Origin of the sequence: Bradyrhizobium sp. CCGUVB23 (genome assembly GCF_024199885.1) — a bacterium.
Lineage (GTDB): Bacteria > Pseudomonadota > Alphaproteobacteria > Rhizobiales > Xanthobacteraceae > Bradyrhizobium.
Genome location: NZ_JANADQ010000001.1, coordinates 6,755,863 through 6,869,005 on the forward strand (window position 1 = coordinate 6,755,863; position 113,143 = coordinate 6,869,005).

Annotated in this window: 104 protein-coding genes and 5 pseudogenes (2 of these 109 running past the window's edge); 46 read left to right on the forward strand and 63 right to left on the reverse strand. The window is 61.9% G+C overall.

Translation table 11 applies throughout. From position 1 onward, the window contains the following. Together NLN62_RS31275 and NLN62_RS31280 are read left to right on the forward strand one after the other, a co-directional pair. Window positions 1-222, forward strand: partial view of a GNAT family N-acetyltransferase gene (locus tag NLN62_RS31275; RefSeq protein WP_198031920.1) — the 3' portion only. The gene continues 192 nt to the left of window position 1, outside the view; the window shows 222 of its 414 coding nt (coding positions 193-414); its start codon lies off the left edge, out of view; it ends in the stop codon at window positions 220-222. Between the two features lie 7 nt (window positions 223-229). Beyond that, window positions 230-795: pseudogene (locus tag NLN62_RS31280) on the forward strand (transposase); the annotation flags it as partial. A 274-nt stretch (window positions 796-1,069) separates the two neighbouring features. Here the strand turns inward: NLN62_RS31280 and NLN62_RS31285 are convergent. The 3 genes and pseudogenes from NLN62_RS31285 to NLN62_RS31295 all read right to left on the reverse strand — a co-directional run. After that, window positions 1,070-1,297, reverse strand: a complete 228-nt coding sequence (locus tag NLN62_RS31285; protein ID WP_084801795.1) for a hypothetical protein — start codon at window positions 1,295-1,297, stop codon at window positions 1,070-1,072. Window positions 1,298-1,576: 279 nt separating this feature from the next. Continuing rightward, entirely contained in the window at window positions 1,577-3,310 is a 1,734-nt protein-coding gene (locus NLN62_RS31290; RefSeq protein ID WP_254111371.1) for an MASE1 domain-containing protein, read from the reverse strand. Between the two features lie 1,393 nt (window positions 3,311-4,703). Further along, window positions 4,704-4,871, reverse strand: a pseudogene (locus tag NLN62_RS31295) (recombinase family protein); the annotation flags it as partial. Window positions 4,872-5,038: 167 nt separating this feature from the next. Between NLN62_RS31295 and NLN62_RS31300 the strand changes: the two are divergent. After that, entirely contained in the window at window positions 5,039-5,731 is a 693-nt protein-coding gene (locus NLN62_RS31300) for a nucleoside deaminase (protein WP_198031921.1), read from the forward strand. Between the two features lie 156 nt (window positions 5,732-5,887). On the opposite strand, the gene NLN62_RS31305 is transcribed toward NLN62_RS31300, so the two are convergent. The 7 genes from NLN62_RS31305 to NLN62_RS31335 all read right to left on the reverse strand — a co-directional run bounded on the left by NLN62_RS31305 (window position 5,888) and on the right by NLN62_RS31335 (window position 13,106). After that, complete coding sequence (locus NLN62_RS31305) at window positions 5,888-6,640, reverse strand: hypothetical protein (RefSeq protein ID WP_051390157.1); 753 nt, start codon at window positions 6,638-6,640, stop codon at window positions 5,888-5,890. 86 nt (window positions 6,641-6,726) lie between these two features. Continuing rightward, the gene (locus NLN62_RS31310; protein WP_254113765.1) at window positions 6,727-7,365 is read right to left on the reverse strand and encodes a transposase; all 639 of its coding nucleotides are present in this window, start codon (window positions 7,363-7,365) and stop codon (window positions 6,727-6,729) included. 596 nt (window positions 7,366-7,961) lie between these two features. Beyond that, window positions 7,962-9,044: an ABC transporter ATP-binding protein gene (locus tag NLN62_RS31315; protein WP_051390158.1), complete on the reverse strand. Its 1,083-nt coding sequence runs from the start codon at window positions 9,042-9,044 to the stop codon at window positions 7,962-7,964. Between the two features lie 4 nt (window positions 9,045-9,048). After that, a complete protein-coding gene (locus tag NLN62_RS31320; protein ID WP_245288251.1) occupies window positions 9,049-10,143 on the reverse strand; it encodes a carbohydrate ABC transporter permease in 1,095 nt (364 codons plus the stop codon). A gap of 83 nt (window positions 10,144-10,226) precedes the next feature. Further along, entirely contained in the window at window positions 10,227-11,384 is a 1,158-nt protein-coding gene (locus tag NLN62_RS31325; RefSeq protein WP_254111372.1) for a carbohydrate ABC transporter permease, read from the reverse strand. Between the two features lie 9 nt (window positions 11,385-11,393). Then, the gene (locus NLN62_RS31330; protein WP_027527343.1) at window positions 11,394-12,869 is read right to left on the reverse strand and encodes an ABC transporter substrate-binding protein; all 1,476 of its coding nucleotides are present in this window, start codon (window positions 12,867-12,869) and stop codon (window positions 11,394-11,396) included. A gap of 96 nt (window positions 12,870-12,965) precedes the next feature. Further along, a complete protein-coding gene (locus NLN62_RS31335) occupies window positions 12,966-13,106 on the reverse strand; it encodes a hypothetical protein (protein WP_254113887.1) in 141 nt (46 codons plus the stop codon). Window positions 13,107-13,138: 32 nt separating this feature from the next. Here NLN62_RS31335 and NLN62_RS31340 point away from each other — a divergent pair, with 32 nt between their 5' ends. Beyond that, the gene (locus tag NLN62_RS31340; protein ID WP_371260562.1) at window positions 13,139-13,303 is read left to right on the forward strand and encodes an Lrp/AsnC ligand binding domain-containing protein; all 165 of its coding nucleotides are present in this window, start codon (window positions 13,139-13,141) and stop codon (window positions 13,301-13,303) included. Here NLN62_RS31340 and NLN62_RS31345 read toward each other — a convergent pair. Then, window positions 13,290-14,459 carry a trans-acting enoyl reductase family protein gene (locus NLN62_RS31345; RefSeq protein WP_254111373.1) on the reverse strand — a complete coding sequence of 390 codons (1,170 nt, stop codon included), beginning with the start codon at window positions 14,457-14,459 and terminating at the stop codon, window positions 13,290-13,292. The genes NLN62_RS31340 and NLN62_RS31345 overlap by 14 nt on opposite strands. Before the next feature lie 497 nt (window positions 14,460-14,956). Here NLN62_RS31345 and groES point away from each other — a divergent pair, with 497 nt between their 5' ends. The 4 genes and pseudogenes from groES (at window position 14,957) to NLN62_RS31365 (ending at window position 18,438) form a co-directional block, all read left to right on the forward strand. Next, complete coding sequence (gene groES, locus NLN62_RS31350; RefSeq protein ID WP_027527345.1) at window positions 14,957-15,271, forward strand: co-chaperone GroES; 315 nt, start codon at window positions 14,957-14,959, stop codon at window positions 15,269-15,271. 90 nt (window positions 15,272-15,361) lie between these two features. Continuing rightward, complete coding sequence (groL, locus tag NLN62_RS31355; RefSeq protein WP_254111364.1) at window positions 15,362-17,002, forward strand: chaperonin GroEL; 1,641 nt, start codon at window positions 15,362-15,364, stop codon at window positions 17,000-17,002. Between the two features lie 81 nt (window positions 17,003-17,083). Further along, a pseudogene (locus NLN62_RS31360) lies at window positions 17,084-17,377 on the forward strand (hypothetical protein); the annotation flags it as partial. A gap of 329 nt (window positions 17,378-17,706) precedes the next feature. Continuing rightward, window positions 17,707-18,438, forward strand: a complete 732-nt coding sequence (locus NLN62_RS31365; RefSeq protein ID WP_254111375.1) for a protein-L-isoaspartate(D-aspartate) O-methyltransferase — start codon at window positions 17,707-17,709, stop codon at window positions 18,436-18,438. Between the two features lie 261 nt (window positions 18,439-18,699). Here the strand turns inward: NLN62_RS31365 and NLN62_RS31370 are convergent, their stop codons facing one another. The 4 genes from NLN62_RS31370 to NLN62_RS31385 form a co-directional block, all read right to left on the reverse strand. Beyond that, window positions 18,700-18,909, reverse strand: a complete 210-nt coding sequence (locus tag NLN62_RS31370; RefSeq protein WP_254111376.1) for a hypothetical protein — start codon at window positions 18,907-18,909, stop codon at window positions 18,700-18,702. After that, a complete protein-coding gene (locus tag NLN62_RS31375; RefSeq protein ID WP_084801830.1) occupies window positions 18,906-19,097 on the reverse strand; it encodes a hypothetical protein in 192 nt (63 codons plus the stop codon). The genes NLN62_RS31370 and NLN62_RS31375 overlap by 4 nt, the downstream gene beginning before the upstream one ends. Window positions 19,098-19,576: 479 nt before the next feature. Next, entirely contained in the window at window positions 19,577-20,008 is a 432-nt protein-coding gene (locus NLN62_RS31380; protein WP_254113767.1) for a globin domain-containing protein, read from the reverse strand. A gap of 200 nt (window positions 20,009-20,208) precedes the next feature. Next, entirely contained in the window at window positions 20,209-20,829 is a 621-nt protein-coding gene (locus tag NLN62_RS31385) for an OsmC family protein (RefSeq protein WP_254111377.1), read from the reverse strand. Window positions 20,830-20,939: 110 nt separating this feature from the next. Here NLN62_RS31385 and NLN62_RS31390 point away from each other — a divergent pair, with 110 nt between their 5' ends. Then, window positions 20,940-22,040, forward strand: coding sequence for an AraC family transcriptional regulator (locus tag NLN62_RS31390; RefSeq protein ID WP_254111378.1), 1,101 nt, complete (start codon window positions 20,940-20,942; stop codon window positions 22,038-22,040). 222 nt (window positions 22,041-22,262) lie between these two features. Here the strand turns inward: NLN62_RS31390 and NLN62_RS53655 are convergent, their stop codons facing one another. The 6 genes from NLN62_RS53655 to NLN62_RS31420 form a co-directional block, all read right to left on the reverse strand. After that, window positions 22,263-23,135 carry a DMT family transporter gene (locus NLN62_RS53655; RefSeq protein ID WP_371933047.1) on the reverse strand — a complete coding sequence of 291 codons (873 nt, stop codon included), beginning with the start codon at window positions 23,133-23,135 and terminating at the stop codon, window positions 22,263-22,265. 84 nt (window positions 23,136-23,219) lie between these two features. Beyond that, window positions 23,220-23,699, reverse strand: a complete 480-nt coding sequence (locus tag NLN62_RS31400; RefSeq protein WP_254111380.1) for a MaoC family dehydratase — start codon at window positions 23,697-23,699, stop codon at window positions 23,220-23,222. A gap of 11 nt (window positions 23,700-23,710) precedes the next feature. Then, on the reverse strand, window positions 23,711-24,880 hold the full coding sequence (locus NLN62_RS31405) for an NAD(P)/FAD-dependent oxidoreductase (RefSeq protein WP_254111381.1): 1,170 nt from the start codon (window positions 24,878-24,880) through the stop codon (window positions 23,711-23,713). 11 nt (window positions 24,881-24,891) lie between these two features. Then, window positions 24,892-26,136 carry an NAD(P)/FAD-dependent oxidoreductase gene (locus NLN62_RS31410; protein ID WP_256575986.1) on the reverse strand — a complete coding sequence of 415 codons (1,245 nt, stop codon included), beginning with the start codon at window positions 26,134-26,136 and terminating at the stop codon, window positions 24,892-24,894. Between the two features lie 32 nt (window positions 26,137-26,168). Further along, a complete protein-coding gene (locus NLN62_RS31415) occupies window positions 26,169-26,735 on the reverse strand; it encodes an OsmC family protein (protein WP_254111383.1) in 567 nt (188 codons plus the stop codon). 381 nt (window positions 26,736-27,116) lie between these two features. Beyond that, a complete protein-coding gene (locus NLN62_RS31420) occupies window positions 27,117-28,766 on the reverse strand; it encodes a winged helix-turn-helix domain-containing tetratricopeptide repeat protein (protein ID WP_254111384.1) in 1,650 nt (549 codons plus the stop codon). Window positions 28,767-29,706: 940 nt separating this feature from the next. On the opposite strand from NLN62_RS31420, the gene NLN62_RS53160 reads away from it, so the two are divergent. Next, on the forward strand, window positions 29,707-31,569 hold the full coding sequence (locus tag NLN62_RS53160) for a patatin-like phospholipase family protein (RefSeq protein WP_305881681.1): 1,863 nt from the start codon (window positions 29,707-29,709) through the stop codon (window positions 31,567-31,569). 488 nt (window positions 31,570-32,057) lie between these two features. Here NLN62_RS53160 and NLN62_RS31435 read toward each other — a convergent pair whose 3' ends face one another. Continuing rightward, a complete protein-coding gene (locus NLN62_RS31435) occupies window positions 32,058-32,525 on the reverse strand; it encodes an SgcJ/EcaC family oxidoreductase (protein ID WP_084801834.1) in 468 nt (155 codons plus the stop codon). A 739-nt stretch (window positions 32,526-33,264) separates the two neighbouring features. Further along, entirely contained in the window at window positions 33,265-33,492 is a 228-nt protein-coding gene (locus NLN62_RS53660) for a hypothetical protein (RefSeq protein WP_371933048.1), read from the reverse strand. A gap of 41 nt (window positions 33,493-33,533) precedes the next feature. Here NLN62_RS53660 and NLN62_RS53665 point away from each other — a divergent pair, with 41 nt between their 5' ends. Then, window positions 33,534-33,722, forward strand: a complete 189-nt coding sequence (locus tag NLN62_RS53665) for a hypothetical protein (protein WP_371933049.1) — start codon at window positions 33,534-33,536, stop codon at window positions 33,720-33,722. Window positions 33,723-34,051: 329 nt separating this feature from the next. Next, window positions 34,052-34,339: a hypothetical protein gene (locus NLN62_RS31445; RefSeq protein WP_254111385.1), complete on the forward strand. Its 288-nt coding sequence runs from the start codon at window positions 34,052-34,054 to the stop codon at window positions 34,337-34,339. A gap of 371 nt (window positions 34,340-34,710) precedes the next feature. Here the strand turns inward: NLN62_RS31445 and NLN62_RS31450 are convergent, their stop codons facing one another. From NLN62_RS31450 to NLN62_RS31470, 5 genes are all read right to left on the reverse strand, one after another. Further along, a complete protein-coding gene (locus NLN62_RS31450; RefSeq protein ID WP_156944809.1) occupies window positions 34,711-34,911 on the reverse strand; it encodes a hypothetical protein in 201 nt (66 codons plus the stop codon). A gap of 152 nt (window positions 34,912-35,063) precedes the next feature. After that, on the reverse strand, window positions 35,064-35,936 hold the full coding sequence (locus tag NLN62_RS31455) for a hypothetical protein (protein ID WP_254111386.1): 873 nt from the start codon (window positions 35,934-35,936) through the stop codon (window positions 35,064-35,066). A 334-nt stretch (window positions 35,937-36,270) separates the two neighbouring features. Then, window positions 36,271-36,492, reverse strand: a complete 222-nt coding sequence (locus NLN62_RS31460; RefSeq protein WP_027527465.1) for a hypothetical protein — start codon at window positions 36,490-36,492, stop codon at window positions 36,271-36,273. Window positions 36,493-38,335: 1,843 nt separating this feature from the next. Further along, window positions 38,336-39,649: a caspase family protein gene (locus tag NLN62_RS53165; protein WP_051390173.1), complete on the reverse strand. Its 1,314-nt coding sequence runs from the start codon at window positions 39,647-39,649 to the stop codon at window positions 38,336-38,338. A gap of 7 nt (window positions 39,650-39,656) precedes the next feature. Continuing rightward, complete coding sequence (locus NLN62_RS31470) at window positions 39,657-40,565, reverse strand: DUF4399 domain-containing protein (protein ID WP_027527466.1); 909 nt, start codon at window positions 40,563-40,565, stop codon at window positions 39,657-39,659. Between the two features lie 382 nt (window positions 40,566-40,947). Here NLN62_RS31470 and NLN62_RS31475 point away from each other — a divergent pair, with 382 nt between their 5' ends. Then, on the forward strand, window positions 40,948-41,694 hold the full coding sequence (locus NLN62_RS31475) for a formylglycine-generating enzyme family protein (protein WP_371933050.1): 747 nt from the start codon (window positions 40,948-40,950) through the stop codon (window positions 41,692-41,694). Between the two features lie 2 nt (window positions 41,695-41,696). After that, window positions 41,697-42,128 carry a hypothetical protein gene (locus tag NLN62_RS31480; protein ID WP_027527468.1) on the forward strand — a complete coding sequence of 144 codons (432 nt, stop codon included), beginning with the start codon at window positions 41,697-41,699 and terminating at the stop codon, window positions 42,126-42,128. Between the two features lie 358 nt (window positions 42,129-42,486). On the opposite strand, the gene NLN62_RS31485 is transcribed toward NLN62_RS31480, so the two are convergent. Further along, window positions 42,487-42,720, reverse strand: coding sequence for a hypothetical protein (locus NLN62_RS31485; RefSeq protein ID WP_027527469.1), 234 nt, complete (start codon window positions 42,718-42,720; stop codon window positions 42,487-42,489). 880 nt (window positions 42,721-43,600) lie between these two features. Further along, entirely contained in the window at window positions 43,601-43,735 is a 135-nt protein-coding gene (locus NLN62_RS53045) for a hypothetical protein (protein WP_256575990.1), read from the reverse strand. Between the two features lie 71 nt (window positions 43,736-43,806). Between NLN62_RS53045 and NLN62_RS31490 the strand changes: the two genes are divergently transcribed. From NLN62_RS31490 to NLN62_RS31510, 5 genes and pseudogenes are all read left to right on the forward strand, one after another. After that, on the forward strand, window positions 43,807-44,034 hold the full coding sequence (locus tag NLN62_RS31490) for a hypothetical protein (RefSeq protein ID WP_254111388.1): 228 nt from the start codon (window positions 43,807-43,809) through the stop codon (window positions 44,032-44,034). A 205-nt stretch (window positions 44,035-44,239) separates the two neighbouring features. Further along, a pseudogene (locus NLN62_RS53670) lies at window positions 44,240-44,811 on the forward strand (IS5 family transposase); the annotation flags it as partial. A gap of 274 nt (window positions 44,812-45,085) precedes the next feature. Then, entirely contained in the window at window positions 45,086-45,289 is a 204-nt protein-coding gene (locus NLN62_RS31500) for a hypothetical protein (protein ID WP_254107409.1), read from the forward strand. A 72-nt stretch (window positions 45,290-45,361) separates the two neighbouring features. Then, complete coding sequence (locus NLN62_RS31505; RefSeq protein ID WP_254111389.1) at window positions 45,362-45,550, forward strand: hypothetical protein; 189 nt, start codon at window positions 45,362-45,364, stop codon at window positions 45,548-45,550. 360 nt (window positions 45,551-45,910) lie between these two features. Then, the gene (locus NLN62_RS31510; protein ID WP_254111390.1) at window positions 45,911-46,114 is read left to right on the forward strand and encodes a hypothetical protein; all 204 of its coding nucleotides are present in this window, start codon (window positions 45,911-45,913) and stop codon (window positions 46,112-46,114) included. A 294-nt stretch (window positions 46,115-46,408) separates the two neighbouring features. On the opposite strand, the gene NLN62_RS31515 is transcribed toward NLN62_RS31510, so the two are convergent. From NLN62_RS31515 to NLN62_RS31525, 3 genes are read right to left on the reverse strand one after another with little or no spacing between them, the layout of a single operon-like run. Further along, window positions 46,409-49,312, reverse strand: coding sequence for an NHLP bacteriocin export ABC transporter permease/ATPase subunit (locus NLN62_RS31515; RefSeq protein WP_035663769.1), 2,904 nt, complete (start codon window positions 49,310-49,312; stop codon window positions 46,409-46,411). After that, window positions 49,309-51,531: an NHLP family bacteriocin export ABC transporter peptidase/permease/ATPase subunit gene (locus tag NLN62_RS31520; protein ID WP_371933051.1), complete on the reverse strand. Its 2,223-nt coding sequence runs from the start codon at window positions 51,529-51,531 to the stop codon at window positions 49,309-49,311. Before NLN62_RS31520 ends, NLN62_RS31515 begins: the two co-directional genes overlap by 4 nt. Then, on the reverse strand, window positions 51,524-52,792 hold the full coding sequence (locus tag NLN62_RS31525; protein WP_027525801.1) for an NHLP bacteriocin system secretion protein: 1,269 nt from the start codon (window positions 52,790-52,792) through the stop codon (window positions 51,524-51,526). Before NLN62_RS31525 ends, NLN62_RS31520 begins: the two co-directional genes overlap by 8 nt. A gap of 142 nt (window positions 52,793-52,934) precedes the next feature. On the opposite strand from NLN62_RS31525, the gene NLN62_RS31530 reads away from it, so the two are divergent. Then, on the forward strand, window positions 52,935-53,462 hold the full coding sequence (locus tag NLN62_RS31530; RefSeq protein WP_027525800.1) for a hypothetical protein: 528 nt from the start codon (window positions 52,935-52,937) through the stop codon (window positions 53,460-53,462). Between the two features lie 122 nt (window positions 53,463-53,584). Here the strand turns inward: NLN62_RS31530 and NLN62_RS31535 are convergent. Next, window positions 53,585-53,726: pseudogene (locus NLN62_RS31535) on the reverse strand (IS21 family transposase); the annotation flags it as partial. Window positions 53,727-53,999: 273 nt separating this feature from the next. Between NLN62_RS31535 and NLN62_RS31540 the strand changes: the two are divergent. Next, complete coding sequence (locus NLN62_RS31540) at window positions 54,000-54,479, forward strand: Crp/Fnr family transcriptional regulator (RefSeq protein ID WP_027525799.1); 480 nt, start codon at window positions 54,000-54,002, stop codon at window positions 54,477-54,479. 11 nt (window positions 54,480-54,490) lie between these two features. Here NLN62_RS31540 and NLN62_RS31545 read toward each other — a convergent pair whose 3' ends face one another. Further along, complete coding sequence (locus NLN62_RS31545; RefSeq protein WP_254111392.1) at window positions 54,491-54,715, reverse strand: class I SAM-dependent methyltransferase; 225 nt, start codon at window positions 54,713-54,715, stop codon at window positions 54,491-54,493. A 334-nt stretch (window positions 54,716-55,049) separates the two neighbouring features. Here NLN62_RS31545 and NLN62_RS31550 point away from each other — a divergent pair, with 334 nt between their 5' ends. Then, window positions 55,050-57,380 (forward strand): bifunctional salicylyl-CoA 5-hydroxylase/oxidoreductase, encoded by a 2,331-nt coding sequence (locus NLN62_RS31550; RefSeq protein WP_254111393.1) that lies wholly within the window; start codon window positions 55,050-55,052, stop codon window positions 57,378-57,380. Continuing rightward, window positions 57,377-58,555: an acyl-CoA dehydrogenase family protein gene (locus NLN62_RS31555; protein WP_254111394.1), complete on the forward strand. Its 1,179-nt coding sequence runs from the start codon at window positions 57,377-57,379 to the stop codon at window positions 58,553-58,555. Before NLN62_RS31550 ends, NLN62_RS31555 begins: the two co-directional genes overlap by 4 nt. 19 nt (window positions 58,556-58,574) lie before the next feature. Here the strand turns inward: NLN62_RS31555 and NLN62_RS31560 are convergent, their stop codons facing one another. Together NLN62_RS31560 and NLN62_RS31565 are read right to left on the reverse strand one after the other, a co-directional pair. Next, window positions 58,575-60,584 (reverse strand): bifunctional diguanylate cyclase/phosphodiesterase, encoded by a 2,010-nt coding sequence (locus NLN62_RS31560; protein ID WP_254111395.1) that lies wholly within the window; start codon window positions 60,582-60,584, stop codon window positions 58,575-58,577. Window positions 60,585-60,887: 303 nt separating this feature from the next. Continuing rightward, on the reverse strand, window positions 60,888-62,039 hold the full coding sequence (locus tag NLN62_RS31565; RefSeq protein ID WP_254111396.1) for a caspase family protein: 1,152 nt from the start codon (window positions 62,037-62,039) through the stop codon (window positions 60,888-60,890). Window positions 62,040-62,283: 244 nt separating this feature from the next. Between NLN62_RS31565 and NLN62_RS31570 the strand changes: the two genes are divergently transcribed. Beyond that, window positions 62,284-62,517: a hypothetical protein gene (locus NLN62_RS31570; RefSeq protein ID WP_035663766.1), complete on the forward strand. Its 234-nt coding sequence runs from the start codon at window positions 62,284-62,286 to the stop codon at window positions 62,515-62,517. Between the two features lie 267 nt (window positions 62,518-62,784). Here the strand turns inward: NLN62_RS31570 and NLN62_RS31575 are convergent, their stop codons facing one another. Then, the gene (locus tag NLN62_RS31575; RefSeq protein WP_254111397.1) at window positions 62,785-63,882 is read right to left on the reverse strand and encodes a cyclase family protein; all 1,098 of its coding nucleotides are present in this window, start codon (window positions 63,880-63,882) and stop codon (window positions 62,785-62,787) included. Window positions 63,883-64,002: 120 nt separating this feature from the next. On the opposite strand from NLN62_RS31575, the gene NLN62_RS31580 reads away from it, so the two are divergent. Then, window positions 64,003-65,067 carry a GTP-binding protein gene (locus tag NLN62_RS31580; RefSeq protein WP_051389963.1) on the forward strand — a complete coding sequence of 355 codons (1,065 nt, stop codon included), beginning with the start codon at window positions 64,003-64,005 and terminating at the stop codon, window positions 65,065-65,067. Window positions 65,068-65,089: 22 nt separating this feature from the next. Here the strand turns inward: NLN62_RS31580 and hisC are convergent, their stop codons facing one another. Then, entirely contained in the window at window positions 65,090-66,142 is a 1,053-nt protein-coding gene (gene hisC, locus NLN62_RS31585) for a histidinol-phosphate transaminase (protein WP_254111398.1), read from the reverse strand. 220 nt (window positions 66,143-66,362) lie between these two features. Between hisC and NLN62_RS31590 the strand changes: the two genes are divergently transcribed. The 4 genes from NLN62_RS31590 to NLN62_RS31605 all read left to right on the forward strand — a co-directional run bounded on the left by NLN62_RS31590 (window position 66,363) and on the right by NLN62_RS31605 (window position 72,237). Beyond that, complete coding sequence (locus tag NLN62_RS31590) at window positions 66,363-67,838, forward strand: FAD-binding oxidoreductase (protein ID WP_027525791.1); 1,476 nt, start codon at window positions 66,363-66,365, stop codon at window positions 67,836-67,838. Between the two features lie 135 nt (window positions 67,839-67,973). Continuing rightward, window positions 67,974-68,636: a TetR/AcrR family transcriptional regulator gene (locus NLN62_RS31595; protein ID WP_027525790.1), complete on the forward strand. Its 663-nt coding sequence runs from the start codon at window positions 67,974-67,976 to the stop codon at window positions 68,634-68,636. Beyond that, window positions 68,633-71,314, forward strand: coding sequence for a molybdopterin-dependent oxidoreductase (locus tag NLN62_RS31600; protein WP_254111399.1), 2,682 nt, complete (start codon window positions 68,633-68,635; stop codon window positions 71,312-71,314). Before NLN62_RS31595 ends, NLN62_RS31600 begins: the two co-directional genes overlap by 4 nt. Next, window positions 71,311-72,237, forward strand: a complete 927-nt coding sequence (locus tag NLN62_RS31605) for a xanthine dehydrogenase family protein subunit M (protein ID WP_254111400.1) — start codon at window positions 71,311-71,313, stop codon at window positions 72,235-72,237. Before NLN62_RS31600 ends, NLN62_RS31605 begins: the two co-directional genes overlap by 4 nt. A gap of 20 nt (window positions 72,238-72,257) precedes the next feature. On the opposite strand, the gene NLN62_RS31610 is transcribed toward NLN62_RS31605, so the two are convergent. Further along, on the reverse strand, window positions 72,258-73,040 hold the full coding sequence (locus tag NLN62_RS31610) for an IclR family transcriptional regulator (RefSeq protein ID WP_254111401.1): 783 nt from the start codon (window positions 73,038-73,040) through the stop codon (window positions 72,258-72,260). A gap of 181 nt (window positions 73,041-73,221) precedes the next feature. Here NLN62_RS31610 and NLN62_RS31615 point away from each other — a divergent pair, with 181 nt between their 5' ends. The 5 genes from NLN62_RS31615 to NLN62_RS31635 are packed head-to-tail and all read left to right on the forward strand — an operon-like array spanning window position 73,222 to window position 77,654. Continuing rightward, on the forward strand, window positions 73,222-74,382 hold the full coding sequence (locus tag NLN62_RS31615; RefSeq protein ID WP_027525786.1) for an aminotransferase class V-fold PLP-dependent enzyme: 1,161 nt from the start codon (window positions 73,222-73,224) through the stop codon (window positions 74,380-74,382). A 41-nt stretch (window positions 74,383-74,423) separates the two neighbouring features. After that, entirely contained in the window at window positions 74,424-75,326 is a 903-nt protein-coding gene (locus NLN62_RS31620) for an amino acid ABC transporter substrate-binding protein (protein WP_254111402.1), read from the forward strand. Window positions 75,327-75,362: 36 nt separating this feature from the next. After that, window positions 75,363-76,157 carry an amino acid ABC transporter permease gene (locus tag NLN62_RS31625; RefSeq protein WP_027525784.1) on the forward strand — a complete coding sequence of 265 codons (795 nt, stop codon included), beginning with the start codon at window positions 75,363-75,365 and terminating at the stop codon, window positions 76,155-76,157. Beyond that, complete coding sequence (locus tag NLN62_RS31630) at window positions 76,154-76,849, forward strand: amino acid ABC transporter permease (protein WP_027525783.1); 696 nt, start codon at window positions 76,154-76,156, stop codon at window positions 76,847-76,849. The genes NLN62_RS31625 and NLN62_RS31630 overlap by 4 nt, the downstream gene beginning before the upstream one ends. Window positions 76,850-76,883: 34 nt before the next feature. After that, a complete protein-coding gene (locus NLN62_RS31635) occupies window positions 76,884-77,654 on the forward strand; it encodes an amino acid ABC transporter ATP-binding protein (protein ID WP_305881682.1) in 771 nt (256 codons plus the stop codon). Window positions 77,655-77,696: 42 nt separating this feature from the next. Here the strand turns inward: NLN62_RS31635 and NLN62_RS31640 are convergent, their stop codons facing one another. Genes NLN62_RS31640 through NLN62_RS31650 form a run of 3 tightly spaced genes read right to left on the reverse strand, consistent with a single transcriptional unit; the run spans window position 77,697 to window position 80,069 of the window. Next, on the reverse strand, window positions 77,697-78,503 hold the full coding sequence (locus tag NLN62_RS31640; protein ID WP_027525781.1) for a type VI secretion system-associated protein TagO: 807 nt from the start codon (window positions 78,501-78,503) through the stop codon (window positions 77,697-77,699). Then, entirely contained in the window at window positions 78,500-79,558 is a 1,059-nt protein-coding gene (locus tag NLN62_RS31645) for a TAXI family TRAP transporter solute-binding subunit (protein WP_027525780.1), read from the reverse strand. The genes NLN62_RS31640 and NLN62_RS31645 overlap by 4 nt, the downstream gene beginning before the upstream one ends. Window positions 79,559-79,583: 25 nt before the next feature. After that, window positions 79,584-80,069 carry a DsrE family protein gene (locus NLN62_RS31650; RefSeq protein ID WP_035663760.1) on the reverse strand — a complete coding sequence of 162 codons (486 nt, stop codon included), beginning with the start codon at window positions 80,067-80,069 and terminating at the stop codon, window positions 79,584-79,586. A 455-nt stretch (window positions 80,070-80,524) separates the two neighbouring features. Between NLN62_RS31650 and NLN62_RS31655 the strand changes: the two genes are divergently transcribed. The 5 genes from NLN62_RS31655 to NLN62_RS31675 all read left to right on the forward strand — a co-directional run bounded on the left by NLN62_RS31655 (window position 80,525) and on the right by NLN62_RS31675 (window position 86,299). Then, complete coding sequence (locus NLN62_RS31655; protein ID WP_027525778.1) at window positions 80,525-81,376, forward strand: 3-hydroxybutyryl-CoA dehydrogenase; 852 nt, start codon at window positions 80,525-80,527, stop codon at window positions 81,374-81,376. Between the two features lie 189 nt (window positions 81,377-81,565). Beyond that, entirely contained in the window at window positions 81,566-83,020 is a 1,455-nt protein-coding gene (gene ccoG / locus NLN62_RS31660; RefSeq protein ID WP_371933052.1) for a cytochrome c oxidase accessory protein CcoG, read from the forward strand. Window positions 83,021-83,141: 121 nt separating this feature from the next. Further along, complete coding sequence (locus tag NLN62_RS31665) at window positions 83,142-83,537, forward strand: group III truncated hemoglobin (RefSeq protein WP_371260517.1); 396 nt, start codon at window positions 83,142-83,144, stop codon at window positions 83,535-83,537. A gap of 266 nt (window positions 83,538-83,803) precedes the next feature. After that, window positions 83,804-84,457 carry a ubiquinol-cytochrome c reductase iron-sulfur subunit gene (locus tag NLN62_RS31670; RefSeq protein ID WP_254111404.1) on the forward strand — a complete coding sequence of 218 codons (654 nt, stop codon included), beginning with the start codon at window positions 83,804-83,806 and terminating at the stop codon, window positions 84,455-84,457. A gap of 114 nt (window positions 84,458-84,571) precedes the next feature. Then, window positions 84,572-86,299 (forward strand): methanol/ethanol family PQQ-dependent dehydrogenase, encoded by a 1,728-nt coding sequence (locus NLN62_RS31675; RefSeq protein ID WP_254111406.1) that lies wholly within the window; start codon window positions 84,572-84,574, stop codon window positions 86,297-86,299. A gap of 101 nt (window positions 86,300-86,400) precedes the next feature. Here the strand turns inward: NLN62_RS31675 and NLN62_RS31680 are convergent, their stop codons facing one another. The 6 genes from NLN62_RS31680 to xoxF5 form a co-directional block, all read right to left on the reverse strand. Then, window positions 86,401-88,716, reverse strand: a complete 2,316-nt coding sequence (locus NLN62_RS31680) for a molybdopterin cofactor-binding domain-containing protein (RefSeq protein WP_254111408.1) — start codon at window positions 88,714-88,716, stop codon at window positions 86,401-86,403. 2 nt (window positions 88,717-88,718) lie between these two features. Further along, on the reverse strand, window positions 88,719-89,171 hold the full coding sequence (locus tag NLN62_RS31685) for a (2Fe-2S)-binding protein (RefSeq protein ID WP_027525772.1): 453 nt from the start codon (window positions 89,169-89,171) through the stop codon (window positions 88,719-88,721). 656 nt (window positions 89,172-89,827) lie between these two features. Then, on the reverse strand, window positions 89,828-90,391 hold the full coding sequence (gfa, locus tag NLN62_RS31690; protein WP_027525771.1) for an S-(hydroxymethyl)glutathione synthase: 564 nt from the start codon (window positions 90,389-90,391) through the stop codon (window positions 89,828-89,830). A gap of 33 nt (window positions 90,392-90,424) precedes the next feature. After that, entirely contained in the window at window positions 90,425-91,534 is a 1,110-nt protein-coding gene (locus NLN62_RS31695) for an S-(hydroxymethyl)glutathione dehydrogenase/class III alcohol dehydrogenase (protein ID WP_027525770.1), read from the reverse strand. 64 nt (window positions 91,535-91,598) lie between these two features. Then, window positions 91,599-92,087, reverse strand: a complete 489-nt coding sequence (locus tag NLN62_RS31700; RefSeq protein WP_027525769.1) for a c-type cytochrome, methanol metabolism-related — start codon at window positions 92,085-92,087, stop codon at window positions 91,599-91,601. Window positions 92,088-92,200: 113 nt separating this feature from the next. Then, window positions 92,201-94,003 (reverse strand): lanthanide-dependent methanol dehydrogenase XoxF5, encoded by a 1,803-nt coding sequence (gene xoxF5 / locus NLN62_RS31705; RefSeq protein WP_027525768.1) that lies wholly within the window; start codon window positions 94,001-94,003, stop codon window positions 92,201-92,203. 500 nt (window positions 94,004-94,503) lie between these two features. Between xoxF5 and NLN62_RS31710 the strand changes: the two genes are divergently transcribed. Continuing rightward, window positions 94,504-95,472 carry a helix-turn-helix domain-containing protein gene (locus tag NLN62_RS31710; protein WP_254111410.1) on the forward strand — a complete coding sequence of 323 codons (969 nt, stop codon included), beginning with the start codon at window positions 94,504-94,506 and terminating at the stop codon, window positions 95,470-95,472. Window positions 95,473-95,480: 8 nt separating this feature from the next. Here NLN62_RS31710 and NLN62_RS31715 read toward each other — a convergent pair whose 3' ends face one another. From NLN62_RS31715 to NLN62_RS31730, 4 genes are all read right to left on the reverse strand, one after another. After that, window positions 95,481-96,518, reverse strand: a complete 1,038-nt coding sequence (locus NLN62_RS31715) for an FUSC family protein (protein ID WP_254111411.1) — start codon at window positions 96,516-96,518, stop codon at window positions 95,481-95,483. 247 nt (window positions 96,519-96,765) lie between these two features. Then, a complete protein-coding gene (locus NLN62_RS31720) occupies window positions 96,766-97,692 on the reverse strand; it encodes an ABC transporter substrate-binding protein (RefSeq protein WP_254111412.1) in 927 nt (308 codons plus the stop codon). Then, entirely contained in the window at window positions 97,689-98,045 is a 357-nt protein-coding gene (locus tag NLN62_RS31725; RefSeq protein ID WP_254111413.1) for a cytochrome c, read from the reverse strand. The genes NLN62_RS31720 and NLN62_RS31725 overlap by 4 nt, the downstream gene beginning before the upstream one ends. A 13-nt stretch (window positions 98,046-98,058) precedes the next feature. Further along, entirely contained in the window at window positions 98,059-99,723 is a 1,665-nt protein-coding gene (locus NLN62_RS31730) for a methanol/ethanol family PQQ-dependent dehydrogenase (protein WP_254111415.1), read from the reverse strand. 319 nt (window positions 99,724-100,042) lie between these two features. On the opposite strand from NLN62_RS31730, the gene NLN62_RS31735 reads away from it, so the two are divergent. Next, a complete protein-coding gene (locus NLN62_RS31735; protein WP_254111417.1) occupies window positions 100,043-100,435 on the forward strand; it encodes an EF-hand domain-containing protein in 393 nt (130 codons plus the stop codon). 28 nt (window positions 100,436-100,463) lie between these two features. Here NLN62_RS31735 and NLN62_RS31740 read toward each other — a convergent pair whose 3' ends face one another. Beyond that, a complete protein-coding gene (locus NLN62_RS31740) occupies window positions 100,464-100,748 on the reverse strand; it encodes a hypothetical protein (protein WP_254111419.1) in 285 nt (94 codons plus the stop codon). A 146-nt stretch (window positions 100,749-100,894) separates the two neighbouring features. Between NLN62_RS31740 and NLN62_RS31745 the strand changes: the two genes are divergently transcribed. Together NLN62_RS31745 and pqqA are read left to right on the forward strand one after the other, a co-directional pair. After that, on the forward strand, window positions 100,895-101,218 hold the full coding sequence (locus NLN62_RS31745) for a hypothetical protein (protein ID WP_254111420.1): 324 nt from the start codon (window positions 100,895-100,897) through the stop codon (window positions 101,216-101,218). A gap of 258 nt (window positions 101,219-101,476) precedes the next feature. Further along, window positions 101,477-101,557: a pyrroloquinoline quinone precursor peptide PqqA gene (gene pqqA / locus NLN62_RS31750; protein ID WP_035663753.1), complete on the forward strand. Its 81-nt coding sequence runs from the start codon at window positions 101,477-101,479 to the stop codon at window positions 101,555-101,557. 138 nt (window positions 101,558-101,695) lie between these two features. On the opposite strand, the gene NLN62_RS31755 is transcribed toward pqqA, so the two are convergent. Together NLN62_RS31755 and NLN62_RS31760 are read right to left on the reverse strand one after the other, a co-directional pair. Beyond that, window positions 101,696-104,851 (reverse strand): efflux RND transporter permease subunit, encoded by a 3,156-nt coding sequence (locus tag NLN62_RS31755; protein WP_254111421.1) that lies wholly within the window; start codon window positions 104,849-104,851, stop codon window positions 101,696-101,698. Beyond that, window positions 104,844-105,866, reverse strand: a complete 1,023-nt coding sequence (locus NLN62_RS31760) for an efflux RND transporter periplasmic adaptor subunit (RefSeq protein ID WP_245288140.1) — start codon at window positions 105,864-105,866, stop codon at window positions 104,844-104,846. Before NLN62_RS31760 ends, NLN62_RS31755 begins: the two co-directional genes overlap by 8 nt. A 266-nt stretch (window positions 105,867-106,132) precedes the next feature. Here NLN62_RS31760 and NLN62_RS31765 point away from each other — a divergent pair, with 266 nt between their 5' ends. Then, complete coding sequence (locus tag NLN62_RS31765) at window positions 106,133-106,369, forward strand: hypothetical protein (protein WP_027525759.1); 237 nt, start codon at window positions 106,133-106,135, stop codon at window positions 106,367-106,369. A 9-nt stretch (window positions 106,370-106,378) separates the two neighbouring features. Here the strand turns inward: NLN62_RS31765 and NLN62_RS31770 are convergent, their stop codons facing one another. The 5 genes from NLN62_RS31770 to NLN62_RS31790 all read right to left on the reverse strand — a co-directional run bounded on the left by NLN62_RS31770 (window position 106,379) and on the right by NLN62_RS31790 (window position 110,117). Continuing rightward, window positions 106,379-106,726: a hypothetical protein gene (locus tag NLN62_RS31770; protein WP_156944590.1), complete on the reverse strand. Its 348-nt coding sequence runs from the start codon at window positions 106,724-106,726 to the stop codon at window positions 106,379-106,381. Between the two features lie 24 nt (window positions 106,727-106,750). Continuing rightward, on the reverse strand, window positions 106,751-107,545 hold the full coding sequence (locus tag NLN62_RS31775; RefSeq protein ID WP_027525757.1) for a pentapeptide repeat-containing protein: 795 nt from the start codon (window positions 107,543-107,545) through the stop codon (window positions 106,751-106,753). A gap of 133 nt (window positions 107,546-107,678) precedes the next feature. Continuing rightward, complete coding sequence (locus NLN62_RS31780) at window positions 107,679-108,407, reverse strand: ABC transporter ATP-binding protein (protein ID WP_254111422.1); 729 nt, start codon at window positions 108,405-108,407, stop codon at window positions 107,679-107,681. Then, window positions 108,397-109,134, reverse strand: coding sequence for an ABC transporter permease (locus NLN62_RS31785; protein ID WP_027525755.1), 738 nt, complete (start codon window positions 109,132-109,134; stop codon window positions 108,397-108,399). The genes NLN62_RS31780 and NLN62_RS31785 overlap by 11 nt, the downstream gene beginning before the upstream one ends. A 2-nt stretch (window positions 109,135-109,136) precedes the next feature. Next, window positions 109,137-110,117, reverse strand: coding sequence for an ABC transporter substrate-binding protein (locus NLN62_RS31790; RefSeq protein WP_035663749.1), 981 nt, complete (start codon window positions 110,115-110,117; stop codon window positions 109,137-109,139). 86 nt (window positions 110,118-110,203) lie between these two features. Here NLN62_RS31790 and NLN62_RS31795 point away from each other — a divergent pair, with 86 nt between their 5' ends. After that, complete coding sequence (locus tag NLN62_RS31795; protein WP_254111423.1) at window positions 110,204-110,563, forward strand: hypothetical protein; 360 nt, start codon at window positions 110,204-110,206, stop codon at window positions 110,561-110,563. A gap of 120 nt (window positions 110,564-110,683) precedes the next feature. On the opposite strand, the gene NLN62_RS31800 is transcribed toward NLN62_RS31795, so the two are convergent. Both NLN62_RS31800 and NLN62_RS31805 read right to left on the reverse strand, forming a co-directional pair. Then, window positions 110,684-111,508: a quinoprotein dehydrogenase-associated SoxYZ-like carrier gene (locus NLN62_RS31800; protein ID WP_254111424.1), complete on the reverse strand. Its 825-nt coding sequence runs from the start codon at window positions 111,506-111,508 to the stop codon at window positions 110,684-110,686. 49 nt (window positions 111,509-111,557) lie between these two features. Further along, entirely contained in the window at window positions 111,558-112,484 is a 927-nt protein-coding gene (locus NLN62_RS31805; protein WP_254111425.1) for a quinoprotein relay system zinc metallohydrolase 2, read from the reverse strand. A 144-nt stretch (window positions 112,485-112,628) separates the two neighbouring features. Here NLN62_RS31805 and NLN62_RS31810 point away from each other — a divergent pair, with 144 nt between their 5' ends. Next, window positions 112,629-113,143: the 5' portion of a substrate-binding domain-containing protein gene (locus tag NLN62_RS31810; RefSeq protein WP_027525750.1), read on the forward strand. The gene runs 370 nt beyond the window's last position; the window shows 515 of its 885 coding nt (coding positions 1-515); the start codon lies at window positions 112,629-112,631; its stop codon lies off the right edge, out of view.

Consider the following 113,143-nt stretch of genomic DNA (forward strand, 5'->3'; position numbering starts at 1 on the left):
AGTTTTATGGCTGTTGATCCCCCTTTTCAGGGGATGGGGCTGGGATCGGCGATTCTTGACGCGGCGCTCAGGAGGATCGACGAAACAGGCATGCCTGCTTATCTCGAAAACTCAAGTCCGAGAAATACGCCGCTCTATGAGCGCGGCGGCTTTGTGGCTCAGAAAAACATTCTACCCGAAAATGCACCGCCTCTGATTTCAATGTTGAGAAAAGCCAGATAGTCCTCGGTATCCGGGCCGGCTTCTCGGCGATAGCGGCTATGGCTCAGCCGAGATGCTCGGCTGGTTGGTCTATGAGTACGGCATCGAGCCACACGTCACGGTGTTAGACAAGTCGGCCCGCACAGACGGATCTTCTCGCGCGACGACTTCACCTATGATCATGCCGATGACGCCTACCGCTGTCCGGGTGGCAAGGTTCTTACCACAACCAGAGCGCTGGTGAACGACGGCGCCACGATGCTTTATGTCGCCAGCAAGCGCGATTGCGGTGGATGCGCATTGAAGTCCCGCTGTTGCCCCAAGCAGCCGTCACGGAGAATACCGCGCTCAATCTATGAGGGCGCTCGCGACATGGCGCGCCAGATCGCAAAGTCGTGGGAAGGACGCACCTCGCGCCGGCTCCGCAAGAAGATGGAGATGCCGTTCGCGCACCTCAAGCGTATTCTCAAGCTCGACCGTTTACGTTTACGAGGCCCAAACGGCGCGCGTGACGAGTTCACCCTCGCAGCCACCGCTCAGAACCTTCGAAAGATGGCCAAGCTTATCCCGATGCCAACCCCGAGGCTCGCATAGGGACCGGTAGAGCAGTTCGGCACGTCGCGACGGAGCCACTATTACAACGAAATATTGCCGGCCAGTTGGGTCAAAATGCGAAGAACTCGGCGTGAGCAAAACTAGTCCGCTTCACTGCGCTGGACAGACCTTAACTAGACTGCTGCCGCGCCGCAGATGGGCGCCCAAAAATAGACAATCGGTTGATCATGACGGCCGAGCAGGATCGCAAACTGAAAGAGAGCCCCGCATGGCTGGCAAGTGGCCCACAGGCGTCCGCCGTGGAATTCGACGATCAGCCGCAGATGCGCACGCGGCGCACGCGCCAGCCATAACCGTCCCAGAAGCGCTGGGTACGCCAGTAGCAGGGGGGCATCGGATCTCCAACCGGAGCATCGACATAGCCCGACCAGTACGGATAGCCGCCGGGTCCGGGATAAGTGCGCGGACCAGCATAAGCGGGCGAGGCTGCGGAAACGGCCAATGTCGCGGCCGTAGCGAGCGCCAATAACGTCTTCCTCATGGTGATACCTTTCCAACGCAGCGAAGGCTCAAATGTGCAAGTCCGGGCAATGTCCGCTGTGCCCCGATCGCGACCAAATCCCGCATCGCCGCGATTCCTCGGATCACTCGTCGGCCGACCGGCCGTGAAAACTCCGAATCGACCGGCGGTTCGCGAGTTTGTTGTACTCCGCAATCGCCCGCTACGCGGGCGACACGCGGGAAAATGCGAAGAGTGCTGGCAGGCGCTTCCCTACGGGCCTGATTGCCCTCAGAAGGCTTGGCTTGGGCAGGTGCAGACTTACTGCGCTGCGTCTCCTGCTGCACCATGCCCGACGGCAGCGACATTGACCATGGTTTGCGGAGCCTGGACGTCTCTGCTTGCTCCGGGGGCAAGCAGAGGAAGCGTCATACGAATGGTCGTACCTTTTCCTGGCGCAGAGACGAGCGTGATCTTGCCGCCAAGCTGATCCGTCACAAGGTTATGGACGATGTAAAGGCCGAGCCCGGTACAGCCCTGCGCCCGTCTAGTGGTGAAGAATGGATCAAAAACGTGACGCTGAACCTCCTCCGGAATACCGCCTCCATCATCCGAGAAAGTGATCTCAATCTGCTCCGGGCCGAGGCGACGCGCCTCGATCAGCATGCATCCGCCAAGCCCGTCAGCGAAGCCGTGAGTAACGGCATTGAAGATGAGGTTGGTCAGCACTTGCCCGTAGGCGCCCGGGTAACTGTCCAGGATAATGTCGGAGGGCAGGGCGAGCGAAAGCGAGTCCCGGTACTTCGGCAGGCCTGGCCGTATGCTCGCAACGATCTGCTCGGTCGCGAGCTTGAGGTCGAACAAACGCCGATCAGCATCGCTGCGATCGGTGGCGACTTGCTTGAACGATTGAATCAGCTCTCCCGCGCGCTGGAGATTCGCGACGAGCTGGTTTGCGGCGTCGCGACAACCGTCAGTGAATTCGGCCAGCCGCGAACGGCGCAGCGGCCCGGAAACAATCTGGTCCGCGAAGTGGGTGCAACGGCGGTCTAGCGTCGAGGCCACCGTCAGGCTGATGCCGATTGGGCTGTTGAGCTCATGTGCAACCCCCGCTACGAGACGGCCGAGTGCGGCCAGCTTTTCGGTCTCGATGAGATAGCGTTGCGCTTCGCTGGCATGCAGAGCAGCCTCGGCCACCTTCCGCTTATCCCGAATTTCGGCAAACAACGCAGCAACGACCGATGCGCCGATCGTCACAAGTAAGATGCTGATCTGTGCCGCCAGGACGCGCTCGTTCGTCGTGAGGTCGCGATTGCCGAAATAGCCAATGCCGAAGGTTGTCGTCCAAACGATGGAAAGGCTGATGATGAACGCGGCTGCCGCGGCAAAGGCCGGCCGGCAACGGGCGGCAAGCCACAGCAGTGGCGCAAATAGCACCGCGACCGGCCCGACATTCGCCAACAGCTCCGATCGGAGAAAGATGGCAAGTGCACTCGCCAGAGCCAGAGCTGCGACCGCCGCGATTCCTTCGACGAGTTCGCTCAGCGGAGGCCGGTCGCGCGCGGCTGAGGCAAGCTCTATCAGCAGCGGCGCAACCGTGATGATTCCCAACGCGTCCGATGCAAACCACTGATACCAGGTCGTCAGCATCGGCGCCGTCGCGCTGTGAAACAACTTGAAGACGATCGCCCCGCCGATCCCCGAGACTGCGGTTCCCGCAATTGCTGCCGCCAGCAGCCCCGCTACGTTGCGCACCTTGTCTAATCTGAAGTCCGGACCGAAGAAGCGCCCGATGAGCCATGCTGCGAGCGCGGCTTCCCCTGCATTGCACACGCCGAAGAGAACCGCGCCCCAGAAATTCCGGTCACCGAGGAGATTCGCGACGATGGTTGCAGTCATGGTACCGATCACGACAGGCCATCGCGTTCGCGGCCCAAGTGCGATAAGCACGCCGGCGGAGACACCTGCGGCAGGCCAGAAAACGGCAACACCCTCAGGTTTGGTGAGCATGGCAAGGCTGAGTCGCGCCGCTAGGAAATAGACGATGCCGACCAAGACTGCGAGCCCGACCGAGCCGGCCCACCGGCTCAGGTCGATTTCGGTCGACAGTTCGTGCTGAACCTGTGCCGATAGGTTCTGCCGCACCCCCGTCCTCCTTCCCCCGCCCGGTTCCGCTTGGCGTGGAACTCGCGTGCTCGCGCTGCCGGAAGCAAGGCAAGTGCGGCGGCGCTGACAGGCCGTCTGCTCCCAAGAACTGGTCCCAAGATTGACCAGGATCGGCTTTGCGCACCGCCTCCGAGCGAACGTGGGCATTGTGATGCCTGTATCGGTGGCGAATTTATGGAGCCTGGCTCAAAGATCGAAGGTGGAAGCGACATCGGGGTAGTTGACGCAACCACGCATTTTGCTTCGCACCATGCAGGCTACGGGACTGTCACCGTCATCGCCCGGCTTGACTGGTAGTCTACGACGATCCCGTACGTGCTATCGCGAACACGAGGGGCCGAAAAAGCGTCGGTTTGCCCCCGAGCCGGTGACTTCCGGTGTGTCTCCAACTTCGGACTGTCAATGCATCGCGCAAACTGCCGCGAAGGGCCGCTTCCGTTGAAAAAGGCGGCTGTTGCGACGCAGAGGGATCAGCGATGCAGTCTGTCTAGGTAACCGGACTGAAGATCATGATGGGACATCGGCAAGTCGAACAGGCTGCGTTGGCGTTACGTTCTTCGGACGCGGCGCTCTGATCCTCAATGAGGAGGGCGAATAAGCGCAGGTTCGGCTGCTATCGGGCCCGCTATGCACCGCCGACGGCTCGGGCGATGAAGAGGAGGCCCGCCTGTTCACGCTGAGGGCCCTTTCTGTTTTGGAGCAACTGCGATCCGAGCAAATTTCTTTAGCGCGGCGTCAATTGCCTTGAGCTGTTGACCGCGAGAAGGTCGTCCCCTCCGTAGCTTAGGTACCGATGGTTTGGACGCTCTGGCAACAAGCCACAGGTCGCTGCCGCAACCGACGCATTCGTAGAATCCTAGGTCGTAACCCTTTGCGACAGGAAAAGCGCCCTTGAGCACTCGGGGTTGGTTACAAATCAGGCATACGGCTTCGCTGCTCACAACAAAACATCCGGAAAAGCGATCTGGCTGCAATCAGCACGATGCTAGCCCGTGAGAACGGGCGGGCTACAATCTGAACAACATCCAGACCATCGCAGCTAACCAAGCGGCAAGCCAAACAACCGAGGCCAGATATCGCTTTAGGAGTCTGAAGCCGCGCCCTAGCGAACCGCGATCCTGTCGTGCGAGTGTGTTGATTATCGCAGCCGCTTTTTGTCGTACTTGCATAGCGCCGGGCGTTAGCGCATTGCGGCCAAACAAAGCTTGCTATGATCCGCCAAAAAATTGAGATTTTGAGCCAGCGTCGCGCCGAAGCTCAGCGCGTCTGAATGCGGAACATCCTTGGTGCGCCTGCTGATCATGCCCGCCTCCAACTCGGCAACGGCCACCATTTGCTGCGACAGGAAGCGGCCGGGCGCACCGTCGATCTGCGGCAGATCGGCAAAGCGCACGTCAACGCCAGCTTCGAGCAGCCGCGACAGGAAAGCGACCGAGCGCGTCAGCCTATCCGATGAACGTGGCCCCGTTAGCCGAAATCGCATAGTGCGGGAGGGGTTGCTTCGCCTAACTTCCCGTCTGGATTGAACAGATCGCCCTGGCCGCGAAACCATGACGCGCTGGGCCCAGGAACGCAGCAACCAAGAGGGACTGCTCGTCAACTCTGATGGAGCAGCTGATGCTCATGAGCAAGCCGGAAGCTCACCTTCAAGATTTGCAGATGATGGAGCGATGCCTTGAAGTCGCTCGACTTGGAGCGAAGAAAGGAGAGCTGCCGTTCGGCGCCCTGATTGTTTCTCGAGGACAGGTCATCGCCGAGGCCATCAATCGTGTTTCATCGGAGAGCGATGTGACGCGCCACGCGGAGCTCGTGGCACTTTCCGCGGCACAAAAGGTCCTCAAACGAAAGCGTCTGCAAGATTGCACCTTGTATTCGATCGTTGAACCTTGCCCGATGTGTTCGTTTTCTTCAAGGGAGGCGCGGATTGGTCGGGTGGTGTTCGCCCTCTCGTCTCCTGTGATGGGCGGATGTTCGAAATGGGACGTGCTGAAGGACGACGGTTTATCGAACAAGCTACCTGAGGTTTTTGGACCTCCGCCGGAGATCGTCTCCGGCCTGTTGGCAGCGCAGGCCGAGCAGGTCTGGAGCCAATGGAACCCGCTCGCTTGGCGCTTCATAAAACGTAGAGGCTGCTTTGGATCGGCGGCGGATTTGCCTGAGCGCCATGAGGCCGCGCCGCGGCCCATCCTTTCGTGGGCCGCCTTGACCGCCTTTTTGGCTGCGCCGGCCGTAGCGGTGAGCAAGGCCTTCCTGCGCTCACGTACGGGTTCGAAAGCTATGCCAAAGCTCGGCCCGCAGTCGGACTCGTGAGCGCGCTGCCGACGTAGCTGTTCGGAATCGCCATCGAAATAACGTTGATCGCACGGGGGCTCGGGCCAGCTATCCTTTTGGCAGCTCGGATTCGCACTTGTCTGGCCGGCGTCGCGCCGTGCGGGCAGCAGCACTGACGGCGGGATCGGACTCGTTCTATTGTTTGAAGTGCAGCAGTCGACGCGGTAAGCGGCCGTGAAGGTGCGGGAAACCGAGGTGAATTCCAAGCCGTTGTTTGGCCCTGCGCAATGCCTTCACTGCAATAACAGCGTCAACGGCTAATCGGCTAAGTCTAGGAAGTTGCCGTGGGTCGCTAACAACTGAACCTCCAATTTCGCGTAGTCTAGGCTTACCCGCGGGTCCGATCTTTATGAGCGCCGCTCTCGGAAGTATGCGATGGGCAGGGTTTAGAACAACGCGACAAGCGGCAAAGGGAATTCTGAATTCGGCAGCAATTCGGGCCACGATTTGCGACTCCATATCAGCTGCGACAGCCCCCGTGGTGGCATGGAAGTCCCGTCTCTCCTCAAAACTTGTCATCGGGGTAGCCACTCCAGCAATCGGAGAGTAGCCGGCGCCCGGGATCATCCGAAGGAGCTCCTGGGCCCAAGGGAGGTCACTTGGATAGGCTTCATCGTTCCCGGCAAACACCGACGAAGCGATGACAACCTTACCCGGTCGGAGCTTCGGATCCAGCCCGCCGCATACGCCAAAGCTTATAATCCCGCGCGCACCTTTTCGGATGGCGTCACGCAAATGAGACGCGGTCCGGTCACCATCAGCGATCATCGCTGCCATCCCCGCTATTCTGGCCTCAATTGCCAGTCCAACGACGGCGATCACAGCCTTCGCGTTGGGGGCGCCAGTCTGATCCTCCTCTGCCTCATTTACGGTCACAAGCAGGGTCATCGCAGGCCTTCTAAAACGAAAGTGTCTCTAGATTTAGCTTGCGATCCCAAGCAAGGTAACTTGCGGGCTGTGCGCTTGTGCGAAATCTATGTAGGTGTGCTTTCGCAGCCACTAATCGTGGATGAGGCAAACAGCGCGGCCCCCTCGGTGATTTTCAGGCAAGCGCCGCTCGCGTGTCGCCACAGCCAGCCGAGAGCGACGGCGCGCTCGATGCTGGTGCGGAATTGCTCACCACTGCGGCCAGCCGTCAGAAATGGCTCATTGACGCGTTCGGCGAAGATACGGCCATCCTCCACCGCTTGCCGTTCGCGATCCTGCGCGCGGCGGTATCGAGATCGGCGAAGGGCTGCCACTCGACGAATTTCATGCTGCCATCGTGACCTCGAGTGCGCTTTGCTCCTTGGGGTGGGCATCGGGATAAGCTTGGCCATCTTTCGAAGGTTCTGAGCGGTGGCTCCGAGGGGCGAACTCGTCACGCGCGCCGTTTGGGCCTCGTAAACGTAAACGGTCGAGCTTGCGAATACGCTTGAGTGCGCGAACAGCATCTCGATCTTCTTGCGGAGCCGGCGCGAGGTGCGTCCTTCCCACGACTTTGCGATCTGCCGCGCCATGTCGCGAGCGCCCTCATAGATTGAGCGCGGTATTCTCCGTGACGGCTGCTTGGGGCAACAGCGGGATTTCAATGCGCATCCATCGCAATCGCGCTTGCTGGCGACATAAAGCATCGTGGCGCCGTCGTTCAGGCCGGGATATTCGCGGGCGTAAATGATGTGGCCACCGTTGGACAGCAAATAGGCGGCGGGATCGGCGCCACTAACCCAAAAGGATTACTTACCTATTTTCTCCTGCGCCGGTGGCGGCTGCGCGTAGGCTACAGTTCTGAGGGGACCCTGCGATGCTGGACAAGACCACCGACGGACCGGCGACGACATCTGTCAAACTCGGATGGACCGGCGTAGTCCGCTTCATCCACATCACTTCGCGCGTGCGTGGAGTTTAATGATCTTTGTTGCCTTTCTGGGAGCTAGATCGTGCTGTGAGGATGGCGCGTGCGAATGTTGTGACTGCGGAGGCAACGCCGCTGGCCGAGCGTTCAAGGTTCGACGATGTCCACCAGCTCTGACAAGACGATCCCACAAGCTCCGGTCTGTGAGACGTGCGGGCGGTTGATGATGTTGTTGGCCGTACTGCCAAGGATAGGCAACAGGCCGTGCGTGCGTGTGGACAAGTGCCTTCCGTGCGGAAGAATACAGGCCGTCTACGAGAACCAAGTCTGACTTGAATGCCGTCCCGATGGCAACGTGCATGGAGTGATGTCGCTTCAGCGCACACGTAGGCCACTTTCAGCATCAAAAACGAATGTGCGTGACGGCGTCAGCGAGACACCGATGCGCTCGCCTTGCCTGCCGGCAAACTGCTTAGGGGCCTTCACGGCGATGAAGTCATTTTCGTCTTTGACTGTCACAAGCGTGTGGTCGCCGATCAGCTCGTTGGCGTAAATTTCGCCCTTCAGATCCCCCTTGTCATGCTCAACGATCGTGCAGTCTTCAGGCCGCACGCCGAGGACGGCCTTGGCGATCCTGCCTGACACCGGTGACATCAGCCGGGCTCCGTGGCCCATGAAGGCCCTACCGTCCAGAGCCCCATGGATGATGTTCATGGGCGGTGAGCCGATGAATTGGGCGACGAACAGATTGGCAGGATCGTTGTACGTGTTCACCGGCGTATCGAGCTGCTGCAGAACTCCCTTTTCCAGAATCGCGACCCGGTGGGCCAGGGTCATGGCTTCAATCTGGTCGTGAGTGACATAGATTGTCGTGATGCCTAGCGACTGCTGCATGTGTTTCAGTTCGGCGCGCATGTGACCACGAAGCTTGGCATCGAGATTTGAAAGCGGCTCATCCATGAGAAACACCGACGGGCGGCGGATGATGGCCCGAGCCAGCGCAACCCGCTGACGCTGGCCTCCGGATAGCTCTCGGGGGTAGCGGTCGAGTAGGGTCTGGAGTTGAACCTGGGCGGCAGCCTCCTTGATCGCGGCGGTACGCTCAGCTTCGGGAACGCGGCGAACCTTGAGCGGAAAGCCGATGTTCTCGGCCACGGTCTTGTGCGGGTAGAGCGCGTAGGACTGAAACACCATCGAGATGTCGCGGTATTTCGGCAAGATGTCGGTAACATCGCGGTCGCCGATCAGCACGCGGCCGGCGGTGGCCGTCTCGAGGCCGGAGAGAATGCGGAGCGCGGTGGTCTTTCCTGAGCCGGAAGCGCCGAGCAGCACCAGGAATTCTCCCGGCGCGATGTTTAGATTGAATTCCTCGAGTACCTTCACGGTACCGAAATATTTCCGCACTTTGTCGAAACGGACCGGGACCTGGCGAGCGGCGCCTGAAATCGTCTTGTTCATCCGCTCATCCCTTGACCGCGCCAAGCAAGACGCCTTTGGCGATATATCGCTGCAACACGACAGCCATGATGATCACCGGAAGGATCATGATCATGATAATGGCGCACATCTCCCACCAAAGAATGCCCCGCTCGCCGGTGTTCTTGGCGGCAACCATGATCGGCATGGTCTGGGCTCGAGCGGTCGTGAGGAAGATCGCAAAGAGATACTCGTTCCAATTGAGAATAAGCGTCAGCAGGGTGGTTGCAGCGAGCCCTGGACGGGTCAAGGGCAACACGATGTCCCAAAATATTTCGAAGCGTGATGAGCCATCGAGTTGTGCCGATTCCTCCAGTTCAACGGGAAGATTCGCGAAAAAATCATGCATGAGCCAAACGACGATTGGCAAATTCGCTACCGCATAGACGATGATAAGCGCGAAGTGCGTGTCGATCATGCGGACCGACTGAAACATCATGTAGACCGGAATAATGACTACGATCGGTGGCAATATGCGTTGAGATACGATCCAGAACAGAATGTCGTTATTTCCGAGCGCGGACTTGAAACGCCGCCCTAAAGTGCGGGCAAGAAGAAAAAAAAGGGCGAGGGCAATGGAGCCTGAAATCGTCCAATGAACATCGAAGTAATTGGAAGCGACGATGGCCGAGAGGGCCAGCAGCACAAACACCACGATGTTCCCGAACTTCGGCTTGTAGCTAATGCGCGCCAGTGCGTAGGCAGCCATGGATCCGACCGCAATGCAAAGCGCGGTGGCGCCGAAACTGATCACAAAGGAATTCGTATAGGCAAGGTAGACCTTGCAGATCTGCGGCTCCATTTTTTCGATCTTGACCAACGGCGAAAGAATGAAGGCGAACAGATTGTAGACCAGCAGGAAAAGCTGGCGGCCGACGGAATAGGCATCGCAATAGGGGTCTGTTGCGAATTGCGCAATCCAGCCCTTTAGCGTCGGCTGGAAATCGACAAAAGGGATAAAGAACGGTCCGTTGTTGACGGTCCCGGCATCCTTGAAGGCCGTAATGACCACCCAATAGATCGGAAAGAGCACGAACAGCGACCAAAACAACAGGATAGCGGAGGCCACAAGGTTGGCCATAAGGGACATCTTGCCCACGGCAGGCGGTTCGAACAATCGCTGTCTGAAGGACCGGTCCCTGGAAATCTTGGAAGTCACCCCGCTCATGCCCGCGCCTTGCGTAACCGTTTGAGGACCACATAGTTGAAGAACGAGGAGCACACGACGACGGTCAATATCAGGAGAAGATATGCCACGGCAGCAGAATCACCCATGTCATTGGCGCGCCAAAGAAACAGAGAATGCAGTGTCATTGACTCGGTTGCTATCCCGGGCCCTCCGGCTGTCATGATATTTGGCAGATCCACGATTTTGAACGCCTCGATCATACGAATGAGCATGACGGTTGCTGCGACTGGAAGAATTTGCGGCCAGGTGATTTCGCGGAAGATCTGGAAACTGGAGGCGCCATCGACCTGAGCGGCCTCGACATGATCCTTGGGCACGTTCTCCAGAGCGGCAAGCAAAACGATGAAGATGAAGGGGATCCATTGCCAGGAGTCCCCCAGGATAACGAACCAGCGAGCGGCCCAGGCATCGGTTGACCATGCCCAATTCCCGAGACCGACCAATTGCCAGAAGGGCTGGAACGGACCTTTGGTCACATCGAGAATCATCTTGAAGGCATAGCCGACACCGAGCGGAGTAATCATGAGGGGGATGAAAAACAGTACCCGAAAGAAATTCTTGCCGATAACGGGCTGCGAGCACAGGAAGGCCAACATCAGGCCGATCACGAATTGGATGGAGCAGCCGGCGACAACATAGAACAGGGTATTGAGCAGCGTGCCCCACTGGTTACCGGAAAGCAGGGTGGCGGCGAATAGAAGCGCAATGAACATGGCCATGGCAGCGCTGATCAACCGCCCGGCCAAGCCGATCCAGGTGGTTCCCTTGACGACGGCGCGATAGAGCCACCACAGCAGAGCGCCAGCAGTCACGAGGCTGAATACCCAGCCGGCGATGCTCATGCTCGTGAAGCGGCCAAGGAAGTGAACCTGCTGGTTGCCGATAAATTGGGCCGCGAAGTTCTCAAACCAAACCGTCCGGAATTTGAGACCGGTGGCCGTGAACCTTACATGACTGATCGCAAAGACGATCGTGTAGAAGGTTGGGAAAATCGCAAAGAGCAGGACAAGCGTAACAGCCGGAGCAATGAAAAACGTTCTCGAATGGCGGTCCAACCACTCGCCCCAGCTTTCACCCCGAGAAAATCCAGCCGGGGAAATCCCCGGCTGGCTCGTAGTGGTCCCATCAGACATTAGGCTCGCTCACTTTGCAGGTCCGACAGCGAGTGCCATCTGCTTGATCTGCTCGTCGCGGCCGAAGTCTTTGGTGATCTTTTCCCAACCGGCCTCAATGTTCTTCAAGGCCTCGTCCACGGTGATCTCGCCAGCCATATAGCGCGCCAGCTCGGTGTCGAGCACGACGGCGGTGTACTGCTGCGCACCGGGGATCTTGAGGTCCGAAGACATGTTGGGGTTGTTGAGGGCATCGTTGATGGCGCCCATGTAGTTTTTGGCAAGGCCCTCATCCATGCCGGATTTCACCCAAAGGTCCGTGCTCTTGAGCTGGCTGAGGCGGTATGGGTTGAAGCCTGTCCAGCCCATGGTCACGTCGACGTTGGATTGCTCTTTCTGACTTATGAACGACAAGAAGTCGTAGGCCGCCTGCTTAACCTTGGGGTCCGACTTGGCGTTGACGGCGCCGCCCCAGCCGCCAAAGGCGGAGAACGGAGCATAGTTGATGCCGTCGATCGCATTCGGTGCAGACTCTTTGCTGACAGGAACAAGCTTGCCGGTGTTGCGGTCCAAAACTTCCTTCGAACCCACATTGGTGGCGTAGAGCTTGTTCTTGATCACCTTTGCGTCGTCTTCGAGCTGGAGCGGGCCCGGATCGCCCCATTCGATCAGGAGGCCGCATCGGCCCGACTTGAACAAGGAACGGGTGTCGCCGATGTCCATATTTAGTTCTTCAGGCGGTCCGTATTTGCTTGTCTCTTTGTAGAGTTCAAAGGCCTTCTTCCAGCCGGCATTGTTGACAAGGGGCTTCATTGTGGCGTTTTCGAACTGAAAGCCCTGGGCTGTACCCTGAGTCTGAACGAACGTCGAAGCGATCGTCTGTACGGCGAAATAGCTCTGCGCGTTCCGCTTCTTGAAGATGCAGGAGCCATAGCCTGGCTTGCCGTCGCCGCTCATATCCTGGCCGTTGATTGCCTTGGCAATGGCGAGATAGTCGTCCCAGGTCTTGGGCGGCTGCAGATTGTTTTTTTCCAGGATGTCCTTCCGGTAATAGACCATCTGGAAGTCGCCATCGACCTGAATCACCATCGTATGCCCGCCGATCTTCTGGGCAAATTCGCGGAAATAGGGCGCGATGTCCTGGAGGTCGATCTTCTTGTCCTTCTCTATGTAGGGATCGAGGTTTTCGAGCAGCCCAGCCGCCGCGAGCTCGACGCCCCAGCCGGCGGCGAAGACGGCAACATCAATGGAATTCGTTCCCGTGGACCAGTCTTGCTGAACCTTCGGGAAGATCTCAGCATACGGCACTTCATTTACGATGATCTTGGCGCCCGTCAGCTTCTCGAATTCCTTGCCGCGCTGGGACACTGCGCCGGCGATGACGGGTCCCGGGCGCGTCAGGATGTTGATCGTAATGCCGTCATACTGGCCGGCACCGGCGATGCCCGACCACCCGCACAAGGCGACAGCCGACGCGGCAGTTGCCGCAAGCTTTCGAATGTCCATAGGTCCCTCCCGTGTACATTTGATTGAAGTGCCGAGCCTAAGCCCACGCAATTCGTAGCCTACAGCATTTCGCTGTCCGGAAAAGCCTGTGCATTCTTAATACGGTGATTGGCGCGCCATCCTGCCGGCCTGGAGCTGGTGTGCAAGCGCAGCAAGACCGAGTGCAGACATGGTCATCAGCACCGCGGCCGCCGAGAAATGGTCCTCGACCTCGCAGCCAACCTGGGCCTCCTTCATCGGCAACTGGCCAACCAACCGCCATTGAGGAAGTGCTGGCACGTTTCGGACAACTGCTTGCCGATTTTCCCGAAGTCATCGAAGCCTATCTCACCACCGGCGATTGCGATTACCTCGTGAAGGTGGCGGTCGAAGGCACCGCGGGCTACGAGCGCTTCCTGCGTGGAAAGCTCTATGGCATTCTCAACGCGCGCTGAAGGTGAGGCCGGCGCGCTCCTCCAGACGCTTGCACAACGCCGGCCCCATCAGCGCGCCCGGTGTCCAGATGCCGCCCTCGCCTTGCACGTCGCGCACGAGGCAGAGAGCGCTCTCGGCGATCATCTTGCTGGTCGAGCCGTAGCCCGGATCGCGGTCGCCCGTGACTACCGCCTCGACGTGTCTGCCATCCGGGAGCTCCCCCAGGAAGAGGATGTCGTAGAAGCCCCTCTCGCGCTCTTGCCGAGTCGGGCCGGCGCCGGGTTTGAGACCGCCGGTCCGGAGCAAGGAAACCAGTGTGGCAAACGTCTCCGTCGTCACGCTTGCGATTTCCCCAAATCCCGGCGCGACCATCATCTCATCGTAAACGAAGTCGGTGCCGTAGGGATGATCCAAAAGGAAATTTGTGCGGTGCACGTTCTTGGTGTTGATCGGCGCCATGGGGAACGGCACGAGCCACACCTTAGTGCTGGGGTCGTATTCGGGGATGAGACCCGACGGTTGAGACGGCCCGGTAAACCCCGGCGTCAACGCGAAGGGATCGCTCAACAGCCGGATCAGGGTCGGGTCGCGTGCCGCGGAGGCGAATGTCGCCTGAGCACTTGCCGCGGTGCCGCCAGACATGCCGCCTCTCACCTTGCGCAAGCGGGCCTTGACCCGCCGCGCAGGGCGCCCGAATTTCTCGCGCGCCTTCTCCTGCAACGTGAGCACGCCGAGATCGAACGGGATGGAATCGAAGCCGCAGGAGAAGACGATGCGCGCGCCGGTTCGTTTCGCCTCTTCGTGATGGGCGTCGATCATGCGCCGCATCCAAACCGGCTCGCCGCACAAATCAACATAGGCTGTTCCCGCGGCAGCGCAGGCCGCCACGAGCTCGGGGCCGTGGAGCTGATAAGGCCCGACCGTCGTGATGATTACGGTCGCACGCTCGCACATCGAACGCAGGCTGGCCGGCTCGGCGGCATCCGCCGTGACCAACGGCAAATCGTCCGGTGCGCCGATATCGGCACGCACCTTCTGGAGCTTGTCGGTCGAGCGCCCCGCGATCGCCCAGGATGGCGCATCGTCGCCGCGATAGGACGCCGCGAGATATTCGGCGATGAGGCGGCCGGTGTAGCCCGTCGCGCCATAAACGATGAGGTCGAAGTCCCGCTTCACGACGTTGATCCTCCTCGCGACCCCGCAGCGCAATCTTCAGATCTGTATGTAGTCGTAGGCTTCGCGGCCACTGTCGTCAGGGGCCGTGCAACATGCGCTACCACGCGGGGCGCTAACCCTGACTCGGACCGGCCTTCCGCCGGCAGGATCGCACCGGCTTGCCGGCGCACTCATTCGATCACCTCGTCCGAGCTGAGCCTAGGGTCCGCCGCTTCATTGAACCCTCCCACGGGGTCACGGAGGATACCACAGTTCCAGCCTTGGAGTGCGCAACGTCCGGATGGGGTCAATCGCGTCGCTTTTGGCCTGTTTGCCGGATGTCTGCTTATTCCCTGACAGCGGCGGAATAGCGGACATCCCCAACCGCTGCTTGGGCCAACAGGCGACATGGGTCGAAGCCCTTGCGCCCAAGTGTCACAGGCTTATGTGAGGAGCGGCGAGCACTCGCTCATTGCGACGGCCAATCCAGCAATAATCACAAGAGAGGGGAGGATCGCATGAAATTCCGTCCGCTTCACGACCGCCTCGTGGTCAAGCGCATCGAGGCCGACCAGAAGACCGCTGGCGGCATCATCATTCCCGACACGGCCAAGGAGAAGCCCTCCCAGGGCGAAGTGATCGCCGTCGGCCCCGGCGGCCGCGACGAGAGCGGCAAGCTGATTCCGATCGACGTCCAGGTCGGCGACCGCGTGCTGTTCGGCAAATGGTCGGGCACCGAGGTCAAGATCGACGGCCAGGAGTTGTTGATCATGAAGGAAAGCGACATCATGGGTGTTCTCACCGACGTCGCCGGCTCCAAGAAGGCGGCCTGACACTGACCGTCGCAAATGCTCACCCCTGAGGAGCGCCTGCCTATGCTGCCTCGCAGGTGAGAGACGAATTTCAATTCGGGGAGGACAAATATGTCAGCCAAAGAAGTCAAATTAGGGGTCGATGCTCGCGACCGCATGCTGCGCGGCGTCGAGATCCTCGCCAATGCCGTGAAGGTCACGCTCGGTCCGAAGGGCCGCAACGTCGTCCTCGACAAGTCGTTCGGCGCACCCCGCATCACCAAGGACGGCGTTGCCGTCGCCAAGGAGATCGAACTCGAGGACAAGTTCGAGAACATGGGCGCGCAGATGGTGCGGGAAGTGGCGTCGAAGGCGGCGGATGCTGCCGGCGATGGCACCACCACCGCGACCGTTCTCGCCGCCGCGATCGTCCGTGAAGGTGCCAAATCGGTTGCCGCCGGCATGAACCCGATGGATCTCAAGCGCGGTATCGACCTCGCGGTCGACGCGGTCGTTGCGGACCTCTCGAAGAATACCAAGAAGGTCACCTCGAACGAGGAGATCGCCCAGGTCGGCACCATCTCCGCCAATGGCGATGCCGAAGTAGGCAAGTTCCTCGCCGATGCCATGAAGAAGGTCGGCAACGAGGGCGTCATCACCGTTGAAGAAGCCAAGTCACTCGAGACCGAGCTCGACGTCGTCGAGGGCATGCAGTTCGATCGCGGCTACATCTCGCCCTACTTCGTTACCAATGCCGACAAGATGCGCGCTGAAATGGAAGACGCCTACATCCTCATCAACGAGAAGAAGCTCTCCTCGTTGAACGAGATGTTGCCGCTGCTCGAGGCCGTGGTGCAGACCGGCAAGCCGCTTGTCATCGTGGCTGAAGACGTCGAAGGCGAAGCGCTCGCCACGCTCGTCGTGAACCGCCTGCGCGGCGGCCTGAAGGTCGCGGCCGTCAAGGCGCCGGGCTTCGGCGATCGCCGCAAGGCCATGCTGCAGGACATCGCGATCCTGACCGGCGGCCAGGCCATCTCGGAAGATCTCGGCATCAAGCTCGAGAACGTCACGCTCAACATGCTCGGTCGCGCCAGGAAGGTGATGATCGACAAGGAGAATACCACGATCGTCAACGGCGCCGGCAAGAAGGCCGACATCGAGGCGCGCGTGGCCCAGATCAAGGCGCAGATCGAGGAGACCACCTCGGACTACGACCGTGAGAAGCTCCAGGAGCGTCTCGCCAAGCTCGCCGGCGGCGTCGCGGTGATCCGCGTCGGCGGCGCGACCGAGGTCGAGGTGAAGGAGCGCAAGGACCGCGTTGATGACGCGATGCATGCGACCCGCGCGGCCGTCGAGGAAGGCATCGTTCCGGGCGGCGGCGTCGCCCTGCTCCGTGCCTCCGTGCATCTCAAGGGCATCCGGACCAAGAACGACGACCAGAAGACCGGCGTCGAGATCGTGCGCAAGGCGCTGTCCGCGCCGGCCCGCCAGATCGCGATCAATGCGGGCGAGGACGGCTCCGTCATCGTCGGCAAGATCCTGGAGAAGGATCAGTATTCGTTCGGCTTCGACAGCCAGACCGGCGAGTATGGCAACCTCGTCACCAAGGGCATCATCGACCCGACCAAGGTGGTTCGCGTCGCGATCCAGAACGCAGCCTCGGTCGCGGCGCTTCTAATCACCACCGAAGCCATGGTCGCCGAGCTGCCGAAGAAGGCCGGTTCCGGCCCCGCAATGCCCCCGGGCGGCGGCATGGGTGGCATGGACTTTTGAATCCAGCCGTTCGGCGCTCAAGGAAAAAAGGTCCAGCAGCGATGCCGGGCCTTCCCGGACTAGCTACCGGTCCAACTCGACGACAACAGCTGGATGGAGATGACCCATCAGCAGGGCTCAAGCGGATACGTGCAGCAGTTCGCCGATCGTATTTTCGCCGAGCGTGGCGTCCGCTTAGGGCGCGCGGCAATGATCCAACCCCGGCTAGACGAAGCGCCGCCCGAAGACATACTTGACGAGGGAGACTGCAGTGGCAGCACGTCCGTTCCGGGTCAAACTGCGACTTGGCGGGGGCGGCTGCTGGTGCAAAGCGGACGTCTGACGAACGCGCGAGTTCAGCTAAGGGCGGACCCAGGTGAGGTACGCGAGCATTGAGATGTCTATCGACACTTGCCATACCGGAGTATACTTGCCGCTGACGGCAGCCGCTCATGGGCGGCCTGGAGGCCTCTGATGTCATTCCTCAAAGGCAAGGCGCTGTGTTTGACTTCTTTGTGCCCGACGACGACGTGCCGCCGCCTGGGGTCACGGTAGCGCCCCCGCGCTAGCGCGCCGCGTTTGCCAATGCATCGACGACAGCCGGGGATCCTAAATTCCCGAGGGGCGTAAGTTCGCCTGGTCCCAAGCTTTGATCGGTCGAATACACGTGTTGCGCTCAAGCGGTCGATGCTAATCGCGGACCGATTGGGGAGACCGCACGGCTCATGAAGACATTGCTGCTGTTCCTGGTTTATGTGCTTGCTGCCGCGCGGGGAGCCATCGCGCAAGAGACACAGTGTGACCGCGAACGCGCCGCCATGGTCGAAACCATTCGCGTTTATGCTCGGTCCTATGTCAATGTCCTGGGGCAGCAGGGGCTGTCGGAGAGAGTCCTTGGGGCGATGGGGCAAACGCAGCGCCATCTGTTCGTCCCCGAGCGACACTGCTCCATCGCGTACGCAGACGGGCCGCTTCCGATAGGCCTCGGCCAGACCATATCGCAGCCGTTCATCGTGGCCTTGATGACTGAGCTGGCTGACGTTGCGTCCGATGGTGTTGTGCTCGAAGTCGGTACGGGTTCGGGCTATCAGGCCGCCATCCTTGCGCACCTGGCGCGAAAGGTCTGCACCATCGAGATTATCCCGCAATTGGCCGAGACAGCCGCCAAGACCCTCAAGGATCTCTCGTACGACAATGTGAGCGTCCGGCTCGGCGACGGCTATGCTGGCTGGCCGGAATGCGGTCCTTTTGACGCAGTCGTCGTGACCGCCGCGCTCGGCGAGGTGCCGCCGCCACTGATTGAGCAGCTCAAAGTGGGAGGCCGACTGGTGATGCCGGTGGGCCCGGCTTACACCACTCAGACCCTCACCGTGGTCGAAAAGACTGGCCCTGGCGAGACGACCAAGCGTGCCATCGGCCTTGTGCGCTTTGTACCCTTTACGCGTTCAAAAGATTGAAAGCCAATCAACGTTCAGTTCTGGAGCGCGCGCTCGTGGGCCAGATGACCAAAGCCTTGTGGGAGTGCATTTTGGAGAACGGCAGCTTTTGGCGCGAAGCGGACCTTCTGCGGGATGCGCACGTCTGCGACGGGCCACTTCCGGACTCATGCTCCGCAAACAATAACTTACTCGATGGGCAGGCCATTGAACGGTCTCAGTCAGTAACCGCAGCGGTCCTGGTTAAGCGGTTCAAAGCGTTTGGGGAGGCTACTTTCCACCCTAAGCTCCCCTGCGATCCTGGTTACCAAGCACACAGCGCCATGCCGCCAGGCGCTCTGCCGGATGCTGGTTCATCCACTCGGCGAGCTGTGGCGCCCCCATCAGGCAGGACTGCATCGAGATGTCGGCGAAGTCCGAGGTGGTGACGATCTGCTCGTGGCAATCTGTCGGAGAAGAGAGACTGCAGAGCACGGCGATGACCTTGATCACGACAGGGGACCCCCGTCGCTGCGATGGGCTTTGGTGCCGCTGACCGTATGACTTATCGATGCCTTGTCATGCTGCTCCCTAACCGGATCAGCCGCCGGGAAGATGCTGTCATATATCGCGCGGGCTTCTCGAACTAAGCGGGCTTGCTCGCGCTCAGACTTTGAGACAAATCGAATAATCTCGCCCATATTGAATGCTCCTGCTACTATCAAGAGGGACCATTCCCTTTATGGCGAAGAATAGGCGCGGCCTTGCTATTCAATCTGTGATGCGTCTCACCATGCGCAGCGTGCTTTGAAAGACTTCGGGGAGCAAACTTCAATTTACTAAACGAGCCTACTGATCGCGAACGCAGCAACGAGAAACACTCCGATAATCAATGCTGGCATGACGTGATCTTCCTTCCTCTCACGTGGACAACATCTGGCTCAAAGCACGCCAGTTCCTCGACTGCTCGTGTTGATATCGGAGGGTGATTTTTCTATCTGTGACAGAAATCACGAGCGCCCCAGCAGTCAGCGTTGGCTACGAAACTCGTGGCAAGAATGATCTTCTTTTGTGGGGTGTCGGCTTGGGGGCAAGCTGCGACGTGCGGGAGAGGGCCGCTTCTGGCGCAAAGCGGACGTTCCACGTGCGCCGGATTTCGCCGATGGGCCACAAGCGGTCATCAGGCACGTTCGGCATTCTTTGGGCGGCCATACGCCTCCTCGATCATGAGGGCGGAGAGCGCAGCATAGGCCGCGGCCCAGGCCTCGGCAGTTTCAGCCGTCCAGGCGTCGCCCAGCCCCTTCTCCAAAGTCCACAGCAGCGCAGAGCCAACAATGGGGTAATGCTCAGGCTTGGCGCCGTATGCGATATGGCGTTTGGCTAGCGCGGCTGCCGCCGGCAGCACCGATTGAAGGTCGGCTAACCCATTCACCGCCAGGGCCAGGGTCGCCATTAGCTTCCGGCGCTGCTCAGTCATCTCTGCCGGAAACATCGTCTTTAGCTGGGGGGCGAGTTCGAATAGCCGATTGTAGAACATGATCCCAGCCTGATCGACGATAGTCGCGATCTTAGCGAAGCTCTCCTGCACGAGCTTGATCTGTTCGGGTGTTATCTGCTTCTCACTGGCCGGCATTAGTTGCTCCGCAACAAGTATTTTGTGTTTGAACCGATCGCCGGGCCCGGACTTCTAGGCACGATTCCGATGTCCCTTGTCGGTTCGCGATCGACCCGGTGATGGACCTCTACGAGGAAACAGAGTGCCGGAGTTCGCATCGCGAACCCCGGCGTAAATTCACGCGGTCTCAGTTTTTTTTACGCGCTCGTGAGCCCGCAACTCACCGGCAAGCCGTTCGACAACATGTCGAAGACGGGCGAATAGGCCTGCGCCATCTCGATCAACTCCTGCTTTCTGGAGTCGTCGCAATCGGCGTCGATGTCGAAGAGGACGCGGATGTTTTTAAAGCCGCGGCGGACATCCTTGGAAAGTCCGAGAAAGCCCTGCAAGTCGATGTCACCTTCCAGCCGTGTGGCGATGTCCTTCACCACAATGCCGCGCGCCGCCGCGTGATAAACCAGAGCACCAGTCAAGCAACTGGCGAGCGCGTGCAACACGTACTCGCCCGCATTCGGCCCGCGGTCCTGAGACAACAGCACTTCCGGCTCGTCGCTGACGAGGGAAAACGGCTGTTTGTGCCGCATCTCCTGGCCGACGCCGTAGAAGTCGTCGATGCGCGAATGGTTTTCGCCGCCGCCAATCCACTGGTTGGAAAGCCTGAACTGGAAGCTCGCAAGAGAAGCATCGGCTTTGATGGCTTCGATGGTGGCGGACAATTTCCCCGTATCAATGCCGTTCACGGTTGTGCTCGTGGGTGCCGTTGAGTCCGCCGCAGACTGTTCCGCCACAGGCGAATGACATTCAATCACTGTAGTCATGTGTATCTCCTCGAACTTTCCAAGTTGCATTACATCGCCTACGGGCGATCTAGGCGCACGGTGCGTGCGGCTTTCGTGGTGATACTTAAGTCATTCGAAGCGACAGCTGAATGATTGCGCTGCCGGACTTCTTGCTCGTGCATCCAGAGTTGCTATCATCCCTGCCTGATCGCTGCGTTAGCGCCAAAGGCCTAATCGCGGGCGGGCAAATGTCGAAGGTCATGTCCATGAGCACGGACGCATTGTCCGATGTCCTCTCCGCCGTCCGCTTATCAGGGTCAGTCTTTTTCGATGTGACCGCAAAATCGCCATGGGTTGCGGAAGCGCCGCCTGGAGCGCAGATCGCTAACGACGTGACGCCCGGCGCCCAGCACGCAATCGAGTATCATGTCGTTACCCAGGGTTCGTGCTGGATATCGCTCGTCGGCGACGCCGGATTCGAGCCGGTCAAACTGGAGCAAGGGGACATAGCTGTCATTCCGCATGGCGACCCGCATGCGATATCAAGCGCACCGGGCATGCGCGCTAAACCTGACCTGGACATGCACCGCAGGCCCGAGGATAGCAACGCGTTGCCCTTCGCGCTTCGAACCGGTGGCGAGGGTGCGAGCGACACCCATGTGATTTGCGGGTTCTTCAGTTGCGATGTGCGCCCGTTCAATCCGCTACTTGATTCACTGCCGCGATTCATGCGGCTACGGCGTGACGCCTCACAAACGTCACATAGCCTACTCGACCAATTCATCCGTTTCGCCTCCGCCGAAACGGGCAACAAACGCGCCGGAAGCCAAAGCGTGCTCAACCGGTTGTCGGAACTGATGTTCGTCGAGGTGATCCGGCTGCATATGGATCAACTAGCGAACAACAGTACCGGCTGGCTTGCGGGATTACGCGATCCTCTGGTCGGTCGCGCACTGACGCTATTGCACGCGCGCCCTGCGCATCCCTGGACTCTGGAGGAGCTTGCAGCGCAAGTCGCCGCCTCGCGCTCAACGCTGGCAGATCGATTTTCTAATCTGGTGGGCTATCCGCCGATTCAGTATTTGACCCAATGGCGCATGCAGATTGCCGCCAAGCGCCTAGCCGATCCCGGCGTCAAAATTGCCGCTATCGCTCATGAAATCGGCTACGAATCCGAGGCCGCATTCAGCCGAGCATTCAAAAAATTTGTCGGCCGCTCCCCGAGCCAATGGCGATCGGCCTCTTCCTGAGCAGCAACATCCAGAATGTCCGCTTCGGGCAAGGAGTGGAAGTCCTGGCGTTCCCTGCTCCATGTGCGGTCTGCCCCTGAGGCAAACGTCTGGGATCGAGGTGTTATGTCGGCTGCGGGCCGAACGCGGAAGTCTCATTTTTGGTCAGCTGGGCGAGCGGCGTGGGCGGGATATCGGTTCCAAGCGCCTTTAGTTCGGAGATAGAGCAGACTTGCGCGTATTTTATCTGCTACGGGATGGCGCGCGTTCTTGACTGCCGAAGACCAGTGCAATTCCGCCGAGTATCGCAAGCGAAGATATGGAAAGGCGAAGGGAGATTGCTTCTCCTAGCACCAAGGCGCCTGCCAATGCCGCAATGACTGGAACGCTCAGCTGCACCGAGGCGCCTTGCGCTGGCGTGAGCCCCGGGAGCACCGCGTACCAGACCGTATAGCCAAGCCCGGACGCAACTGCGCCGGATAGGATTGCACAGGCGAGCCCGATGGCGGTGATGTGCGTGCCAAACGAAAGGGCGCACAAGAAAAGACAGATTGCGATTGGAAGGGAACGCAGGAAATTGCCACCCGTCACGCTAATGGGATCCGCAACGCCACGGCCGAGCAAGGAGTAAGCGCCCCACGCAACGCCGGCAGTCAGCATGAGGCAGGCGCCCATTACGGACGGTGCCGATGCACGGGGAGCTACGAGCGCCGCCAGTCCGGCGACGGCAATTGTCAGTCCGAACGACTGCAAGGCGGATAGACGTTCACCGCGAACGAGCCCATAGCCGACCATTGTAGTCTGAACCGCGCCAAACAAAAGGAGCGATCCCGTACCGGCTGGTAGGGAGACATATGCAAAGGAGAACGCGGCCGCATAAGCGAATAGCGCAACAGATGCTGGCCACGATCCCGCTGGCTGTTCAGCCTTCCGGCGAAGCGAGAGGATGATGCACAGTACGCACGCGCCTGACGCGAGCCGGACAAGGGTGAAGGTGGCAGGATCGATCGCGGCCTGAGATAGGGCTAACCTGCAAAGCACGGAATTTGCCGCAAACGCAGCCATCGCCAAACCGGTTAAGGCGATTGTCCAGGTTGTGATGCGAGGCCGCTGCATTCGTCATTCACCTAAGCGAGACCGCAGGACCGATCTGCGCCGGTGTCATTGCAATTGTTGTATTGAGTCTGCACGACCGACCCGTCACCTGGGTACGGCACGCGTCGCCTGGCGAGCCTCGCGCCGCGACAACGGCATCGTGTAGGTTATCGCGGTTCCGACCACGCAATCTTCTCCGCTTGCGTTGCGGACGACGGTCTCCAACTTGCAGATCGGCTTGTCGTCCCGGACGTGCTCGACTTTGACGCTTGCGGTAATCGTCTCTCCGACCCGTACGGCCTTGACGAAACGCCAGTTTGTTTCGAGAAATACCGTGCCCGGTCCCGGGAGATCTTCGGCAACGACGGCGTTCATGAGACCGGTCGTGACCCCGCCCTGTACGATAAGCCCGCCAAAGGGTGACGCGGTCGCCAGTTCCACGTCGTAATGGACAGGGTTCTTGTCGCCCGTCATCTCGGTGAACATTTCGACATCGCGCATCGTGGTCGTGCGGCTCCTTTCAGCACGGCGACCTGGCACGGGTCGGCCGGCCAGCGTTCGGGTCCAGGGTGAGTCGGTCGACATTTCTCGTGCTCCTATGCTGCGAGGGACGGTTGTTGAGACAAGTTCGCGATGTGATTGGCTTCCGCTTTCATTGCCGCGCTCAGATCGGCATGAAGCTGCTTGACTTCGTCGAGGTCCCACGAGAACGAGGCAATCGCATCGGTGGCGCGAACAAGCGGCAAGGACAGTTCGTCGCGCTCGCGCTGGTAGCTCTCAAGGCCGCGGATGCCGCCGTCGATGATCCCTCGCGACAGCAATTGCGCATCGCGAAGGGCGTCCGTGATTCCGTGCGCGGTCAGGGGGTCCTTGAAATAGCCGGCATCGCCGACCAGAGCCCACCCTGCACCATGACATTGTCGAAGGTAGCTCGTTGCGCCCGCAAAGCTCCGCAGGCGGCCGACCAGCGTGGCTCTGCCAACGTTGGCGCGCAGCTCGGGAAAGCTCGCTGCCAGCACCTGGAGGAAGCCGCGCATCACATCGCCGCGAAATGTCGCGACAAATTGAGAAGCCGGAACCGCCGCGAAGACGCAGTGAGCAGCGTTCGTTGGAATCACCCCTGCCGCGGCATTCCTTGCGAAATGCCAATGCAGGCCATCGCTGTTCAGGTCTGCAAAGTAGCCAAAAACGATGCCACAGGCATTGAAGCCTTCGACCAGTGTTTTTGAATTGACGAGCTGCGCAACGGTCGACTGGCGGCCGTCCGCACCAATGACGATATCCGAGCGGACGGTCATGCACGCACCGCTGCCATCTCTCAGCGAGGCGCCGATGACCCGGCCGTTCGATGCAAATTGCAACTCGGAAAGAGCGGTCCCATGGCGAACCGCCGCGCCGGCTTCGCGGGCTGCATCGGCGAGCAACGGATCGAGCACGGTGCGTCGCGGCGCCAACAGGAAATCGACGCCGTGATCCGGCTTGATATCCACTCGAACGATCTCGTCGCCATAGTGAAACGTGGTCGATCGAATCGCAGGTGTTCCCGCCGCTGCAAACTTCGGAATCAATCCCCATCGCTCGATCTGCATAACCGCGGACCGCATCAGGGCGTGCGTCGACATCGTATCGGCGCCATAGGGCTGCCGATCGACCATCAGGACCCTTGCACCCGACCGGGCCAGCAGGAGGCCAGTGGCCGCGCCCGCGCAGCGTGCGCCGATAACTACCGCGTCATAATGTGAGTCGAGATCGTGAACACCGTTCATGGCAATTGCTCTCAGGCAGCAGCGCGATTGAGGTTCTGGCTCAGATGGGCGGCGAGATCCGCAGCATCGGCGCCCGCTCCGTCGATGAAAGACGACTTGCGCCGGCGCATGAATGGCAGGCCCATGACGTACATTCCCGGCGCAGAAACTATCCCGCCGTCGTGACGGATGCGTCCCTTGCGGTCGAGCACGGGGACGTCCAGCCAGGAGTAGTCGGGGCGATAGCCCGTCGCCCAGATCACCGTACCGATACCGGCACGGATCAGGTCCAGGCAGAGCCTGGTTTCCGACCCGACATCCGTCGGCTCAAAGCGATGAGGCGGGGCAAACTGCTGCGCCAGTCCGCTCGTGTTCACCCAATCATCGATGCTGGCGAGAAGACGGTTCATTTTCAGATCGGCCAGCGCGCAATGATTGGCGAGCGATCCCGAAAACTGCGCCTTGCCGTCACAAAGTCCGACAAGGCGACCCACGAGCTCGACGCCCGCCTTGCGCAGGCTATTGAGATCGACCGTGACGCGCTCAGGCGTTCCGATAAGCTGTAGCGACGGCAGTCGCCGTGCCCTTTCGATATCCTCGACCATGGTGTCGTACCGAACATCCATGGCACCGATAGCGTCCATCCACCACTGGATATCCCGTCCGCGGTAGGTCCGCGGCAGCCGGACGTGCTCTCCGACGCAAAGCACGACTCTGCGGCCGGCCGCTCGGATCTCCCGGGCGAGCTGAATGCCGCTTGCTGAGGCACCGACGATCATCACGCCGCCATTAGGCAGGAGAGCGGGATTGATGTATTGCAGCGGGGTGAGGCTGGTCACGGCGGCAGGCAAACCCGCAGCTAGCGACGGGATCGAGGCAAGGTTGCAGGCGCCGGTTGCGATCACGAGCTTGCGGCAGCGCCATGGACCAAAATTGGTTTCGACCGCGTAGCCTACCTCCTGCTGCCTTACCCGGGTGACGCGGGCTCCCCGCGCAATTGGAGCACACGAAAGCCTGGCGTATCCCTGCAGGAAACTGACGACCTCCGACATCGTCATGAATCCGTCGGGATCATCACCGCGGTAGGCGTATCCTGGCAGTCGAGTTTGCCAGTTGGGCGTCAGAAGGCGCAGCGAGTTCCACCGCTCCGTCAGCCATGAGTTGGCTACCTCGCCGCGCTCAAGGACCATGTGGTCGATCGAACGCGTGCTCAGATGCCAGCTCATGGCCAATCCGGATTGGCCGGCGCCTATAATGATGGCGGTCGCGAATCCCAAAGCGCTCGCTCCTTTTTCTCCAACCGTCGTCCTCAGTTGACGGTCACGAAGACGTTCGTCGGATTGGTCACGATGTCGAATACGGCCGACCGCTTCTGCGATTGAGCTACCAACGCTTTGATATCGTCTTCGCTCGCATCGGCGCGAATATCGAAGTGGACGCGAATGGCGCCGAAGCCATTGCGCACCTCGTCGTCGATGCCCAGGATTCCCTGAATATCCATGTCGGCCTCGAGTGACGCCCTGACCGAATGGAGCTGTATGCCGCGGCGCTGGGCAATCGCAGCAACACCCGCCGTGAGACAGCTCGCGAGTCCGGAAAGGACAAGCTCGACAGGAGTCGGAGCACTGTCTTCGGCGGCAAAGACCTGCGGGTGATCTGCCTCGACGGTGAACGTCTTGTTGCGGGACTGCTCGGCTCCGAGCCCAAAGAAACTGCCAATAGCGGAGCGGCTGTGCGTGCCATTCACCCATTCGCAGCTCGCTCGCCACTTGAACTGAGCCGCCTCAGGCGCTTGCTCAAGTGCCATACGGGCACCTAACAACGCCTCGACGTTGACGCCATTATTGATTTTCGCGCTTGCACTCGTCGTCGTCATCTTGTTCTCCTCTGGTGATAAACCCGAGGTAAGATTCGTAAATCTTCCTCTCACTCGGCTCTTGCGGGCTTTGCGCTCGCCAAATGTCAGATCGATTTACGCGCCCTGGCCCGCGCATGCTTGAAGCCGGCATCCGGAATTTCTTTAGATGCCGTGGATTTTTTGCTGAGGCAAAGGGCAGCGGGGCGATCACGCAGCGCTCTCAATCGCGTGAAGATACGGGGAAAGAACAGATCGCTTCCAAGCTGCTGCGCTGCTCGCGATTTCGATCGATAGTCCGACTTCGAAACTCCGCGGCTCCTTTAAAAGGGGCCGCCTTCCTGGGACCTCGCCGTCAGGCGGGATGGGTCAAAACGCGACGTGGCTACGCGGGTGTACGTCCTAAGCTCGAGGCTGCGAAATACCTGCATTACTTAGACCGCGAATGAAACGATCGAGAAGGTCCGGATCGTTGCAATAAAAAAGTTCCTGACGAGCAGTTTCAGTAGTGTAGCCGGGCTTACGCCGAAGCAGGTCAGTAGCAACAGCTTCCGCTTGTGTCTTATCACCGAGAATGCCTAGTGAAGCGGCCAGTGGGGCGAACGCTTGATATGTCGCATTGCTCAGTCGAGTTGCCCGTCGTGCGAACTCGACTGCTATATCGTACTCGCCTAGAGAGAAGTGAGTCCAAGCGCGAACGTGATGGAAACTCCAAAGATGGCTGTCCCGTGGACTGAGCACGGTCGCGCGGTCGAGCAAGGTCTCAGCATCGGTCTCTCGGCCATGCCACAGCAAATTAAAGCCTTGTGCAAAATAGGCCTGGGCAAAACTCGGGTTTAGCTCCAAGGAAAGATCGAGAGCCGCCAGTGCTTCGTCGTTGTGACGAGTTAGGCACAGGACCCGACCTAGGACACATTGGCAAAAGCAATCAAGGTCGTCGAGGGCTACTGCCGTTTGCGCCTGCCGCAAAGCGGTTTCAAGCCGCGCTAAGCGGTCTCTCGGTTCGTCTAGAAACGCACGTTGTACATTTACGTAGCTGAGAGCGCCATGCCCCCGAGCAAAGTATGGATCTTCCGCGATGGCACGCTTGAAATAGGTTTCAGCAGAATCAAATCCCGGAGTAGTAAAGCGCCACAAATTCCATAGACCGCGCTGGTAGCAGTCCCATGCGTCGAGGCTTTCGGGAGGCTTGCGGGCAGCGAGTTGCTGCTCGACCTTGGACAACTCGGGTTCGATCGTTGCAGCAATCTGCCTCGCCATCTCGTCTTGAATATCAAAAATGTATTCAAGCTGCAGATCATACTTGTCCGACCACAGTTGCTGCCCGTCCGCTGCCCGGACTAACTCCGCCGTTATCCTCACCGTGTCGCGATTTTTTCGTACGCTGCCGAGGAGCACATACCTTACGCTCAGCTGTTCGCCTATCTCCCGTGCGTCGACCATCCGCCCTTGGAAGCCGATGGTTGAGTGTCGCGAAATGACCGACAGCCACCTGTTCCGAGCGAGAAGACGAATGATATCTTCCGTTAGACCGTAGCTAAAGTAATCGTTATCGGGGTCATCAGACATGTTCCCGAACGGCATTACGGCGATCGACAAGCGCGCAACAGCCTCGGCCCTGACTGTTTCCGAGACGATGTTGTCGAGGTTGGACACCTCGGTCGCGACGGAAACAGTGGTGGATTTGCTTTCCGAACCGATACTTCGCTCGCTAGCACGCTGAGCGTTCGCTTCCGACGCTGAGACTGTTTGAACGTGTCCGACGAATCGGAAGCCACGTTTGTGTTGTGTACGAATGAGCGACTGGTCGTTGCCGTTATCACCAAGCACCCGCCTGGCTGCGTTAACTCGGCTGCTGAGCGCTGCTTCGGAAATGATTCGACCGTGCCAAATGGTTTCAATCAACTCATCCTTACTTACGATCCGATCATGGTTACGCACCAGATGAACAATAAGGTCGAAGACCTGAGGTTCGATATGAATGAACTCGCCACGCCTGCGCAGCTCCTGCTGGCTGAGGTCGATCTCGAACTCGGCGAACTGGTACTTCAATACTGCCTCCGGCTCTGGTGATGACGCGATCCCAATGCATCGCTGCCGTCGAGATATTCATGCACGGGCCACGCAGTGGTCTGTCTCGTGAGGTTGGGTTCGGTGATCACCGCTTCCGGCGGCACCCCACCATTGTCCGTACAAACGGACGCGGTATCCACTGTCCTTGCTGTCCCAATCGCGGTTGGCGACTGCTATTCCGTCCGTGTGTGAGCAGCATGGCCCCTTGCCACTTTTGAGGCTCTCGAACCAGTGATTGAGTTCGGGGCGGTTATGATCGTGAGCGTGCGCTGCGAAATGCGAGGCCAGCAACACGATCAGTGTCGTCGCCGCGTTGGCGGCCATCAAAGGCATCTTCGTCATCGCAGTTTCTCTAAGCAAACAAGAGATTAGCGCTGCAATATCCGAAATGAGGTTAGTTCAAACTGCGCGGGCTCCCCGATGTGTGAGCCGGTCACTTGTTGCACCAATTCCAGACTAGTTGGACGGCTTCTAAAATCCCGCTCGTTGTTACGTCTGCGATGCGGACACTGAGGTTCAAGCGGCGGCGGGGTCAGGTAAGGGTCTCACAAGCGGCGGTCGGGGCGCGCACACCCCCGGCGGCCGGTTTACCGCCGACAGCCGACATCACAACGGCTCAAGCGCTGTTCGGCTTGGGGCCATAACTGGAAATCGGCCGTTTTAGCGCGGCGCATCTCGCCGTCCCTGCGCGTGGATTCGCGGAATGGGGAGGTGAAAGCGCGCTGCCAGGCGACCCATCGGGAGGGCGCGACCGCGTTGCAGCAGAAGTGAGTTTGCACCGCCGCAATCATCTCGATCAATCACGGCCGGTCCGCCAGGCCGCATAGGATGCTTCAGCTGCCGGTCTCGATTGAAAGGAGATTGCGAACTGTAAAGCGATTTGGCAGACCTTTATGTTCCACCGATGGAATGCACGTCCATGTCGAAACCGAACGGGGACGATCAACACAGACACGACCTGCTGCAGACCATTTTAAAGGGCCACTTCGCCTCGGACGACGCCGAGCTGATCGCAAGCATCAAGGCTGCAGCCGAATTCATCGAGCTGCCGTCGGGCGGCATCCTGTTCCACCAGGGCGAGCACAGTGACGACGTCTATTTCGTGCTGTCGGGCCGATTGCTGGCGCTCGCGGAAGCCGACGGCGAAAGCAAAATACTCGGCGAAATCGGCCGAGGCGAAACCATCGGTGAGCTCGCCCTGTTCACCGGCGAACCACGTTCCGCTTCCATCGTTGCCCTGCGGGATTCTTCGGTCGTCAAGGTAACGCGGCAGATCGTCGAGCGGGCGCTCGCCAAATCCCCGCAGGTCGCACTACAGATGACGAGAATCGTCATCAATCGGCTTCGACGGTCGGAACGAGAGCGTCAGGCCCCGACTGTTCCTGTCAATATCTGCATTCTTGCCGTCTCGCCTGGCGTCGACGCCGCGGCCTTGGCAGGACGTCTGCGAGCCGCGGGGCGGGACAGCGCAGCCACGAGGATCGTGGGTCCCGATGACATCGGCGAGCAATTCGGTACGGATGCCGCAAGCGCGGTCCGCCAAAATCATGACGCGATTGCTCATCACATCGACGGGATCGAGGCCGCAAGCAAGGCGGTTTATCTCGTCGCCGACCCACGCGAGTCCGCCTGGACGCAGTTCTGTCTGCAGAACTGCGACGAAATCTTACTGGTCGGGGATGGCCGCCAGGACCCGGGTCTTTCAAGCGTGGAAAGCCGCTATCTCGCGGCCGAGACGCCGGTCCTGATCGCGCGGCGGACACTCGTTCTTCTGCATGGCCTCGATACCAAAAGCCCGACCGGCACCGCGCAATGGTTGAAAAACAGACGCATCTCAAGGCATTTTCACATCCGGCCGGAACTTGCGCGCGACATTCGCCGGTTAGCGCGGATTATATCAGGCAACTCTGTCGGCCTCGTGCTGGCGGGCGGTGGGGCGCGCGGATTCGCCCATGTCGGCGTTATGAAGGCATTGGAGGAGGCGGGCATCGAAGCGGATTTTATCGGAGGCACATCGATCGGCGCCATCATGGGGACCTGCCTCGCGCTCGATCTGTCGGCGGAGCGGATTTCCACCGCCGTCCACAAGGCTTTTCTGCTTCATCCAAAGGGCAACATCACCGGCGACTATAATTTCATTCCACTGGTGTCGCTGATCAAGGGCAAGCGCACCCACGAGGCGATGGCCCAGGCCATCGAGAACGCGACAGGTGCGAGTATCGACGCGGAGGACACCTGGAAGACGTTCTTCGTCATTGCCTCCGATTTTTCCACCAACAGCGAGGCCGTTCTCGACAAAGGAAATCTCGCGCGAAATGTGATCGCGAGCTATGCGGTTCCCGGTGTGCTGCCGCCGATGTTTATCGGCGGACACCTGATGTTCGATGGTGGCATGTTCAATAATTTTCCTGTCGACGTGATGGCGCGGCTCGGCGCCCGGCGGATCATCGGTGTCGACCTCTTGATCGAAGATGGCCGGGTGTTCGAGATCGACCAGCTACCGGGTACCATTGCGCATCTTCGTGACAAACTCCGGTCGTGGGACATGCAGCGCTACCGCCTGCCGACCGTGCCTGAAACAATACTGAACTCGTCCTTCATCAGTTCGGTCTCGAAGCAGAAGGCGATGCGAAAATTCGTCGATCTTCTGTTTCAGCCGCACATCGAACAGGTCGGACTGCTGCAATGGAAGCGATACGACGACATTGTAGCGGCGGGATACAATCACGCCAAGCAGGTACTCGGGGCGGAATCCGAGGACAAGCTGAGAGCGTTCCGGTAGCGGCCTGACGTGTATCCATCAGCAAAGTGCGTTATCCGGCAACACTCACGCCAAGTTTGAAGCGAGCGTCCGCTTGGTCGAGCCTGCGATCTTGCGCCGCAGGGTGGCGGATGCGGCATGAGCCGCCGGCGGGACTATTTCGGCCGAGGTGCTCAAGCGCGCCAATCATCTCATCCAGCCTGGCTCACTCCCGAGGCCCGCGCCTCACTTGTGGTTTGCGCTTACGGCGAATGACTGCTCAGGGGCAAAATGCGAAGAACTCAACATGAGCAAATCTAGTCCGCCATACCCCATTGATCGGACCTCGACGAGGTGTGCGGGCACTTCGCAGAAGGGCCATGCGGAGATTGCACCGATTCTGGTGATGGGTCGTAAGCGGGTGCGACTATCGAGGCTGTGGCTGGTCGGCCCGGCTTGCCTCGCGCAAAGCGGGACAACCAAGCCGACCATTGGCCGATGTTTATCAATTCCACCGCAGATTTTGCGGACTACTTGTTTGTGGAGGCCGAACCGACCGTCGCCGAAGGAGGTGGCATCATGTTCCAGGTGTCGGCGCGGTATTTCCAATCTGCGCCGTCCTGGACGATGACGCTCATATAGGTTCCTTTGATCTGTTGGCCTCCGGCATCAGCAGACCAGGTACCGGCTGAATAAAGTGAGTTTTGGCCTATCATGTTCGCCTGCGCGACCGGCAGAACCATGTTTTCGAGTTTCTCATTCACCATCTGATCCATGAATTTGCGGATATTCTCAGTGCCGATGATGGGTTGATCCACACCCTGCGGCAACAACACGGCGTCGGCCGTGTATAGCGCGGTGAGAGCAGCGGCATCTTTCTTGTTAAAGGCCTCGATCCACTTGTCGTCGACGCGCTGTGCAATTGTTTTGGCGTCGTCGGCGAAGGCGGGCACGACAACGGCGAATGTCAGTGCCATTAAGCAAAGCATTTTTTTCATGGCTCACACTCCTCGCATGTGGTTACCTTTTAGAAATGCCGGTGGCGCGTCGCGCTTCGGGCGTACTGCTCATGGATTGCCGCTGGCCGATATTGGTATGGACGTGGCGAGCTCCCACAGCGAACGCGCAGCGGGTTAGCCTCACTGTTTTGGAGCTTGTCCAGATGCTTTTCATCGGGGCCTCAACGGCCATGCGGCGAATGAACACAGGATTCAGAAATGGCTCCGAGAAAGACGGAGTTCGGAGGTGTCGTCTGGAAAATTGAGCCTCAGCTACAGCTTCGGCTCTATCGCTTGTCCTTTTGCGGGCATTCAGCGAGCGAACGAAATAGGATCAGGTCAATCATTGCGGTTCGAACGAAACCCGCTGATCCATTACTCATGGTTCGTTGGACAACGAATACTTATTAGACCGGCGAATGGTACCGGGCAAGACTTAACACCGGCGCATTACCGTTCCGGAGAAGTACGGTCAGCAGCATTGACGCACGAGCGCCAAGGCAACGCGCTTCGAGCGATACCGATAGTCAAGCCACAAGAAATTAGAACCAACTGTGGGCTCATGCACCGCGCAGCCAATAGCGTGCTTCTTCAATCGCCTTGATGGTAGTTCGAACGCGAGAATCTCAAGCAGTGCGTGGCAATCGTCGACCGCCCTGTGAGCCTGGTGAAAGAAGCCAGCGCCATTCAGGAGGCAGGCTAGGCGAGAGCCTTCGAAGCCGTGTTTCCTCCGGTCGACCTACGTCGCCGAACAACCACAGGCCTTCCGTTGGAATATCGGCCAGTAACGCTCCGCGAACTTGCGGTCGAAACTCGCGTTGTGAGCAATGACGATCACGGCATCGTCCGTGAACGACGAGACGGTTGCCTCGTCGATCCGCTGCCCGGCGACCACCTCGTCCGTGATCCCAGTGAGCGCGATCACCTCCGGCGGGATGGGACGGTTCGTTGAACGATGAGAAGACATCCCTGAGACCTGGGATGCGCCCGTCGGGCAGGTAGTCGAACTTGACCATTCCCAAGCTCGATGACCTCGTCCTTCTTCTGATCCAAGCCGGTGGTTTCCACGTCGAGCAGGATTCCTATCTTACTGCTTTGACCGTGGGATCGAGTGAATGTCTGCCGACGAACCAGGCGCCGAAGGACGCGATAGTCGGCGGATTTGGCCAATGCCTCGGCCATGGCGGCGAGGGTTAGGTCGTTCTCAGGCATTGGATGTTGCGGTCCTCCGGCTACGGCTCCCATGCATCGCGTCTGGCTGAGCCACAAGTCTAAGGCGTTTGCGCTTAGAATGCGATATTCGCTTCCGGAGCTGAAGCAGAACTTCTGGGCTCCGTCTGAGAATTTCGCCTCATGACGCAAAGCGTCATCGGGAGCAAGCGGAGCTATTCGGCAGGATTGCGCCGACTCATGATCGTCGCGACCGCTGATCCGAGCGGCGGCGGGCAGTTAAGCGTTCCGCGTGACGCACCAACACTCTGAACTAAGATACAGCAGGGGGCCGCTTGATCCGTTGGAGAGCCACCATGGCCTACGCGATCATTCATTACTTCCCCGGCGGCACGAAGGATCAGTACGATAAATCGATTGCCGCCGTACATCCGAGTTCGGGCGGCCTTCCTACGGGCCAGATCTTCCACACCGCCGGACCCACGCCGGGTGGTTGGACAGTGATCGCGGTGCACGATGCGAAGGACAGCTGGGAACGGTTCCGCGAACAGATCCTCATGCCGCGCTTGAAGCAAGGCATCGCAGGGGGATTGGCCGGGCCGCCTCAGGAAACCGTCTTCGAAACGCATACGCTCAACATGTAGCGTCGCTGTCGTCGCCAATCGGGCGGCCGACCCGCACCGCTCGGCCCACTGGCCTTTGCGCGGCAGGCTGGTCCGTGGCCTCGTCCACACTGGCTGCTTGTGGTTAGGTGACCGGCTCGACGGGAGCAGGGTCGGTCTTGGCCCAGCCGCGACCTGTTAATGTAAATCACGGGCGGCATCCAAAAGTACACGCATTGGTGCGGTTCAAATCCCGAAATCCATTTGGAGCTCCGGATCGTCCCCGACGTGGAGGGAAGACAGCAATCCCCCCAAGTAGGCGCACCGGTTTCGGAAGAGGCAAGTTGTCCTTCAGCAGACCGACCGCCAGTTCTGCGAAATCGTAGCGGCTCGCAAAACCCGGCAGCGAAGATTCAAACAAGCGAGACCGCCTGCGCCACCATGAGGCCAGCACCCAGGATGCAGATTAGGCCGACAAAAAGCTCAAAGATTGACGGCCCGGGGCGGCCCACCGCTAACAGAGCAAGGATGGTCGCAATGCCGAACCGAATGCCCTGTGGCGTGAGACTATCCCACCCGATAATGTCCCAGCCGATAACCGAAAGAAGAGTCATTTCCTGCCTCCTGTATTTGAAACCTTTTGTTACCCGGATTTCCGCGCACGCGAGGCGGGTGACGGCGTCGAAGGTGCGTCTGGCGGAGGCGACCGGGGCAGAGCGCGTCGAAAATAAAAACTCGCAGCCGCCCGTGCAGGGCCTATCGCCGGTCAAGGCTCGTTGATGATGCCCGGTGGAGAATACTTGGCATGGCTCTCGCCGTCCTCGGCGTAGCCACGCTCCCACGCGCCAGAAGCGAGAAAGCCCGCGTAACTCAATCTTTCATCTCCGACGAGCCGGGTCGACGGCCCAAGCCGCTGATTGAGGAGTAGCGTCACAAAGCAGCGGAGCAGCTCTGATCTTGGCTCGTCCTGTTCCACCCATAGAAACTGCCCCATCTCGTTGACCTCGAGGAAGGTATGTTCCCCCTCGGGAGTAACGATGAGGTCGATGCAGCCGAAGGCAAGTCCGAGCTTGCGCATGAGCGCGATACACCGCTCCTCGACCGTACGTGGCAATGCCACAAGCGCCGGCTTGAGGGGCGCCACCATATCCGATCGCCAATCGAGCCGCGTCGAATCGCGCGACTGCGAGTCGAGACGGATGGCCACGCAGCGCTCGTCCATGCAGGTGACGCGCAGTTCATAGGCCTTCTCGACCTTGCGCTGATAAATCGCTGGGCAGCCCGCAAGCGGCGCATCGTCCTGAAGGTTCACCTCGCGCAGTTCGGTGGTGAAAAGCGCATGGCGCTCGCCGCTCGATTGCGCATGCCAATGCGTCTGCAAATGCAGCTTGAAGATGACGCCCGCCTTACAATGCTCACGCCAGAAGCGGCGGATCTCGTCGGGATCGTTGCTATAGAGCGTCTCCGGGATGGCAAAACCACACTGCGCGGCGGCAATGAGTTGAGGCATCTTCAGCAACACCACTTCACGTGCCGCGATATCATTCACCCAGAAGGCGTCGGGCGCGATGAGCCGCCGTACGTTGCGGATGTGGTAGTCGCATTCGCGTGAAGCTACTGCCCAATCCGCGTCGGCCATGCCAGGCGGCCGCATCGGCAGCCCGCTGCGGCGGAACCATACCGTGCTCCAGTCGCCGCTTACTCCATGGCTCCGGCCATCACCAACGGAGACGGTCTGCGAGGTTTGCGTAATGTGCATTGATGACCGCAGCACCAGCGGCAGGTCCGGCGTGTAGACGGTGTGATGCCGCCCCTCCGCCTGCTCGATCGCCCAGCGGACCGCATGAATATGGATATCGCGGGGAAAGCCTAGAATGAGGACGGTCATCGGACATCGACCCCTTGCTTTGAATATGGCTCGAGTCAAGGTATCCCCGCCGACCGGCGCAATAAGTCGGCGGGGAGAAAGTAAATCATGCGTCGCTGTCGTTCGTGGGGCAGCCCGTGCACGTGCACGTATCGGCGCGAGGCGAGGCCGTGACGCCACCGACCGCGCCGCGCGAAATCATGCCGCCGGAAATGTGGTCGATCTCGTCGATGGTGAGCGGCCGCGCCAGCTGGCGGGCGAGGATCCGCGGAGCCGCAGGCCCGAGGTCGTTGGCGTCGTCCTTGGCAACTTTGCTGTCGTCGATCATGAGTAGTCTCCTGGTCTGTGGGTGCTGAAATAGGGTCGGCAGAAAGCGCGCCTTCCGCTTTTCACGTTGCCAGACGTGGAGGCTGCGCGATGTGATCGCGCTCACACGTGCTCTACCGGGCATCGCGGAGAATTCCGGTGTGACCGCCTTTCCTGTTAAACGCACATCCAAGCGCACAGAGATTTTCTAAGTCGGCCTTTAGCGCTCGTGGTTCTGCGGTCATGTCTGTAGCGAAGAACAGATCGTCGCGGCGAAAGCGGAAGGACGAAAGCGTTTGGCTTATGTACGGCAGGACCGGAGACAGATATCGGCGCGCGATCGCCCGCGGCGAGGGCGAAGAGACTCGCCGAATGAAGCGCCGGCGCCGATCTCACCGCAAGAAGCGCCGGCAGCGGCTGGCGACACACCGCCGACGGTTGCGCTAAAACTGAAACAAAAGAGGCCGCCGACCAAGGCGGCCTAACTGCTGGCGCCACCCGCTAGCAGGATAACGATCGCGATGATTGCGATACCTTCGCCCCTATGGTGCCGCTGCGTCGCCATGAGTGGCCATTCCCTGACATGCAAATCTGAGAAATGCTTGAACCCGACTTAACCGCAACCCTACGCCGGTGGACGATACGGATATGCGCACCGCGAATGGTCCGCCAGCTATGGGAAATTCTAATCCGAGTCATTTAACCTCCAAGGTTCAATGAATGGTAACGGTTGTCTCAGCAACGCGCTTTCCAACACACGCCCGGGATAGCCGATCCAGAGGTCAACGACCGTGATGCGCGTCACTGGAACCTCGGTTACATGACGAAGGCGCTTCTAAGCATCACCGCGGGGAGCAATGTGGCGCCGAAGATTGCGACAGCAAGACAGATGCGCGCTGGGATTGGTTACGAATCGACGGCGGCGGGATAGGACGTCGCCGCCGCGAAAGGGATCTTGCTCATTGCATCACGCCACGTTTGAGGGCTGCCCGCTGAGCGGCGGTCGCTGGGACATCTCAACTACGAAAAGTCGGCAAACTATCGCGCCGCAAAGCAGCGAAGAACCACGCGGTAGTTTGATAAGAAGCGAAAACGTTCCTGGCGCTCGGCTGTTTATTTTGGGAACGAGCCCTGAAAGACGAGGGTTGTTATGCGACGGAGGAATTTGCCATGCTTGTGTTTTGGTTGCCGATCATAATCTTCGAAGCGATGCTTGAATCAAACTTGAATGAGCGCAAAGCAGGCGATCCAACGGTGATCGAATAGTGCCGCTCGAGTTGCGCTCCGCAATATGTGATTAGGATCACGGCCCTGACGCGTGACTTGGAAGATTGTCGCGTCGGTCAGTTGTTTGCTGTTCTTCGAGGAGCACACTATGAACGTCGTGATTCAAAGACTCAATGGCCTGTGGCACCTTGTCGTCGGGTCGTGCCAGCTCCGAACTCCCTTCCTGGAGACTCAGGACCGGGAGCTGGTCGTTACGTACGCCCGGCGAGTTTACCCTGGCGCCAAAGTCTTCGAACGCGACTGATCTTGACAGCGACGCGCTCGAGCGAATGTTGTCTCATGCTTGAGTGACTTGCCATTTCGCAGAAGGGCCGCTCTTGGCACCGGAAACACCAGACGCAAATCCTTATGGCGCGTTTGGAAAGCGCTGCGATCCGGTCACCGTCGGTCGACTTGACGGCGTCGCGCCTCCCTTGAATCACTGTATCGAGACATCTTGGGCGGCGATCGGTCGCACACAAGCGGCGGCTTTCGCGGACCATCAAGATGCCACCTTCCGAGTTAGGCGGCCCCCGGGGGGCGGGCACAAATTGCGATCGAGAAATGTCTTGGACACAACGCGAAGTGTCCAGACGAAATCAAGGAGCGACGCTCTCGCGCAATCGGCGGAGTTGGGAGCGGAGCCGCTCGCAGCCCAATTCCCTCTCGAGCTTGGTGATCGCCTCAAGCGTAGGTTCAGCGCGCACGCTCAGCAACCGCGCCATGTCGCGGGTGCAAGTATCTTCCGAACGGACAGTCTCGTTCTGTGCCTGCAGCTTCGGAGCGGCTTGCGGCGCCGCATTTCCGTCAGAAGGCAGAGCTGTACTGCTAACAATACTCTCAAACAGACGCTGTACTTGTGGACGCAGCCGCTTGCAGGCGATTTCGCGTTGGAAGTTGGTGATCTCGTCCGGCGCAGGGTTGGCGCGCAGACGCGCCAGCCTCGCTTCGTCGCGGACACAGGGGTCCGTGATTTCGGGGGCGGGCTGCCCGGGAAGCGGCGGCTTGGGCAGCTCCGCCTTCACCGCCGGTGGCGCGCTTGGCGGTGTTGGATTGACCAGGGCCGGCTTCGGCGGGGCCGGCGCCGGAACTGGCGGAGGGGCCAGGGGCAGCGCTGCCGGCGCGACGTTTGTTGCACCCAACTGCGGCACTAACGAGATGGTTGCGCCGCCGAGAGAGCCATAGATGAACGGCTCCTGCCGTCCACCGGTCATGGCGATAACGTCATCGCGCACGCGGCCAAGCGCGATCCGAACGTCGACACCGGGCTCGGCAAGGTGCCGGAGCAGCGCGGTTGCATAGGGACTGTTCACGCCGTCGCCGTCATAGGAGATCGAGCCGGCCTTCGCCGCGTAGGCCACCAGCGTATCGGCGCTGATTTCATCGAGCTTCGCAAGCCCGCCTCTGGTCGGCGAGCGGCTTGCGGACCGCAGCTTGGCCGCAAACGGGTTGTCGCGGCAGGCGTCGAGCAGTATCAGACGCAGGCGGCGTACCGGTTGGAGCGCCCAGATGATGCGATCGAGCGCGATAGCCTCATCGTCGACGTCGTAGTCGTGGCTCAGCTTGGCATCCATCGGTATCAGATAATTCGTGCCGCCGATCTCGATGCCGTGGCCGGCGTAATAGACCACCGCCACATCGGCGTTCTCTGCAGTAATGAGAAACTCGCGCACAGTGCGCTTGAAGTCGACGACGCCGAGATCGTTGCGCGAAATGACGACGTCGAAACCGATAGATTTGAACAGCGCTGCGATCGCTTTGGAGTCGTTGCCGGTATTGGGCAGCGTCGGTGCGTTCGTATAGGCGGAGATTCCGACCACCAGCGCGACCCGACGCTCCGCTGCGGCCGCATCGGCGAACATCGCGCTGACGACGAGGCAGAGGACGTAGATCAAGAGCCGGCGCGGTTTCATCGCTGCATTAATATCCGTAACTCCGCCAGGAACGATGGCGGTACTTGCGCTTTCTTGGCGGCTGGCCGCTCTCCGTCACCGTGACGTTAATGACTTCGGAGAACACCGGTGGATCGTGCGGCACGTGGGCAAAATCGGCGAACAGCAGGCGCAGCTTGTGCTGGCCGATCGGGAGCGTGATCTTCGCTTCGGTCTGGCCAGCGCCGAAGTGCAGGTGATTGAAGTCGTTCGGGATCGGTTGGTCGAGTGGCGGCAACTCGGCATCGACAAGCAAATGATGATGGCCGGTATTGGGTTTGTCGAAGCCCGCCGGCGCCACGCCCATGTTCAACAAACCGAAGCGGATAACCGGATTCGGAGAAATATAGGAGCCGTTCCTCGGATAGATGAAATAGACCTTGGCATCCTTCGGTGCGGAACGCCGTCCGCCCGCCGCAGGAGCTGCTTGAGCCACCGCGGGGGCGGTTTGGTCAGCTACCTTGACCTTGATCCGCTCGGAGATCACCGGCGGCGAATGCGGAACATGATTCTTGTCGGCGAACACCAGTTGCAAGGTGTGCTCGCCGGGCGTCAACGAAATCTCTGCCTCTGTCTGTCCCGCGCCGAAATGGAGGTGCTGGAAATCGTTGGGAATTTCAGCATTCAGCGCCGGCGTTGGCGAATCAACGATCAAATGATGGTGACCACTGTTGGCGCGGTCCGAACCTGCCGGCGCAACGCCCATGCCATGCAGGCCAAAATGTAGAGTGGTCTTGGTTGGCAGCGTGTCGCCGTCCTTCAAGCCGATGAAATAGACAGCCGCCCCGGGCGGCGACGGCGTTGGTCCGCCCGTCTGAGTTTGGGCCTGTGCGGCGTGGCAGTGCATCAAACCGCCGATAAATGGAACCAGAATCGATAACAGCAATCGTTGCATCATCGCAATCTTCCCAATGCATAGACCACAATCTGGACCGCAGGAGCCGTGGGAAACTGAAATAATCGCAAGCATCGACAATATGCCCGTCCGGCAAAACGAGCGGAAATGAAACGATATTCCTTTGCCGCCCAATGTAAACCAAAATCCCGTGGCGCGACCGTCGCCTTGCCGGTCGCGGCCGAATGAAGCATGCTATGCAACATTGAATGTGACGTGTGCATACTCCCGATCGTTCGAGCCGACCGGAGATCACAACATGAAATCCGCCGTCTTGTCTGTGATTTTTCTCACAGCGCTACTTGCAAGTACTTCGGAAAGCGCCCAGCGAGGGCTGAGCAGCGGCCCGTCTGGCGACCAACCGTCCGCGCCAGCCGATACCAGAGTGGCTCAACAACAGGGAACCAGTCTGGATCCGGGAGAGCTGTTTCGCGATTGCGATAACTGCGCCGAGCTCGTGGTTGTGCCGCCGGGAGACTTCGTGATGGGATCCAATGACACGCCCTATGAGAAGCCCGAGCACCTGATCAGCATTCGCAAGCCCTTCGCCATCGGGCGCCACGAGGTGACGTTCGCGGAGTGGGATCCGTGCGCCGATGCCGGCGCGTGCAAAGTGCGTCCCGAGGATCACGGCTGGGGCCGCGGCGACCGCCCAGTAGTCAATGTCAGCTGGGAAGACGCCAAGCTGTACGTCGCCTGGCTGTCGCAGAAGACCGGACAGAAATACCGTCTGCCCAGCGAGGCGGAATGGGAGTATGCCGCGCGCGCGGGGACCAGAACGCCATTCTGGTGGGGCAAAGAGGTCGGCGCCGGTCATGCGCAGTGCGACGGCTGTGGCAGTCCGATCAAGCAGCAGGTCGTGCCAGCGGGCTCGTTCCGGCCAAATGGCTTTGGGCTCTACGACACTTCTGGCAATGCTGCGGAATGGGTCGAGGATTGCTGGAACGATTCCTATCGCAATGCGCCGAAGGACGCGTCGCCTTGGACGTCGGGCGACTGCCGCTTGCGGGTGCTGCGCGGGGGCAACTTCCTCAGCAAGGCCAGCGACGTCAGATCTTCGGCAAGGTTTCGCTACGACGTTGACGTGCGTTACTACGCCAACGGTTTTCGCGTCGTGCGGGAGTTGCCGTAATCATGCCGCGCGCGGAAACAATACGGGTGATCGTCGCGGCGATACTTGTGTTGTTTGTTGCAGCCCCTGCCGCTTGGGCGCAGACCTACTCCGCCAGCGGGCAAATCGGCTATCTGCACGAGTGGGAGATAACGGGAAATCTCGCGAAAACGGTTACGCGTCTGGGTGCAGAATATTCAGGGACGATCACGCTGCGTCACGTCGGCCTGTGCAGCGTCAATGGCGTGGAACAAAAGCAGGCGCGCATGCAGCTGAAAGCTTCGTCCGGGCGGCTGGAAGGCACGTTGATCATGGACGGGGATCAATGCCGCATCGTCGCATCTGGATCATCTGGCTCGGGACTGTTGATCTGCGGCAGCGGACAAGACGTTCCGATCAATCTCCTGATCGGCAAAGCTGTTGAGACCGAAGCGGCGGATCGCGCGGGACTTTAGAGTGCCGCGATTTCGAAGTGCTGCTTGCTCGCCGCAACAGTCCGCGACGACTATGATGCCGGCGCCCGCGCCAACACACGCTCCTGCGGCCTCGACCGGCTCGGCTGCTTCACCTAATCCGCAAACTCCACTAGAGAGGCGCTACACGACCCTCGGAGGCAAGAGCTTTACGCGGTCTTTCCCAAATGTACCGTTTGGAGCCGCAAGCTGTTCTTGAGATTGTGCCCGGGCTGCGACGGAAGCGCCATCGGGCGAGTATCGCTCCGGCGAAAGCACGCCGAATGATTGCTGTCGCGATCGCATTCACCCCCTGACGAAGAAGTATGAACGATGGCAGCTCTAACAGCATCGCACCCTCTCAGTGCGGCCTGCCGAGCACGAATGCGAACGGCAGAACGAAAATCTCGTCGCCGGCATCATCGCTGACATGCAGGGCCCACTGCCGCCAATCTTCCAGGTTGGCGGCTGCGACGAGGGATCGCACCCTGCGGGTGGCCTCCTCACACGCCTCGATCAGGTCGGATACGAATGTACCGCGACGATCCATCAGGACCCCCTTAGCGTTCGAGCAATGGAAATAGACCTGAGCCATGTACGCCTCCTTGCAATATCCGGGCGAGTAAGCTCGACCCTGCGCGTCGGAGTCATACGAGGCCTCAAAAGGGATTGTCCGTGATCATCCGCACATAATGCATTTTGGTAGCCTCGCGGGTTCGTGATCGGTTCGGCCTCAAATCACGCACACCACTCATCCATGGACGGGGTATGGATCCACCCCGTGTTTACTCCGTCGGCAGCCGAAACCTCAGCGGCAGCTGTCTATCGTGCCTGCGTCCCGTCGGGTTCGGCCCGCCCGCCGCCGCTGGAAGCGGGCGCATTGCCGGCAGAGATAGCAACAGAACGCGGCACCATCCTGCAGTGCTTGCAAACGCGACACAGGGAAGAGGCTCGGAAGCCTTGACAGTGGCGGGGCTGAATTGCCCCGCCATTGACCCACAGAGGGCCGTACGAGCATTTCTACATTTATCGGCTAGTCTAGGTCGTTAGCCCGCGGCCATAAATAGAACCCACGGCCATTTCTGAGTGGTGCAGCGGTGGTTTTAGGTTGGTTATGAACACCACGAAGCACAGCGCGCCGATCGCGAAGATGATAAGACTAAAAAGGTAGTTTAGGTTCATCTGTGTTCCTCGCCGCCTTTTCGTTCTGGGGCTGCATCATGCAGCCATGAACCGGACGATGAAGAGATCGACCAGAATCTTCCGTGACGGCGCTCACAATGTCGAGAATAGCCTCCTTTGCCTCTCTGAGCCACGCAGCGACCGTTGCTTGGCTATCTTCGCGATGGTGGCGCGGCTGCATGCCGTGGCGGACTGGATAGCGTTCCACGGCATCATCAGCATGCGGGCAGTTCCGTTGTTGCGCTCGACATTGGCCGGGCGCCCTTGTCGCGGCCCGTTGCCCTGGCCTTGGCTTACCCTCGCGCCTGCCAGCGGCGGCCGTCTTCATTGCGTGCGATGGCCGCGAGCATGTCGCGCAGAATTCCGTTGATGGCATCGAACACGCGGACCGTGAGCGCGTCGCCATTGCCGCCCGTGATTTCCGTCACAGATAGAAAAGCCACCCTTCAGTATGGTTCGAGCCACATGTTGTTCATTGCAACCCCTGAGGAGGAAAGTCATGAGTGGAATGCGTGAGCTGATCGATACGGAACTCGACGCCGTGAGTGGAGGGTGTCACGGGCATCATCATGGGCATCACGGACTCTTCAGCTTCGGTAATTTCGGCAACATCGGCAATATCGTCGTAGAGCAGAACATTGCCGTGCAGATTGGTGTGGCTATCGGCAATAACGCCAGCGTCACACAGCAGCTCGGTGGTCAGCTGAACTTCGCCTCTATCCACTAAATTGCGGGTTCCCGAACACTCCTTGCCCGCTCCCCGGGGGTGTTCGGATACGAATTCAATCGAGAATTCTCGTGGACATGGGCACCGTCGCTCAAGGCGCTCGGCAAGGGTCTCGACACGGTGTCGATGCCCAACGAGCGTCACCGCGCGCAAGTTCGTGTCCGTTCCGATCGCCTGACCGCCCAAGCCAGCGGCGGATGGCAATTCGTACGGTACAATGACCACTTGCTACAAACGCTTCGTTCGCTGGCGCAGGACCAGCGTGCTGAGCCATGGACGCGCTTGCCGCGGCCATGATGCCGCTGTCCAGATGATCGACACCTCGATTGTCTGCGTGGATCAGCATAGAGTGTGTATCACCCGGAACAGAGTTCGGTCGATGGGACGGTCCACGGGTTAACGCGCAGATTCATGCGGTGGTTGATACCAACGGACTTCCGATCCAGCTCGCGGTGGCGCTTACGACGATCAGCTTGTCGGGAAGCGCCTGTCTCGCCTCAGGGCTGGATCAATATTGCTTGTCGACCGTGGCTCCGACGCCGAGTTGGATCAGAGAACTCGCAATCAGGAAGGCTGGCCTGGGCCAACATCCGGCCGAAAAGCAACTGCAATAAGCCAATCTGTTTTTAGCCATACCTCTACCGAGCTCTCAAGATCGTTGAACGCTTCTTCAACAGGACCAAGCAATGTCGTGAGGTCACAACGCGTTACGACAAGCTCGCGGCAACCTACCTCGCGTTCGTTCAGCTTGCGCCAAATAGGCTTTGGCTCCGCGCTTCATCCTTACACGTTGTTCCTGAGATAGCCAAACTCGTTCAAGGCATGCGAGAGTCCATGCCACATGAATCAGAAACGCCGTGGAAGAAAAAGTCACACACAGCGTAGCTCCAACGGGTCATATCGTGGCCAAAGCCGACTGCCGCTGTTGGGCGCCACGTGATTTCTGTCACAGATAAAAAATCCGTCCTCAGGCATCTACACGAGCAGTGAGGCACTGGCTCGCTTCGAGCCAGATGTTGTTCACAGATACAAACTCTTTGGATAAATCATCATGATGCGTGAACTCATCGATACGGACCTCGAGGCGGTGGCTGGCGGTACTGTCAACGTTGCTTCGATCTCGATCCCGACGTTGACCCAGACTCTTCTTCAGAACAACTCGCTCAACCAGACCGGTGTTGCTATCGGCGGCTCCGTTGTCCAGGTGGCCGGCCCTCAGTCGAACACCGGGGTCCAGGCTGGATCCATCAGCTAAGTCGGCAATGCCCGCACACTCCACGGGCTGCTCCCGAGGGGTGTGCGGGCTTTTCTCCTAAGGAGGCAAGTCATGATCCGTGAACTGACGGAGATGGAAGTCGAGGCGGTGTCTGGCGGCGATTTTATCGGACCTATCACCATAGCCCCCCAGGTCATCACACAGATCAACGCCCCCGTGCAGGCCGCTGTGGCTGTCGGCGGTGACGCTGTGAACCTGATCAATGGTAGTCTAACAAACTTGGGTTTCCAATCGCACTAACAAACTTCGGATTCCAACTGTAAAATGCAATAAAGCCCCCCGCCATCGGGAATGCCCGCCCGGGCTGCTCCCGTGGTGGGTTTTTTGCGCGCACTTCTGCCCGCACACCCACTGCCGGCGGCGCGACAGGGACTGGATCAATCCCCGTTAGGCGTGAGCACCCTGGTCGGCCAAGTCGCCCGCAGGCGCGTCTTCGAATGATCCGGGATCAGCTTGACGTCCGAGAGCCGCTGTAGAGGCGCCACGTGATTTCTGTCACAGATAAAAAATCCGTCCTCAGGCATCTACACGAGCAGTGAGGCACTGGCTCGCTTCGAGCCAGATGTTGTTCACAGATGCAAACACTTTGGATAAATCATCATGATGCGTGAACTCATCGATACGGACCTCGAGGCGGTGGCTGGTGGTACTGTCAACGTTGCTTCGATCTCGATCCCGACGTTGACCCAGACTCTTCTTCAGAACAACTCGCTCAACCAGACCGGTGTTGCTATCGGCGGCTCCGTTGTCCAGGCGGCCGGCCCTCAGTCGAACACCGGGGTCCAGGCTGGATCCATCAGCTAAGTCGGCAATGCCCGCACACTCCACGGGCTGCTCCCGAGGGGTGTGCGGGTACTCATTTCAATCGAGAATTCTCATGGACACAAGAACCCTCGCGCAATGAACTACGGCAAGAGGTCTCGACACGGTGTCGATGCCCAGAGAGCGCCACACAATTGATCTTGGCGTCAGAACTCTGGAAACTACTTTGCAATTGAGTGCTCTCGCAAAAACGCGCTTTCGTTCGCTACAATCCCAGTCGTAGGACTGTGATGCTGCACATGATGCCTCAGGATCATCGCCCGCCCCGCCGATAGACTAGCGATGACCGGGTTCAAGCAACTGCCGCTTGGCAAAATCCGCAAACGGACCCGGAACGCTCATGAGCTCTGCGTAGCTTCCAGTTTGCACGACTTTGCCGCGCAAGAGCATGACAATACGATCTGCATTGCGCACGGTGCTGAGGCGATGCGCAATCACAATCCGCGTGATGCTCAATCGTTCCAGCGAGGTGCCGATGATGCTTTGGGTTTGGTTGTCGAGCGCACTGGTTGCCTCATCAAACAGAAGAATCCGTGGTGAGCGCGCAAGAGCCCGGGCGATCAATAGTCGCTGCCGCTGACCGCCCGACAGCGTAGTCACCCCTTCCGCAACCAGCGTATGCATTCCCATCGGCATCTGCGCGATGTCGGCATCCAGCGCCGCCAGGCGGGCGGCCTCCCACGCCTTCTCCAGCGGCAAATCAACGCCGCCGCAAATGTTTTCGTAAAGGCTTCCGGTTGCGAGCTTGGTATCTTGCAGCACCACCCCAAGCTGCCGGCGCACGGCGCTGATGTCGAGCGTGTTGAGCGCCTTGCCGTCGTAAAACACCGTGCCGGCTTCCGCCCGCTCAAAACCGAGCAGCAAACGAAAGAGCGACGATTTCCCGCTACCTGAGGGACCGACGACCGCGACGTAGTCACCCGTCGCAATGTTTAGGCTGATGTCATCCAGGACCTTCGGCCCGCCTTGCATATAGCGGAAGACGATGCCGGAAAGTTCGATCTCTCCGGATAGCTCTCCGGGCGATCGCCGTTCCTCTGAGATCTCGGCAGGGGTGGAAATCACGGGCTTCAGTCGGCTGAGGTGAGGAATCGCCACCAGTGATTCGCTGACGCTCGAGGCCCAACTGCCGATCGCGGCCGTGGCCTGTCCGAACGCTGCCAGAAAGCCGAGAAAAGCGCCGAGATCGAGCAGGACGTGGCTGTTTGTGTAGGAGGCAAGCGCAAAGATGCTCAATGTCGCCAGCATCGGAAAGGCGGTATCAAAGGTGCTCAGCGCGTTGGCCGCTTGCTGCGAGGCGATGAAATAGCGCCTCTGTACGGCAAATTGTTGCGACCATCGCGCTAACGCGCGCGCCGTTGCGCCTGCCACGCGCAGCTTGCCGACTCCCGCAATCAATTGCAGCACAAAGCCGCTGGCCTTGCCTTGCAGGTTGAATTGCTTGGTTTCGTAGTAGAGTCGCACGGCGCTCGTGGCAAGAATTGCAGCCGCTCTGATCATCGTGAGCAGCAGTGCAATGCTGCCCAGTCGGAGGTCATAGTAGAGCATCAGCCCAATGCTGAAGAGAGAAAAGAACGAGGCCGTAAAGCCGCCCAGCACACGTCCGGTGAAGATCCGGCGAGTGGCGTCGATGCCCATGGCGCGATCGACCAAATCGCCGCTTGTATATTCGCGAAACAGAGAGGTGGGTAGGCGGAGCAGTCGGTCGATCAGCGCGGCCTGCAGCTTATAGTCGAGCAGACCTTCCAGCCTCAACGTGACCCGTCCTTGCATCATCTGCAGACTGGCGATCGCCACAGCGGTGACCGTCAGCGCAAGCGCACAAACAACGAGCTGATCGATCTCGGTGCGCGGGATAACCGAATTGACCAGGACATTGGTGATCAGTGGCGGCATCAGCGACAGTAGCCCGATTACCATAACAGCCAACGCGATGCGCGTGATGCTGCCGGAAACGCCTCGCATCGCAAAGGTAAGCAGATCGCGATATTGGAGCGGGCGGGACGGCAACGCTGGATAGAAAGTGATGGCCTCCGGTTTGAGCTCGCCGGCAACGGAGCGATCGACCGAGCGGCGTCTTCCAACCTTTGGGTCCAACATCGTGTAGGTGTTCCCCCGACTGCGGACCAGAGCCACTGGACTGCGTTCGTCTCCGTGCCAACCGAGGAGTGGTCCAGCATCGGTCTTCCACCAGACATCGCGCAGGAGCACACGGCGGATCCGCAATTGGGCTGTGCGAGCGATCTCCAGAATTTCGCTGAAGCCCTGTCTTGTGGGTTGAGCGCGCTGCGAAAGCGTAACCGGTATTCCCAGTTCTTCTCCGACAACGCGGTAACTGCAAAGCAGCGGGTCTGCCGGGTCCCATTCGGATTGCGCACGATCGGCTTTTCTGACCACGACATCAGAGAGCCGCTCAAACGAGTCGAGCGTTTGCGACACAGTGAGTTCGCGGCGGCGGACCAGGCGTTCCCGCTCTCGAATGACGCCCTCTGCCAGGCTGCGCTCGAGATGGGCAATAACTGCCACCTGGAATCGATCAATCGCGGACCAGAGAACCAGGGCATCTGGCGGGTTCGGGTCGAGACGCAATTTGCAGCCGTGCTCGCCGGCTTCCACCCACATCCCACCGGTCAAAGGGAAGGGTGGCTGCCCGGGAGTGAAGCTCGAGCCGAGGTTCATGACCTTTGCTGTCCCGGTTTCGAGGTGCGCCCACAAGAGGTCCCGCATCGGACCGCGACGGCGCTCGCCCGGGTGCAGTTCAATCGCCTCACCGCTCACCAGCTCGGAAATGGCTTCGTTTGCCGCCGAGCGGACCATGAACGTCGCCAACTGGGTAATCCAGCCAGACACAGGACCAAAGGACGCTGCACTGCGCGGCACCTCCAAAAGCGCAGTGCCAGGGGGGCCGACGGCGATGATTTGCAGTCGGCTGCCCGAGGTTTCGCAGGCATTGTGCAGGTCCAGAATACATTCGTCGTTTTCGACACGAAATAAATGCTGGCGCGTGCCTGTCGGCTGAACTGCAAACAAATCGACGTGACCGGCTGCCACTTGAAGAACGTGTTCGTGGTCGCTGAGAAGCATCGGGCGACGCGCGTCGAGCGCAGTCCGGTGCAACAGACCGATCGGCACCTCGCGTTGATGCCCAACGAAATTCTCGCTGACAAATCGATCCGTCATTCGCGCGCCACCAGATTGGCATAGGAGGCCTGAAGCGCAAGAAGCTCTTCATGCGTGCCGCGCTCAACGATGCGACCGCGTTCGAGCACGATGATTTCGTCGCAATCGCGTATCGTGCTCAGGCGGTGGGCGATGATGATGCAGCTGCAGCCTCGGCGCCGCAAGTTGTCGTCGATGGATTTTTCTGTGATCGGATCAAGTGCAGCCGTCGCTTCGTCCAAGACAAGGATCGAAGGATTGCAAACCAGAGCTCGGGCGATTTCGATGCGCTGACGCTGACCGCCGCTGAAGTTCGTGCCGCCTTCATTGACGTGGCAGTCATAGTTGCCTGGTCTGCTCGCAAGGTCTTGGTGAATCAGTGCGTCCTTGGCCGCCGTCAGGAGGTGGCGCTCATCGGTTGTTGAATCCCAGAGCGTCAAATTGTCACGCGCGGTTCCCTCGAACAGAAAGACGTCCTGGTCGACATAGGCGACGGAGTTCGCAAAAACGTCCGCAGGGACATCCGTCAGCCTACATCCATCAAAACGAATCTCGCCGGACCAGGGTTTGTACAATCCGCAGATCAGTTTGCCGAGGGTTGATTTTCCGCTGCCCGACACGCCAACAAGTGCCACGCGTGAACCGGCAGGGATCACCAGCGAAAGATCCGCCAAAAGCGGCGGTTCGAGCACCGAATAGCCGAAGCTGATGTTGTGAAGTTCGAGTCGGCCGGTAAGCTTCGGCGGCAAGGCACCCGCCTGTGTTGGCGGTTGCGGCGCTAGCGGGTATCGGTAGACATCCTCGAGCCGTTCGAGCGCTCCCTTGATGGTTTGCAGGCCGCCGAAATAGTTCACGAGGTTGACGAAAGGCTCGGAGAAACTCAATGCTAGGGATTGGAAGGCCACGAGGCTCCCCAGTGTCAGGGAGCCCTGAATGACCCGCAAGCCTCCGACACCAAGAATCGCTGCGACCATGAGGCCCGAGAGCAGGGTCGGGACCATGTCCAATATGATGGCGGAGGCGCCGATCCTCTGTTCGGCGTTGAGGGTTTTGGCTTGAAGACCGGCCCACCGGCCGAAGGCGTCGTCTTCCAATCCACTTGCTTTGATGGTTTCGATAGTCCGCACCATGCTCACGGTCGCCCCGAGCAGCTTTCCCTGATCGAGCGCCAGCCGATAGCTCAGTTCCTGGCGGCGTGAAGCGACGAGCCGCAGGAGAAGAACATTTATCAAAGAGATTGCGACGCAAAGCGCGGTCAGGCCAACGTCGTAGACGGCCATGGCCGCGGCGAACAAGACCACCGACATCAGGCTGAGCGCATTGGCGGCAATGCCGCTTGAAAGCAGCCGGGCGATCTGTTCGTTGGCTGCAATACGGCTTGCAATGTCGCCGGCGTGGCGTTGGGTGAAGAATTCCAGCGGCAGCGTCATGAGGCGCCACAGAAAGCGGCTGGTCATCACGACGGCGAGCTTGGTCTGCAGCCGCAATAGCAGCGATTGGCGTGTGATGGTCAGAATGGCCCGCAAGGCAGCCGTCAGCGCCATGCCGATCAGGAGCGGCGCAAGCCAGCTGCGCGTGTGCTGGATCAAAATTTCATCAACAAAGATTTTTGAGAATCCTGCGGCAACAATATTGGGCAGGACCGCGGCCACGCTGACAACGACCAGCAGGACCACCGCCTCCTTTGATTGGCGCAGTTCCCGCATGAGCAGGCTAACGCCCTTTGGTTTGCTGCCAACCTTCTCGAATTTTTCGCCCCGTTCAAACGCCAGGACAACGCCGGTGAAGGCGAGGTCAAGCTCGACCAGATCGATCCGCCGACGCCCGCTCGCGGGGTCATTTATGTAGGCGTGCTTCCTATCAATTCCTTCCAGGACCACGAAATGGTTGAAGTTCCAGTGAATGATGCAAGGCGTTGGAATCTCGGCAAGTGCCGGAGGTTCGACGCTGTAGCCCTTCGCCGTCAGCCCGTATCGGCGCGCCGCTCTGATGATGTTGCTGGCCTTGCTGCCGTCGCGCGATACGCCGCACGCGACACGAAGCTCCTCCAACGGAATCCACGCACCGTAATAACCGAGAATGATGCCAAGCGCTGCCGCACCGCATTCGACGGCTTCCATCTGCAGTAGGATGGGTGTCCGCCGGGTACGTCGGCGCGGCAACCAGCTCGCCATGCGGCTGACGTAAGATTTGGGCCGGCCGCGCTCGCTGGTTGGCTGGTTTGGAGAAGGCTTATCCATCAATTCCCGTGAGGTGCTTTAGCAGGGGTATCACCAGATCGAGGGGGCGCCGCCGGCGCGTTGTGATCTCGGCCCGCGCCAACGTTCCGCTCGTGAGATGAATGTTCGGCCCCTCGCCAACGGCCCATCGATATCCGGTTGCAGTGGAGGCGTCTTCATCGAGCGTAACCATCGCGGCGTAAGGTGCACCGTCGCGCGAGAAACGTGAAACCAGGCTTTCGTTATGCAGTAGCGCGGCCATGCCTTGAGGCGTCATCGGGAAATCAGAGATGCTGACCACGTTGCCCAGCATCATGCCAAATTCCTCGCGCTTCACCGTGCTCGGCTCGAGTTGCACCTGCATGCCAGGCTTGACCTGTTTGCCTCGTTCGGCGGGAACATAGACGACGGCTTGGAGCTTGGCGCCTTCGCTTTCGATCGCAATCACCGGTGTGCCGATGGCTAGCACCGAACCGGGCGAAATCTTCACTTCCAAAACCCGTCCGTCCATCGGGCTGATCACTTGGGTGTTCTGGCTCAGCTGTTCCGCGGCGGCATTCATTTGCCGCCGGGCCTCGTTGAGGGAAAACTCCGACTGCTGAATTTCGCGCCCGCGCTCCGTTTCCAGATCCGTCTTCTGCGACCGCAACTTTAAAATCTCGTTTTGAGCGTCAGTACGGCGCTGTTGCGCATCGGTCAGCTCCTGGCGTCGCTCTTCCAGATTGCGCCGCGTCGTGTATCCCTTGGCCAGCAAATCCTCCAGGTTTTTGACGTCGACCGTGAGATACTCGATACGCTGGCTCGTTGCCTTGATCACCTGTTGCAGGGCGATTTCAAGTTTTGCAAAGTTTTGGCTCTTGGCGGCGAGCTCGCTTTCAGCTTTCGACACCCGATCGGCGTGCTCCCGCTGGCGTTCATGAAAGACCTCGGTGGCCGCGTTGTGCTTTTGCTGGATCTCGGTTTGAACGATCTGGGCGATGGGTTGGTCCTTGTTGACGTGATCGCCCACCGTGACTGCGACCGACTGCAGCCGTCCGGCAGCGGCGGATACGGCGTCGACGACCTTACCGCCACTGCCGATCAGGATTCCCTCGCCCGAGACGCGAGTGGGCACGCGCCCGAAAATGCCCCACAGCACGGCCGCCACAAGTGCAACGCACAGCACAAAGGCAAGAATCCAGTCAGCGGGCTTGGTGATAACAACGAGATGATCGAGCTGCTCGGGAGACGCAGCCCGGTCAAGGGCCGCGGCGCGAAACGCCCGTTGCGGCCCGTCGGTCATGCTCCTATGCTCCGGCTTTGGGAGCGGTTCAGACGCCGACATGTCTGCACGCAAAGCAAGTGTGAACTGAAGTCGACGATGCCCGATCTTTGCACAGAAACAACCATCTAACAATAAGGGGGCAGGGGAAGGACCAAGCGGGATGCACGGGCTGATCGGCACCACGAGAGTTTCGTTCCCGGCGCGAGCGCACCGAAAGATGCTGGCGGCAAGCTTGGGGCTTGGGCTGTTCCTACCCAGTGTGTGCTGTGCGGGCGTCCTGTCCGAGAGCGATTTCAGGCAGGCGGAGAGCCTTAGGCCGCTCTTTGCCAACCTCATGAATGACCTTGTCGCGACCGTAAAGCGCCCCGATGTTTCCAGCGGGGACGCTGACTGTGTCAACTCGACTATCCGGGAACTTCTTCAGATCTCCGACGAACTGGCAAGCTACGAGTATCTGATCACGATGGAGAAAGATCTGACCGACTTTGGCGACAAAAATCCAATGCGGGATATCGTCAAGTTTGCCGTCGACACGAGCAGCACGATCCTGATCAGCGAAAGAAGACGGTTAGTTCAGATATCCGAGCGGTGTACCAAATATCCGTTGGGCCAAGGCAAGATTGAGCAGGCCGTAACCATCATCGACACGACGACAGGCATATTGGCTTCCATTCGAGCTCGCCTTTGACACGGGCGAAGAAAGCGCCCGCACATTAAGCGATCTCCATGTCCGGAGATGACAGCGAAGGACCATTTGCAGCGCCCAGATCAGCCGGTGAGTAGCCGAGCACCATCGAGAACACCTTGGTGCCGCCTTTTTGTAAACCGGCGGCTCCAGGCCACCGGCGATGTAGGCCCTGACCGTCTTTCGATCGACAGCAAGTTGCTGGGCGAGGGCGCTCACCGACAGACCATGGCGATGCAAATCCAGGATCGTGACAAGTTCCCCAATTTTATCACTGCGCCCTCCCTCCGGCCTGCGGCAGCAGCGTCAACGTCTCGGCGCCGGCCGACCATCCTGGGCATGCCGTGGACGGTCGGTCGTCACGAAAAGTGGAATTTCAAGCGCCATAAGTGGGGAGAATTACTCTGCCACTCACACAATGATCAGGCTGGTCTGCCTGCTTGATCGGCGGCCCCACGCTCCCGCGCGATAATTATTGCAAAGATGTCCCGTCGGGTGTGGCCCGCTTGCCACCGCTGGGAGCGGGAGTATATTTTCTCGATGGCTGTCAGCTCGCCCGATCTGAAAGCGTTTTTGCTTGCCACACCCTTCTTCGGTGGACTCGCAGACGCGAGTTGCGATCTCTTGGTCTCAATGCTGGTCGAGCGCCACTTCGACGTCGGTGCCACTGTGGTGGCGGAAGGAGAACCGGGCCGCTCAATGTTCGTTGTTCACTCCGGCGAACTCGTGGTGAGCAAGCTCGGGGGCTCGGGGCGCATAATTCGCATGGCGAGTCTTGGACCGGGTGACTTTTTTGGCGAAATGACGCTTATCGAGATGCAGAACCGATCAGCGACCATCGTCGCGCAGAGCCCAACCCTGCTGTACGAGCTCTCGGCTCGACAACTCTACGCGTACTACAAGGCTGACATCTACGCGTATGTGATGGTGATGCAGAATATCAACCGCGAGCTTTGTCGGCGGCTTCGCCGCGCCGACAATCGAATTGCGGAGCTGCAGATGCATCACGCGAGTCAATGACGAAGTGACGTTCATGTCCGGTTTCGGCGCGCAGGGGACATCGCGTGCGAAAAGGCAGCCGGAATGTGCGATTGATCGTTGAAAATCCGGGGCTCGACGATGAAGCGGCGGGCCTCGCCATGACGCTGGCGGACAAAGGCGATGTGCTTCTCGTTGAGGTCAATGCCCGTATAGTTGACCTGCGGCAGGTAGGGCAGGATCGCGGCCCTGCCGCAGCCGACGCCGAGCACGTTCATGTCGGTTCCGGCTCGAACAGCTCCCGCTCGGCGCTTTGTCGGCGCCGAGCGCGAGCATCGGCGCGTGGTGAAACACCGGGAGCGTGACCAGTTTGTCGAGATAGTCGCTTCTCTGCGCCATGGGCTGCGATTTACCATTGGCATCGCCGGGACAATCCAAGCCATTAACAAACCACCGCTTTTCGGCCGGCCGCAGGCATGTGCGGGCTGCAGGTCCCTGGCGCCTTGACAACTCGTGGTCCGACGAAATATTTTATACTTAAAATAATTTGCATCCCGGGTTTGAAAGAGTTTGCAGCTCTCCACACGGCGCGGCGCGCGAAAGCGAGGGATCATGCGCATAGTCTGTATCGGCGGCGGACCGGCCGGGCTCTATCTGGGCCTCCTGATGAAGCGCCGTAACCCGGAGCACGTCGTCACCGTCGTCGAGCGCAACAAGCCCTACGACACGTTCGGCTGGGGCGTGGTGTTCTCCGACGCCATGATGCAGGCGATGCGGATCGCCGATCCCGAAAGCGCGGCCGAGATCGAGGACGCCTTCAATCACTGGGACGACATCGAGCTCGTCTTCAAGGGGACGCGTCAGCGCACGACCGGCCATGGCTTCATCGGCATCGGACGCAAGCACCTGCTCAACATCCTGCAGCGGCGTTGCGAGGCGCTGGGCGTCGAGCTCGTCTTCGAGCGCGACGTCGAGTCCGATCTCGAATTCCCCGACGCCGACCTGATCGTCGCTTCCGACGGCGTCAATTCCAGGATCCGTGCCCGCTACGCCGAACAGTTCCGGCCTGACATGGTGATCCGGCCGAACCGTTATATTTGGCTGGGTACCAAGAAGGCGTTCGACGCCTTCACGTTCGACTTCCGCAGGACCGAACACGGCTGGTTCCAGGCGCATATCTACAAGTTCGATAGTGAAACCTCGACCTTCATCGTCGAGACCACGGAAGAAGCCTACAACGGCCATGGGCTTGGCGACCTCGACCAGCAGGGTTCGATCGAATTCTGCGAAAAGCTCTTCGCCGAGACGCTGGACGGTGCGAAGCTCTTGACCAACGCCCGCCATCTGCGCGGCTCGGCCTGGCTCAATTTCAGCCGTCTGATCTGCGGCAAATGGAGCGTGTTCAACGGCCGGTCGCATGTCGTGCTGATGGGCGATGCCGCGCACACCGCGCATTTCGCGATCGGCTCGGGCACCAAGCTCGCGCTCGACGACGCTATCGAGCTCGCCAACCAGTTCGATCGCCACGGCCACAGCCGCGACGAGATCGAAACCGTGCTGGAAGCCTACGAGGAGGTGCGGCGCGTTGACGTCGCCCGCATCCAGAACGCGGCGCGCAACGCCATGGAATGGTTCGAGGTGGTCGGCCGGCGCTATGCCGATACGCTCGAGCCGCCGCAATTCTTCTATTCGATGCTGACGCGCTCGCAGCGCATCAGCCACGAGAACCTTCGCCTGCGCGATCGCGCCTGGCTGGAAGGCTTTGAGCGCTGGTTTGCCGCGCGGTCAGGCATCGCCGTCAAGGACGGCGAGCGCGTGCCGCCGCCGATGCTGACGCCGCACCGTGTGCGGGGGCTTAGCCTTGCGAACCGCATTATGGTCTCGCCGATGGCGATGTATTCGGCAAAGGATGGGCTCATCAACGACTTCCACATTGCCCATCTCGGCGCGCGCGCCATGGGCGGTGCAGGGCTGATCTTTGCCGAGATGACCTGCGTCTCGCCCGATGCGCGGATCACCCCGGGTTGCCTTGGCCTCTGGAGCGACGCGCAAGCGGCGCAGTGGCGCCGCCTCGTCGATCTGATCCATGGCCTCGGACACGCCAAAGTCGGCATTCAGCTTGGCCATTCCGGACGGAAGGGATCGACCAGGCTCGCATGGGAGGGCATCGACGAGCCGCTGGCGTCAGGTAATTGGCCGCTGATATCCGCGTCCTCGCTGCCCTACCTACCCCACAGTCAGGTGCCGCGGGAGATGGATCGCGGCGACATGGATCGCGTGCGCGACGATTTCGTTGCGGCAACGCGTCGCGCGGCCGCGGCCGGCGTCGAGTGGCTGGAGCTCCATTGCGCGCACGGCTATCTGCTGTCGAGCTTCCTGTCGCCGTTGACCAACCGGCGAACTGACGAATACGGTGGCAGTCACGACAATCGTGCGCGCTTTCCGCTAGAGGTGTTCAGTGCGATGCGCGCCGTGTGGCCTTCCGATCGTCCCACATCGGTGCGGCTGTCCTGCCATGACTGGACCGAAGGCGGCAACACGCCGGCCGATGCGGCGATCTTCTCCGTGCTGTTCAAGGAAGCGGGCGCGGACGTGATTGATTGTTCGTCGGGCCAGGTCTGGAAGGATGACAGGCCGATCTATGGACGCCTTTACCAGACGCCGTTCGCCGATTTGATCCGCAACGAGGTTGGCATTGAGACCATCGCGGTCGGTGCAATCTCCGAGGCCGATCACGCCAACTCGATCCTCGCCGCGGGCCGCGCCGATCTCTGCGCCATTGCGCGGCCACACCTGGCAGATCCCGCCTGGACGCTGCACGAAGCCGCGCGCATCGGCATCACCGAGGTCACCTGGCCCAAGCAATATCTGTCCGCCAAGGGCCAATATGAAACCAATCTCGCCCGTGCCGCAGCAGTGGCCGCGCAGGAGATCTCAAAATGAGCCCCGTTGCCAAGGTGATCAGGCGTGAATGGCTGGACTGGCCGTTTTTCGAGCCACGCCATCATGCGATCGGCGACGGCCTTGACCGTTTCGTGCGGTCGGGGACCCTTGGCCAAATCGACCACGACGACGTCGACGGCGCTTGCCGGAGGCTCGTGCGCGCGATGGGCGAGGCGGGGCTGCTCGATTGCGCCGTTGCCGCGCCCGATGGCGACGCGGCAACGATCGACTCCCGCTCGATCTGCCTGTCGCGCGAGTCGCTCGCCTATGCCGATGGTCTTGCCGATTTCGCTTTCGCCATGCAGGGGCTCGGCTCCGGCGCGATCGCGCTCGGCGGCTCGGCGGAACTGCGCCAGGCCGTGCTGCCAAAGGTTCGATCGGGCGAATGGCTGTCGGCCTTCGCACTGTCGGAGAAGGAGGCGGGGTCGGACGTTGCGGCCATGTCCTGCGCAGCGCGCGCCGACGGAGACGACTACGTCATCGACGGCGAGAAGACCTGGATATCGAACGGCGGCATCGCCGACGTCTACACGCTGTTCGCGCGAACCGGGGAGGCGCCGGGCGCTCGCGGCATTTCGGCCTTCGTCGTCTTCCCCAGTGATCCCGGCTTTGGCATTGCGGAGCGCATCGAGGTCATCGCGCCGCATCCGTTGGCGACGTTGCGCTTTACAAACTGCCGGATCCCGGCGAGCCGTCGGCTTGGTGCGCCCGGCGGCGGCTTCAAGCTCGCCATGCAGACGCTCGACATCTTCCGCGCCTCGGTCGCCGCCGCGGCCCTGGGTTTTGCGCGGCGCGCGCTCGATGAGGCGTTGTCGCATGCGCAGAGCCGGCACATGTTCGGTGCGACGCTCGGCGATCTCCAGTTGACCCAGGCCGCGCTCGGCGACATGGCGACCGATACCGACGCCGCAGCGCTTCTGACCTACCGCGCGGCCTGGCGCCGCGACGTTCAGAGGCTTCCAACCACCCGCGAAGCTGCGATGGCAAAGCTGACCGCGACCGAGACCGCGCAGCGCGTCATCGACCGCGCCTTGCAGATGTTTGGCGGACGCGGTGTGCGCAAGGGCGAAATCGTCGAGAGCCTCTACCGCGAAATCCGCGCGCTGCGGATCTACGAGGGCGCGACCGAGGTCCAGAAACTGATCGTTGCGCGCGATCTTTTGAAGCCGCGCTGACGCTGCCGGCGAAGAGAGCTCAGGCGCTCGCGCGCGCGACGTCGTCGCCGAGGCGCTGTCGCTCCTCAGTGAGATGGCCCGACACCGCGTCTTTTCGCATTGGCTTTGCGAAATAGTAGCCCTGGATATAGTCGCAGCCGAGGCGACGGAGACTCTCGAGCTGCGCGCGCGTCTCGACGCCTTCGACGACGCACGCGATCTCCATGTCCGCGCACAGGCCCGTCAGCGATTTGATGATCTTGTGGCTCACGGGGTTGTCGTTGACGTCGGCGACGAAGCTGCGATCAATCTTGAGCTTGTCGAGCGGCAGGCGATGCACGTGGCTGAGCGAGGAATAGCCGGTGCCGAAATCGTCCAGCGAGATGCCGCAGCCCATCGCCTTGAGCGTGGCGATCGACTGCTGCGCCCGGACGAAATCGAAGGTGACCGCGGTCTCCGTGATCTCGAAATCGATCCGCCGCGGCGGCACGCCGCTCTTCTCGATCACCGCGATCAGCGGCAGGATGCCGTCGGACGAGCAGATGTCGTGGGCCGAGAGGTTGAACGACAGGCTGATGTCGTCGGGCCAGGTCTTGGCTGCCGCGAGCGCGCGAACCAGCAGCGCCTGCGTCAGGCTGCGGATCAGGCCGATGCGCTCGGCGGCGGGGATGAAGTCGGCCGGCGAGACGAGGCCAAGTCGCGGTGAGTGCCAGCGCGCCAGCGCCTCGAAGCCGGCGGTGCGCTCGCTCATGGCATCGACGATCGGCTGGAAGACGAGCTCCATCTCCGCATCGAAGTCGGCGGTGCGCAACAGGTTCTCGATGACGCCGCGGCTGCGGATCTCCGCTTCCAGCTCACTCGAGAAGATCACGGTTCGGCCGCGCGCGTGGCGTTTGGCGTGGTAGAGCGCATAGTCGGCGCATTCGTAGAGGGCTTCCGCATCCGTCGCCGAGCGCGGATACAGTGCAAACCCGATCGAGCAGGAGAGTCCGGTATGCGCCGTGTCGAGTTGATAGGGCAGCTTCACGCGGTCGCCGATGCGTGCGCCGATCTCCGCGAGATCCTCGTCGCTGGGATCGCCACTCACCACGAGACCGAATTCGTCGCCGCCGAGCCGTGCGAACTCGACGTGATGTGCGCCAAAACCTTCGCAGACCTCGCGGATGCGACGGCCCGCTTCGATCAGCACGCGGTCGCCGACGGTATGGCCGTAGTTGTCGTTGATCGGCTTGAAGCCGTCGAGGTCGATGATGCCGACCGCGAGTCGGATCTGCCGGCGCTCGGCATCGCCGAAGGCGTTGGCGAGCTCGGCGAAGAAGCGGCGGCGGTTCGGCAGCTCGGTCAGCGAATCGAGATTGGCGAGGCGGAAATTCTCGTCTGAGAGAGCCTGCGTCGCCGCCTGTTGCGCGAGCAGCGATTTGCGGGATGCGACGAGGTCGGCGAAGTCGCGGTAATAGATGAACAGCACCGTTATCAACGCGCCCGACACCAGGAGGTCGTTGACCGCTATCGCCATCAGCGTCGGTTCGCCCGTCGCGAAGTAGAAGATGACGTAGGGAATATCGACGAGCAGTGTGACGATCAGGGCGGCAGAGCGCAGGTGCATCAGTGAGAAGATGCAGCCGATCACGGTCACCGCCATGTAGAACGCGACATGGCTCTTGGCGAAGGGATCGCCGTATGGGTAGAGCGCGAAGGACCACGCGGTGAATCCCACGGCGATCGGAACCGTGAGCCAGTTGGTAGCGCGCAGGTTGCGCAGGATATCCGCATCGCTGCGCACGACATGGCGCTGGCGCAGCCACCAGAACGTCCGCACCGCCGCGAGCACGGTCAGCACCGAGGGCACCACCATGGTCAGCCAGGCCGGGGCGAGCGCCACATAGGTATAGGCCACCGCGAGCGTATTGGTGATCAGGATGAAGTAGAGCAGCGGAATTTGCTTCGAGAAGGCATCGAACTGGGCGCGCGTCAGGTCGGGGTTGTCGGCCGGTACGCGAAACAGCCGCACCGCCGCCGCAAGGTGAGATTTCAAATCAGCAACAGGCATTGACAAACGAGCCCCAGATTCCGCGAAAGTGTCCCGTCAAAGTCCCTTAAAACGTGCGCGATCTTGCATAGGACGGGTAAAGGGCGGGTTAGACGGGTTCCGCGGAGGAACCGTCGGAGGTCACGCGTAACTGCGCATTTCTACTGGCATGGCGCGCGGTTGAGATGGCGTTAAGGATAGTAGCTGCAGCAGGCGGCCGTTTCCGCCGCTAAATTCCGCAGCATTGGTGCCGTTACGCTCTGCTAACTATGTGCGTCGAGGGACGAGATGCGCGTGGGGTTTCGACGCGCAGGCCGCGCGCCTTCACTGCAGGCTGCGCTTCCAGTAGCCTGTCCCGAGCTTGCCGGTGATGACGGCGGTGGCGTCGCGGACCTCATAGGAGCCGGCGTCGGCGTAACCCGAGAGGCCTTTCAAGGCGTGCAGCGACCAATGGCCGTTCATGGCGGCAATCGTGCCTTCATGCGCCGGCGCGGCGCGCCTCCCTTCGGCGTGGAACGTGTAGGTGCCATCGCCCATGATGCGCCATGTCCAGCGCGACATGCCGCGGTCGTTCGGCACCATGATCTCCCAGGTGCCGACCAGCGCAGGGTCGATGACTGATGCAACGGGCGCCGGCGCTGCGGCGGCCGATGGTGCGGCATTTGCCTGTTTCGTGGCCCCTTGCTCGGTCGCAGACGGCGCGCCCGCGAGATAGATCGCTCGTCGCGAGAGCGAGCCGTAGACGAAGGGCTGTTGCTCGTTGCGCGTTGCCTCCATGACGTCGTCGCGCACGTTTCGGAACATGAAGGTGATCTCGACGCCCGGCGTCTCGATGTTGCGCAACAGCGCCGTGGTGAACGGGCTATTACCGCCGTCGCCGTCGAGCGCGGTCGTGCCGTCGCGCGCGGCATAGGCGACCAGCACGTTGCCGCCCGGCTCGATGCGGCCGAGGCCGCTCGTTGCCGCCGCGCGTAGCGCCAGCGAGCGCTGCATCTTCGCCGCGAAAGGATTGTTGCGGCAGGCGTCGAGGACGACGAGGCCGAGGCTCGTTGTGCTCGATACCTGCAACATCACGCTGCGCAGGCTGATTGCCTCGTTCGCCGCGTCGGTGTCCTTCTTCAGTTCCGCATCGACCGGGATCAGCCAGTTCTCGCCGCTGATTTCCATACCGTGGCCGGCGAAATAGACCGCCGCCATGTCGGCGTCCGCTGCATCGCGGCCGAGGGCGATCAGGCCGCGCCGCATCTCGTCGAACGAACCGTTAGCGATGAGGGTGACCGTGAAGCCGAGACGCCTGAGCGCGGCTGCGACGTCGCCGGCATCGTTGGGTGGGTTGGGCAGCGCCGGCACGCTCTTGTAGGCGCCGTTTCCGATCACTAGCGCAACCCGCTTGCCATCGGGCGACGCAGTAGCCGGGGTAACCGCCGCGAGCGCAGCGGCAAGGACAAATCCGAGAAAAAGCCGGCGTCGGTTCATGATGGCCCCGATCGGAGGTCGTATTAACACGGAGACAGAGACGGCGAGAGCAGCATTCGAAATCGATGTGAAGGGGAACCGAAACTGGATCGCAACAAGCGCGGCTCCATTCGCCTGATGGGTTAATCGAGGAGCGAAAAAATAGTTCTGAATCATAATCATGATGGCTCAGATGCAGAAATAGAAATTAAGCTGTGGGAAAACACGTCAAGAAAGTAGACCGGCAAGAAAGGGGAGGAAGGGAATGGAAACCGTGCGCCGCCTGCGTGCAATGGCCTCGCTCTGCCGACAGAGCGCTGCATATCGTCCTGACGGAAGCTGGAAGCTGCTCGCTGAGGCGGAATACTGGGAGCATGCCGCAGACGCTGCCCTGCAGGAGCATTTCAGGGAATGCACGGCCAGCTCGAATGAGCTGGCGCAGCCACAACAAACCGCCAATGCGAATCAGATGCGACCGGAAGATATCGTGGCAGCGTGAACGCTGTCAGTGCGGACGGCTGGAGTTCCTTCGTTCCTCACTTTTTTAAGTTGAAGCAGACAATTCCTTTCGCGTCACGGCGCCAGCATTCGGGCGTATCCACGTCTCGCGTCGAACATCATCATCTGTATGTCGCTATGAAGGCAACGGACCGTAGCGGCAATACCGTGTGGAATCCGCTCTCGGGCACGCTGATCCGTAGCGGCTGATGGCAGGAGCCAGAGCGCACGCGGGCGGTGCTTCCGCCCGCGCGCCGGTGCGCCATCATCACGTGATCGCGATCGGGCAACCATTGCTGCCCGTGGCGCCCTTGATGGGGGCCGGGGCGAAGCAATAGACGAACTGGTACTTCTTGTCGGCGATCAGTTCGTCGAAGATCAGGTTCTCGTGGTTGTGGATGCCGTGCTTGGTTTGCAGCTCGGCATGCACCACGAAGGCGAGCGACTTGTCGGGATTGGGCACCACTTCGACCGCCCAGGTGTCGGCCGCGGTGAGCGCGAGGTCCTTTTCGATCACCCATCGCGCAGCGTCCAGCCCGATGCCCGGCTCGCCGCTGTTGAAGCGATCATTGTTCTTCATCCAGAGCGAACCCCACCCGGTGTGGAACATGATCGCATCGCCCGGCTTGATGTCGCTCTCCGACATGTTCTGCTTGGCCAGCGCCGCCTTGATGTCGGCCGAGGTGATCTCCTGGCCGGCATCCATCATCCCGCCCTTGAGCGCGACCATGTCGATCAGATGGGCACGGGTGAACAGCGGCTTGAGCTTCTCGACGCCGAGCCTCTTCAGGCCGTAAGCGTCGCTGATCTCCGCCGCGGTGTGACCGTTGTAGAACCGCATCTCGCTCTTGTCGCCGTCCTTGCCGAGCTGGATGCCGATGTGGCCGAGGCCGTCGAACTGCGTGCCGGTCTGGCCGATCTCGGTGGAGAGAAACTCGTCGTGATAGACGAGCTTGTTGTCGCCGAACGGACCACCGGTCGGCCCGCCGGGGATGCGCAGCGTGAAGGCGCGCGGACCGAACAGCGGCATGCCGCCTTCGTCGACGCGGCCGATCTTGTAGATCTTGCCGTCCTTGATCCATTTCGCCGCGTCGAGAACTTTTTCCGGTGTGATGTGGTTGGAAGCGCCAGCCTCGTCTTCCGGGCCCCATTTCGAGGGCCACCATGGCTTGTCTGTTCCCTTGGGCATGGAGATGGGAGTCTGCGCCTGGGCTTCGCTAACCGGCGCGAGCGAGAACTTGCCATGCATCGTGCCCGCGAGCGCTGCCCCTGCGGCGCCGGCGAGGCCTGCCGTGCGGAGCAAGGTCCGACGATCGGTCGTGCTCATTCCGCCTTGCTGTTCTTCGCCCTTGATTTCATTAGGCATTTTACTCTCCCAGGTTGTGGCCCAGAGAAGCCGGGCTCTAAATTGTTTTCGGCATGCTCCTCCTACGTTAGGTTGTTGTCCAGCGACAAAAATAAGACGGCCAAAAGGTGAGGGACGCTGATGAGCCTGTTCGAGAGCGACAAATCCGCCGAGCGGCTACCGGTGTCGTTGATCACCGGCTTTCTCGGCAGCGGCAAGACGACGCTGCTCAATCACTTGCTGCGCCACGGCGACATGAAGGACAGCGCGGTCATCATCAACGAATACGGTGAAGTCAGCCTGGACCATCTCCTCGTCGAGCGTGTCGATGGCGAGGTGGCCGTGCTCGCGAGCGGCTGCATCTGCTGCACCGTCCGCAGCGACCTCGAGGAGACGCTGCGCGGGCTCCTTGTACGGCGCGACCGCAGCGAGGTGCCGCCGTTCCACCGTATCCTCATCGAGACCACGGGTCTTGCCGATCCCGCGCCGACCGTGCAGCTACTCCTGAACAATCCGCTGATCTCGCATTTCCTGCGGCTCGATGTCGTCGTGACCACGGTGGATGCCGTCAACGCCGAGCTGCAACTCGACCGCCAGTACGAGGCGGTGAAACAGGTCGCGCTCGCCGACCGGCTGCTGATCACCAAGTCTGATCTGGCCGGCGACACCACAGCGCTGGAAACGCGCCTGTGCCGGCTCAACCCCGGTGCCGGAATCGAACGCGTGGCGCATGGCAAGATCGATCCGGCGCGGTTGTTTGGCGCCGGCCTCATTGATCCCGAGAAGAAGACGGTCGACGTCGCGCGCTGGCTCAATGAGCAGGCCTTTGTGACGCCTCGCAAGGCGAAGCACGCGCACCTCGGCCACGACCACGATCATGGCCATCACCATCACCATCACGATGCATCGATCGGCAGCTTCATGCTCGCTTTCGACGAGCCACTCGACTGGATGGCGGCCTCGAACTGGCTTGCGCATCTGCGCTCCGGGCGCGGCGAGGATCTCCTGCGCGTCAAGGGGATTCTCAACCTCCGCGGCGAGTCGACGCCGGTCGCAGTCCACGGCGTGCACCACGTCTTCCATCCGCCGGTGGCGCTCGCCAAATGGCCCGACGCCGACCGCCGCTCGCGCATCGTGTTCATCACCCGCAACATCGCGCGCGAGGAGGTGCTCGCGCTCTGGAAGGCCGTTCGCGCTGCAGCGTGAGGGGGCCCGAACCAGCGCGTGATCAGATCAAGCCGCGCAGCACGTCAATCAGCCGGCCGCACTGCTCCTCCGTGCCGACCGTGATGCGCAGGAAGTTCTCGATGCGCGGCTTTTTGAAATGCCGGACCAGGACGCCGCGTTGCCGGAGCGCAGCGGCGAGATCGGCGCCGCCTTGGCTCCGATGACGCGCGAAGACGAAGTTGGCCTGCGATGGCAGCACCTCGAAGCCGAGCCCAGAGAGGTCCCGCGTCAGCGTTTCGCGGTTCGCCATGATGCGTGCACGCGTCTGCTCAAACCACGCGTCGTCCGCGATGGCGGCAGTGGCGCCCGCGAGGGCGAGGCAATCGATGGGGTAGGAGTTGAAACTGTCCTTCACCCGCTCAAGCGCCTCGATCAGCGGCCGCTGCCCGATCGCAAAGCCGACCCGCAGGCCGGCGAGCGCCCGCGATTTCGAGAAGGTCTGGATGACAAGCAGATTGTCGTGGCGTGCGACAAGCGGCACGGCGCTCTCGGCGCCGAAATCGACATAGGCTTCGTCGATCACCACGAGTTGATCCGGATGCTCGGTGAGCAGCGCCGCGATCGTATCGCGCGGAAGCGCGATGCCGGTCGGTGCGTTCGGATTGCAGAGAAGGATCGCGCTGCATGGCCGCCGGTAGTCGGTAATGTGCACCCGCATTGCGGCATCGAGCGGCACCTCCTCGTGAGCGACCCCATAGAGGCCGCAATAGACGGGGTAGAAGCTGTAGGTGACGTCGGGAAACAGAAGCGGTGCGTCGTGCTTCAAAAGCGCCTGGAAGGTATGGGCCAACACCTCGTCCGAGCCATTGCCGACGAACACCTCTTCGGGCGCGACCTTGTAGTGGGCGGCGATCGCCTCGCGCAGCTGCGATGCGCGTGGATCGGGATAGAGGCGGAGCCGCTCCGCGGCCGATGCGACCGCCGCGAGCACGCGCGGCGAGGGCTGATAGGGATTCTCGTTGGTGTTGAGCTTGACGACGCCGTCCTGCTTCGGCTGCTCGCCCGGTACGTAGGGCGACAAGGTGTGGACGACGGGATTCCAGAAGCGGCTCATGATCTCTGACCTAGGGGCTGATCGGATCACAGTAGGGTATGGGGATCGTGAGCGAAAGCCTGCTCGTGTTCGAAGCTCGAACCTGATCTGCACAAACGTCGGAGGTCAGCACGTTCCTGCAAGCGAAGGCTCCATGCTAGGGTCAAGCACCCAAGGTCGAAAACGACCGACAACAAGAACGAAGGCGGGCGTACAAGCCGAGCCGTTAAGAGAGGAACATATGCCGGTTGCAGTCCTTCCCACCGATCCCTCCGTTCCTGGCGCGCCCGTGACGGCGCCCATCCTCGACGCCTTGCGGAAGATCGTGGGTGACAAGGGCCTGATCCTCGACGAGCACGACAAGCAGCCCTTCGTGACCGAGTGGCGGGGGGCGCTGGTCGGGCAGGCCGCCGCGGTCGTGCGTCCGGCCAATACGGCCGAGGTCTCCGAGGTCGTGAAGCTCTGCCACGACAACGGCATTGCCATCGTGCCGCAGGGCGGCAACACCGGCTTGATGGGCGGGGCCACGCCGTGGCCAACCCACCGCGGCATCCTGCTGTCGCTCGGCCGGATGAATCACGTGCTGAACGTCGATCCGGTCGGTTATTCCATGACCGTGGAGGCGGGCTGCATCCTCGAGACGCTCCAGGAGACGGCCGCGCGCCACGACCGCTTCTTTCCGCTCAGCCTCGGGTCGCAGGGCTCATGCATGATCGGGGGTAATCTCTCCACCAATGCAGGCGGCGTGCAGGTGCTGCGCTATGGCAATGCGCGCAACCTGGTTCTGGGCCTCGAGGTGGTGTTGCCGAACGGCGACGTCTGGGACGGGCTGCGCGCGCTCAAGAAGGACAATACCGGCTACGACCTCAAGCATCTTTTCATGGGCGCCGAAGGCACGCTCGGCATCATCACCAAGGCGGTGCTGAAGGTGTGGCCGGCCCCGAAGGACGTATGCACGGCATGGCTGGCGATCCGCGATCCGCAGGCCGCCATCGAGATCCTCTCGGAAGCATACGTCGCCTCCGACGACAATGTCGGCTCCTGCGAGCTCATGAGCCGCGCATGCACCGACATGGTGCTGCGCCACATCTCAGGCACGCAGGACCCGCTCAAGGCGGACACGGCATGGTATCTCCTGCTCGAATGGTCGTCATCCCGGCCGCGGCTGGACGGCAGTGCGGGCATGTCGGAGAAGATGGAGCAGTTCTTGGCGGATCAGTTGGAGGCGGGCCGCCTGCTCGATGCGGTGATCGCCCAGACAGAGGCGCAGTCGCGCAACATGTGGCGCATTCGCGAAAGCGTGGCCGAGGCCGCGCGTGCCGAAGGACCTGGTCTCAGCTACGACGTGTCGGTCGCGATCTCCAGAATTCCTGAACTCATTGACAAGGGTCTCAAGGCCGTCCTCGACATCCTTCCGACGATCCGCCCCTATCCGCTCGGCCATATCGGGGACGGCAATCTGCATTTCTCCTTCATGGGGCCGAAGGGCATGGATCGCGAGACGCTCACACAATATTCCGCCGCGATCACCCGGAGCGTGAACGACATCATCGCCTCCATGGCCGGCTCGATCTCGGCGGAGCACGGCATCGGCATCGAGAAGATCGACGAACTCGCGCATTACCGCTCGAAGATCGAGCTCGACGTCATGCGCACGATCAAGCGGGCGCTCGATCCGAAGAACATCATGAACCCGGGCAAGATCCTGCGGCTGTGATACTCGCCTGGCGAACCGCAAGTCGCGGAAAGCGCGAGGAAGGCTGTGCCTGCAGCTTGCCCGATCGCAATGGTGCGACGCCGGGCTCACCAAATCGCGATTTGACAGTTCTTCATATTTTGTCAAAATCGACAAATGGGACCGAAGACGCGCATTCTCGACGCGACCATGCTGGTGTTTCGCCGCCACGGCTTTCGCCGCTCCTCGATCGAGCAGGTGGCCGAGGCCGCCGGCCTGACGCGGCAGGCGCTCTATCATCATTTTGAATCCAAGGAAACGCTGTTCCGCGCCGTCATCGAGCGCGTGCACGAGACGGCCATTGCCGCCGAGGAGACGGCAATCAGCGGGGCGGAGAAGGCGGGCCGCAGCTTCGCCGACATTCTCGTCGCCGGCATGACGGCGCGGATGCGGGCCATGATCGGATCCTTCGACGGCTCGCCGCATATCGAGGAGCTGTATTCCGAGCACCTCGTGCATGGACGTGACCTCTATCAGAAATACGCAGCGCTTTATGCCGAGCGACTGGTCGCCACGATCGCGCGGGTTGCGCGCAAGCAGAAGCTTGCGCTGCCGCAGGGCCTGTCGGCGGCCGAGTTCGCGCGGCTCGTCGAGATGGCCGTACACGGATCGAAGTCGCAGCATCCGGCGATGCAGCCGGCAGAGGCCTTCCTGAAGGACATGGCGATGATGGTGCGGACGCTCTGCGCCGGCGCTGTGCCGAAGTCGCAGGAGCCGCCCGCGAGCAAGGCCGGGACCAGAGAACGATCCTCACGCAGCAAAGCCGGAGCACGTCCATGAATACGATGATCATCAACGGCCGCGTCGAGCCTCTGCCTGAGGATCCCGATGCGCTGCTCATCGATGTCGTGCGCGATCAGCTCGGTCTCACCGGCACCAAGCTCGTCTGCGGTGGCGGCGTCTGCGGCGCCTGCACGGTGCTCGTCGACGGCGTCCCGATCGCGAGTTGCCTGATGCCGGCGCGTGCCGCCGCTGGAAAATCCGTGACGACGGTGGAAGGCATTGGCGCACAGGAGCTGCACCCGGTGCAGAAGGCGTTCATGGCGCATGACGCCTTGCAATGCGGTTTCTGCACGCCCGGCTTCATCTTGGAGGCGGCTGCGTTCTGCGATCGCTGGCGCGCGGCGAAGGGGACGGCCGTGCCCTCGCGCGAGGAGATCGGTGCGGCGCTGTCAGGCCATCTCTGCCGTTGCGGCGCCTATGATGCGATCTTTCGCGCCGTGGCGGATGCCTGTGCCGGCCGCTTCGACGGCGGTCATTTCGCAAGTCCACGCATCGAGGCGCGCGACAAGGTGACGGGCGCGGCAAGGTATACCGTAGATATCAGGCATGACGGTCAGCTCGAGGGCGTGATTCTGCGTTCGCGTGACGCGCATGCGCGCATCACGGTGCTCGACCTGGCCCCCGCGCGTGCGCTTGACGGCGTCACCGCTGTGTCGCTGCTTTCCGACGATCGCATCGTGCGCTATGTCGGCGAGCCAATCGCGGCGGTCGCAGCGAAGGACCGCAAGACAGCGCTCGCGGCGCTCGCCGCGATCAAGCCGACCAGCGAACCGCTACCCGCGGTGATCGGGCTCGATGCGGCGCGGAAAGATGATGCGCCCGTGGTGTTCGACCGGGCGAGCCGCAAGAGAGCGGGCAATGTTTCGGAAGCGGCCGGCGGGCCCGCGCCATGGAAGCGGAACGTTCGCGGGCCGACCTCGGTGTTTGCCAGGCGTGCCAAAAGGGCGCGCAACTGGGTGGACGAGGCGCGGCAGGCGAGCAACAGTCTTCTCGTCGAGGGAACATTCCGTACCGGCACGCAGCAGCATGCCTGTCTCGAGCCGCATGCCGCGGTGGCGCGTTTCGATGGCGAGGAGTTGACGGTGCACGCCTCGTCGCAGTGGGTGGTCCATCTGAAGGAGCAGATCGCCAAGCGCTTCAAGCTCGATCCTGCGCGCGTCCGCGTGATCGCCGATCATGTCGGCGGCGGTTTCGGCTCGAAGGCGAGCATCGGCGCCGAGACGATTGCCGCGGTCGAACTCGCACGCGCGGCGAATGCGCCGGTAAGAGTTGTCTATGACCGTCATGAAGAATTGTCGGTTGCCGGCTATCGTCCGGCCGCGGAGGTGAAGGTCGCGCTGTTGCCCTCTGATCGGGGTGAGTTGAAGGCGCTCTCCGTCACGGCGCACGCCGATACGGGCGCCGCGACCAACTCGACGATCGCGGGTCTGGCGCGGCTGATGTATCCGGCCGAAGCCAAGGACCTCAGGGATTTCGACGTCATCAGCAATCTGCCGCCGGGCGCGGCGTTCCGCGGCCCCGGCGGTCCGCCGATGGCATTTGCAGTAGAGCAGGCGGTCGACGAGGCCGCGCTGCGGCTCGCCGTCGATCCGATTGCCTTGCGCAAGCGCTGGGACCCGGATCCCAATAGGCAAAGGCTCTATGACTGGGCCTTGAGCCTCGACACCTGGCGCAATCGGACGTCGGCCGGGAGCGGTCGCTATCGCCGCGGTGTTGGTGTGGCGACCGGTTACTGGCTCTATCTCTGGCAGCCCAAGGTCAAGGTCGAGGTCGCGGTCAAGGGCGGCCGCATCGTTGCATCGACAGCGACACAGGATATCGGGACCGGTACCCGCAGCGTTCTGGCTGATACGGTCGCTCGCGAATTCGATCTCGAGGCTGATGAGGTCGAGGTGCGCATCGGCGACTCGTCGCTCCCCGAAGGCCCCGGCTCCGGTGGCAGCCGCGTCACCGCCTCGGTGCTGCCGCCGACGCTGACGGCGATCCAGAAGCTGAAAGCCGCGCTCCTCGAGCAAGCCACGCGCAAGCCCGCGCCGGGCTCGAATGCGCCATGGCGCGAGCTGATCGCGCGCTCGGCAGATATCGCTATCTCGGAGACGCGTGGCGAGGATGGGAAGAACACGGCGCCCGGCATCCGCTCGCCGCTGAAGGACCTCGGGCTTCTCGGCGTCGTGTTCGGCTGGATGATGAGGCGCAACTCCAACATCGTCATCGGCGCGGGCGTGCCGAGCTCGGTGCAGGTGATTGAAGTCGAGGTTGATACCTGGCTCGGCCACGTGCGCGTGCTCAAGGTGCACACGGGGATAGCGGTCGGAAAGATCGCGGCGCCTCAGCTCGCGCACAGCCAGGCCTGCGGCGCGGTCATCCAGGGGCTCGGCTACGCGCTCTACGAGGCGCGCGAGGTCGATCCGCTCAGCGGCGACGTACTGACCGCCAGCATGGAGGATTATCGCATCCCCGGCATTGCGGATACGCCCGAGATCGACGTGCATTTCGACGAGGGCGGTTTTGATCATGTGCTCGGCAACAGCGTCGGCATCGGTGAGGTGGCGACCGTGCCGACCTCACCTGCGGTCGCGAACGCGATTTTCAATGCGATCGGCGTTCGCCTCGCCGAAATTCCGATCCGGCCCGACCGCATCGTCGCCGCCTTGAAGGGGAGAACTGCGGCATGAGCGCCTCGTCAGCAATATCGGCGGGTAGCGCACCCGAATTCCGTGCCGCCGGCACGGATCTGTCCGAGCGCCGCCGCAGTGGCGTGTCCCGTGGGCCCATCGTCGATCTCTCCGGGACATCAGGCGCGATCGGGATCGACTGGGCTGCGGACGGCTCGGCCCGCATCGGCGCGTTTACCACGATCGCGGCGATCGCGGCCGATGAACGCATCCGGGGTGCCTATCCCGGCATCGCCGCCGCGGCGCAAGGCCTCGCCACGCCGCAGATCCGGCATCTGGCAACGCTCGGCGGCAACCTCGCTCAGCGTTCGCGCTGTTGGTATTTCCGCAATCCGCAGATCGGCTGTCTCAAGAAGGGCGGCTCCGATTGCCCGGCGCGATCGGGCAATCATCTTTATCACGCCGCATTCGACCTCGGACCTTGCGTGGCCCCACATCCGTCGACCATGGCGATGGCGCTGCTCGCCTATGATGCGACGATCGCGACAGACCGGCGCGGCCGGTTGTCGTTGCCTGATTTCGTTGGCGACGGTACCAACGGCGCCGCGGACCATGCGCTCGAGCCGGGCGAAAAGATCGAGGCCATCTCGCTTCCCGCGCCGCTCGCCTCCGAGCGCGCCTGTTACAAGCGTGCCATCAGCCGCAGCTATGCGGACTGGCCGCTGGTCGAAGTCTGCGCGCGCGCCGTGGTATCCGGCGGCATCTTCCGGCATGTCCGCATTGCCGCTGGCGGGGTCGCCCCGGTGCCGCTGCGGCTGACGGCGTGCCAGGTCGCATTGGAGGGAAAGCCGGCAAACGCGGAAGTTATCGCGCAAGCCGCGCAGCTCGCGACATCAGGGGCAACGCCGCTGCCGATGACCGGATACAAGCTCGAGCTGTTGGTCGGTCTGGTGCGGGACGTGGTGGAGCGGATTGCGAAGTAGGTTGGCCGTGGCCCTCGCTCTCATCCACCATCATCATCGTCCTGCAGGATCGTTTCCGACAGGAGCGCGGCGGCCTTCTGAAGCGGGGCGATGAAACGGTCGAGTTCGGCGAAGCTCACGCGGGCCGCCGGGACGGAGACGCCCAGGCACGCGATCAGCTCACGGTCCGGCGACAGGATGGGGACGGCGCATCCAACCACGCCCCTGACGTACTCCTCGTTGGTCTTGGCCCAGCCGCGCCGACGCGTCTCCTCGAGCACCTTCATCAAGGCGTCGTAGTCTGCGATCGTCGTGTCCGTGAATCTCGTCAGCGTGAGCGCGCGGCACAGCTTCTCGCGCGCTTTCTCCGGCAGGCGGCTCATATAGATCTTGCCTGTCGACGTGCAGTGCAGCGGCGCCGCTTCGCCCGGATTGAATTGCAGTCCCTGGGGTTGCGAGACGCGGACGCTGTCGACATAAGCCACCATGTTGTCGCGTACGACGCCGATCTCGCATTGCTCGCCGATTTCGCCGGCGACCGCGCGCAGCACGGCATGCCGGCGCGCGGTGCGGAATGCTGCGCCGATGACCTTGGCGGCCAGGGTGACGAGCTGATTGCCCACCACGTAGCGCTTGGTCCCAAGCGCCTTCTGAAGCAGGCCGCGTTCCTCAAGGTTTCCGATCAACCGATGGGCGGTCGGAAGCGGAAGGCCAAGCGCCTGGGCGATCTCGGCGACCGATACGGCTTTGGTTTGACTGGCGATGTGCCCGACGATCGCAAAGGCGCGATCAAGTGGTCCTTCGGTCTTGGCTGGCTCCGCCATTCGCGTCTCCTCAAGTCGCGGCAATAAATTATCAGTTTTCGGAATTAAAACTACTGAAATATGAAAAATATATTGGACGGTTCTCCCTTGCTGCTCATATCGTTGGCTCCGCCAGTCGGTGAACAGGATTTGTGCAACGCAAACCGGGCCCGACAGGCAACGCGCCGAACAGGAGAGTGGGATGTCAGGTCATTACGACGTCGATGCCGTGCGGAAGGAATTCCCGGCTGCCGAGCGGATGACCTATCTCGACTCCGGATTTCAGGCGCCACTCGCGCGCCCCGTGAAGGCGGCAATCGACCTCTTTCTCCGCGAGAGCCTCGAGACGGCCGGCCCAAAGAGCGTGTGGCTCGACCGCGTCGAGCAGACGCGTGCGAAGGTCGCGCGCTTCCTCGGCGTGTCCGCCGACGAGATCGCCTTCACCAAGAACACCTCGGAAAGCATGAATATTGCCGCGAACGCCCTGCGGCTGCGGGCGGGTGACAATGTCCTGATGGTTCACGGCGATCACCCGAACAACGCATACGCCTTCCTCAACCTGCAACGGCAGGGCGTCGAGGTACGGTTCGTACCGATGACCGATGTCGTCGATGCGGCGAGCTTTCGTTCCCACATCGATGCGAACACCCGCGCGATCTCGATGTCCCATGTGACCTTTCACGCCGGCCACCGCTTCGATGTCGACAGCGTCGGCGCGCTGTGCGCGGAAAAGGGGCTCCATTTCATCGTCGACGTGATGCAGGCGATCGGCGTGGTGCCGATCGATGCAAAGGCCATCCGCGCGAGCTTCATCGGGTCGGGCAGTCACAAGGGCCTGCTCGTTCCCCAGGGGCTTGGGCTCCTTTATTGGGACAGTGCGCAAGCGGAGCTCGAGCCCGCTTATCTCGCTGCCGCAAGCCTTGCGGAGATCCCGGCCGATCTCATCGCCCGCCCTGATAGGCTCGCGCCGGCTCCGAGCGCCCGTCGCTTCGAACTCGGCAACTTCAACCTTCCGGCGATCCACGCGCTTGGCGCCTCGCTCGACCTGATCGCGCAGATCGGCGTCGGGAACATCCAGAACCACTGCTTCGATCTCGGCGATCATCTCATCGCAGAGCTCGATGCGCTCGATATCCGGCTCGTCGGTCCGCGCGACCGGAAGCACCGTGCGCCGCACATCTACGTCGTCGCGCTGCCTGCGGCCGAATGGCTTGGCTACTTCGAAGAGAACGGCGTGCGTGTGTCGCCGGAACGGGACGGCATTCGCGTGTCGTTCGGCATGTTCAACAAATCAGCGGATGTCGATCGCTTGATCGAGCTCATCCGCCGGCGCGGCGTGAAGACATCATCCAAGGCTGCCTAGAAGGCCGCCAGGGCCAGAGATATGAGAGGAGGGTGCAGGACATGAGGAATTTTGCACGGATGCTGGGGGCCCTGTCGGGCCTTGTGGCCGTCATCGCAATGGTCGAGCCGTCGGCCGCCGCTGACAGCCCGACGCTGTCCAAGATCAAGTCCGGCGGTGCGATCACGATCGGCTACCGCGAGACCTCGATCCCGTTCTCTTACCTCGGTCCCGATCAAAAGCCGATCGGCTTCTCGCAGGATCTCTGCGCCGCTATCGTCGAGCGCATCAAGACGGAGCTGAACCTGCCCAATCTCACCGTCAACTACACGCCGGTGAACTCGTCCAACCGGATTCCGCTGATTCAGAGCGGCACCGTCGATATCGAATGCGGCAGTACGGCGAACGACAAGAAGCGGCAGGAGCAGGTATCATTCTCGGTGACGACTTTCGTCAGTCAGCCACGCTGGCTGGTCAAGGCGGACAGCGGCCTGAAGACCGCCGGCGATCTCAAGGGCAAGACCATCGTCGTCACGCAGGGCTCCAACGCGATCGGCTTCGCGCAAGGCGTAAACGCCAAAGAGCAGCTCGGCCTCAACATCGTCCAGGCCAAGGATCACGCGGAATCATTCCTGATGTTGAATACGGGACGTGCCGCAGCCTTCATGGAAGACGACATCCTTCTCGCAGGCCTCAAGGCCGCAGCGCCTAAGCCGGACGCGCTGATCTTCCTTCCCGAAGGCTATGCGAGAATCTACTATGGGCTGATGTTCGCGAAAGGCGATGCCGGCTTCAAGGCACTCGTCGACGACGTTCTGTCAAAACAGATGGCGTCGGGCCAGTTCGAGAAGACCTACACGAAATGGTTCACCAGGCCGATCCCGCCCAAGGGTGAGAACCTCGCTTTTCCGCTCACTGATACGCTGATGGAGCGGATCGCGAGGCCCAGCGACGCGGTCGACTGACCGCCTTCGCTCGCACCGTTAACTCTGAGGTTTGCGATGTTCGGAGTGCTTTTTGAACAGACGGCGGATGGCCAGCGCTATATCGACTGGCTTCTCGCCGGCCTCGGCTGGACATTGGCGCTGGCCTTCTTCGGCTGGTGGATCGCCTTCGCCGTCGGCGTCATCGTCGGGATCGGCCGTACCGTGCAGAACCGGCTCGTGACGGCGCTCGCACGGCTCTATGTCGAGATATTCCGGAACATCCCGGTGCTGGTGCAGATGTTTCTCTGGTACTTCGTGTTGCCGGAGATCCTCCCCAGCCGCCTCGGCGACGCCATCAAGCAGATCCCGCCGCCCTGGGGATCGTTCTTCCCGGCGCTGGTGTGCCTCGGTCTCTACACCGCCGCGCGCATTGCCGAGCAGGTGCGCGCGGGCATCGAGGCCTTGCCGAAGGGCCAGACCGAGGCGGCCAATGCGCTGGGGCTCTCTCCCCTCCTGACCTATCGCCACGTCATCGTCCCGCAGGCGCTGCGGCTTATCGTGCCGAGCCTGACCAGCGAGGTCATGGGCATCTACAAGAATACGTCCGTGGCGCTCACGATCGGCCTGATGGAGTTGACCGCGCAGGCGCGGCAGATCAGCGAAGCGACATTCCAGACCTTCACCGCCTTCGGTGCGGCGACGCTGATCTATCTCGTGCTCGCGCTCATCGCCTATCAATCGATGATGCTCATCGACAAGGCCGTGCGCATCCCGGGCTCCACGCCCGCGAAGGATGCGGTCGAGCCGATCTTGGCGGACGACGTGCAGTCTGGCACCGCCTTGCCCCACGGAATGGAGGTCGTGAAATGAACAGCCTCGATTTCTCGGTCCTCCTTCAGGCCTGGCCTTATCTCTGGTCGGGACTGCTGTTCTCCCTCGCGCTGACTGCCGCAGCCTTCGTCATCGGCATGATGCTGGGGACCTGCTTCGCCCTCGTGCAGCATTTCGAGGTGCCCGTCGTCAGCCAGATCGTGCGCAGCTATATCGCATTGGTCCGCTCGATTCCGTTGATCCTCGTGCTGTTCTGGTTCTTCTTCCTGGTGCCGATCGTGCTTGGGCACCTCTCAGGCAACGGCCGTCCGGTCCCGATCGGCGCCACCTGGACGGCCTTCATTACTTTCGGCCTGTTCGAGGCGGCCTATTATTCCGAGATCATCCGCGTCGGATTGCGCGCGGTGAACAAGGGCCAGTTCGAAGCCTGCCAGGCGCTCGCGCTTTCCACCTTCGATACCTATCGATGCGTGATCCTGCCGCAGGTGATCCGGGTCGCGAGCCCGATCATCCTGAGCCAGACCATCATCCTGTTCCAGGACACTTCGCTGGTTTACGTGCTCTCGCTGACCGATCTCCTCGGCGCGGCCTCGAAGCTCGCGCAGCTCAACGGCCGGCTCGTCGAGATGTATCTCGTGGTGGCGGTCGTCTATCTCGCCATCAGTTCGGCAGCGTCGCAGTGTGTCGCATCGCTCCGGCGGCGATACGCGCTCGGCGGCGCGCACCGGTAGCGAAGCGGCTTTGAAAACTGAGAGGAACACGAAGATGCGACAGGAAGGCGCGGTGAACCCGAGCAATCATTCTTCTGCGATCGTCGTCGTGGAGAATCTGGTGAAGCGGTTCGGCGGCTTTACCGCGCTGAATGATGTCCATCTCACGGTCGCGAAGGGCGAGAAGATCGTTCTGTGCGGCCCCTCCGGCTCCGGCAAGTCGACCCTGATCCGCTGCATCAACCACATCGAGAAGCATGACGGCGGCCGGATCGTGGTCGACGGCGTGGAGCTGGTGAACCGCATGGCCGACATCAACAGCGTTCGCTGCGAGGTCGGCATGGTGTTCCAGAGCTTTAATCTGTTCCCGCACCTCTCGGTCGTCGAGAACTGCATGCTGGCGCCGATGAAGGTGCGAGGACTCTCGCGTCCCGAAGCGCACGAGCGTGCGATGGGCTTGCTCAGGAAGGTTCGCATTCACGGTCAGGCGGACAAATATCCCGCGCAGCTCTCGGGCGGCCAGCAGCAGCGCGTCGCCATCGCCCGCGCGCTGTGCATGCAGCCGAAGATTATGCTGTTCGACGAGCCGACCTCCGCGCTCGATCCCGAGATGGTCAAGGAGGTGCTGGACACGATGGTGCAGCTCGCAGGCGAAGGCATGACCATGGTGTGCGTGACCCACGAAATGGGCTTTGCGCGCGAGGTCGCCGACCGCGTCGTGTTCATGGACCAGGGCAGCATCGTCGAGGAGGGGGAGCCTGCGAGTTTCTTCAGCTCGCCTCGCACGGAGCGGGCGAAGGGCTTTCTCAACCAGATCATCCACTAGGCGAGAGCACGAATTCGCCCAAGGAGCACTGTCAACGAGCCGTCATCGCGCGCCTGATTGAGCCGCTGCATTCGGCCAGTGGCAGGTGCTTGCGAGCCTTGAGCGGACGGCATCGATGCCGGCGAGATCAAAGATCGAGCTGGTGTTGTGGCCCGCGCCGTCGGTCACGGAGATCGACGTTCGTCCTCCGCGGAGCGTGCGTACCGCTTCGGTTGCGTCCTCCGGCATGGAAGCCGTGCGGCCGTCGGTTGAGAGTGGCCAGCGCAGTCGCGCCGTCGTCGGTTCGTCGACGGAGATCGTGACCTCGACGACACCATCGCGCGATGCCCGCCACGCACCGTTGACACTGAGGGACATCTCGGTCCGCTGCTTGCGGCAGCGCAGGAGGAGAATCTCGGGGGCATTGGCCGCGACGGGAGGAAGCGCGTACAGCTTGGCGACGAGAAGCGGCGAGAAGTCGACCGGAGAGGTGGTCTCGCCCATCACCCAGCCCTTTCCGGCTTGCGCTTCTGTGGTCGCATTGTCGCGCCGGGGCGGTGTTTTTTCCGGCGCCGGCCGGGATCGCTCCCGCAGCGTCTGGGTAGAGAGTTCTGCGGGCTCATCATTCTGTGGCTTGCCTTTGCCCAGATGCGCGATCAGGTGGTCGACACACGCCTTCTCGGCGCTGTGCGCCTTCAGCCGGCATTCGAGACGCATGGTGGTGCTGCCACCTGGCTGGTCGCAAGCGGCTTCGGCCGCGCGCGTCAGGGCGAAGCAGTCCTCCAGGTTCCTGGTGGAGTCGGATGCTGGTTGAGCGCGAGCTTCCGCGAGCGCCAGGCTCGCGACGAGGACCACCGCCGCCCGTCTCACGGCGCCCCCGACCGGTTCGCCACTTGGCCATCTTTCCAGCTCTCCGCCGCCTTTAGGCGTTGCAGACCGGGGACGGTGGCGGCGGGATCGGCATCCTTCCACTTCGGGTCGAAGCCCGACGCGCGCAACTGGTCGAGCTTGCCGAACAGCTCGTTCACGAAGGCTGTGACGCTGTCGTAGCGTGGAGTGCCCGGATTCCAGTTATAGGCAACGAGGACCGTCGGTACCGCGATGGTTTCGACGTCCTTGCCCGCAGGCACCAGCGCGGGATAGTCCGCCGGGGTCAGCCGGGCCTGGACGTAGTAGTCGGAGAGTTTCGGGCCGTACGGCACCGGCAGGAACTTGAAGCCTTCGCCCCATTTGCGCTTCACGAAAGCATCCACCGGCTTGGAGGTGACGAACACGACGCCAGCCATCTCGCCCCGCAGCATCTGTTCCAGCGCGACCGGATGGGGCAGGAAGGTCTTCTCCACCTCGATGCCGAGACGGCTGAAGATGAGCGGACCGGAATAGGCGGCGGCGGTGCCTTGCGTGTTGAAGTTCACCTTCTTGCCGGCGAGCTCGGCGAGCGAGTTGATCTCGGGGCGCACGAAAACGTGCAGCTCGGACGGAAACAGGTTCATCACGTGCACGATACGCTTTCCGACCTCGGGGACCTGCGCGCGGTATTCGTCGAGCGAGTCGCTGTTGATGATCGCGATGTCGATTCCCTTGAGATAGAGCAGGTCGTTGACGTTCTCGGTCGGCCCGCGCGTGACGACCGGAAGCACGTGCACCTTCCCGCCCTCGTTGACGACGCGCGAGATTTCGGTGGCGAAACGGAGCGGCGCGCCTTCCAGCAGACCGGCGGCGAGCCCGACCGTGCCTGCATTGACGCGGTCTCTCATCTCCTGCTCTCCGCTTCGCGGCCGGCTCGCCTGCGCCGGGCGGGCTACGTGCGCGGCCACGCCCCGGGACCGCTGCGCGGTGCCGGCATCCTGAGCGGCAGCCGGAGGCGTGCGCAGTGACACGACGAGCAGCGGCAATATCAGCGCGAGCAGCAGTCTGCGCACCATCACGATCCTCCTGTCGCGTCCCCCTTCAGGGCCGCACGTAGCTCCACCCCTTCTCCTGCAGTTCCATCATGTGGACGACGCCCGACGGGACCATGGAAGCCTCGGGCACGAGCTCGAGCGGCTTGCCCTCCTTCTTCTCCATGCCCTCCCGGGTGACGCCACAGGCGGCAAAGCGCACCTTGCCCGGAAAGGCGAGGTCCTTCATGGCGTGGATGCGTTCGGCGACCGGCGTCGTGTCGGCACGCAGCATATGGAGTCCAGGACCGAAGGCGACGATCTCGACGTCGGCGTCTTCGCCCTTCTTGCGATAGTATTCGAGCACGTTGGTGGCGTTGTTGAGCGCCAGATTCATCACGCCAGGGTCGTTCTGGTCGACCTGGATCACCAGCCGGTGCGGCGCCGGCTTGGCCGCGCGCCCGCCGACCGACTGCTTCATGTTCATGGCGTGCGCGCTTGTCAGAGCAAATGTCGCGAGCAGGGCTGCGGCCATCTGGATTCGGGCGCTGCGCATAGGCTATCTCCCCTCTGCGTTTGGCGCTGCATCCGGGTAGAGGTCGCCTGACCTTTGCGCTCGGCCTCGTCCTGATGCTGCGCTCGGCTATGCACGCTCGGCCGCTTCTCCGTCGGACGCGTCCGGGCGACAGACCATGAACTCGCGTTGCGCCCGCCGACAGCCGTTACTTCATGCTAGTCCCAATGGATTAAGCGGAGAGGCCGCAGCTCAATGTCTCGTTGCCCGGGCCGCCCTCGGCACGTCTGAGGGCCGCACGAGGCGCGTAGCTTGGGCCAGCCAGGCCGCGAGAATGCCAGATTGCGCCATCCGCGACCGAAGAGGCGGCTTTATTCCCGCCATGGATGCTTTAAGGAAGAACCTATCAGGACCGGGCCGTCCGCCACAGGCGAGGTGTCCCTGGTTCAGGCAGAAGGGCGGTTTACATGCCCGAAAGATGAGAAGGATTTGAAGCAATGATCCAAACCGTTGGTATCATCGGGGCCGGCACCATGGGGAACGGCATCGCCCAGATCTGCGCCGCGGCCGGGCTTTCCGTCGTGATGGTCGATATCTCGGATGCGGCGGTGAGCCGCGGGATTGCGACCGTCGGCGGCAGCCTCGAGCGCCTGGTCAAGAAAGAGAAGATGTCGGCGGCCGATCGCGAGGCGACGCTCAAGCGCATCACCGGCACGACCGACCGTGCCAAGCTCGCCGACTGCGACCTCGTGATCGAGGCCGCCACCGAGAACGAGGAGCTCAAGGTCAAGATCCTCAAGGACCTCTGCGCGACGCTGTCGCCGCGCACGCTGATCGCCACCAACACCTCGTCGATATCGATCACCAAGCTCGCCGCCGCGACCGATCGCCCCGATCGCTTCATCGGCATGCATTTCTTCAACCCGGTGCCGGTGATGCAACTGCTGGAGCTGATCCGCGGCTTGCAGACCTCCGACGACACCCACGCGAAGGCGCTCGATTTCGCCCAGCGCGTCGGCAAGGTCGCGATCACGGCCAAGAACAGCCCGGGCTTCGCCGTCAACCGCATCCTCTGCCCGATGATCAACGAGGCGATCTTCGCGCTCCAGGAGGGGATCGCGACCGCCGAGGAAATCGACGCCGGCATGAAGCTCGGCTGCAACCACCCGATCGGGCCGCTGGCGCTTGCCGATCTCGTCGGGCTCGACACCATGCTGTCGGTGATGGAGGTCTTCTACAAAGGTTTCAACGACCCGAAATACCGTCCGGCGCCCTTGCTCAAGGAAATGGTCGATGCCGGCCATCTCGGCCGCAAGACCGGCCAGGGCTTCTACACCTACGGCGCCTGATGGAGCTTGAGACCGCGATCGCCGAAGCGGCTAACTCATTTCCGTAACTGGCGGCCGGCAGCTCGAACGACCGCCAGTTCCATTCTCGAAATCTGCACTTTCGTTCCGAAGTTTGTGCCCCGACAAAGAGGCGTGCCGCTATCCGCTTACCGTCGCCTTGCTCCAGCGAAATCGGGACTGCGGACCGCGATGACTGTCATTGAAATCGATCACTCTCGCACGCGCGCCAAAGCGGGTGCGGCCAGGGCGGACACGCGCAAGAGAGCCGCAATGGCAACATCGCGCGTGGTGCCGCAAGCCGTTTCAGGACGCATACGGCGGATCAAGTGGGCCATCCTCGTCCTGACGCTGTCGATCTATTACGTCACGCCGTTCCTGCGCTGGGACCGCGGGCCGAACGCGCCCGACCAGGCCGTGCTGCTCGACTTCGCGCATGGCCGGCTCTATGCGTTCTTCATCGAGATCTGGCCGCAGGACCTCTATCTCGTCACGGGTCTGCTGATCCTCGCCTCGGTCATCCTGATCCTCGCGAACGCGCTTGCAGGACGGGTGTGGTGCGGCTTTGCCTGTCCGCAAACGGTTTGGACCGACCTGTTCCTCCTGGTCGAACGCCTGATTGAAGGCGACCGGCGCGAGCGGCTGAAGGACATGAACACTCCGCTGACCGCCGCGCGGGCGCTCCGGATCGGCATCAAGCACAGCGCCTGGCTACTGATCTCACTGATGACGGGTGGGACGCTGATCTTCTATTTCACGGATGCGCCCGGCCTCGTTCGCGCGTTTGCCGGCGGTGACGTCTCCGCGACGGCTCTGACCTGGATCGCTGTCTTCACCGGGACCACCTACGGCCTTGCGGGATTCGCGCGCGAGCAGGTCTGCACCTTCATGTGCCCCTGGCCGCGGCTGCAGGGCGCGATCTGGGATCCGGAAGCCTTCACGGTCAATTATCGCGACTACCGGGGCGAGCAGCGCATGTCGGCCAAGAAGGCCACGGAACTTCGCGCGCGCGGCGAGGCAGCCGGCGACTGCGTCGATTGCGGCCTGTGCGTCAATGTCTGTCCGATCGGGATCGACATTCGCGAGGGGCCGAATTTCGCCTGCATCAATTGCGGGCTGTGTGTCGATGCCTGCGATAGCGTCATGACCAGGCTGGATCGCCCTCGCGGCCTGATCGATTATGAAAGCTGGCGCAATATCGAGCGCGGCCATCGCGGCGAGGCCCGCGTCTCACGCTTGCTGCGCCCGAAAACAATCGCGCTCACGGTCGTCAGCGTCGGATTGGCGGCCGGCCTGGTCGGATTGTTGGCAACCAAGGCGACGGGCGCTATAGCGGTGCTGCACGACCGCGATCCCCTGGCCGTGACCTTGTCCGACGGCTCGGTCAGAAATGCCTACACCGTCAAGCTTCTCAACAAGGCGAACGTCGCCCACCACTACACTTTGGCGATAAAAGGCATAGATGCCAGCCTGAGCATCGTCGGTCACGACGATGGAACTCCCATCACCGTCGAGCCTGACGGCTCGGAATCGCTACGGGTCACCCTGACCTCGGCGAGTCCGAAGGACGCCGATGTGGTTTTCACCGCCCGCGACGAAACGGGAGGGACGGTGCTGTCGACCTCCGACCGGTTCGTGGCGCGCTGAGGCGCCTGGAACAGGAGGACTTGGAACAACGCGAATGGATACTGAGAGCGAGATGCCTGACCGAATGACGATCGATCGCAAAGCGGCGGCGGAGCGGCGCAGCCTGCTGGCCCAGGACGTGATGGAGCGAACCGGGATCAACGAGGCGATGATCGGGGAACTCGTCACGAGGTTTTATGGCCGCGTGCGCGAGGACGCGTTGCTTGGTCCGGTGTTCGCCATCGTGAAGAACTGGGATGAGCATCTTTCCAAGCTGCGCGATTTCTGGTCGTCGGTGGTGCTGACCACCGGCCGTTATCACGGCCAGCCGATGCGGGCGCATCTTCCGCTCAGCCTGATCGGCGATCATTTCGATCGCTGGCTCGATCTGTTCGAGCAGACTGCGCGCGAGGTCTGCCCGCCGGCCGCAGCGGCTCTGTTCATCGACAAGGCACGCCGCATTGCCGACAGCTTTGAAATGGCGGCAGCGACGCAAAGCGGACGCATGTTCACGCCGCGTCACATGCTGCGCTCTTGAATGCGATATGCCTGCCTGACAAACGTGCAGACACCTTGAATTGAATCTGCAATGCGCCATGCGATGGCGCGTCGCACCAATTCCAACATGTTCGATCTGATCTGCAAAATGATCATGCCCCGTCGCGCATCTTGACGTTGCGATCGCAAAAACGCCGGTGAATGCGCACTTTCGCATTCAATCAAAGCGAGCATCATGCGAATGATGCACTGCGGCGCAAATTCTTCGCCTTCTTTTTGGCAGAGTCCCAGCGCCTGCTAGCGTACATGGCGCATTCAACGCACAGCACGTCATGTCCATCCTCCGACAACACAGCGGAATCTGATGCCTGCGTCTGCGCGGCGCAGACGCGACGAACGCTTTTGATCGGTGCAATCGCCACCACGGCCTGCTTTGCAGGTTCCGGACATGCCGCCGCGGGCGAGGATCCGCCCGGCGCCGACGAGCGGCCGCAGAAGGGCGATGTGCTGGTGTTCTCCGAAGGCGATCAGGAAGGCAAGCTCGTCACGATCGCCGACTTGCCGCTTGGTGGCCCGCCAGTGCACGCTTGGCCGAAGGATCCCAAGACATCAGTGGTGCGTAGCGCCTCGCGCCTCAACGAGATCCTGATCATCCGGCTCGATCCCGCCGAGCTCGACGATCAGACGCGCGCGCGTGCTCAGGATGGCATCGTCGCCTATTCGGCGATCTGCGCCCATGCCGGCTGTCCCGTCACCGCCTGGGTCAAGAGCGATGTCGGCGACAAGGAGGTGTTCAAGTGCATGTGCCACAACTCCGAATACGATCCGCGACAGGGCGCGCAGGTCGTGTTCGGGCCGGCGCCGCGACGGCTTGCAGCGTTGCCGCTGGCACTCACTGACGGCGCGCTCAGCGTCGCCGGCAATTTCATCGGAAAGGTAGGTGGCCAGCAGCCAGGGTGATCAGCCGCGGGTCGCACCCGCGCGCCAGAAGCGGTCGCGCCCGCAGGCGTGCGGGCGAGGAGACAAACAAACTTCAAGAATTCAAGCAGCAAGAATTCAAAAGGGGAAACGTCCATGACCAGAAAACAATGGTTGTTGTCCGGCTTCGTCGCCTTCACCTGCATCGTCTCGACCTCCGCGGGCGCCGGTCCGATCGAGAGTTACACGCCAGTCACCTCGCAGCGTCTGGAAAATCCGGAACCCGGCAACTGGATGCTGTATCGCCGCACTTATGATGGGCAGGGCTTTAGCCCGCTCGACCAGATCAACACCGGCAACGTCAAGGATCTCACACCGGTCTGGACCTTCGCCACCGGCGTGATCGAAGGCCATGAGGCGCCACCGATTGTCAACAACGGCGTGATGTTCGTGGCGACGCCGATGGGGCAGGTGATCGCGCTGAACGCCAAGACCGGCGACGAATACTGGCGCTACAAGCGGCAATTGCCGGACGACCTGTTCCAGCTCCATCCGACCAGCCGCGGCGTTGGTCTGTGGGAGGACAAGCTCTATCTCGCCACCACCGACGACCACGTTGTCGCGCTCGATGCCAAGACCGGCAAGGTGGTCTGGGATACGAAGGTGCAGGACTACAAGAAGGGCCAGTACATGACCCTGATGCCGCTCGTCGTCGACGGCAAGGTCATCGTCGGCGGCTCCGGCGGCGAGCTCGGCGTGCGCGGCTACGTCGCCGCCTTCGATGCCAAGGACGGCAAGGAGTTGTGGCGCACCTTCACCATTCCAGGCGAGGGCGAGCCCGGTCACGACACCTGGCAGGGCGACGACTGGAAGACCGGCGGCGGCTCGGCCTGGATGACCGGCACCTACGACAAGGACTTGAAGACGATCTACTGGGGCGTCGGCAACGCTGCACCATGGCCCGGCGACAGTCATCCAGGCGACAATCTCTACACCTCGTCGGTGATCGCGCTCGATCCTGCCAACGGCAAGATCAAGACCTATCACCAGTATCACCAGAATGACTCCTGGGACTGGGACGAGGTCGAAGCGCCGATGCTGGTCGATCTGCAACGCGACGGCCGCTCGATCAAGAGCCTGATCCATCCGGGACGTGATGCGATCTTCTGGGTGCTCGAGCGCACGCCGACCAAGATCAACTATGTCGCGGGCTGGCCGTTCGTCTCCACCGACGTCTGGAAAGGCATCGATGCCGAGAGCGGCCGGCCGATCGTCGATCCCGCGCATAAGCCCGTGATTGGCAAACGCGTCGAGTTCTGCCCGTCGTTGTGGGGCGGCAAGGACTGGCCTTCGGCGGCCTACAGCCAGAAGACCGGCCTCGTCTACGTTCCCGCCAACGAAAACTTCTGCGGCGGCTTCACTGGCGAGAAGGTGGCGCTCAAGCCCGGCGAGCTCTGGCTCGGCACCAAGCCGGAAGACATCGGCCTGAAGGCGAAGCCCGGTGCTGATCATTTCGGCGAGCTCCAGGCCTGGGATCCCGCGACCGGCAAGAAGGTGTGGCAGCACGACTTCCCGAAGTCGCAGCTGTTTGGCTCGGTGACGGCGACCGCAGGCGATCTCGTCTTCGCCGGCGGTACCAACGACCGCTATTTCCGCGCCTTCAACGCCAAGACCGGCGAGCAGCTATGGCAGCAGAAGACCAACTCCGGCATCATGGGCATGCCGATCTCCTACGAGGTCGATGGCACGCAATATGTCGCGATTCAGTCCGGCTGGGGCGTCGATGCGCAACGCATCCAGGATGCGCTCGCGACCAACAACATCGGCATCGAAGCCAACGTGCCGCAGGGCGGTGTGATCTGGGTCTTCGCGCTGAAGAAGTAGCTCGCTGAAGAAGTTCCTGGAGGCGGATCGAAGGAAGCGGCGCGGCCAGGGGGGAGTAGCAATGCGGCGGACGGTAACGTCCGCCGCATTTCTGCTTGTGCTCAGGCTTCCAACTGCTTGCCGATCGGAAGTGAGCGGATGCGCTTGCCGGTCGCGGCGAAGATCGCGTTGATCAGCGCCGGCGCGAATGGCGGCACGCCGGGCTCGCCGACGCCGCTCGGGGGCGTGTCGGGCCCCGGCGGCACGATATGGACGTTGGTCAGCAGCGGAGATTCGTCCATCCGGATCACCGGGAAATCGTCATAGTTCTTCTGCTGGACCTTGCCGTCCTTGAAGGTGATCTCGCCATATTTGGCGAGGCTCAGGCCCATGATCGCAGCGCCCTCGATCTGGGACTGGATGCGCTCGGGATTGACGAAGGTGCCGCAGTCGATCGCGGTGTCGACCCGCGGGATCGTCAGCTTGCCCTTATCGTCGACAGCCACTTCCACGATCGTCGCGATGTAGCTGACGAAGCTGCGATGCGCGGCGATGCCGAGCCCATGGCCCTTCGGCACCTGGCGGCCCCATTCGCCCTTGTCGGCCACCAGCTCGACCACCTTGCGCAGGCGCGCGGTGTCGATCGGGTAGCTGTCATAGGGCTCGCCATAGTTCCAGAGGTCCTTCACCGAAGTGAGCTTGACGATGCGGGGCGAACCGATCAGCTCGAGCAGCATGTCCTTCTGATCGCGGCCGATGGCCTGCGCGATCTCGCCGACCATCGACTGCACCGCGAAGGCGCGCGGGATGTTGGAGACCGAGCGGAACCAGCCGATCCTGGTATGGGCGGCCGCTTCCGGATTCTCGCAGGAGACGTTGGCGATCTCGAAGGGCATGTCGACGAGGCCCATGCCGAGCTCGAACGAGGCCTGATGCACGGTTCCCGCCGCAAACGTCGAGGCGATGCTGGGAGCGACGCTGCGGTGGCGCCAGGCGATCACCTTGCCGCTCTTGTCGAGACCCGCCTCGATGCGCTCGACCGAGACGGTGTGCAGGAAGCCGTTGTGGAGGTCGTCCTCCCGCGTCCACTGCAACTTCACGGGCGCGCCGAGCTCCTTGGAGAGCAGGGCGGCTTCGAGCGCATAGTCGCATTTCGACTTGCGGCCAAAGCCGCCACCGAGCAGCGTTACGTTCACGGTGACGTTCTGCTCGGGGATGCCGAGCGTCTTGGCGACGTCCTCGCGGGTGCCACCCGGACTCTGCACCGGCGCCCAGATCTCAGCCTTGTCGCCCTTGACGTCGGCAACCGCCACCGGCGGCTCCATGCTGACATGGGCGAGGTGAGGGACGTAGTACTCGCCGACGATCACCTTGTCGGCGCTCTTGAGCGCGGCATCCGCATCGCCCTCCTTGCGCACGACGAGACCGGGCTTGCGTGCAGCTTCCTCGAGCTCCTTGCGGTAGGCGACCGACTCGTACTTGCCGTTCGGCCCGTCGTCCCAGACGATCTTCAGCGCATCGCGTCCCTTGATCGCCGCGCCCGTGTTGCGGGCGATCACGGCCACGCCGCCGAGCGGCTGGAATTTCGAGGGCCACGGCCAGCCGCGCACCTCCATCACCTTCTCGACGCCCGAGACCTTCATTGCGTCGGCCGGGTCGAACGAGACCAGCTTGCCACCGGTCACCGGCGGGCGCGCGATGACGGCGTATTTCATACCGGGCAGCCGCACGTCGGCGCCGTAGCCTGCCTTCCCCGTGGTGATGTCGTGGAGGTCGACGATGCCGATCTGGCCCTTGGTGAGATAACGGAAATCCTTGGGGTCCTTCAGCTTGAGGCTGTCGACGCTGGGCAAGGATTCCTTGGCCGCGTCGGCGGCGAGCTCGCCGAAGCCGAGCTTGCGTCCGCTGGCGCCGTGAACGACCTCGTGATTGACCGCCTTCACCTCCGTCGCCGGCACGCCCCAGCGCTTGGCTGCGGCCTGCTCCAGCATGATGCGCGCCGAGGCGCCGATCTGGCGCATCGGGATCAGATAGTGCCGCGTGCTGCGGGAGCCGTCGGTGTCCTGGTTGCCGTACATGACCTCGTCGCCATGCGCCTGCTGGACCTTGACCCTCGACCAGTTGGCTTCCATCTCCTCGGCGACGATCAGCGGCAGGCTGGTGCGCACGCCGGTACCCATCTCGGAGCGGTGCGCGACGATGGTGACGATGCCGTCGGGAGCGACCGCGACGAACACGCGCGGATCGACCACGACGCCGTGCGGCATCTTCCCGGCGCCGGTCTCATAGGCGAAGGCCTGGCGCGACATCACGGGCGCGGCGAGCACGAAGCCGCCGGTGACGCCCAGTCCCTTCAGGATGCTGCGGCGGGAAACCTTCTCGATTCTGACGTGCTTCTCGAAGCCGCGAAGCTTCTTTGGGTTGTCGATGAAATTCATGATCACACCCCCGTCGATGCGAGATGGACGGCGTTCTCGATGCGCTGGTAGCAGCCGCAGCGGCAGATGTTGCCCGCCATCGCCTGGCGGATCTGGTCATGCGACGGCTTTGCATTGTCCATCAGCAGCGCCGCGGCCTGCATGATCTGGCCAGCCTGGCAGAAGCCGCATTGGGGAACGTTGACCTGGCGCCACGCTTTCTGCACGGGATGATCGCCGTTCGGATGCAGGCCCTCGATGGTCGTGACCTCGCGGCCCGCGACGTCATTGACCGAAGTGATGCAGGCGCGCACCGCTTCCTTGTCGACGATGACGGTGCAGGCCCCACACAGCGCCTGGCCGCAGCCGAATTTGGTGCCGGTCAGCCCGACCTCGTCGCGGAGAAACCAGAGCAGCGGAAGATCCGGGTCGCCATCCCAGCTTTGTTCCTGGCCGTTGATTTTTATCTTGATCATGATCGTTTCTCGCTCTTCTTAAGCCAATGATCCGATGCGCGTGATTGGTGTGGCGGCGCCCGCATCCCCTGCTTCCGCAAGCCCAGGCAACTCCCGGGGCGGAGGGGATGACGACGGGCGATGTCTGGAATGTGCTCGATACCTCCCGGTTGATTCTTGTTTGATGATTTCCGCGCGGCATCGTGACGAGCGTGATGCTAGCAGAAACCGGACACCGCGGGCATCACAGCCGCTTGTGTTCGCGACCAGATTGCATCCCTGATTTGTCAAAAGCTGGGCGCGACCCGTCGCTCGCCCGTTGCGCGGTGCGGCAGAGCATCATTGCGACCGACATAAAAAAGCTTCGTCCGGCGGGACTGCGCGGACGAAGCAGGAGACCTCAGTCGAGGGAGGGAGAACGCAGTGACGCGAGCTTTGCGAGCTGGCGACTCTGCGGAGTGAGTACAACTCTCGATGCTGAGGGAACCGGCCGCCTCACAAGCGAATGAGGCGGCAATGCTGGCCATCCGGTTTGCGCCCAATCCTGGAGGACCCGACCGGCTCGCTGGGTTCAGACCAGCGAGCCGAGAGGAAGCGGCAAGGTTGAACGCGTTGCCTCAGGCTGCCACTAAGCAGCCTCGTACCTACGCGGCCTTTTACTTAAGCAGCCTTGGTACTTAAGCAGCCCTGGCCTTCGCGACATGGGTCGCGATCGCGTCCATCAGCGCCGGCGACAGGCAGTCATAGGGCTCGAGCCCGATTTCCTTCAGCCGCGAACGGATGCCGGCCATCTGCTCCGGCTTCACGCCCGATTCGATCACCGAGGAGACGAAGGCGGCAAATTGCGGCGCCTGCGAGCCCTGCTCCTGGAACAGCTCGGGATGAATGAAGTCGAGGCCGTAGAACGGGTGGCCCTTGTTCTCGATGCGGCCGTACATGTGCGTGCCGCAGGCCTTGCAGGCGCAGCGCTGGATCACCGCCGACGGATCGACGATCTGCAGCTTGTCGCCGTTCTCGAGCACGGTGACGTTCTGGCGCGGCACCACGGCGACGACGGAGAACGTCGCGCCCTGCGGCTTCCAGCACTTGGTGCAGCCGCAGGCGTGGTTGTGCGCCACGTCGCCCTTGATGCCGACCTTGACCGGGTGATCCTTGCATTTGCAGACCAGCGTGCCGCCGGCAAAGCTGCCACTGCCCTGTTTGAGGCCATTGTCGATCGAGGGATGGAGAGCAACAGTCATGGGACGATCCTCCTTTTGGGTGATGGTTCTGTTTTAGTAGACGACGACCGAACGGATCGACTTGCCCTCGTGCATCAGGTCGAAGCCCTTGTTGATGTCTTCGAGCTTCAGCACGTGGGTGATCATTGGATCGATCTGGATCTTTCCGTTCATGTACCAGTCGACGATCTTGGGCACGTCGGTGCGGCCGCGTGCGCCGCCGAACGCGGTACCTCTCCAGTTGCGCCCGGTGACGAGCTGGAACGGGCGGGTGGCGATCTCCTTGCCGGCCTCCGCGACGCCGATGATGATCGATGTTCCCCAGCCACGATGACAGCATTCCAGGGCCTGGCGCATCACCGTGGTGTTGCCGGTACAGTCGAAGGTGTAGTCGGCGCCGCCATCGGTCAGCGTCACCAGATGCTGGACGATGTCGCCGGTCACTTTCTTCGGGTTGACGAAGTCTGTCATGCCGAACTTGCGGCCCCAATCCTCCTTGGAGTCGTTGATGTCGACGCCGATGATCTTGTCGGCGCCGGCCATCTTGGCGCCCTGGATCACGTTGAGACCGATGCCGCCGAGGCCGAACACCACGACGTTGGAGCCCGGCGTGACCTTGGCGGTGTTGACGACGGCGCCGACGCCGGTCGTGACGCCGCAGCCGATGTAGCAGCTCTTGTCGAAGGGGGCATCCTCGCGAATCTTGGCGACTGCGATTTCCGGCAGCACCGTGAAGTTCGAGAAGGTCGAGCAGCCCATGTAGTGATAGATCGGCTTGCCCTTGTAGGAGAAGCGGCTGGTGCCGTCGGGCATCACGCCCTTGCCCTGCGTCGCGCGGATCGCGGTGCAGAGGTTGGTCTTCCCGCTCAGGCAGCTTTTGCACTGCCGGCATTCGGGCGTGTAGAGCGGGATGACGTGATCGCCAGGCTTCACCGAGCTGACGCCTGCGCCGATCTCGCGGATGATGCCGGCGCCCTCGTGGCCGAGGATCGAGGGGAAGATTCCTTCGCTATCGAAACCGTCGAGCGTGTAGGCGTCGGTGTGGCAAATTCCGGTCGCCTTGATCTCGACCAGAACTTCGCCGGTCTTCGGTCCTTCCAGATCGACCTCGACGATCTCAAGCGGTTTTTTCGCTTCGAAAGCGACCGCGGCACGTGTCTTCATCGTAAGCTCCTCAAATTCTCTCCTGGAGACGCCGAGAAGTCGTCTCAGCCGAGCTCCAAACCGTTCATTTCCTGCCCATGCAGGAATCTTCGGCCTTGGTGTAGGCCTCAGTCTTGTCCTCGTGCTTGCCCGGCCGCGCGCGGCCCCAGGCTTCGTTGGAACGGGCGCGCAGATAGACGTAGAGATCGTCCATGTAGCAAGCGACGTTCGGATTGTCGCCGAAGGCCGGCATCACGTTCTCCTGCGCGGTCGAGACATTCTTCCGGCCTGAGGCGACGACGCCGAGGAAGTCGGCGTAGCTCATGGTCTTCAGGGAGTCCTTCAACGCCGGAGCGTAGGTCGATCCCATTCCATCCGGGCCGTGACAGACGTGGCAGTCCGAGTGATAGCGGCGGTATCCGGAATAGGTGTACCAGTCCACGGATCCCTCAGTGATCTTGTAGGTCGGGTTTCCTTCCTTATCGAGCCACTCACCATTCTCGTTTTGCTTGACCGCGGCCGGGTCGCCCGAGCCGTCCGCGAGTGCAATTCCTCCGGACGCGACGATGATCATCGCAGCTATGACAGAGCAGATTCTACGCAAGAGATTTTTTCCTCGACAGCGCGCGGTGGAGACGAGCCGGCGCGTGGAGTTGATCCACGCGCCGGGACGATACGAGGTTGAGCCTAGTTCGGCAGCGAGAACACGGTCAGCGTGCCGCCGAGCGCCGTGTAGTTCGACAGTGCCGCGTAGCCGCCGACTGCGCCGAGACCGGCGGTCGGATCGGTCAGGCCTGCCGCCAGACCGATGCCGGCCCAGCCACCCACGCCGGAGAGCACTGCGACGTACTGCTTGCCGCCGTTCTCATAGGTCGTGACGTTGCCGATGATGCCGGAAGGAGTCTTGAACTTGTAGAGCTCCTTGCCGGTCTTGGCGTCGACCGCCTTCAGGTAGCCTTCGAGCGTGCCGTAGAACACCACGCCGCCGCCGGTTGCGAGCGCACCCGACCAGACCGAGAACTGCTCCTTGTTGGACCACACGATCTTGCCGGTCTTGCCGTCCCAGGCGATGAAGTTGCCCATGTTGGTCTCGCCCTGCGGCGGATACATCGAGAGCGTCGCACCCACATAGGGCTGGCCCGCGGTGTAGCTGACCTTGAACGGTTCGTAGTCCATGCAGACGTGGTTGGTCGGAACGTAGAACAGCTGCGTGTCCGGCGAGTAGGCTGCCGGCTGCTCGTCCTTGGTGCCGAGCGCGGCCGGGCAGATGCCCTTGGTGTTGTGGTCCTCTCCGCCCTTCTCCGTGGAGGCAGCATCGAGAACCTTCGGACGGCCATAGGTCGGCGAGTTCTTGTCCATATCGACGCCGGAGGTCCAGTTCACCTTCGGATCGTACTTCTCGGCGACCAGCAGCTCGCCCGTTTCACGGTCCAGGGTGTAGCCGAGACCGTTGCGGTCGAAGTGGGTGAGCAGCTTGCGCGCCTGGCCGTTGATCTGCTGATCCGAGAGGATCATCTCGTTGACGCCGTCATAGTCCCACTCGTCGTGGGGCGTCATCTGGTAGACCCACTTGGCCACGCCAGTGTCGGGATTGCGGGCCCAGATCGTCATCGACCACTTGTTGTCGCCCGGACGCTGCTTCGGGTTCCAGGTCGAGGGGTTGCCGGAGCCGTAGTAGATGAGGTTCAGAGCAGGATCATAGGAGATCCATCCCCAGGTGGCGCCGCCGCCGATCTTCCACTGATCGCCTTGCCAGGTCTTGAGGCTGGAGTCCTTGCCGACCGGCTTGCCCAGAGCCGTGGTCTTGTCGTCGACCAGGATCTGGTCATCCGGCCCTTCCGAGTACCCACGCCAGACCTGCTTGCCGGTCTTGATGTCGTAGGCCGTCATGTGGGCCTGCACGCCGAACTCACCACCGGAAATGCCGACCAGCACCTTGTCCTTGATGACCATCGGCGCCGAGGTTCCGGTCTCGCCCTTGGTGGGATCGCCGTTCTTTGCAGTCCAGGCAACTTGGCCGGTCTTGGAATCGAGCGCGACGAGCGTGGTGTCGGCTTGATGAAGGAAGATCTTGCCGTCGCCGTAGGCCAAGCCGCGGTTAACCGTGTCGCAGCACATCACAGGGATGACGTTCGGATCCTGCTTCGGCTCGTACTTCCAGATGATCTTGTTCTCGTTGGAAAGGTCAAGGGCGTAGACCTTGTTCGGGAACGGCGTGTGGACGTACATCACGTTTCCGATGATGAGCGGTCCGCCTTCGTGGCCGCGCAGCACGCCGGTCGAGAAGGTCCATGCGACCTGCAGCTTGCCGACGTTCTGTGCGTTGATCTGATTGAGTTTGGAATAGCGGGAGTTGGCGTAGTCACCCGTAGGCATCACCCAGTCTTTGGGGTTTTGCGACATCTTGATCAGCTCGTCATTGGCTGAAGCGCTGCCGGCGGCCAGAGCCGCGGCAGAGCCAAGAAACGTCGCCAGTAGCACCTTGCGCATAGTCATTCCTCCTAGGTCTCGTTTATTGTTTCCGAAGCATTGCGTACCGCTGGGCACTGAGGTCCAGCGTCTGCTCGTGCAGGGCGGTCACGATTGGGACCAGAAACGATGCTGTGCTGTTTCCTCCTCCTGGTAATGAGCCACGAGTCCGCTTGCAGTACGGCCCGTTTCTTGTTGTTCCTGGCACAATCCGTAACCGGTTCGTAAACGGGAAACTTGCCCAAGAGAGAAGGGCATTTGCTTGACAGCGCAAAGGGGCCAACTTTTTGATTTTGCAGTAGCGAATTCAGCATCTTCTGCGCTGCCCGGCCGCGGGGACTCGACTCAGGTTCCCCTTGACGGCGCTGCAACTAAGGCGGAGGATTGAACACAAGGATGGCAGACGGAGCACTGGCGCTTGCTCCAAAGACCGCCCTAATTTGAGGTAAACGTCGCTTCATCGTGACAGGGGGCCTCTGGCGGCACCCATCACGATTTGAATCAAATCAGTGGCTGGGATCATGTCCGACACAATACACACACTCAGCACGACCGGACTTACGCCGAAGAGGCAGATCCAGAGCTGGGTCGACGGACTGACAAGTCTCTGCGGGCATTTCGACGTCGATCCGCTTGAAGCGACCGCGCTCGAAGGGCGCATCGACTACACCACGGTATCTCGGCTGAAACTCTGCCAGATCGAGGTGAGCCAGCATCGCATCGCGCACACGCATGCCCGCGCAAAGGCCAATGAACACCCCTACATCAAGATCCATTTCCAGACCTACGGCGTCTCGTATTTCGAGCAGGAAGGCCGCCACATCGAGCTGATGCCCGGCGACATCATCGCCTATGACGTGTCCTGTCCGCACTCGATCATCAGCCCCGCTTTCACGCGGCATGACGTGGTGATCGTGCCGAAGGCTCTGCTGCGCGATCGCGGCTTCCCGTCCCAGCGGATGCCGGCATGCAAGCTGTCGGCGCGCACCGGCACGGGGCGAATCGCCCACGACTTCGTCCACGCCACCTTCGACGAGGCCACAAAGCTCTCGGCGAACAGCGCGGTCGGCGTCGCCGATTCGCTGATCGACCTCCTGTTGCTGCCGCTGCGCGAGGCCGACACGATGTTCGATCGGGTCGGGCCCGAGGCGATGTATGTGCGTGCCCAATTTTTCATCCGCGAGCACCTGCGTGACCCGGATCTGTGCATCGACCAGATTTCCGCCGAGCTCGGCTGCTCCAAGCGCTATCTGCACATGCTGTTCAGCGAGCGCGGCACGACGGTGAGCGACTACATCTGGCAGGCGCGCCTTCAGAACTGCCGCCAGGAGCTCGAGGCCCACGCCGGCAAGACCATCACCGACGTCGCCTTCTCCTGGGGCTTCTCCAGTTCGTCACATTTCAGCCGCGTGTTCCGGAAGTACTTTGGCGTCGTGCCGTCGTCGATCCACAAGGCGCAGCAGAGTGCCGTGGCTTCCGAAGAGCATTAGGCGCGGCCTCACGACGAAGCCTGCGACGGCCCGCCGCCCTTCTGCCTGACGCGCCGCCAGACAATCTCGGTCAGACCGACCGCAATGAGCCCGAACGTGCCGCCCGTGATCACGTTGACCACGCGCTCCTCGGCAATTCCGCTTGCCCCGCCCGCGAACGACGCTGCAAGGGCGATGAAGAAGCAGCGCAAGCCGAAGCCCACGACATAGCGGGAGAATGCGATCAGCGTGAGCGTCGCGCCGAGAACAGCGAGCGCATAGCCGGCGCGACTCTCGGGCAGCGCGACGCCTGCGAGCAGGCCGAGCGGGACGCCGACGAATGCCCCGATGGCGCGCTGTTTCAGCTTCCCGGTGGACGCCGCGAGATCGCCGACGACGACGCTTGCGGCCGACCACATCACCCATTGTCCCTGGGCCAGATGTAACGCCTCGACCAGGGCCGCCGCCGCAAAGACGGCCATCGCCGTTGCCGCCGCCGGTAGAAACCATTCGGCCGCGGCAGGTCCGTAAGAGGGTGGGGCGTGGTCGGGATGGCGCCGCAGGTCATGGATCTGGACGCCGCAGACGAGGGCGAGGGCAATCGGGGACGACGCCACGATCACGGCGGCATGATGCAGGGCCTCGGACGCGCTCACCCCCTCGCGCACCTCGCAGGCGAGATAGACCGCCGGGATGAAGACCCAGTTGCCCAGCGTCCGCAAGGCGTTTCCATGGCGCGTCACGGCCACGGCAAGGAAGCCGGCCAGCGCCGTCAGCGCCACGAACAGCGGCTTGACGGGGGCGGCGAGGAAAAGGGTGATGAAGGTGACGACGATGGCGAGGTAGTGCAGCGCGACTGCCCGCGGAGCGAGGTGCAGTTTCAGCGCGGGGATGAGCAGGGAAACCGCGACCAGTCCCAAATTCAGCAGCGCCGCCTCACGGAAGAGGAAATAGGCCGCCACGAGCGGGCCGACGACAATTAGCGCTCTGACGAGCTCGCTGGCCTTGATCTCCCGGAAGAGGACATCGCGCAGGCTTGCAGCGGGCGGGCTGGTCGGCGAACTCACGATTGCACCGGATCGTCGAGGGGACCCCAATGCTTAGCACGGAAATGGCCGCGGTGCCTTTGGCGCGGGGCAGCGCGGGGCGCATGCGAGCGTCGTGCTGCGCTCTTGCTGTCATCGGCCGGCTTGACCGGGCGATCCGGTATTCCAGAGGCGGTGAATGATATGGAGAAGCCGCGGCATACTGGAGCCCCGGTCAAGCCGGGGCATGACAGCGGAGAACGAGGCGCCGCCGTCGCAATGATATGCCTCACCGCTGGATGATCTGCTTCCAGACATCGCCGAGGATTGCGGGCTCGCGCGGCGGCAGGTAGGTGAGCCCGGCCTGCTTGCCGAACTCGGCTATCTTGCCTTCTGCCATGAGGTCGGTGAGCGCCTTGTTCACGGCGGCGATCAGGGCGGGATCGCTGGCAAGCCCGATATAACCGCGATTGGCGCCGATCGGATAATAATAGCCGGACGCCGTGATCGTCGTGTCGGGGTGGGCGGCGCGGTGAGCGTCGAAGCGGGCGAGATCGAGCAGTGTCGCATCATAGTCGCCGCGGTCGAGCGCGCCCAGGAGGTCGTCGCGGCCGGGAACGAGATGCGTGATGCCGTCGATCAGCCGCCCCTTGTCGAAGGTCATCAAGATGGCGTCGCCCAGCGATCCGCTTTCGATCACCAGGCGGAGACCTGCGAGATCGCCGATTTCGCTGATCTTGCGATCGCGCGCCTTCGGACCGAGTACGACCGTCATGGGCGAATAGATGTAAGGCTGGCTCGGCGCGAGCACGCCGAGCGCGACGCGGCGCCTGCGGTCGTCGCGGGTGGCGCCGTCGAAATCCGGAAGCCTTGCGGTCTTGATGCCGGGCACGACGAGGGAATCGCGGGTCAGCGCGTAGCTGCCAACCAATGCACAGCGCCCGTCCGACAGCAGCGCGTTGGCCTCGAGTTGCGGGCTCGAATCCTCATCCAGCTTGCTTTCGAACCACTGGATCTGGAGCGGACGGTCGAGCCGCTGCGCGATCGCCTGCGCCAGCGTCACGTCGAAGCCGGCGCCCGGCTTGCCGCGGTGATGCACGGACAAAGGCGGCCGGTCCTCGTCGAGGCATATTCGCAAGGGATCAGCCGCATAAGCGACCGTCGCGAGAGCCACAAACATCGCGGCAAGACCAAACGCCCCAAGTCGACAGCTCATGGCCGTCTCCGGCTCGAAATGTAGGCCCAGAGGTCGGTGATCTCGTCCTCGCTGAGGATGTCGCCCCATGGCGGCATCTTGTTGTTCTTGCCGTTCTTCACCGTCGTGACGAACCGCATCTTGTCGTCGGGGAAGGCGCGCAGGTCCGGCGTGATGGTGCCGGAGTTCATCATGCCGGGACCGTGGCAATGCGAGCATTTTTCGGCATAGGTCGCCTTGCCGTGGTCGAGCTGCGCCTGAACGGGATTGCCATTCGGTTCATCCGCGGCGCGGGCGGTTGCCAGAGACGCAACCGCCAGCCCCGCGACGACGGCGAATGTCGCCGCCGTCCTGATCAAAGTGTCTTTCAGCACATCGAACCCGTGGTTATTGCTTGATCGCGAAAACCCACAGGGAGCCGCCGGGCGGCACCTTGGCGAGCCGCTCGTCGCCGGAGAACAGCGAGTAGACGCCGCCATAGCCGCTTGCCACCGCGACATACTGCACGCCGTCCTGCTGCCAGGTCACCGGCTGTCCCTCGATGCCGGAGCCGGTCTGGAACTGCCAGAGCTTCTTGCCGGTGTCGGCGTCGAAGGCTTCGAACTCACCGGTCAGCGCGCCCGAGAACACGACGCCGCCCGCGGTCGACAAGACGCCCGAGAAGCGCGGGATGTCGCTCGCCGCTTCCCACTTCGACTTGCCGGTCAGGGGATCGATCGCCTTGAGGTGGCCGCGCGGTCCGTCGCCGAATTCCCAGGGATCGGTGAGGTCCATGCCGAGATACCATTCACCCTGCTTGAAGGTGACGGGCTCGGCCTTGTACTTGCCTCCGAAGTTGAGCGTGTTGGCATAGGCAAGGCCGGTCTGCGGATTGAACGACATCGGCTCCCAGTTCTTGCCGCCGAGGATCGACGGATAGACCGTGACCTTCTTGCCCTCGCGCGCGTCCTTGGCAACATCGGTCTCGATCGGCCTGCCGGTCTTCATGTCGACGCCGGTGGCCCAGTTGACCTTCACGTATGGATTGGCCGCAAGCAGCTTGCCGTTGGTGCGGTCAAGCACGTAGAAGAAGCCGTTGCGGTTGGCGTCCATCAACACCTTGGTCGGCTTGCCCTCGACGTTCATGTCTGCGAGCACCATTTCGGCGACCGAGTCATAGTCGAATGGATTGTTCGGCGAGAACTGGTAGTGCCACTTGATCTTGCCGGTCTTGGGATCCATCGCCAGCACCGAGCAGGTGTATAGGTTGTCGCCCGGACGCACCGCCGAGTTGAACGGGCCCGGATTGCCGATGCCCCAATAGACCGTGTTCAGCTCCGGATCGTAGGAGCCGGTGATCCACGTCGAGCCGCCACCGAGCTTCCAGGTGTCGCCCTTCCAGGTGTCGCCGCCCGGCTCATCCGGCGAGGGGATCGAATGGGTACGCCAGAGGTGCTTGCCCGTTGCGGGATCCCAGCCGTCGATGAAGCCGCGGGTGCCGAACTCGGCGCCGGAGATGCCGGTGATGACGACGCCGTCGGCGACCAGCGGGGCCACCGTCATCGAATAGCCTTCCTTGATGTCGGCGGCCTTTTCGCGCCACAGCTCCTTGCCGGTCTTGGCGTCGAGCGCGATCACATTGGCGTCGAGCGTGGTGCGGAAAACCTTGCCGTCGTACAGCGCGGCGCCGCGGTTGATGATGCCGCAGCAGACGATACGCGGCGTTTCGGCGGGGTACTCGACCTTTGTCTTCCAGATCTGCTTGCCGGTCTTGGAGTCGACCGCCATGGTGGCGTTGTGCGAGGTCACGTAGATCACGCCCTGGTACACCAGCGGCTGCGATTCCTCGCTGCGATCGTCATTGAAGCTGTAGTTCCAGACTGGGACGAGGTTCTTGATGGTGTCCTTGTTGATCTGATTCAGCGTCGAGAAACGCTGAAGATTGTAGCCCATCCCGTAGTTGAGAACATTCGATGTGTCTGACGCGCCCTTGTTGAGTTGTTCTGTGGTCTGGGCATTCACACCCGTCGACGCAAGCATGACGAGGCTCGCGGCCATCGCAAAGCGTTTCATCCGTTCCTCCCAATGTGCGCGCCTTTTGACGCTGCGATTGCAACACTCCGATGGAACGTAAAATGCGTCAATACGAAAGTCGCAAACGCGCTGCCGAATTGTTGGACGCCAGACGGCAGTCACCCCTGGTAAACCGCCCGACATTTCGCACTGCATACAAGGTGCACGGCGAAAAATTCCGCGGCACGAAGATTGCCTCCTGTGTCGTTGCCAGCTTTGCGTGTGCGCGAGGAGCCGCGTAGAATTCGAACCATGGTCCCGGCAGGCAACCTGTTTCGATTCCATGGGCGCGCCGGGAGCCCGAGCCGGGAGGTTTTCGATGATATCGCGTCGCTCCATTGCATTCGCAGTTGCAGGCACATTGCTCGGCGGTCCCGCCTGGTCGGCATCCCCGAACGCCATCAAGATGTTCGACACGGACAATGACGGCACGCTCGATCTTGCCGAGGTGAAGAAGGCCGCGACCGCGGTGTTCGCCAAGCTCGATCCTGATCATGACGGAACGCTCGATGCGCGCGAGCTGCGCGGACGGTTGACGGCAAAGGAACTCGCAGCGGCCGATCCGGATCACGATGGAACGCTGACGCTCGACGAATATCTCGCTGTTGTGGAGCAGCGCTTCAACGCGGCCAATCCCGACAAGGATGGAACGCTCGACGCCAAGGAACTGAGGTCGCCCGCAGGACGCGCCCTGCTGCGGCTGCTCAGATGAGTGCCTGGTTGCCGCTTCAGGCTTGCGTCTAATTCGTCTGTGCGTTCGGGCAGGTGATCGGACGCAGGCTCACGCCGCGCTTGTCGGGCGGCACGTTGCAATCATCGATCCGCTGTTCATCCGTCCATTTCGGGCCGAGTCGTTCCTTGCCGGTAAGATTTGTCTTGCCGGTGAGACTTGCCTTGCCGGTGAGGGTTGCCGTCGCGCCCGATCGCGGCGCGGCTCGTTCATCGCGACGCTCGCCGGCAATCGCCGGAAATGCGAGACCCGCAACGAGCAGTGAAATCGTGAATCGTCTGCAGAACGTGGCCATGAATCTCTCCGAGATCCCGTGCATTGGTTGCGACTACAGCGCAATCAATTCTCTCCCGCCACCCGGAACCTGGGACGCGCCGACCTGTTTCTCCCGCGACATCCCGCATCGCTCCGGGGCAGTGCTGCGGGAGGAGAGGAGATCAGATGAACACCAAACGCCTCATTTTGACCGCATGCTCGATCCTGGTCTTGAGCGTCGGCAATGCAATGGCAGCTCCCTGCAACACCGGCAACGCGACCACCGACAAGGACGCGGGCTCGGGTCCTGTGACCGTCGGCTCGGCACAGTCGCACGGCTCTGCGAATGATGTGAGTCGGCATCCGCCGACCAGCACGATGAATCGCGCCAGTGGTGAGACGGCTGCGTCGTCGAAAGATGCGCAGCGGCAGATGCAGAGCCAGCCGACCGCGGCACAACGCGCGGAAGGCGCAAAGGACAATCCGCAAACAGCCGACAAGGGTTGTTAAGGACTTGCTGACATCAGCCCATGTCGGTGTCGGGAAATTCTCCCGGAGCATCGAATTCGGGAAAGGCTCCCGATGCATCGCACAAGGCTGCGTGCGCGTTTGCCCAAAAGTGAAGGCGTTTTGCCCGAGAGAGAACTAGGTTTGCAAAAGAATCGAACAAGAAATGTTCGGCGCGTGATTACAGGCTTGCGTGATCGGCGATGCAGCCCTAGGTTTTGGCTCGCGCGATGTCGCGCTCAATACCTTGGGAGACCCCGAATGGCTTGGAAAGCTCCGAAGATCGTGGAAGTGTCGGTCGGCATGGAAATCAACATGTACGCCTGCGCTTCGCGCAAGTAAGACGATCCAGACGACCTGCCGCGGCTTCAACGGTGAGACCGTTGGAGCCGCGGTGGTGTTTGTGGCGTTGGCTACGCCGACGCGTTCGACGCGCCCAATCCCGGATCTGACTTCGTGCAGTCGCCACGCCTCCATCCACTAGGCCGCGGCGCTTCCGGTTTTTAGTTCAGGCCTCACCTTGAAACGCGCATAGCGAAGCGCAAGCGTCGGCAGCAGCAGCAGATTGAGAGCCATCGACGTCACGAGGCCTCCAACGATGACGATCGCCATCGGGCCCTCGATCTCTCGTCCTGGTTCGCCCGCGCCAAGCGCCAGCGGCAACAGGCCGAGACCCGTCACCAGGGACGTCATCAGGATCGGAACAAGACGGTCCGCCGCACCCTCGATCGCAGTGTCGGGCCCCCACACACGGCCGTCGATCAGAACGAGGTGCTCGTAGTGCGAGATCATTAGGATGGAGTTGCGTAGCGTGATCCCGAACAGGGTCACGAAGCCGACCATCGAACCGAGCGAGAGCAGGCCGCCGGTCAGGGCCAGTGCAAACACGCCTCCGACGAACGCGAAAGGCATGTTGATCAGCACCAGCAGCAGGTTTCGCCAATGACCGGTGACCATCGCAAGCAGAAGGATGATGCCGGTCCCGGCGAGGAGCGAGTTGACGATGAGATCGCGCCGCGAGCGCGCCTGCGCCTCGGCCGCTCCCGCAAATTCGATATGTGCACCGGGTGGCAGAGTGACCTCGCGCGCCATCTTGCGCTTGACTGCGACGACGAAGGATTCGAGATCGCGTCCACTGACATTTGCCGTGACTGTCTGAACGCGCTGGGCGTTCTGATGCAGGATCTGATAGCGGCCGGAGGTTTCGTAGACGTCGGCGATTTGCTTCAGCAGAATGTAGGCTCCGCTCGGCGTGCGCAGCGGCATGTCCCCGAGCTGAGTGATACGAGCGCGGGCGGGCGCGTCCAGGACCACGATGACATTGAACACCGCATTGCCTTCATAGCCCTGTCCGACGACGTCGCCCTGATAGGCGGTGCGGATCAATTCAAGCACGTCGACCGCATCGAGCCCCCAGCGCTGCAGATCGGCCGGGCGGAGCGTCACATTGACCTGCGGCATCCCCGGCGGGGATCGCTGTTGCACGTCGATCGCGCCGCGGACTTCGTCGAGCTCCCGCGCGACATCGCGTGCGGCGCCCTCGAGTGAGTCGAGGTCGGGTCCGTAGATGTTGATGGCGACTGCCGCGCTGAATCCCGAAACGGTTTCCTCCACCCGCTCCGTCAAGTAGGTCTTGCTCGAGAAGGAAATGCCGGGGAAGTCGGCCAAAGCGGCCCTGATGCGCGTCTCTGCCTCGGATTGCTCGTGGCCGGACAGTCCGGCTTGCAGGTCGACCTCGAACTCGCTGGAATGCGTTCCCACCGTATCGATGCCGGCTTCGGCACGGCCCGTGTGCTGCGCCACGCTGCGTATGCCGGGAATTTGCTTGAGCGTATCCGTGATCAGCTTGCCGATGCGCAGCGATTCGTCGAGCGATGTGCCAGGAAGCGCGGAGACGTGCAGGATGAGATGGCCCTCGCGTAAGTCCGGCAGGAACGTCCCGCCGAAGAACGGCACCATGGCCGCGGCGGTGATCGTCAGAACCACGGCCGCCGTCATCACGAGCTTCGGGAAACGGCCGATGCGACGCAGCAATGCCTGGTAATAGCGGCGGGACCATCGCACGGCGGGTGGTTCATGCAGGCGCTGGCGGTCGGCCCTCCCGGTCAGCAGCAGCATCGAGAGCGCCGGCGTTACGGTAAGAGCGACCGCGAGCGAGGCAAGCACTGCAAAGATGTAGGCAATGCCGAGGGGGCCGAAGAGGCGGCCGGCGATACCCGACAGGGCGAGGATCGGAAAGAACACCAGCAGCACCGCAAACGTTGCGTAGGCAACGGCGGTGCGCACCTCGAGGAAGGCGTCGAGCACCACGCGGGCCTCGGCTCTGGGTTCCCTTGCCCTGCGATTCTCGCGCAATCGGCGAACCACATTCTCGACGCCGATCACGGCATCATCGACGACTTCGCCGATGGCGATCGCAAGGCCGCCCAATGTCATTGTGTTGAGGGTTTCGCCCATCCATTGCAGGGCGAGCACCGCCACGATCAATGACAGGGGAATAGCGGTGCAGCTGATGACCGACGTGCGCCAATCGAACAGAAACAGGAACAGCACGATGATCACGAGTGCCCCGCCTATGAGCAAGGCGTAGAGCACGTTCTCCGTCGCCGTGTCGATGAAGTTGGCGGGACGAAACAGATCGGCGTGGAGCTGAATCCCATCGGCTTCGAGCGCCGGGCGGAGTTCCTGCAGCGCGGCTTCCGCCCGCGTGGTGACTTCCCTGGTATTCGCGCCGTATTGCTGATTCACCATCAGCATGATGCCGGGCGCGCCGTTGATCAGGGCGGCCCCGATCGGTGGTTCGGGGGCGGTCACGACGGTCGCGACGTCGCCGAGCACCACGCTGGCGCCACCCTCGTGCAGAAGCACCGTGCGGGCAAGCTGGTCGGGCGTCAAAGACTGCCCCTGGGTTTGCAGCGTGATGCGCTGATTGGCCGTATCGACGAAGCCGGCGCCCCGCACTCCTGTGGCCTTGCGCGCAGCAGCCAGGACGTCATTCATGCCGATCCGGAAGCGGATCAGATCGTCAGGCCGAACCTGCACCTGCAACGACCTGACATCCTTGCCGTACGTGGACACTTGCGCCACGCCCGGGACGGCCAAAAGGCGCCTGGCTACGGTCCAGTCCGCAACCGTGCGCAAGTCCATCAGGGATCGCTCGTCGGAGGTCAGGCCGATGACCAGAACCGTACCGGCCAGCGGCGTCAAAGGCGTCATCGACGGTGACTGCACGCCTTGTGGCAGCCGCGAGGCCACGGCTGCGAGGCGCTCGGTCACCAACTGGCGCCCACGGTAGATGTCTCTGCCCGCCTGGAAGATGACGGTGACCACGGAGAGGCCCTGGATCGATGACGAGCGCAGGCTCTCGACACCGGCGAGGCCGTTGATCGAGGTTTCGATCGGCTGTGTCACGAGAATCTCGACCTGCTCCGGGCTGAGGCCAGGCGCTTCGGTCTGGATAGTCACCTGTGGCGGCGCGAATTCGGGGAAAACGCCGTATTTGGCTTCGCCAAGTGCGAACAGTCCGTAGCCGAGCAGCGCGCATGAAAGCGCCAGTACGACGCCGCGGAAGCGAATGGCGAAAGCTACGAGAGCGACTTGTGGCCCTGACCTGCCTGAGCCAATGCCGTCAGTCATTGTCGGTGTCGCCCCGGAGCTCGCTCTTTGCCTCCTCGGACAGCAAGACCTGCGCCCCTCGCATCACGATTTCCGAACCCGACGGAATGTCCCGGACGACGTAGTCATCATCCGATACGGGCTGATCGGTGTTGATCGGATGACGTCTGAAGCCATCGGCGTTGACGCGCAGGTAAACCCACGATCGACCCTGCCACCGCACGATTGCGGTATCCTCGACGAACACGCCCTCGTATGTGTTGCCTGACGGCACGTAAACCGTGGTGTTCATGCCGGGCAGCAGTCCGCTGTCGCCAGGTGCCGAGAAGAAATAGCTCAATCCCTGAATGCGCGGGTCGGTACGCGTCGCCGGGGAGACATACTGCAGATCGATATTCGCGTTCCGCGTCGGCGCCTGCGCGAGAGCCGTCCCTGGGGTCCCGATGACGGTTACGCCCGGCGGCAGCGTCACCTGGACGAGAAATTGATCGCGTTCGATCAGCCGGACCACGGCGGGGGAGCGCTCGACGATGCCGCGGCCGATCACCGGCCCCCATTCCTGCTGCGCCGTTGCGGCGAGAGTCCTGAGCTGTGACTCCGCAGCCGCGAGCGCGGCCTTGTCCGTCCGCAACGTTCCCTCTGCGGTTTCGGCTTCCTTCTTTGGAAGCGCCGCGGAGTCGACGAGATTTTTGGTCCGGTCGAATGCGCTCTTTGCAACCTCGAATCGGGCCTGGGCCGTCTGGAGCTGAGCCTGCGCATTGGCGTAACTGTTGGTCAGCTCGGTGATGCGGGAGATATCCAGCACTGCGCCGTATGCGCGAAATTGCTCGGGGTGCGGCGCTGCTTCCACAACTGCCGTTTCAAGTCCAATCTGCTTCTGCTGGCTGGGAGTGAGTTTGACGACGGCCTGCTCGGTGTTTGCAGTGCGGGATGGCTCGGCGCGGCTCGCATTCGGGCTGTCCGATTGCGACGGCTGCGAAACAGCTTGAGGGGTTTGACCGGCGAAGGTCGTGATGCCGGCAACCAGCGCCAGCAAACGCACAGCGACTGCAACGCCGCGCCATCGGGTTTCTGCGAGAGCCATTAGCCTGTTAGCAGTTTGTTGGGAACCAGCTTATTGGCGAAATCAACTGGCGGCAAGGCGCGGGTTTCGTCCCGCGGCGCCGTGGAGGGCCCAGCGGCTATCAGCGCGAGGGCTTTGACCCGCCGGTTCCTGCGCCATTTCACGCCGGTTTGAAACTTCCCGCCGCGTGCAGCGTAGCCCTTTATGCTATCTCTTGGCGACTATGAGGGATTTCAGGCATGAATCCGATTGATCTGATTGTGACTGTCTGCGCGGTGCTCTCGCCGACCACCTGCGAGGAGCAGCACCTGGTGTTCGCCTATGGCGGGTCACCGAGGCAGTGCGCCATGGCGGCGCCGCCCTATATCGCGCAATGGGTCGGCGAGCATCCGAAATGGCAGGCCGTGCGTTGGCGCTGCGAATATCCGCACAGCAACGACAAGGCGGAGGCGGGCGGAGCAAAGCCCGCCGCCTGAGCCGCCGTGCTATTTGGTACAGTCCTTCAGGTCCTTGTCGGCAATCGAGAACACCGCGTCCGCCCTGATCTCGATATCGCGCACGACGCAACTCCGTGAGTTGGGGTAGCTGACCTTGGCGTCGTAGCGGCCCGGCTCGACGCCGGTGATGCGCAGCCGCTCGTCATGGTCGACCTCCTTGTCCTTGTCGTTCAAGGTCTGGTTCGGTCCCCATTCGGTCTTGCCGGCAGGCGAGAGCTGGAAGCCGGAGATGGTCTCCGAGGTCAGATTCCAGAGCCGGACGCCTTTGCCCTTGCCCTGCGCGGCAGCTTCGCCGGCGCATGCCACCACCACGATCAAAGCCAGACACCAACGCATCATCAGCCGCTCCTCCTCATGCCGTCATTCTCTGATGACGCGCTCGACGTTCCTTGCCTTGTCGAAATTCTTCGCGCGGTCAAGTCCGATCGGTGCGACCAGCCTGGTCGAGACGAGATCGGCGCCCTCGAAATCGGTGCCGATGACGGTCGCGCCACTGAGATCCGCGCCGCCGAGCTGGGCGCTTTTGAGCGAGGCGCCGGTGAGGTCGGCGCCCTTGAGTACGGCGAATTCGAGATCGACGCGCGAGAGGTCGGCGTTGCGCGCGTTCAGCCCCGAAAGCTTCGCCGAGCGCAGCACCGTCCGCATCAGTCCCATCGACTGGTTGCGCATATCGGCGCCGAGCTGCGCGTCCGCGATGGAGGCGCCAATGAGGCTTGCACCGGAAAGGTCGGCGGCGATGCGCGCACTGGTCAGATCGGCGCCGTCGAGATGCGCGCGCGCCATCTGCGAGGCGAACAGATTGGCGCCCTTCAGGCTTGCCCCGGTGAGGTCCGCCTCCAGCAACCAGGCCTGATCGAGGATCGCGCGATCCAGCCGCGCGCCAGCGAGCTTCGTCTTGTTGAGCCGCGCGGCGCGGAGGATGGCGCCGGACAGGTCCAGCCCCGAGAGATCAAGGCCGGACAGCCGCTTGCCGGTAAAATCGGCCGGCGCGGCCGCATTCGCTTTCGCCAGCACGGCTTCGACCTCCGGCCTCGTCATTTCGGCCGACGTCATCGCCGGCGAGGTGAGGTCGAGGTCGCGCATCATGTCTTGCGCGTTTGCCGCAGACGCGACAAGCGCGAGGCCGAACATCGTCAGGGCGACCGTTCGCTTCATGATCAAACTCCGCCGCCGGCTTGTTTAGCACGCCAGAGCATGATCCGGAAAAGTGGGAAGCGGTTTTCCGAAAAGATCATGCTCCAACAATTACCTAAAGCGCGATCTTATCGCGCTTTAGCAAAGCGGCCGCCTATGAGACGTCGCGCCCGGCGCGCTCGCCCTGCGTTCGCCGCACCAGGCCGGCCTTGATCGCGGCGATCTCGGCCTCGCCCCGCGCGCCGCGGGGGATGCCGATGGGCACCTCGGCCAGCATCCGTGCCGGCCGCGGCGACAGGAAGAACAGGCGGTCGCCGAGGCGCACCGCATCGTCGAGGCTGTGCGTCACCAGGAGCGTCATCACCGGCCGGCTTGCGACCAGCGTTGCAATCTCCTCGCGCAAGCGGCCGGCCAGCGCGTCGTCGAGCGAGGCGAGGGGCTCGTCGAGCACCAGCAGGTCGGGCTCGACGGCGAAAGCGCGGGCGAGCGCGACGCGACGCGCAAGCCCGAGCGACAATTCGCCGGGATAGTGGCTGCGATGCTCTTCCAGCTCGAGGATCTTGAACAGCTCGGAAAGCTTGACGTCGTCGACCTCGGGCGCCGCCAGCCGCACGTTCTGCTCGACCGAACGCCACGGCAACAGCCGGGGCTCCTGGAACACCATGCCGATGCGCACGTTCGGCGGGCGCCTGACGTCGCCCTGGAAATCGCGGTCGAGACCCAGGATGATGCGCAGCATCGTGCTTTTGCCGCAGCCGGACGGGCCGACCAGGACGCCGACCTCGCCGGCGCCGAGCGAGAACTTGACCGGCGCGAGCACCTCGTGCGTCCCCCCCGCGGCGCTTGTGAAGGTCTTGCCTAAAATGTCGACTTCAAGCCGCACGGGGCCGCCACCGGGTTGAGCGGGTTTCAAACGGCTGCACCAGCAGGGTCTCGATGACGAGCACGACGGCCGCAAAGGTCAGCGAATAGGCGAGCAGGCGCGGGGTGTCGAACAGCTGGAAGGCGACGCCGATCTCGAAGCCGACGCCGTTCGGCCGTCCCAGGAGTTCGGCGACCAGCACGATCTTCCAGACCAGCGACAGGCCGGAGCGCGCAGCGGCGGCGACATAGGGCGCAAGCTGCGGCAGCACGACGTGGCGGAAGGTGCGCCAGCGCGACATCGCGAACACCGTCGCCATCTCGTCCAGCGAGCGGTCGAGCGCCCGCGTCCCCTCTCGCAAGGTGACCACCGCGGTCGGCAGCTTGTTGATCGCGATCGCCGCGATGGCTGCGGCTTCGGTGAGGCCAGCCCAGATATAGGCGAGCACGATCACGACTAGCGCGGGCAGGTTGAGCAGCAGGATCAGCCAGGGATCGCCGAGCCGGTCGGCGAGCCTGTTGCGGCCCATGAGATAACCGATCGCGCTGCCGAGCGACATCGCCAGCACGAAGGCCAGTATGACGCGCGCCAGCGTCGCTCCGAGATGCAGGAACAGCGCGCCGGAGGCCGCTTCCGCGATCATCACGTTGAGCACCGCAGGCGGCGAGGGCAGTTTTGCCCCGCCGACGAACAGCGCGGCGATCCACCAGATCGCAAGAAACAGGGCAAACGAGACGAGACGCAGCAACGTCAGTCTCCGCCGGGTGCGTGATAGAAGGTGCCGGGATCGAGCTCCGGTGCCGGCCCGACCAGCTCTCGGCCGCCGACCTCGGCCAGCACGCGATAGAGCACGCGCGCATCGGCCTCTTCGTCGTCAATGTTCCGGTGCGGGATGCCGTCGCGATAGCGGTTGCGATAGGCCTGCAGCAGGGCGGGATCGCTGGTGCCGGTCAGCGGTGCGACCTTCTCCCATGCGGCATCCGAGGTGGTCAGTAGCTCCTTGGCCTTGCGTGTCATTGCGATGAAGCGCGCCACGACGTCACGGTGGCTCGCCGCCCAGCCTTCGTCGAAGACGTAGCCGACTGCCGCGACCGGTCCCTTGGCGCCGAGATTGGGCAAGATCTCCTCGATGCCGGCGAGGCGGCGAAAGCCCTTGGCCTCGAGCTGGGCGCAGAAATTCCAGAAATTGAGGCTCGCATCCATCTCTTCGTCGAGTGCCTTGGCGGCGAGCAGCGGCGGGGCGCCGTAGACGATGCTCGCGTCCGACTTGAGGTCGATGCCGTCCTGCTTCATCCGCGCCTGCAGCAGCAGCCAGCTCTTGTCGATGGCGCCGCCGGCAACGCCGAGCTTGCGGCCCTTCAGGTCCGCAAGCGTCTTGATCGGCGAAGAGGCAGGCACCATCACCGCGCCGAGCGCGCTCGAATAGGGATAGAAGGTCAGCTTGGCGCCGAGCGCGCGCTCGCGCGACACCCACAGCCAGTCCGACAGCATGATGTCGGCATTGCCCGCGCGCATCGCGATTTTGCCGGCCTCGGTGCTCGCGAGCTCGGTGACCTCGAGCGAAAGATTGGCGGCCTTGTCGAGACCCTGGTCGCGGATCGCAGCCAGTTCCCAGGAGAAGGTCCCGGTTTTCTGCACCGCGAGGCGGATTGTGTCCGCAGCGTGGCTGGTCCCGCCTTGCGTCAACGCGAGAGCAATCGATACGGCCAATGTTCGAACCAGGCGTCCCATCACTTCCAGGCCATTTCCATAAGACGTGTGCTTTTCAGAACCATAGGCATAGCATAGTTTCCATCGCAACCAGCGGGAGGACGGCCATGATCTCAGCACGACAGCTACGACCGATTGTCGCCGCCCTGACCGTGCTCGCCGCCACAGCGATGGCGGCGCCGGCCGAGGAGGCCAATGATTATCCGACCTCGGCACGTGCCGAATACGTCTATGGTTGTATGAAGGCCAATGGCGAGACCCGGCAGGCGATCGAGCAATGCTCCTGCTCGATCGACGTCGTCGCCTCGATCGTGCCCTATGAACGATATGTCACCGCAGAAACCGCGCTCAGCATGTCGCAGGTACGTGGAAACCTCGGCGCCCAGTTTCGCACCTCGGAGCAGGCGACCTCAGCCGTCAACGATCTCCGGCGCGCGCAGGCCGAGGCCGAGGTGAGGTGTTTCTGATCACACCGTCATTCCGGGGCGATGCGAAGCGTCGAACCCCAATGCGCAATTGCGCATTGTGGAATCTCGAGATTCCGGGTTCGGTCCTGCGGACCGCCCCGGAATGACGGAGATCGAAAGTTACATCCCCGGCTTCCCTACATCCCACTCGTTCCGGAATATGTGCCCGTCCGTATCCGTCGCCTCCGCGCGAAAGTGTTTTGCGCCGGTGGAGACGTAGGTGAAGCGGATGTTGGGATCCTCCGAGATCGAGATGCCGCCTTCCACTGCGAGCACGAGGCTGTCGTCCTGCCAGAGCCTGAGCTGGTTGACGAAGAACGCAGGGATATAGAGCTGCGTGACCTGATCCATCTGCAAGCCGGAATTGTTGGGATGGCCGATCATGATCTGCGCCTCCCGGATCCGGCTGGCGGGCGCTTCATCCGCGCGATCGAATTGCCGGTAGCGCATCTGGCCGAGCCGATTTTTGGCTTCCTCGGCGTTCTTCGCCGCCGGTGCGGAGCAGCCGCCGGACGCTTTCACATAGGTCTTGCTCACATAGAGCTGCCCGTCGCTGAGTTCGGCGACGGCGTGGACGTCGGTGTAGTTGTTGACCCGCACGCGCGTTGAGATCTCCGAGACATTGGCATCCAGCCCGAGCTCGAACCTCGCCGCCATCGGCGCCGGGTTGCGGTCGATCACCAGCGTGATCGCGCGGATGCGCCTGTTGTCGCCGGGCGAAAGCTTTGCGCGCAGCGTGACCGGCACGATGGCCGCATCTTCCGCACGGTAAGGCATCTCGATGCCGATGACGTCGTTGCCGTCGTTCATCGGGCGGTTGTTGAAGATGTCCTGCACGAGGCCCGGCCAGGGATCATAGGCCTCTTCAGTGCGCGCGGGCGTTGCCGCGAGCGCCATGCCGAGCAGTGTGGCCGCAAAGGTCAGGCGAAGCGAATGTTTGATCATGAGCGCGGCTCTCGCGTGGACGAAGCAGGGCGGCAGCGTAGCGCGAGCGCTACTCCCATTCAATTTCCGAAAATGCTGCGGTTGCGTTGCGCGCATTGTAATCGTCGAACAATTGCCAGCGCCCACGCTCGCTTGCGCCTGCCTTGTCCGCAGCCGCCCTGATCGGCTCGCCCTTCTGATTGAGCGCGCGCACGTCGGCGAGCAGGGTTTCGAGATAACGGCGCTCATCGGCGAGCGCTGCGGGCCAATCGCTCACGGGACCGTGACCGGGAACGACGCGCTGCGCCGGCAAGGTTTCGATCTGCCTGAGCACAGCGAGCCAGCCGCGGATGCTGCCGTCCATCACCGGAACATGGCCGAGGAACACGAGATCGCCGGCAAACAGCGTCTTGCTCGCCTCGTCCAGCACCGTCAGGTCGTTGTCGCTGTGTGCGGCCGGCCACGCCCGCAATACGAGACTACGCGATCCGAGGTCTAGCCGCATTGTGTCGGTGACGAGCAGCGTCGGCGGCACGATCCTGACGGGATCGATCAGCTCCGCGCCCATGGTCCGGCGGAAATTGTCCAGATAAAACGACCCGCGTGTGGCAAGCGCCTGCGGGAGCTTCGCATGGCCAACGAAGCTCGTGCCCTCGTGGGCGAAGGCTATATTGCCGAAGATGTGGTCGGGATGGCCGTGGGTGTTGATGACGTAGCGGATCGGCTTGTCGGTCCGCGCCCGTACGGCGGCAAGCAGTGCCGCGCCCTCGCGGACGCTGCCGCCGGTGTCGATCACCGCGACCGCGTCCTTGCCGATGACGAAGCCGACATTGGCGATCGCACCCTCATTCTCGGAGTTCATCAGGGCAATTGCCCCGGCGTGCACGAAAATTCCGGGGGCGACTTCGCTCACAGGCAATTCAGGTGGGATTGCGCGTGCTAGCGTCGAGAGTCCCAGCAGGGCAAGCACCGCGATCAGCCGAGCGACATGCGCCATCTTTACGCCTCAGTTCCGAACATCGCGCGGCATTGCACTGCAACAAGTCGAGTCATCAAGCGAAGTCGGCAAGAACCTTCGCCAACCATGGCGCGTAACGTGATCCATGGATAGCATTCAATCAAGAAAACAGGAGGAAGCGCGATGACGGAGGCCGGACGACATCGTCGCTGGTTGTTCTCGATGTTGGCGATTGCTGCAATATCTGTCGCTGATGGCGCCGCGCGCGCACAGACCACGGACAGCGGCGATCTTTCGTTCGAATTGGTCGATCCAAAAGTGCTGCGCGTCTGCGCCGATCCGCGCAACCTGCCGTTCTCCAACGAGAAGGGGGAGGGCTTCGAGAACAAGCTCGCGGAATTCTTCGCCGAAAAACTCCAGAAGAAGCTCGACTACGTCTTCTTCCCGCAGGCGACCGGCTTCGTGCGCATGACGCTGGGCGCGCATCGCTGCGACGTCATCATGGGCTTTCCGCAAGGCGATGATCTCGTCCAGGGCACCAATCCCTATTACCGAACCTCTTATGCGCTGATCGCCAAGCCCGGCAGCGGGCTCGAGGACGTCGATACGCTCGAGGACGAGAGGCTGAAGGGCAAGCACATCGGCATCATCGCGGGCACTCCGCCGGCGACCAACATGGCGATCGCGGGCCTGATGGC

Excerpts from the sequence above, each read along its gene's own strand:
- NLN62_RS31285 (WP_084801795.1), bottom strand. The coding sequence starts at position 1,297 with ATGAGGAAGACGTTATTGGCGCTCGCTACGGCCGCGACATTGGCCGTT.
- NLN62_RS31300 (WP_198031921.1), top strand. The coding sequence starts at position 5,039 with ATGCTCATGAGCAAGCCGGAAGCTCACCTTCAAGATTTGCAGATGATG.
- NLN62_RS31305 (WP_051390157.1), bottom strand. The coding sequence starts at position 6,640 with ATGACCCTGCTTGTGACCGTAAATGAGGCAGAGGAGGATCAGACTGGC.
- NLN62_RS31310 (WP_254113765.1), bottom strand. The coding sequence starts at position 7,365 with ATGCTTTATGTCGCCAGCAAGCGCGATTGCGATGGATGCGCATTGAAA.
- NLN62_RS31315 (WP_051390158.1), bottom strand. The coding sequence starts at position 9,044 with ATGAACAAGACGATTTCAGGCGCCGCTCGCCAGGTCCCGGTCCGTTTC.
- NLN62_RS31320 (WP_245288251.1), bottom strand. The coding sequence starts at position 10,143 with ATGGCCAACCTTGTGGCCTCCGCTATCCTGTTGTTTTGGTCGCTGTTC.
- NLN62_RS31325 (WP_254111372.1), bottom strand. The coding sequence starts at position 11,384 with ATGTCTGATGGGACCACTACGAGCCAGCCGGGGATTTCCCCGGCTGGA.
- NLN62_RS31330 (WP_027527343.1), bottom strand. The coding sequence starts at position 12,869 with ATGGACATTCGAAAGCTTGCGGCAACTGCCGCGTCGGCTGTCGCCTTG.
- NLN62_RS31335 (WP_254113887.1), bottom strand. The coding sequence starts at position 13,106 with ATGAAGGAGGCCCAGGTTGGCTGCGAGGTCGAGGACCATTTCTCGGCG.
- groES (WP_027527345.1), top strand. The coding sequence starts at position 14,957 with ATGAAATTCCGTCCGCTTCACGACCGCCTCGTGGTCAAGCGCATCGAG.
- groL (WP_254111364.1), top strand. The coding sequence starts at position 15,362 with ATGTCAGCCAAAGAAGTCAAATTAGGGGTCGATGCTCGCGACCGCATG.
- NLN62_RS31365 (WP_254111375.1), top strand. The coding sequence starts at position 17,707 with ATGAAGACATTGCTGCTGTTCCTGGTTTATGTGCTTGCTGCCGCGCGG.
- NLN62_RS31375 (WP_084801830.1), bottom strand. The coding sequence starts at position 19,097 with ATGGGCGAGATTATTCGATTTGTCTCAAAGTCTGAGCGCGAGCAAGCC.
- NLN62_RS31385 (WP_254111377.1), bottom strand. The coding sequence starts at position 20,829 with ATGACTACAGTGATTGAATGTCATTCGCCTGTGGCGGAACAGTCTGCG.
- NLN62_RS31390 (WP_254111378.1), top strand. The coding sequence starts at position 20,940 with ATGATTGCGCTGCCGGACTTCTTGCTCGTGCATCCAGAGTTGCTATCA.
- NLN62_RS53655 (WP_371933047.1), bottom strand. The coding sequence starts at position 23,135 with ATGCAGCGGCCTCGCATCACAACCTGGACAATCGCCTTAACCGGTTTG.
- NLN62_RS31400 (WP_254111380.1), bottom strand. The coding sequence starts at position 23,699 with ATGTCGACCGACTCACCCTGGACCCGAACGCTGGCCGGCCGACCCGTG.
- NLN62_RS31405 (WP_254111381.1), bottom strand. The coding sequence starts at position 24,880 with ATGAACGGTGTTCACGATCTCGACTCACATTATGACGCGGTAGTTATC.
- NLN62_RS31415 (WP_254111383.1), bottom strand. The coding sequence starts at position 26,735 with ATGACGACGACGAGTGCAAGCGCGAAAATCAATAATGGCGTCAACGTC.
- NLN62_RS53160 (WP_305881681.1), top strand. The coding sequence starts at position 29,707 with ATGTCGAAACCGAACGGGGACGATCAACACAGACACGACCTGCTGCAG.
- NLN62_RS31435 (WP_084801834.1), bottom strand. The coding sequence starts at position 32,525 with ATGAAAAAAATGCTTTGCTTAATGGCACTGACATTCGCCGTTGTCGTG.
- NLN62_RS53660 (WP_371933048.1), bottom strand. The coding sequence starts at position 33,492 with ATGTCTTCTCATCGTTCAACGAACCGTCCCATCCCGCCGGAGGTGATC.
- NLN62_RS31445 (WP_254111385.1), top strand. The coding sequence starts at position 34,052 with ATGGCCTACGCGATCATTCATTACTTCCCCGGCGGCACGAAGGATCAG.
- NLN62_RS31450 (WP_156944809.1), bottom strand. The coding sequence starts at position 34,911 with ATGACTCTTCTTTCGGTTATCGGCTGGGACATTATCGGGTGGGATAGT.
- NLN62_RS31455 (WP_254111386.1), bottom strand. The coding sequence starts at position 35,936 with ATGGCCGACGCGGATTGGGCAGTAGCTTCACGCGAATGCGACTACCAC.
- NLN62_RS31460 (WP_027527465.1), bottom strand. The coding sequence starts at position 36,492 with ATGATCGACGACAGCAAAGTTGCCAAGGACGACGCCAACGACCTCGGG.
- NLN62_RS53165 (WP_051390173.1), bottom strand. The coding sequence starts at position 39,649 with ATGAAACCGCGCCGGCTCTTGATCTACGTCCTCTGCCTCGTCGTCAGC.
- NLN62_RS31470 (WP_027527466.1), bottom strand. The coding sequence starts at position 40,565 with ATGATGCAACGATTGCTGTTATCGATTCTGGTTCCATTTATCGGCGGT.
- NLN62_RS31480 (WP_027527468.1), top strand. The coding sequence starts at position 41,697 with ATGCCGCGCGCGGAAACAATACGGGTGATCGTCGCGGCGATACTTGTG.
- NLN62_RS31485 (WP_027527469.1), bottom strand. The coding sequence starts at position 42,720 with ATGGCTCAGGTCTATTTCCATTGCTCGAACGCTAAGGGGGTCCTGATG.
- NLN62_RS31490 (WP_254111388.1), top strand. The coding sequence starts at position 43,807 with ATGAGTGGAATGCGTGAGCTGATCGATACGGAACTCGACGCCGTGAGT.
- NLN62_RS31500 (WP_254107409.1), top strand. The coding sequence starts at position 45,086 with ATGATGCGTGAACTCATCGATACGGACCTCGAGGCGGTGGCTGGCGGT.
- NLN62_RS31505 (WP_254111389.1), top strand. The coding sequence starts at position 45,362 with ATGATCCGTGAACTGACGGAGATGGAAGTCGAGGCGGTGTCTGGCGGC.
- NLN62_RS31510 (WP_254111390.1), top strand. The coding sequence starts at position 45,911 with ATGATGCGTGAACTCATCGATACGGACCTCGAGGCGGTGGCTGGTGGT.
- NLN62_RS31515 (WP_035663769.1), bottom strand. The coding sequence starts at position 49,312 with ATGACGGATCGATTTGTCAGCGAGAATTTCGTTGGGCATCAACGCGAG.
- NLN62_RS31520 (WP_371933051.1), bottom strand. The coding sequence starts at position 51,531 with ATGGATAAGCCTTCTCCAAACCAGCCAACCAGCGAGCGCGGCCGGCCC.
- NLN62_RS31525 (WP_027525801.1), bottom strand. The coding sequence starts at position 52,792 with ATGACCGACGGGCCGCAACGGGCGTTTCGCGCCGCGGCCCTTGACCGG.
- NLN62_RS31530 (WP_027525800.1), top strand. The coding sequence starts at position 52,935 with ATGCACGGGCTGATCGGCACCACGAGAGTTTCGTTCCCGGCGCGAGCG.
- NLN62_RS31540 (WP_027525799.1), top strand. The coding sequence starts at position 54,000 with ATGGCTGTCAGCTCGCCCGATCTGAAAGCGTTTTTGCTTGCCACACCC.
- NLN62_RS31545 (WP_254111392.1), bottom strand. The coding sequence starts at position 54,715 with ATGAACGTGCTCGGCGTCGGCTGCGGCAGGGCCGCGATCCTGCCCTAC.
- NLN62_RS31550 (WP_254111393.1), top strand. The coding sequence starts at position 55,050 with ATGCGCATAGTCTGTATCGGCGGCGGACCGGCCGGGCTCTATCTGGGC.
- NLN62_RS31555 (WP_254111394.1), top strand. The coding sequence starts at position 57,377 with ATGAGCCCCGTTGCCAAGGTGATCAGGCGTGAATGGCTGGACTGGCCG.
- NLN62_RS31560 (WP_254111395.1), bottom strand. The coding sequence starts at position 60,584 with ATGCCTGTTGCTGATTTGAAATCTCACCTTGCGGCGGCGGTGCGGCTG.
- NLN62_RS31565 (WP_254111396.1), bottom strand. The coding sequence starts at position 62,039 with ATGAACCGACGCCGGCTTTTTCTCGGATTTGTCCTTGCCGCTGCGCTC.
- NLN62_RS31570 (WP_035663766.1), top strand. The coding sequence starts at position 62,284 with ATGGAAACCGTGCGCCGCCTGCGTGCAATGGCCTCGCTCTGCCGACAG.
- NLN62_RS31575 (WP_254111397.1), bottom strand. The coding sequence starts at position 63,882 with ATGCCTAATGAAATCAAGGGCGAAGAACAGCAAGGCGGAATGAGCACG.
- NLN62_RS31580 (WP_051389963.1), top strand. The coding sequence starts at position 64,003 with ATGAGCCTGTTCGAGAGCGACAAATCCGCCGAGCGGCTACCGGTGTCG.
- hisC (WP_254111398.1), bottom strand. The coding sequence starts at position 66,142 with ATGAGCCGCTTCTGGAATCCCGTCGTCCACACCTTGTCGCCCTACGTA.
- NLN62_RS31590 (WP_027525791.1), top strand. The coding sequence starts at position 66,363 with ATGCCGGTTGCAGTCCTTCCCACCGATCCCTCCGTTCCTGGCGCGCCC.
- NLN62_RS31595 (WP_027525790.1), top strand. The coding sequence starts at position 67,974 with ATGGGACCGAAGACGCGCATTCTCGACGCGACCATGCTGGTGTTTCGC.
- NLN62_RS31600 (WP_254111399.1), top strand. The coding sequence starts at position 68,633 with ATGAATACGATGATCATCAACGGCCGCGTCGAGCCTCTGCCTGAGGAT.
- NLN62_RS31605 (WP_254111400.1), top strand. The coding sequence starts at position 71,311 with ATGAGCGCCTCGTCAGCAATATCGGCGGGTAGCGCACCCGAATTCCGT.
- NLN62_RS31610 (WP_254111401.1), bottom strand. The coding sequence starts at position 73,040 with ATGGCGGAGCCAGCCAAGACCGAAGGACCACTTGATCGCGCCTTTGCG.
- NLN62_RS31615 (WP_027525786.1), top strand. The coding sequence starts at position 73,222 with ATGTCAGGTCATTACGACGTCGATGCCGTGCGGAAGGAATTCCCGGCT.
- NLN62_RS31620 (WP_254111402.1), top strand. The coding sequence starts at position 74,424 with ATGAGGAATTTTGCACGGATGCTGGGGGCCCTGTCGGGCCTTGTGGCC.
- NLN62_RS31625 (WP_027525784.1), top strand. The coding sequence starts at position 75,363 with ATGTTCGGAGTGCTTTTTGAACAGACGGCGGATGGCCAGCGCTATATC.
- NLN62_RS31630 (WP_027525783.1), top strand. The coding sequence starts at position 76,154 with ATGAACAGCCTCGATTTCTCGGTCCTCCTTCAGGCCTGGCCTTATCTC.
- NLN62_RS31635 (WP_305881682.1), top strand. The coding sequence starts at position 76,884 with ATGCGACAGGAAGGCGCGGTGAACCCGAGCAATCATTCTTCTGCGATC.
- NLN62_RS31645 (WP_027525780.1), bottom strand. The coding sequence starts at position 79,558 with ATGGTGCGCAGACTGCTGCTCGCGCTGATATTGCCGCTGCTCGTCGTG.
- NLN62_RS31650 (WP_035663760.1), bottom strand. The coding sequence starts at position 80,069 with ATGCGCAGCGCCCGAATCCAGATGGCCGCAGCCCTGCTCGCGACATTT.
- NLN62_RS31655 (WP_027525778.1), top strand. The coding sequence starts at position 80,525 with ATGATCCAAACCGTTGGTATCATCGGGGCCGGCACCATGGGGAACGGC.
- ccoG (WP_371933052.1), top strand. The coding sequence starts at position 81,566 with ATGACTGTCATTGAAATCGATCACTCTCGCACGCGCGCCAAAGCGGGT.
- NLN62_RS31665 (WP_371260517.1), top strand. The coding sequence starts at position 83,142 with ATGGAGCGAACCGGGATCAACGAGGCGATGATCGGGGAACTCGTCACG.
- NLN62_RS31670 (WP_254111404.1), top strand. The coding sequence starts at position 83,804 with ATGGCGCATTCAACGCACAGCACGTCATGTCCATCCTCCGACAACACA.
- NLN62_RS31675 (WP_254111406.1), top strand. The coding sequence starts at position 84,572 with ATGACCAGAAAACAATGGTTGTTGTCCGGCTTCGTCGCCTTCACCTGC.
- NLN62_RS31680 (WP_254111408.1), bottom strand. The coding sequence starts at position 88,716 with ATGAATTTCATCGACAACCCAAAGAAGCTTCGCGGCTTCGAGAAGCAC.
- NLN62_RS31685 (WP_027525772.1), bottom strand. The coding sequence starts at position 89,171 with ATGATCAAGATAAAAATCAACGGCCAGGAACAAAGCTGGGATGGCGAC.
- gfa (WP_027525771.1), bottom strand. The coding sequence starts at position 90,391 with ATGACTGTTGCTCTCCATCCCTCGATCGACAATGGCCTCAAACAGGGC.
- NLN62_RS31695 (WP_027525770.1), bottom strand. The coding sequence starts at position 91,534 with ATGAAGACACGTGCCGCGGTCGCTTTCGAAGCGAAAAAACCGCTTGAG.
- NLN62_RS31700 (WP_027525769.1), bottom strand. The coding sequence starts at position 92,087 with ATGATCATCGTCGCGTCCGGAGGAATTGCACTCGCGGACGGCTCGGGC.
- xoxF5 (WP_027525768.1), bottom strand. The coding sequence starts at position 94,003 with ATGCGCAAGGTGCTACTGGCGACGTTTCTTGGCTCTGCCGCGGCTCTG.
- NLN62_RS31710 (WP_254111410.1), top strand. The coding sequence starts at position 94,504 with ATGTCCGACACAATACACACACTCAGCACGACCGGACTTACGCCGAAG.
- NLN62_RS31720 (WP_254111412.1), bottom strand. The coding sequence starts at position 97,692 with ATGAGCTGTCGACTTGGGGCGTTTGGTCTTGCCGCGATGTTTGTGGCT.
- NLN62_RS31730 (WP_254111415.1), bottom strand. The coding sequence starts at position 99,723 with ATGAAACGCTTTGCGATGGCCGCGAGCCTCGTCATGCTTGCGTCGACG.
- NLN62_RS31735 (WP_254111417.1), top strand. The coding sequence starts at position 100,043 with ATGATATCGCGTCGCTCCATTGCATTCGCAGTTGCAGGCACATTGCTC.
- NLN62_RS31740 (WP_254111419.1), bottom strand. The coding sequence starts at position 100,748 with ATGGCCACGTTCTGCAGACGATTCACGATTTCACTGCTCGTTGCGGGT.
- NLN62_RS31745 (WP_254111420.1), top strand. The coding sequence starts at position 100,895 with ATGAACACCAAACGCCTCATTTTGACCGCATGCTCGATCCTGGTCTTG.
- pqqA (WP_035663753.1), top strand. The coding sequence starts at position 101,477 with ATGGCTTGGAAAGCTCCGAAGATCGTGGAAGTGTCGGTCGGCATGGAA.
- NLN62_RS31755 (WP_254111421.1), bottom strand. The coding sequence starts at position 104,851 with ATGACTGACGGCATTGGCTCAGGCAGGTCAGGGCCACAAGTCGCTCTC.
- NLN62_RS31765 (WP_027525759.1), top strand. The coding sequence starts at position 106,133 with ATGAATCCGATTGATCTGATTGTGACTGTCTGCGCGGTGCTCTCGCCG.
- NLN62_RS31770 (WP_156944590.1), bottom strand. The coding sequence starts at position 106,726 with ATGCGTTGGTGTCTGGCTTTGATCGTGGTGGTGGCATGCGCCGGCGAA.
- NLN62_RS31775 (WP_027525757.1), bottom strand. The coding sequence starts at position 107,545 with ATGAAGCGAACGGTCGCCCTGACGATGTTCGGCCTCGCGCTTGTCGCG.
- NLN62_RS31790 (WP_035663749.1), bottom strand. The coding sequence starts at position 110,117 with ATGGGACGCCTGGTTCGAACATTGGCCGTATCGATTGCTCTCGCGTTG.
- NLN62_RS31795 (WP_254111423.1), top strand. The coding sequence starts at position 110,204 with ATGATCTCAGCACGACAGCTACGACCGATTGTCGCCGCCCTGACCGTG.
- NLN62_RS31800 (WP_254111424.1), bottom strand. The coding sequence starts at position 111,508 with ATGATCAAACATTCGCTTCGCCTGACCTTTGCGGCCACACTGCTCGGC.
- NLN62_RS31805 (WP_254111425.1), bottom strand. The coding sequence starts at position 112,484 with ATGGCGCATGTCGCTCGGCTGATCGCGGTGCTTGCCCTGCTGGGACTC.